Origin of the sequence: Pseudomonas weihenstephanensis (genome assembly GCF_016812185.1) — a bacterium.
GTDB lineage: Bacteria > Pseudomonadota > Gammaproteobacteria > Pseudomonadales > Pseudomonadaceae > Aquipseudomonas > Aquipseudomonas weihenstephanensis.
Window position 1 is genome coordinate 57,672 of the sequence record NZ_JAAEBV010000007.1, and the last position, 93,602, is coordinate 151,273.

The 93,602-nt window shown below is 55.7% G+C and carries 83 protein-coding genes, 1 other RNA gene and 5 pseudogenes (1 of these 89 only partly in view); 35 read left to right on the forward strand and 54 right to left on the reverse strand.

Going from position 1 to position 93,602, the window contains the following annotated elements; genetic code table 11:
- The 6 genes from carB to grpE form a co-directional block, all read right to left on the reverse strand.
- Positions 1-202, reverse strand: the start of a protein-coding gene (gene carB, locus GYN01_RS19830) for a carbamoyl-phosphate synthase large subunit (RefSeq protein ID WP_048366043.1). The gene continues 3,020 nt to the left of window position 1, outside the view; the window shows 202 of its 3,222 coding nt (coding positions 1-202); the start codon lies at positions 200-202; its stop codon lies off the left edge, out of view.
- 112 nt (positions 203-314) lie between these two features.
- Positions 315-1,451 carry a glutamine-hydrolyzing carbamoyl-phosphate synthase small subunit gene (carA, locus tag GYN01_RS19835; protein ID WP_048365996.1) on the reverse strand — a complete coding sequence of 379 codons (1,137 nt, stop codon included), beginning with the start codon at positions 1,449-1,451 and terminating at the stop codon, positions 315-317.
- A gap of 260 nt (positions 1,452-1,711) precedes the next feature.
- A complete protein-coding gene (gene dapB / locus GYN01_RS19840) occupies positions 1,712-2,518 on the reverse strand; it encodes a 4-hydroxy-tetrahydrodipicolinate reductase (protein WP_048365995.1) in 807 nt (268 codons plus the stop codon).
- A gap of 10 nt (positions 2,519-2,528) precedes the next feature.
- Positions 2,529-3,653: a molecular chaperone DnaJ gene (gene dnaJ / locus GYN01_RS19845; protein ID WP_048365994.1), complete on the reverse strand. Its 1,125-nt coding sequence runs from the start codon at positions 3,651-3,653 to the stop codon at positions 2,529-2,531.
- Between the two features lie 320 nt (positions 3,654-3,973).
- Complete coding sequence (gene dnaK, locus GYN01_RS19850) at positions 3,974-5,890, reverse strand: molecular chaperone DnaK (RefSeq protein ID WP_048365993.1); 1,917 nt, start codon at positions 5,888-5,890, stop codon at positions 3,974-3,976.
- A gap of 101 nt (positions 5,891-5,991) precedes the next feature.
- Positions 5,992-6,558: a nucleotide exchange factor GrpE gene (grpE, locus tag GYN01_RS19855; RefSeq protein WP_048365992.1), complete on the reverse strand. Its 567-nt coding sequence runs from the start codon at positions 6,556-6,558 to the stop codon at positions 5,992-5,994.
- Between the two features lie 248 nt (positions 6,559-6,806).
- Here grpE and recN point away from each other — a divergent pair, with 248 nt between their 5' ends.
- Positions 6,807-8,489 (forward strand): DNA repair protein RecN, encoded by a 1,683-nt coding sequence (gene recN, locus GYN01_RS19860; protein ID WP_203307647.1) that lies wholly within the window; start codon positions 6,807-6,809, stop codon positions 8,487-8,489.
- 95 nt (positions 8,490-8,584) lie between these two features.
- On the opposite strand, the gene fur is transcribed toward recN, so the two are convergent.
- A complete protein-coding gene (fur, locus tag GYN01_RS19865) occupies positions 8,585-8,998 on the reverse strand; it encodes a ferric iron uptake transcriptional regulator (RefSeq protein WP_203307648.1) in 414 nt (137 codons plus the stop codon).
- A 98-nt stretch (positions 8,999-9,096) separates the two neighbouring features.
- On the opposite strand from fur, the gene GYN01_RS19870 reads away from it, so the two are divergent.
- The gene (locus GYN01_RS19870) at positions 9,097-9,618 is read left to right on the forward strand and encodes an outer membrane protein assembly factor BamE (protein ID WP_048365990.1); all 522 of its coding nucleotides are present in this window, start codon (positions 9,097-9,099) and stop codon (positions 9,616-9,618) included.
- Between the two features lie 51 nt (positions 9,619-9,669).
- Here GYN01_RS19870 and GYN01_RS19875 read toward each other — a convergent pair whose 3' ends face one another.
- The 3 genes from GYN01_RS19875 to GYN01_RS19885 are packed head-to-tail and all read right to left on the reverse strand — an operon-like array spanning position 9,670 to position 11,828.
- Positions 9,670-9,990: an RnfH family protein gene (locus tag GYN01_RS19875; protein WP_059762589.1), complete on the reverse strand. Its 321-nt coding sequence runs from the start codon at positions 9,988-9,990 to the stop codon at positions 9,670-9,672.
- Positions 9,983-10,417, reverse strand: a complete 435-nt coding sequence (locus GYN01_RS19880) for a type II toxin-antitoxin system RatA family toxin (RefSeq protein ID WP_048365988.1) — start codon at positions 10,415-10,417, stop codon at positions 9,983-9,985. The genes GYN01_RS19875 and GYN01_RS19880 overlap by 8 nt, the downstream gene beginning before the upstream one ends.
- Before the next feature lie 7 nt (positions 10,418-10,424).
- Positions 10,425-11,828, reverse strand: coding sequence for a sodium-dependent transporter (locus tag GYN01_RS19885; protein WP_048402603.1), 1,404 nt, complete (start codon positions 11,826-11,828; stop codon positions 10,425-10,427).
- Positions 11,829-11,975: 147 nt separating this feature from the next.
- On the opposite strand from GYN01_RS19885, the gene smpB reads away from it, so the two are divergent.
- Complete coding sequence (gene smpB, locus GYN01_RS19890) at positions 11,976-12,458, forward strand: SsrA-binding protein SmpB (RefSeq protein ID WP_048365986.1); 483 nt, start codon at positions 11,976-11,978, stop codon at positions 12,456-12,458.
- Between the two features lie 157 nt (positions 12,459-12,615).
- Here smpB and GYN01_RS19895 read toward each other — a convergent pair whose 3' ends face one another.
- Positions 12,616-13,383, reverse strand: a complete 768-nt coding sequence (locus GYN01_RS19895; protein ID WP_048365985.1) for a GntR family transcriptional regulator — start codon at positions 13,381-13,383, stop codon at positions 12,616-12,618.
- A gap of 258 nt (positions 13,384-13,641) precedes the next feature.
- Here GYN01_RS19895 and GYN01_RS19900 point away from each other — a divergent pair, with 258 nt between their 5' ends.
- The 9 genes from GYN01_RS19900 to GYN01_RS19940 all read left to right on the forward strand — a co-directional run bounded on the left by GYN01_RS19900 (position 13,642) and on the right by GYN01_RS19940 (position 24,541).
- A complete protein-coding gene (locus GYN01_RS19900) occupies positions 13,642-15,336 on the forward strand; it encodes a lactate permease LctP family transporter (RefSeq protein WP_048365984.1) in 1,695 nt (564 codons plus the stop codon).
- A gap of 111 nt (positions 15,337-15,447) precedes the next feature.
- On the forward strand, positions 15,448-16,272 hold the full coding sequence (locus GYN01_RS19905; RefSeq protein ID WP_048402605.1) for a (Fe-S)-binding protein: 825 nt from the start codon (positions 15,448-15,450) through the stop codon (positions 16,270-16,272).
- Positions 16,269-17,726 (forward strand): LutB/LldF family L-lactate oxidation iron-sulfur protein, encoded by a 1,458-nt coding sequence (locus tag GYN01_RS19910; RefSeq protein WP_203307649.1) that lies wholly within the window; start codon positions 16,269-16,271, stop codon positions 17,724-17,726. The genes GYN01_RS19905 and GYN01_RS19910 overlap by 4 nt, the downstream gene beginning before the upstream one ends.
- Entirely contained in the window at positions 17,726-18,397 is a 672-nt protein-coding gene (locus tag GYN01_RS19915) for a LutC/YkgG family protein (protein WP_048365981.1), read from the forward strand. The genes GYN01_RS19910 and GYN01_RS19915 overlap by 1 nt, the downstream gene beginning before the upstream one ends.
- A complete protein-coding gene (locus GYN01_RS19920; RefSeq protein ID WP_048402607.1) occupies positions 18,394-21,204 on the forward strand; it encodes an FAD-binding and (Fe-S)-binding domain-containing protein in 2,811 nt (936 codons plus the stop codon). The genes GYN01_RS19915 and GYN01_RS19920 overlap by 4 nt, the downstream gene beginning before the upstream one ends.
- 257 nt (positions 21,205-21,461) lie before the next feature.
- Entirely contained in the window at positions 21,462-21,752 is a 291-nt protein-coding gene (locus GYN01_RS19925) for a hypothetical protein (protein ID WP_048402609.1), read from the forward strand.
- 72 nt (positions 21,753-21,824) lie between these two features.
- Positions 21,825-22,216, forward strand: a transfer-messenger RNA (tmRNA) gene (gene ssrA / locus GYN01_RS19930).
- Between the two features lie 182 nt (positions 22,217-22,398).
- On the forward strand, positions 22,399-23,634 hold the full coding sequence (locus GYN01_RS19935; protein ID WP_090399718.1) for an integrase domain-containing protein: 1,236 nt from the start codon (positions 22,399-22,401) through the stop codon (positions 23,632-23,634).
- Positions 23,635-23,878: 244 nt separating this feature from the next.
- Complete coding sequence (locus GYN01_RS19940) at positions 23,879-24,541, forward strand: hypothetical protein (RefSeq protein ID WP_090399716.1); 663 nt, start codon at positions 23,879-23,881, stop codon at positions 24,539-24,541.
- 3 nt (positions 24,542-24,544) lie between these two features.
- Here GYN01_RS19940 and GYN01_RS19945 read toward each other — a convergent pair whose 3' ends face one another.
- On the reverse strand, positions 24,545-25,630 hold the full coding sequence (locus GYN01_RS19945; protein WP_203307650.1) for a YagK/YfjJ domain-containing protein: 1,086 nt from the start codon (positions 25,628-25,630) through the stop codon (positions 24,545-24,547).
- Between the two features lie 364 nt (positions 25,631-25,994).
- Entirely contained in the window at positions 25,995-26,219 is a 225-nt protein-coding gene (locus GYN01_RS19950) for a helix-turn-helix transcriptional regulator (RefSeq protein ID WP_090399712.1), read from the reverse strand.
- Between the two features lie 366 nt (positions 26,220-26,585).
- On the opposite strand from GYN01_RS19950, the gene GYN01_RS22380 reads away from it, so the two are divergent.
- Together GYN01_RS22380 and GYN01_RS19955 are read left to right on the forward strand one after the other, a co-directional pair.
- On the forward strand, positions 26,586-26,915 hold the full coding sequence (locus GYN01_RS22380) for a hypothetical protein (protein ID WP_090399709.1): 330 nt from the start codon (positions 26,586-26,588) through the stop codon (positions 26,913-26,915).
- Positions 26,916-26,964: 49 nt separating this feature from the next.
- A complete protein-coding gene (locus tag GYN01_RS19955; RefSeq protein WP_203307651.1) occupies positions 26,965-27,933 on the forward strand; it encodes a DUF932 domain-containing protein in 969 nt (322 codons plus the stop codon).
- A gap of 63 nt (positions 27,934-27,996) precedes the next feature.
- Here the strand turns inward: GYN01_RS19955 and GYN01_RS19960 are convergent, their stop codons facing one another.
- Positions 27,997-28,242 (reverse strand): helix-turn-helix domain-containing protein, encoded by a 246-nt coding sequence (locus GYN01_RS19960; RefSeq protein WP_090399705.1) that lies wholly within the window; start codon positions 28,240-28,242, stop codon positions 27,997-27,999.
- A 151-nt stretch (positions 28,243-28,393) separates the two neighbouring features.
- Between GYN01_RS19960 and GYN01_RS19965 the strand changes: the two genes are divergently transcribed.
- Positions 28,394-29,062, forward strand: coding sequence for a hypothetical protein (locus GYN01_RS19965; protein WP_143513823.1), 669 nt, complete (start codon positions 28,394-28,396; stop codon positions 29,060-29,062).
- A gap of 75 nt (positions 29,063-29,137) precedes the next feature.
- Here the strand turns inward: GYN01_RS19965 and GYN01_RS19970 are convergent, their stop codons facing one another.
- The 3 genes from GYN01_RS19970 to GYN01_RS19980 all read right to left on the reverse strand — a co-directional run bounded on the left by GYN01_RS19970 (position 29,138) and on the right by GYN01_RS19980 (position 33,564).
- On the reverse strand, positions 29,138-32,254 hold the full coding sequence (locus GYN01_RS19970; RefSeq protein ID WP_203307652.1) for an N-6 DNA methylase: 3,117 nt from the start codon (positions 32,252-32,254) through the stop codon (positions 29,138-29,140).
- Between the two features lie 94 nt (positions 32,255-32,348).
- On the reverse strand, positions 32,349-33,422 hold the full coding sequence (locus GYN01_RS19975) for a DNA cytosine methyltransferase (protein ID WP_090399824.1): 1,074 nt from the start codon (positions 33,420-33,422) through the stop codon (positions 32,349-32,351).
- Positions 33,415-33,564 carry a hypothetical protein gene (locus tag GYN01_RS19980; protein WP_162207700.1) on the reverse strand — a complete coding sequence of 50 codons (150 nt, stop codon included), beginning with the start codon at positions 33,562-33,564 and terminating at the stop codon, positions 33,415-33,417. The genes GYN01_RS19975 and GYN01_RS19980 overlap by 8 nt, the downstream gene beginning before the upstream one ends.
- 799 nt (positions 33,565-34,363) lie before the next feature.
- On the opposite strand from GYN01_RS19980, the pseudogene GYN01_RS19985 reads away from it, so the two are divergent.
- Positions 34,364-34,890: pseudogene (locus tag GYN01_RS19985) on the forward strand (IS5/IS1182 family transposase); the annotation flags it as partial.
- A gap of 23 nt (positions 34,891-34,913) precedes the next feature.
- Here the strand turns inward: GYN01_RS19985 and GYN01_RS19990 are convergent.
- The 4 genes and pseudogenes from GYN01_RS19990 to GYN01_RS20005 all read right to left on the reverse strand — a co-directional run bounded on the left by GYN01_RS19990 (position 34,914) and on the right by GYN01_RS20005 (position 39,044).
- Positions 34,914-36,167, reverse strand: a complete 1,254-nt coding sequence (locus GYN01_RS19990; protein WP_203307653.1) for an OprD family porin — start codon at positions 36,165-36,167, stop codon at positions 34,914-34,916.
- Between the two features lie 91 nt (positions 36,168-36,258).
- Positions 36,259-37,563 carry a CitMHS family transporter gene (locus GYN01_RS19995; RefSeq protein WP_203307654.1) on the reverse strand — a complete coding sequence of 435 codons (1,305 nt, stop codon included), beginning with the start codon at positions 37,561-37,563 and terminating at the stop codon, positions 36,259-36,261.
- Between the two features lie 141 nt (positions 37,564-37,704).
- Positions 37,705-37,917 (reverse strand): annotated as a pseudogene (locus tag GYN01_RS20000) (cation:dicarboxylate symporter family transporter); the annotation flags it as partial.
- 44 nt (positions 37,918-37,961) lie between these two features.
- Positions 37,962-39,044, reverse strand: coding sequence for a 4-oxalomesaconate tautomerase (locus GYN01_RS20005; protein ID WP_203307655.1), 1,083 nt, complete (start codon positions 39,042-39,044; stop codon positions 37,962-37,964).
- Positions 39,045-39,210: 166 nt separating this feature from the next.
- Between GYN01_RS20005 and GYN01_RS20010 the strand changes: the two genes are divergently transcribed.
- Together GYN01_RS20010 and GYN01_RS20015 are read left to right on the forward strand one after the other, a co-directional pair.
- Complete coding sequence (locus tag GYN01_RS20010; RefSeq protein ID WP_015095835.1) at positions 39,211-40,101, forward strand: LysR family transcriptional regulator; 891 nt, start codon at positions 39,211-39,213, stop codon at positions 40,099-40,101.
- Between the two features lie 209 nt (positions 40,102-40,310).
- Positions 40,311-40,868: a hypothetical protein gene (locus GYN01_RS20015; protein WP_125828562.1), complete on the forward strand. Its 558-nt coding sequence runs from the start codon at positions 40,311-40,313 to the stop codon at positions 40,866-40,868.
- Positions 40,869-40,877: 9 nt separating this feature from the next.
- Here GYN01_RS20015 and GYN01_RS20020 read toward each other — a convergent pair whose 3' ends face one another.
- From GYN01_RS20020 to GYN01_RS20095, 16 genes and pseudogenes are all read right to left on the reverse strand, one after another.
- The gene (locus GYN01_RS20020) at positions 40,878-41,045 is read right to left on the reverse strand and encodes a hypothetical protein (RefSeq protein ID WP_158002663.1); all 168 of its coding nucleotides are present in this window, start codon (positions 41,043-41,045) and stop codon (positions 40,878-40,880) included.
- On the reverse strand, positions 41,045-41,278 hold the full coding sequence (locus tag GYN01_RS20025) for a hypothetical protein (protein ID WP_203307656.1): 234 nt from the start codon (positions 41,276-41,278) through the stop codon (positions 41,045-41,047). Before GYN01_RS20025 ends, GYN01_RS20020 begins: the two co-directional genes overlap by 1 nt.
- Positions 41,241-41,432: pseudogene (gene tssD / locus GYN01_RS20030) on the reverse strand (type VI secretion system tube protein TssD); the annotation flags it as partial. The pseudogene tssD and the gene GYN01_RS20025, both read right to left, overlap by 38 nt.
- 431 nt (positions 41,433-41,863) lie before the next feature.
- Positions 41,864-42,442 carry a TerD family protein gene (locus GYN01_RS20035; protein WP_048365966.1) on the reverse strand — a complete coding sequence of 193 codons (579 nt, stop codon included), beginning with the start codon at positions 42,440-42,442 and terminating at the stop codon, positions 41,864-41,866.
- 39 nt (positions 42,443-42,481) lie between these two features.
- Positions 42,482-43,057: a TerD family protein gene (locus GYN01_RS20040; RefSeq protein WP_048365965.1), complete on the reverse strand. Its 576-nt coding sequence runs from the start codon at positions 43,055-43,057 to the stop codon at positions 42,482-42,484.
- 27 nt (positions 43,058-43,084) lie between these two features.
- Positions 43,085-44,131, reverse strand: a complete 1,047-nt coding sequence (locus tag GYN01_RS20045; RefSeq protein WP_048365964.1) for a TerC/Alx family metal homeostasis membrane protein — start codon at positions 44,129-44,131, stop codon at positions 43,085-43,087.
- A 7-nt stretch (positions 44,132-44,138) separates the two neighbouring features.
- Entirely contained in the window at positions 44,139-44,588 is a 450-nt protein-coding gene (locus tag GYN01_RS20050; protein ID WP_048365963.1) for a tellurite resistance TerB family protein, read from the reverse strand.
- A gap of 66 nt (positions 44,589-44,654) precedes the next feature.
- Positions 44,655-45,866: a TerD family protein gene (locus GYN01_RS20055; protein ID WP_203307657.1), complete on the reverse strand. Its 1,212-nt coding sequence runs from the start codon at positions 45,864-45,866 to the stop codon at positions 44,655-44,657.
- Positions 45,863-46,453: a TerD family protein gene (locus GYN01_RS20060; protein WP_048365961.1), complete on the reverse strand. Its 591-nt coding sequence runs from the start codon at positions 46,451-46,453 to the stop codon at positions 45,863-45,865. Before GYN01_RS20060 ends, GYN01_RS20055 begins: the two co-directional genes overlap by 4 nt.
- 76 nt (positions 46,454-46,529) lie before the next feature.
- Positions 46,530-47,204, reverse strand: a complete 675-nt coding sequence (locus tag GYN01_RS20065; RefSeq protein ID WP_048402705.1) for an HAD family hydrolase — start codon at positions 47,202-47,204, stop codon at positions 46,530-46,532.
- Positions 47,201-48,160 carry an HpcH/HpaI aldolase/citrate lyase family protein gene (locus tag GYN01_RS20070; RefSeq protein WP_048365959.1) on the reverse strand — a complete coding sequence of 320 codons (960 nt, stop codon included), beginning with the start codon at positions 48,158-48,160 and terminating at the stop codon, positions 47,201-47,203. The genes GYN01_RS20065 and GYN01_RS20070 overlap by 4 nt, the downstream gene beginning before the upstream one ends.
- On the reverse strand, positions 48,160-49,254 hold the full coding sequence (locus tag GYN01_RS20075; RefSeq protein ID WP_048365958.1) for a cysteine protease StiP family protein: 1,095 nt from the start codon (positions 49,252-49,254) through the stop codon (positions 48,160-48,162). The genes GYN01_RS20070 and GYN01_RS20075 overlap by 1 nt, the downstream gene beginning before the upstream one ends.
- A complete protein-coding gene (locus GYN01_RS20080) occupies positions 49,247-50,005 on the reverse strand; it encodes an HAD family hydrolase (RefSeq protein ID WP_048365957.1) in 759 nt (252 codons plus the stop codon). The genes GYN01_RS20075 and GYN01_RS20080 overlap by 8 nt, the downstream gene beginning before the upstream one ends.
- Positions 49,995-51,131 (reverse strand): phosphoribosyltransferase domain-containing protein, encoded by a 1,137-nt coding sequence (locus GYN01_RS20085; RefSeq protein ID WP_203307658.1) that lies wholly within the window; start codon positions 51,129-51,131, stop codon positions 49,995-49,997. The genes GYN01_RS20080 and GYN01_RS20085 overlap by 11 nt, the downstream gene beginning before the upstream one ends.
- Positions 51,132-51,207: 76 nt before the next feature.
- Positions 51,208-52,347, reverse strand: coding sequence for a trypsin-like peptidase domain-containing protein (locus GYN01_RS20090; protein WP_048402710.1), 1,140 nt, complete (start codon positions 52,345-52,347; stop codon positions 51,208-51,210).
- 41 nt (positions 52,348-52,388) lie between these two features.
- On the reverse strand, positions 52,389-53,402 hold the full coding sequence (locus GYN01_RS20095; RefSeq protein WP_048402711.1) for an ATP-grasp domain-containing protein: 1,014 nt from the start codon (positions 53,400-53,402) through the stop codon (positions 52,389-52,391).
- A 291-nt stretch (positions 53,403-53,693) separates the two neighbouring features.
- Between GYN01_RS20095 and GYN01_RS20100 the strand changes: the two genes are divergently transcribed.
- The 5 genes from GYN01_RS20100 to GYN01_RS20120 all read left to right on the forward strand — a co-directional run bounded on the left by GYN01_RS20100 (position 53,694) and on the right by GYN01_RS20120 (position 56,900).
- Positions 53,694-54,137 carry a TM2 domain-containing protein gene (locus GYN01_RS20100; protein WP_048402712.1) on the forward strand — a complete coding sequence of 148 codons (444 nt, stop codon included), beginning with the start codon at positions 53,694-53,696 and terminating at the stop codon, positions 54,135-54,137.
- Positions 54,138-54,391: 254 nt separating this feature from the next.
- The gene (locus tag GYN01_RS20105) at positions 54,392-54,898 is read left to right on the forward strand and encodes a hypothetical protein (RefSeq protein ID WP_048402714.1); all 507 of its coding nucleotides are present in this window, start codon (positions 54,392-54,394) and stop codon (positions 54,896-54,898) included.
- Positions 54,899-55,131: 233 nt separating this feature from the next.
- Complete coding sequence (locus GYN01_RS20110; RefSeq protein WP_048365951.1) at positions 55,132-55,515, forward strand: transcriptional regulator; 384 nt, start codon at positions 55,132-55,134, stop codon at positions 55,513-55,515.
- Positions 55,516-55,596: 81 nt separating this feature from the next.
- Positions 55,597-56,244: a DUF2589 domain-containing protein gene (locus GYN01_RS20115; protein WP_048365950.1), complete on the forward strand. Its 648-nt coding sequence runs from the start codon at positions 55,597-55,599 to the stop codon at positions 56,242-56,244.
- 65 nt (positions 56,245-56,309) lie between these two features.
- Positions 56,310-56,900: a DUF2589 domain-containing protein gene (locus GYN01_RS20120; RefSeq protein WP_238936349.1), complete on the forward strand. Its 591-nt coding sequence runs from the start codon at positions 56,310-56,312 to the stop codon at positions 56,898-56,900.
- Positions 56,901-56,916: 16 nt separating this feature from the next.
- Here GYN01_RS20120 and pmrG read toward each other — a convergent pair whose 3' ends face one another.
- Entirely contained in the window at positions 56,917-57,639 is a 723-nt protein-coding gene (pmrG, locus tag GYN01_RS20125) for a lipopolysaccharide core heptose(II)-phosphate phosphatase PmrG (protein ID WP_420850455.1), read from the reverse strand.
- A 482-nt stretch (positions 57,640-58,121) separates the two neighbouring features.
- Between pmrG and GYN01_RS22765 the strand changes: the two are divergent.
- The 3 genes and pseudogenes from GYN01_RS22765 to GYN01_RS20135 form a co-directional block, all read left to right on the forward strand.
- Positions 58,122-59,054, forward strand: a pseudogene (locus GYN01_RS22765) (methyl-accepting chemotaxis protein); the annotation flags it as partial.
- Positions 59,046-59,909 (forward strand): methyl-accepting chemotaxis protein, encoded by an 864-nt coding sequence (locus GYN01_RS22770; protein WP_420850457.1) that lies wholly within the window; start codon positions 59,046-59,048, stop codon positions 59,907-59,909. The pseudogene GYN01_RS22765 and the gene GYN01_RS22770, both read left to right, overlap by 9 nt.
- Before the next feature lie 186 nt (positions 59,910-60,095).
- Positions 60,096-60,476, forward strand: coding sequence for a hypothetical protein (locus GYN01_RS20135; RefSeq protein ID WP_048365947.1), 381 nt, complete (start codon positions 60,096-60,098; stop codon positions 60,474-60,476).
- On the opposite strand, the gene GYN01_RS20140 is transcribed toward GYN01_RS20135, so the two are convergent.
- The 5 genes from GYN01_RS20140 to mdaB form a co-directional block, all read right to left on the reverse strand.
- Entirely contained in the window at positions 60,477-61,922 is a 1,446-nt protein-coding gene (locus GYN01_RS20140; RefSeq protein WP_203307660.1) for a SulP family inorganic anion transporter, read from the reverse strand.
- Positions 61,923-62,034: 112 nt separating this feature from the next.
- Positions 62,035-63,702: a gamma-glutamyltransferase gene (gene ggt, locus GYN01_RS20145; protein ID WP_203307661.1), complete on the reverse strand. Its 1,668-nt coding sequence runs from the start codon at positions 63,700-63,702 to the stop codon at positions 62,035-62,037.
- Between the two features lie 155 nt (positions 63,703-63,857).
- On the reverse strand, positions 63,858-64,751 hold the full coding sequence (locus GYN01_RS20150) for an NAD-dependent epimerase/dehydratase family protein (RefSeq protein ID WP_203307662.1): 894 nt from the start codon (positions 64,749-64,751) through the stop codon (positions 63,858-63,860).
- Between the two features lie 115 nt (positions 64,752-64,866).
- Positions 64,867-65,778, reverse strand: coding sequence for a LysR family transcriptional regulator (locus GYN01_RS20155; RefSeq protein ID WP_048402722.1), 912 nt, complete (start codon positions 65,776-65,778; stop codon positions 64,867-64,869).
- Positions 65,779-65,905: 127 nt separating this feature from the next.
- Positions 65,906-66,490: an NADPH:quinone oxidoreductase MdaB gene (gene mdaB, locus GYN01_RS20160; RefSeq protein WP_203307663.1), complete on the reverse strand. Its 585-nt coding sequence runs from the start codon at positions 66,488-66,490 to the stop codon at positions 65,906-65,908.
- A 200-nt stretch (positions 66,491-66,690) separates the two neighbouring features.
- Between mdaB and GYN01_RS20165 the strand changes: the two genes are divergently transcribed.
- The gene (locus tag GYN01_RS20165; protein ID WP_203307664.1) at positions 66,691-67,005 is read left to right on the forward strand and encodes a putative quinol monooxygenase; all 315 of its coding nucleotides are present in this window, start codon (positions 66,691-66,693) and stop codon (positions 67,003-67,005) included.
- Here GYN01_RS20165 and GYN01_RS20170 read toward each other — a convergent pair.
- The gene (locus tag GYN01_RS20170) at positions 66,995-67,759 is read right to left on the reverse strand and encodes a sulfite exporter TauE/SafE family protein (protein WP_203307665.1); all 765 of its coding nucleotides are present in this window, start codon (positions 67,757-67,759) and stop codon (positions 66,995-66,997) included. The two genes, GYN01_RS20165 and GYN01_RS20170, sit on opposite strands and share 11 nt — an antisense overlap.
- 120 nt (positions 67,760-67,879) lie before the next feature.
- On the opposite strand from GYN01_RS20170, the gene GYN01_RS20175 reads away from it, so the two are divergent.
- Together GYN01_RS20175 and GYN01_RS20180 are read left to right on the forward strand one after the other, a co-directional pair.
- Complete coding sequence (locus GYN01_RS20175; protein WP_048402726.1) at positions 67,880-68,764, forward strand: LysR substrate-binding domain-containing protein; 885 nt, start codon at positions 67,880-67,882, stop codon at positions 68,762-68,764.
- A gap of 148 nt (positions 68,765-68,912) precedes the next feature.
- A complete protein-coding gene (locus tag GYN01_RS20180) occupies positions 68,913-70,316 on the forward strand; it encodes an amino acid permease (protein ID WP_048365938.1) in 1,404 nt (467 codons plus the stop codon).
- Positions 70,317-70,422: 106 nt separating this feature from the next.
- Here GYN01_RS20180 and mmsB read toward each other — a convergent pair whose 3' ends face one another.
- Entirely contained in the window at positions 70,423-71,310 is an 888-nt protein-coding gene (mmsB, locus tag GYN01_RS20185) for a 3-hydroxyisobutyrate dehydrogenase (RefSeq protein ID WP_203307666.1), read from the reverse strand.
- A 10-nt stretch (positions 71,311-71,320) separates the two neighbouring features.
- Positions 71,321-72,832: a CoA-acylating methylmalonate-semialdehyde dehydrogenase gene (locus GYN01_RS20190; protein WP_048365936.1), complete on the reverse strand. Its 1,512-nt coding sequence runs from the start codon at positions 72,830-72,832 to the stop codon at positions 71,321-71,323.
- A 113-nt stretch (positions 72,833-72,945) separates the two neighbouring features.
- On the opposite strand from GYN01_RS20190, the gene GYN01_RS20195 reads away from it, so the two are divergent.
- The 5 genes from GYN01_RS20195 to GYN01_RS20215 all read left to right on the forward strand — a co-directional run bounded on the left by GYN01_RS20195 (position 72,946) and on the right by GYN01_RS20215 (position 80,570).
- Positions 72,946-73,893 carry a LysR family transcriptional regulator gene (locus GYN01_RS20195; protein ID WP_048365935.1) on the forward strand — a complete coding sequence of 316 codons (948 nt, stop codon included), beginning with the start codon at positions 72,946-72,948 and terminating at the stop codon, positions 73,891-73,893.
- A 772-nt stretch (positions 73,894-74,665) separates the two neighbouring features.
- A complete protein-coding gene (locus tag GYN01_RS20200) occupies positions 74,666-76,741 on the forward strand; it encodes a type VI secretion system Vgr family protein (protein ID WP_203307667.1) in 2,076 nt (691 codons plus the stop codon).
- Positions 76,738-77,595, forward strand: a complete 858-nt coding sequence (locus tag GYN01_RS20205; RefSeq protein WP_203307668.1) for a DUF4123 domain-containing protein — start codon at positions 76,738-76,740, stop codon at positions 77,593-77,595. The genes GYN01_RS20200 and GYN01_RS20205 overlap by 4 nt, the downstream gene beginning before the upstream one ends.
- Entirely contained in the window at positions 77,592-78,368 is a 777-nt protein-coding gene (locus tag GYN01_RS20210) for a hypothetical protein (RefSeq protein ID WP_203307669.1), read from the forward strand. The genes GYN01_RS20205 and GYN01_RS20210 overlap by 4 nt, the downstream gene beginning before the upstream one ends.
- 12 nt (positions 78,369-78,380) lie before the next feature.
- Positions 78,381-80,570, forward strand: coding sequence for a lipase family protein (locus tag GYN01_RS20215; protein ID WP_203307670.1), 2,190 nt, complete (start codon positions 78,381-78,383; stop codon positions 80,568-80,570).
- A gap of 22 nt (positions 80,571-80,592) precedes the next feature.
- Here GYN01_RS20215 and GYN01_RS20220 read toward each other — a convergent pair whose 3' ends face one another.
- Positions 80,593-80,760 carry a hypothetical protein gene (locus tag GYN01_RS20220; protein WP_238936350.1) on the reverse strand — a complete coding sequence of 56 codons (168 nt, stop codon included), beginning with the start codon at positions 80,758-80,760 and terminating at the stop codon, positions 80,593-80,595.
- Positions 80,761-80,818: 58 nt separating this feature from the next.
- On the opposite strand from GYN01_RS20220, the pseudogene GYN01_RS20225 reads away from it, so the two are divergent.
- Positions 80,819-80,959, forward strand: a pseudogene (locus GYN01_RS20225) (LysR family transcriptional regulator); the annotation flags it as partial.
- Between the two features lie 167 nt (positions 80,960-81,126).
- Here GYN01_RS20225 and yfiB read toward each other — a convergent pair.
- The 7 genes from yfiB to GYN01_RS20260 form a co-directional block, all read right to left on the reverse strand.
- Positions 81,127-81,630 (reverse strand): outer membrane lipoprotein YfiB, encoded by a 504-nt coding sequence (gene yfiB / locus GYN01_RS20230; RefSeq protein WP_203307671.1) that lies wholly within the window; start codon positions 81,628-81,630, stop codon positions 81,127-81,129.
- Between the two features lie 6 nt (positions 81,631-81,636).
- Complete coding sequence (gene dgcN, locus GYN01_RS20235) at positions 81,637-82,908, reverse strand: diguanylate cyclase DgcN/YfiN (RefSeq protein WP_048365926.1); 1,272 nt, start codon at positions 82,906-82,908, stop codon at positions 81,637-81,639.
- Positions 82,905-83,480 (reverse strand): regulatory sequestration protein YfiR, encoded by a 576-nt coding sequence (gene yfiR / locus GYN01_RS20240; RefSeq protein WP_048365925.1) that lies wholly within the window; start codon positions 83,478-83,480, stop codon positions 82,905-82,907. Before yfiR ends, dgcN begins: the two co-directional genes overlap by 4 nt.
- Positions 83,481-83,598: 118 nt before the next feature.
- A complete protein-coding gene (recD, locus tag GYN01_RS20245; protein ID WP_203307672.1) occupies positions 83,599-85,683 on the reverse strand; it encodes an exodeoxyribonuclease V subunit alpha in 2,085 nt (694 codons plus the stop codon).
- The gene (gene recB, locus GYN01_RS20250; RefSeq protein WP_203307673.1) at positions 85,680-89,372 is read right to left on the reverse strand and encodes an exodeoxyribonuclease V subunit beta; all 3,693 of its coding nucleotides are present in this window, start codon (positions 89,370-89,372) and stop codon (positions 85,680-85,682) included. Before recB ends, recD begins: the two co-directional genes overlap by 4 nt.
- On the reverse strand, positions 89,372-92,821 hold the full coding sequence (gene recC, locus GYN01_RS20255; RefSeq protein ID WP_048402741.1) for an exodeoxyribonuclease V subunit gamma: 3,450 nt from the start codon (positions 92,819-92,821) through the stop codon (positions 89,372-89,374). The genes recB and recC overlap by 1 nt, the downstream gene beginning before the upstream one ends.
- 196 nt (positions 92,822-93,017) lie before the next feature.
- Positions 93,018-93,317: a P-loop NTPase family protein gene (locus GYN01_RS20260; RefSeq protein WP_203307674.1), complete on the reverse strand. Its 300-nt coding sequence runs from the start codon at positions 93,315-93,317 to the stop codon at positions 93,018-93,020.
- Positions 93,318-93,602 lie beyond the last annotated feature (285 nt).

A 93,602-nucleotide genomic window follows, 5' to 3' on the forward strand; every position in this document is an offset into this window, starting at 1 on the left:
GCTCGATATACGTCGCGTCGGCCATGTCCGGGTCGGTCATGATGGTGGCCGGGTTGGAGTTCACCAGAATGACGCGGTAACCCTCTTCACGCAGGGCTTTACAGGCCTGGGCGCCGGAGTAGTCGAATTCGCACGCCTGGCCGATCACAATCGGGCCAGCGCCGAGAATCAGGATGCTTTTTATGTCTGTACGTTTTGGCATGGGTTTGTCACTCAAATCCGCAGGTCAGTCGGCAAGCTGTCAATCAGGTTCCTGAAGCGCCCGGGGGTCACCGGAATCGGGACCGCCACAAGGCGTTACGGCAGGAAACCGATCAGCGGCGCTTGGCCATCTCATTGATGAAGCGATCGAACAGCGGCGCTACGTCGTTCGGGCCAGGGCTTGCTTCAGGGTGACCCTGGAAGCTAAAAGCGCTCTTGTCGGTCAGTTCGATGCCTTGCAACGTACCGTCAAACAGCGACTTGTGAATGGCGCGCACGTTGGCCGGCAAGCTCGCTTCGTCTACCGCAAAACCGTGGTTCTGGCTGGTAATCATTACCACGCCAGTGTCCAGGTCCTGAACCGGGTGATTGGCACCGTGGTGACCATGACCCATTTTCACCGTCTTGGCACCAGAGGCCAGAGCCAGCAACTGGTGACCCAAGCAGATACCGAACACAGGGATCTCGGTGTTGAGCACTTCCTTGATGGCAGTGATTGCGTAGTCGCAAGGCTCAGGATCACCTGGGCCATTGGACAGGAACACGCCATCCGGATTGAGTGCCAGCACATCGCTGGCTGGGGTCTGTGCTGGCACTACGGTCACGCGGCAACCGCGCTCAACCAGCATGCGCAGAATGTTCCACTTTACGCCGTAGTCGTAGGCAACAACGTGGTAAGGGAGTTCGCTGGCCTCGATAGTCGGGTGACTGTCAGTAGCGAGGTTCCAGACACTGGAGCGCCACTCGTAGGCTTTTTCAGTGCTGACGACTTTCGCCAGATCCATGCCTTTCAGGCCAGGGAAGCCGCGTGCGGCGGCAATTGCAGCTTCGTCAGAGATGTTATCGCCGGCCATGATGCAACCGTTCTGCGCGCCTTTTTCACGCAGGATGCGCGTCAGGCGGCGCGTGTCGATACCGGCGATCGCCACTACATTGTTGGCTTTCAGATAGTCGGCCAGCGACATCGTGTTGCGCCAGTTACTGGCAACCAGCGGCAGATCACGAATTACCAGACCTGCGGACCAAACACGATCAGACTCGGCGTCTTCCGGCGTAGTACCGGTATTGCCAACATGCGGGTAAGTCAGGGTCACGATTTGCTGAGCATAGGAAGGATCCGTCAGGATCTCCTGGTAGCCAGTCATTGCGGTGTTAAACACCACCTCACCAACGGTTTGACCGTCGGCTCCAATGGCTTCGCCGCGAAAAATGCTGCCATCAGCGAGGGCGAGTATGGCTTGCTTAGTCAAGAAGACCTCCCGTAAATAAAGCCTGAAAGGGCGATCGCAGGTTGTAAAAAAGCGGAGTGACGTATGGACACGTCACCCCGCTTCTTCATCGAATTATCTGCGCGCTTTTAGTGGACACACTAAAGCTGTAGCTTACAGAAAAAGGCTTTTTTGGTCTACCGCTAAAAGAGCCTAAAAGGCAGAGGAATGCGACAGAACATCGCGTAGCGGTTAAAAATCCGGCTCGTGGCGTACCAACAGCCGGATTTTACAGAGTCAACTCAACGCAGGTCGAGCACATCCTGCATGTCGTAGAGGCCAGGCTCACGCCCCTCCAACCACAACGCTGCGCGAACAGCGCCTTTGGCGAAGGTCATTCGACTGGAAGCCTTGTGGGTAATTTCCAACCGCTCCCCCTCAGTAGCGAACAGCACGGTGTGATCTCCGACCACATCACCGCCGCGAACAGTGGCGAAGCCAATGGTTTCACGCTCACGAGCGCCCGTGTGACCTTCACGACCATAGACTGCGACCTTATCCAGGTCGCGCCCCAACGCATCGGCGATGACCTCTCCCATGCGCAGCGCAGTGCCCGAGGGCGCGTCGATTTTATGGCGGTGATGCGCCTCGATGATTTCAATGTCCGCATCATCTCCCATCACACGAGCTGCCATATCCAGCAGCTTGAGCGATAGATTGACGCCAACACTGAAATTGGCGGCAAACACAATCGGGATCTCATTGCCCGCCTCAAACAACAGATGCTTTTGAGGCTGAGACAATCCGGTAGTACCAATAACCATGGCCTTACCCGACTTGCGGCAGATCTCCAGATTTTTCAACATCACTTCTGGAAGCGTGAAATCGATCAACACATCGAACTCATCAATCACTGCCTCCAGATTAGAGGACAACGGCACACCGATGCGCCCCAGAGACGCCAACTCACCAGCATCAGCCCCCACCAACGTGCTACCTGGACGGACAATCGCCGCCGTGAGACCTCCCAGCGGCGAGCGCTGCTGCACCGCATCGACCAGCGTCTTGCCCATGCGCCCGGCAGCGCCCATCACAGCTATACGTCGCATGCCCTGCTCCTTACAAATCGCCGAAGAAGCGCTTCACGCCTTCAAACCAGCCCGTGGCATTCGGCGAATGACTGCTATCGCCTTCCAGTGTCGAACGAAACTCCTCCATCAGCTCACGCTGACGACGGCTCAGCTTGACCGGCGTTTCAATGACGACACGGCACATCAAGTCGCCCGCACCGCCACCCCGCACTGGAGCCACACCCTTGCCTCGCAGGCGGAACTGCTTGCCGGTTTGCGTGCCTTCCGGGATTTTCAACTTCACGCGACCATCAAGCGTCGGCACTTCAAGCTCAGCACCCAAGGCTGCCTCTGCAAAATTGATAGGCACTTCGCAGAACAGGTGCTTACCGTCGCGCTGGAAAATCGCGTGCTCACGAACATCAATCACGACATACAGGTCGCCAGTCGGCCCACCCTGAATGCCTGCCTCACCTTCTCCGGAAAGACGAATACGATCGCCCGTATCCACACCAGCGGGCACTTTCACGGACAGGGTTTTGTATTCTTCGACCCGACCTGCGCCCTGACAGCTGTCACACGGGTCGGAAATTATTTTGCCCTGACCATGACAGCGCGGGCAGGTCTGCTGCACAGCAAAGAAACCTTGCTGCATGCGTACCTGGCCGATACCGCCGCACGTAGGACAGGTCACAGGCGAAGAGCCTTTTTTCGCGCCCGAGCCATCGCAGGGCTTGCAATTGACCTGTGTCGGAACGCGGATATTGACCGTGGTACCGCGCACAGCTTCTTCCAGGTCAAGCTCCAGCGTATAGCGCAAATCGCTACCACGCTGCGCACCGCCCCGGGAGCCGCCACGACCACCGCCAAAGAAATCACTGAACACATCACCGAAAATATCGGAGAAGTTCTGACCGCCAAAACCAGCACCGCCGCCGCCCATTTGTGGATCAACACCGGCATGACCGTATTGATCGTAGGCCGCACGCTTACTGGAGTCCGACAGGACTTCATACGCTTCATTGGCTTCTTTGAAGAGTTCCTCAGATGCTTTGTCATCCGGATTGCGATCCGGGTGATGCTTCATCGCCAGGCGGCGATACGCTTTCTTGAGTTCAACTTCAGTTGTGGTGCGTTCAACACCCAAAATTTCGTAATAGTCGCGCTTTGCCATAATTCTTTGCACTCTCAAGGACGTTCGGCAAAACCCTCCCGAGCCTCACCAAACCCGCCAAGCCCGATGGAGATCAGTCTCGACTCACGTCTTTTCAACGATTTTGGTTTCTGTTTAACAGCCAATGCTTTGGCCGACAGGAGCGGTAACTCAAAGCCAAAAAGTTAGAAATTTTCGACCCGGACCGCCAGCACCCGACCTTGTCGCATGCTGTAAAAATTCCTCTACTCCAGACACGCCAACGCGGGAGCTAGCTCCCGCGCGGCGACATCCTACCAGTCACCGCTTAAACACGGTCAACCGGGCGACAAACAAGCTGATTACTTGTTGTCTTTTACTTCTTCGAACTCAGCATCGACAACGTCGTCTGCTTTTTCAGCCGAATCAGCTGACTGAGCTTGCGCATCTGCCGGGTTCGCTTGCTCGGCGTACATCTTCTGAGCAACCGGAGCAGACACTTTGGACAGCTCTTCAACCTTGGCTTCGATAGCCGCTTTATCGTCGCCTTTAACAGCAGCTTCAAGAGCAACTACTGCAGCTTCGATTGCGACCTTCTCTTCCTCGGTTACTTTGTCGCCTGCATCAGCAACCATTTTGCGGGTCGAGTGAACCAGTGCGTCGCCCTGGTTACGTGCAGCCGCCAGCTCTTCGAACTTACGGTCTTCCTCGGCGTTGACTTCAGCGTCACGTACCATCTGAGCAATTTCTTCCTCGGACAGACCCGAGTTAGCCTTGATCACGATGGACTGGGACTTGCCAGTCGCCTTGTCTTTTGCACTTACATTCAAGATGCCGTTGGCATCAATATCGAAGGTCACTTCGATCTGTGGCACACCACGTGGAGCAGGTGGAATGTCAGCCAGGTCGAACTTGCCCAACGATTTGTTCTGAGCAGCTTGCTTACGCTCACCTTGCAGAACGTGAATAGTCACAGCGCCCTGGTTGTCGTCAGCAGTCGAGAACACTTGCGATTTCTTGGTAGGAATCGTGGTGTTTTTCTCGATCAGAGCAGTCATTACACCGCCCATGGTTTCAATACCCAAAGTCAGCGGGCTAACGTCCAACAACAGAACGTCTTTAACATCACCCGCCAATACTGCGCCCTGGATAGCAGCACCCATGGCAACTGCTTCGTCCGGGTTCACGTCTTTACGTGCTTCTTTACCGAAGAACTCAGTTACCAGCTTCTGAACCAGCGGCATACGTGTCTGACCACCGACCAAAATCACGTCGTTGATTTTCGACACATCGATACCCGCATCTTTCAACGCGATACGGCAAGGTTCGATAGTGCGCTGAACCAGGTCTTCAACCAGCGATTCCAACTTGGCGCGAGAAATCTTCACGTTCAAGTGTTTAGGACCAGTAGCATCCGCAGTGATGTACGGCAGATTCACATCAGTCGACTGGCTGGAAGACAGTTCGATCTTGGCTTTTTCAGCCGCTTCTTTCAGACGCTGCATCGCCAGCGGGTCACCCTTAAGGTTCATGCCGCTTTCTTTCTTGAACTCGTCAACCAGGTAGTCAATCAGACGGATGTCAAAGTCTTCACCACCCAGGAACGTGTCACCGTTGGTCGCCAGCACTTCAAACTGGTGCTCGCCATCCACTTCGGCAATTTCAATGACCGACACGTCGAACGTACCGCCACCCAAGTCATAAACGATGACAGTGTGGTCGCCGCGCGCTTTGTCCATACCGTAGGCCAGAGCTGCTGCGGTTGGTTCGTTGATGATGCGCTTAACGTCCAGACCTGCAATACGGCCGGCATCTTTGGTTGCCTGACGCTGGCTGTCGTTGAAGTAGGCCGGAACGGTGATAACCGCTTCAGTCACTGGCTCGCCGAGGTAGTCTTCGGCGGTCTTCTTCATTTTCTTCAGAATTTCAGCCGAGATTTGTGGCGGCGCCATTTTCTGGCCGTTCACTTCAACCCAAGCATCGCCGTTGTCTGCCTTGACGATCTTGTAAGGCACCATCTGAATATCTTTTTGTACTACTTCTTCTTCAAAACGACGACCGATCAGACGCTTCACCGCGTACAGGGTGTTATGCGGATTGGTCACTGCCTGACGCTTGGCCGACTGGCCAACCAGAATTTCGCCATCGTTGGCGTACGCAATGATCGACGGCGTAGTACGCGCGCCTTCAGCGTTTTCAATGACTTTAGCCTTGCCGTTTTCCAGAACCGAAACACACGAGTTAGTGGTCCCGAGGTCAATACCGATAATTCTGCCCATGTTAACTCTCCCTAAATTTGAATTTTTTTGCCGCAGCAGTAATGACCAACTGCGGCATTACTTAATCGCTTGACTTCTAAATGGGGGCCTTACGACCGATTTCAAGCCTGCTCGTCAATCGAAGGCGAAACCGGCGCAGGAGCCTTGCTGACTACGACCATAGCCGGGCGCAGCAAGCGACCATTGAGCTGATAGCCCTTTTGAAACACCTTGATCACGCTGTTAGGCTCAAGGTCAGCACTTTCTTGCATGGCCATTGCCTGATGATGCTCAGCATTAAAGGGCTCGCCGTGCGGATCGATCGCTTCCAGCTGATAACGCTTCAGGGTGTCCTGAAACATTTTCAGGGTCAGCTCAATCCCTTCACGCATCGGACGAATGCTCTCGTCGTCCGGGCTGGACAGCTCAAGACCACGCTCCAGGCTATCAATAACCGGTAACAGGTCGCCCGCAAATTTTTCCAAAGCAAACTTGTGTGCTTTCTCAACGTCCTGCTCGGCACGGCGGCGGACATTTTGCAGATCGGCAGCTACGCGCAGAGCCTGATCATTGGCGGCTGCCAGCTGCTCTTCAAGTGACTGCACACGGGCCACCAGATCTTCGCCTGCTGCATCGGCGGCCTGATTAGCATCTTGGTTCTGCGTATCCATAGTCTGTTCGTCTGCCATAGATTTCTCCTTTCAAACTTTGTCCGCGAGCTCGACTCGCGCTTGTGCCAAGTTATATGGGGTCGCAATTTTCAGGTTCAAGAGCCAGAAACAGGAAGTCATGGGTTTGCGTCACTCCTGGCCACGTAAAAATACTAAACGGCCTAAGAATTCTGAGAATACGAGCAAATCGAACTAAGTCCGCCCATTGTCAGCACGAATCAAAACACTGTATAAATAACCAGACATTACGTTTTGGAGCGGCTCCTATGCTGGTGCACCTGTCCGTACACAATTACGCCATCGTTGAACACCTCGATCTTGAACTCGATCGCGGAATGAGTGTAATCACTGGCGAAACCGGCGCCGGTAAATCGATCATGCTCGACGCGCTGGGGCTAACCCTGGGCGACCGCGCAGACAGTGGCGTAGTCCGCCCCGGAGCCGAAAAAACGGACATTCTGGCCAGCTTCGACTTGCAGGAAATCCCCGAGGCACGGGCCTGGCTGGCCGAGCGCGACCTCGACAACGATGGCCTATGCATCCTGCGCCGCGTGATTACCAGTGAAGGTCGTTCGCGCGGGTACATCAACGGCACACCATGCCCTCAAGGCGACTTAAAAGCCTTGGGCGAGTTGCTGATCGATATCCACAGCCAGCATGAGCACCAGTCACTGCTAAAACCCGACACTCATCGCCGACTACTCGACGAATATGCGGGCGCTACCGATCTCGCTCGCCAGGTTCAGCTCGCCGCACAACGCTGGCGCCAGACCAAGCAAGAGTTCGAACACCTCTCCAACTCAGGCGAGCAACAACAAGCGCGCCACCAACTGCTCAGCTACCAGCTTGAAGAGCTCGAAAATCTGGCACTTGCCGAAAACGAGCTGGAAGAACTGGAGCAGGAACACAAAAACCTGACCAATTCCGAGACCCTGCTTACCATCTGCCGCCAGGTTGTCGAGCAGTGCAGCGAAAGTGATTCTGGCAATGTGCTCAACGCCCTGACTGTCAGCCTGAATCGGCTGTCCAGCGTTAACAACAATGCCAGCGCCTTGAATGAAGCCTCTGATTTACTGGCGAGTGCACAGATTCAAGTCGAAGAGGCCGTCGGCGAGCTTAATCGCTTCCTTGATCATTTCGATGCAGACCCGCGGCGCTTGCAGTATTTAGAAGAACGACTGGACTCCATTTATACAATGGCGCGCAAACACCGCGTCCAGCCCGCTGATGTGTGCGCTTTGCAGCAAAAACTGATGGATGAACTCGAAACGCTCAATGCCAATGATGAATCCATCGAACGACTGGCGAATGAACTGACGGCTTACGCTCGTCACTATCAAGAATGCGCGCGCGAGCTCAGCAACCTGCGCACTCAAGCGGCCATACGCTTAGGCAGCGCTGTTGAAGAAGAGATTCAGCGCCTGGGCATGCCCGGTGGTCGTTTCGTGATCGAACTCAAACCGCAAAGCAGCAGCGACCCGATGCCGTACGGCCTTGAACACGTCGAACTGCTGGTGAGTGCGAACCCGGGCCAGCCACTCAAAGCCTTGGCAAAAGTGGCATCTGGCGGCGAACTGTCACGCATCAGCCTGGCCATTCAGGTCATCACCGCACAAACCTCTCGCGTACCGACCCTTGTTTTCGACGAAGTGGATGTGGGGATTGGTGGCCCAACGGCAGAAATTGTCGGCCAGTTGCTACGCCGCTTGGGCGAACGGGGCCAAGTATTAACCGTGACGCACTTGCCGCAAGTCGCCGCGCAATGCCATCAGCATCTATTTGTGCACAAGGTCCGCGACAGCGAAGCCACGCGCACGGCGGTGTCAAAACTCAGCCAAAAAGAACGCGTAGAAGAAGTCGCTCGCATGCTGGGAGGCATCGACCTGACCAAAGAGTCCTTGGCGCACGCCAAGAAAATGGTCGTCAGTGCAAAAAACCAGGCAGCTTAGCGACGAACGGTTAACACACTAGACCGAGATAAAGCACGAAGGCGACCCTAAGGTCGCCTTCGATCGTTTCACGAACCGCAATTCGTGTGACTTGCTTACTTGGTTTTCTTACGTACGTAGAGCACCAAGTTGTGGTCTACCAACTCAACACCGTGCTTGGCAGCGATCGCATGCTGGAGCTTTTCAATGTCTTCGTCGAAAAACTCAATCACTTCGCCGCTGTCCACATTGACCATATGGTCGTGGTGGCCACCGTCGGCATCCGCCAACTCAAACACAGCATGACCGCCATCAAAATTGTGGCGAATCACCAGCCCAGCAGACTCGAACTGAGTCAGTACACGGTAAACCGTGGCCAGACCGACGTCCTCGCCAGCTTGCATGAGAGCCTTGTAAACATCCTCGGCGCTCATGTGACGCTGCTCAGTAGAATCAAGCATTTGCAGAATTTTGACTCGCGGCAGAGTCACCTTAAGTCCGGCCTTACGTAGTTCGCTATTTTCAACCATGGTTAGCTTTCTCGCGGAAGCCGCTTCGCAGCTTCTCTTAATACGGGTATGATCGGCGTTTACGTTGTCCCAGCCAAGATAGTGGAAGTCGCCCACCGATGCAAAACACCAAGCTCTTGCTAACCAGTTTCACCTTTGTGGGACTGCTCGCACTCGCCGGTTGTTCATTCCCCGGGGTTTACAAAATCGACATCCAGCAGGGCAATGTCGTCACGCAGGACATGATAAACCAGTTACGCCCGGGAATGACCCGTCGGCAAGTGCGGTTTATCATGGGGAACGCCCTGCTGACCGATACATTCCATCCGGATCGTTGGGATTATTTGTATAGCCTGCAACCAGGCGGCGGTGAACGCCAACAGGAACGCGTCAGCGTGTTCTTCAACCAAAATGACCAGCTCGTCAGCTTGTCAGGTGATTTCATGCCTGGTGTAAGCCGAGACGAAGCGATTCTTGGTAAAGACGGTGGCTCCAACGTGACCACACCGGCTGCTCCGACCGAGAAGAGCGAAGTTCCAGCCAAGCCTGGTTCGCTGCTTGATCAAATCCAGAAGGATGTCGACGGGGTCGAAACAGTGCCCGTGCCGACGCCAGAACCACTGGATACCACCGAACAATAATCGTTCGGTACAAAAAAGCCCGGCATGCCGGGCTTTTTGTTGCCTGCAAAACTACGACGACTGATTCAACCGCTTAATCTCAGCCGCCCTGGCTGCACGCTGGCGACGAATTTCTTTGGGATCAGCTAGCAACGGTCGATAAATTTCGATTCGATCCCCCGCCTGCAACAACCGTTCTTCGGGATCGCTAACCTGCTTACCGAAAATTCCGACAGGGCAACTCGCCAGATCCAACTCGGGGAAATCAGCATTCAACCCCGACGCCAACACCGCTGCACGTACGGTGGTGCCTTCGGCAACAGTCATCTCCAACAGACGCTGACGCTCAACGGCGGCATACACCACTTCAATGGTAATCACCGGCTTAGCCATACAACTGCTTGGCACGCTGGCAAAAGGCGTCCACCAACGTATTTGCCGCCTGATTGAACAGCGGACCCAGCGTTGTTCTTATGATTGATCCGGCGTAGTCAAAAGACATGTCCAGACTGATCTTGCAGGCCTTTTCGCCCAAGGGTTTGAACACCCAAACACCGTGCAACTGCTTGAACGGGCCTTCTTCAAGATTCATCTCAATCGACTGGCCCGGCACCAGGGTATTGCGCGTCACAAAGTGCTGGCTCAAGCCCCCCTTTGCCACCCCCAAACTGGCGCGCATCAGCACTTCAGTGCTTTCAATAATTTCGGCAGAAGAGCACCACGGCAGAAACTCCGGGTACTTGGCCACATCGTTGACCAAGTCATACAGGGCCTGCGCAGGGTAAGGCAGCAAGGCGGAGCGTTGAATATGGGTAGTCATGTCAGCGTTACTTCCACAGCTGGGCGGCAAACACAATCAGAATGCCGAGTGGCGCCACATAGCGCATCAAAAAAAGAGTCAGGGCGAACAGTACCGGGCTGCGCATCGACAACTCGTCGTGCACGGCGCCACGGCCCATGATCCAGCCCGCAAAGACTACAAAACACAGCCCGCCCAAGGGGAGCATGATACGCGAGGTAAGGAAATCGACGACACCAAAGAAGTCCAAACCCTGCTCCGCTCCCCATTGGTAGAGGCGAAAACCTGATTCTTCGTTCACAAAAAACCTGGCCTGCTTCCAGATATTGAACGAGAAAACTGTGCCCAAACCAACAAACCAGCAGCTGAACGCTAGCCAAAACGTGACCCAAAGCCGCCGCACCTTAGTGCGCTCAACCAAATAAGCCACCATCGGTTCCAGCAAGGAAATCGCAGAGCTCCAGGCCGCAACAGCGACCAAAACGAAAAACACCACGCCCATCAATTGACCGAACGCCACGTTACCGAAGGCGAATGGCAACGTCACAAACATCAGCCCCGGGCCTTCACTCGGGTTAAGTCCTGATGCAAATACAATTGGAAACAATGCCAGGCCAGCCAGCAATGAGACAAACGTATCAATCAACGCTACACCCACGACCGTGCTGGATATCGATGCATTCTTCGGCATATAGGCGCCATAGATCATGATCGACCCCACGCCCACGCTCAGTGAAAAGAACGCATGGCCCATCGCAGCCAGCAATCCATCCATAACGCGGTCCGGGTTGAAGTCGAACATAAAATGCACGCCCTCCATAAAATGCCCCGTGGTCATGCTGTAACCCAGCAATACCAATAGCAACACAAACAGGATGGGCATCATGATCCGTAAACTGCGCTCAAGCCCCGCCACCACACCTTTAGCAATGACAAAGGCTGAAAGCAGCATGAACGCGGTGTGCCAGAACGTCAGACGCCAGGGATCAGAAATAACCTTGCCAAAATAAGCACCCACCTGATCGGCCGTCGTGCCCTGGAAGTCGCCTTTGCCCATATTGATGATGTAATCCAGCGACCAGCCACCGACCACACTGTAAAAAGAAAGAATCAGCAACGCCGTGATCATCCCGGCAAAGGCCCACCAGGACCAACGCCCCGAATGCCCCGCCTGGAGCGCCAGCACCTTCAAGGCGTTAGCCGGACTTAGCCGCGCGCGACGCCCGATCAACGTCTCGGCCAGCATGACCGGCACACCGATCAGCGCGATACACGCCAAAAACACCAACACAAATGCGCCACCACCGTAGACGCCAACCATGTAAGGGAATTTCCAAATACTGCCCAAACCAACGGCAGAACCGGTCGCAGCGAGAATAAAGACCCAACGGCTTGCCCAACTGCCGTGGACAGAAACCTTGTCTGTCGACATCGTTACTACGCCCAACCGATAAAAAAGAGCGCGCATTGTCCGGGATTCAACCTACGTGCTCAAGCACGCAGGTGCCCGTAGCCGACTTGCTCAAGCACGCAGGTGCCCGTAGCCGACTTGCTCGCAACTGCCTATAATGCCGCCCCTATGGCTAAACAAAAGAAACACCCCACAGGGACCATCGCGCAGAATAAAAAGGCGCGACACGATTACTTCATCGAACATCGGTTCGAGGCTGGTCTGGTCCTGGCCGGCTGGGAAGTAAAAAGTCTGCGTGCAGGCAAAGCACAGCTGGTCGACAGCTATGTGCTTCTCAAGGACGGTGAAGCCTGGTTGCTCGGCAGCCACATCGCCCCTTTGACGACCGCCAGCACGCACGTTATTGCCGACCCCACGCGCAGCCGCAAACTGTTGCTCAACAAGCGCGAGCTTGAAAAGCTGTTTGCCGCGGTACAGCAGAAGGGTTACGCCTGCGTCTGCCTCTCGATTTACTGGAGCAAGCACTTGATCAAGTGCGAAATTGCCCTGGGTAAAGGCAAGAAGGAATACGACAAGCGCCATACCGAACGCGAGCGCGATTCTGATCGTGAGCTACAGCGTGCGGTGCGCAACAAGGGCAAGGAAGACTAGCTCCAAGCCCCCCGTAGCAGCTGCCGAGCTCTGCGAGGCTGCGTTCGGTCGCGAAGCGATCGTAAAGGCTGAAGACACGACCTTAGAGAAAGTTCGTGTTCACCGGCTTTACGACGACTCCGTCGCCGGACGCAGCCTTCTGCTGCTGCACGCTGCATTACAACCCATTACGCCGCTCGGCCCGCGCTGTGCGCTGAACCTCCTGACGCACCTCCTCCAACACTTCCTGCACATACATCAGATGGCGGCTGGCCACTTCCCGCGCATCCTCTGCCCGCCCCTCAATAATCGCCAAGTACAACTCGCGATGCTGACTGATCAGCATGTCGCGCGTTTCGCTGCGCTGCTTGTACATCCCGCCAATGTTGGTCACCACGTTGCGCTTTAGCAGGTCAAACAACCCGCGAATGGTGTGCAGCAACACCGCGTTATGACTGGCCTCGGCAATGGCCAAATGGAAGCTTGCATCCGCCTCGCCCTCCTCGGCACGACTGACCTCGTCAACCCGCGCATAACAATCCTGCAAGCGCTCAAATGCAAGGCGCAGCCGATCACGATCCACCTCTGTTGCGCGCAAAGCCGCATAAAACGCACATGACGCCTCCAGCGTATGACGAAATTCAAGCAAGTCGCGTTGCGCTTCAGGGTTACTCTCAAGCAATTGCAGCAACGGATCGCTGAACGTCGATCCAAGTGAAGTCGCCACATAATTGCCGCCACCCTGACGACTGACCAGCAACCCCTTGGCTGATAGTTTTTGAATCGCTTCGCGCAACGACGGGCGCGATACACCGAATCGTTCGGCCAAGGCACGCTCAGCTGGCAAGCGCTCGCCCGACTTCAATGTGCCCTCAAGGATCATGCCCTCAAGCTGCTCGACAATATCGTCAGACAAACGGCGCTGACGAATTTGATCAAACCCCATAACGCTCTCCATCCTCCCGGCCACGTGCCGGGGCCGCCATTCTCGCTGATTAGCGCGCTTCAGACACCTGCCAGAAGCATTAACAAACACCCCATCAGATTCGCCAGTAACGTTTTGTCAGACAAAAGATTTAGGGCGGCAAATTGACACACCCTACATAAGGCTTTTAACCTACCCGACAGCGACTGTAAATTGGTAATACCAATTATCCAGACGCGACCAGCCGCAACGACCAATAACAATTAGGGGCCACCCCATATGCAAACCTGGCAACAGCTCTATAGTCCGCTCGGCAGCCTCGGCTTGTCCGCACTCGCCGCCGTCATCCCGATCGTGTTCTTCTTTCTGGCCTTGGCCGTGTTCCGTCTCAAAGGACATGTCGCCGGCAGCATCACCCTCGCCCTGTCGATTCTGGTGGCTATTTTTGCCTTCCAGATGCCTGTCGACATGGCTTTTGCAGCAGCGGGCTATGGATTTGCCTACGGCCTCTGGCCAATCGCCTGGATCATCGTGGCCGCGGTGTTCCTCTACAAGCTGACGGTGAAAAGCGGCCAGTTCGAAATTATCCGCAGTTCGGTCTTGTCAATCACTGACGACCAACGCCTACAGGTACTGCTGATCGGTTTTTGCTTCGGCGCCTTCCTGGAAGGTGCAGCCGGATTCGGCGCACCAGTAGCGATTACTGCCGCCCTGCTCGTAGGCTTGGGGTTCAACCCACTGTATGCCGCTGGCCTGTGCCTGATCGCCAACACCGCCCCCGTCGCGTTCGGCGCACTGGGCATCCCGATCATTGTGGCTGGCCAAGTGACAGGCATTGACGCGTTCAAGATTGGCGCCATGGCAGGCCGTCAACTGCCGCTGCTGTCGCTGTTCGTGCCGTTCTGGTTGGTGTTCATGATGGACGGCCTGCGCGGCGTGCGTGAAACGTGGCCAGCCGCGCTGGTGGCGGGCCTAAGCTTCGCTGTGACCCAATACTTCACCTCGAACTACATTGGCCCTGAGCTGCCGGACATTACTTCTGCCCTCGCCAGCCTGGTCAGCCTGACGCTGTTTCTGAAAATCTGGCAACCAAAACGCACCGCAGGCGCGCAGATTGCGGGCGTGGCCTCTGATGTTGTCGTGACGGCCAACCCGGGCGGTTTCGGCAAACCAGCCAATCTGCTGGCATCGCCTTACAGCCTGTTGCAGATCCTGAAAGCGTGGTCCCCGTTCCTGATCCTGACGGTTCTGGTCACCATCTGGACGCTTAAACCGTTCAAAGCCCTGTTCTCGGCAGGCGGTTCGATGTACGGCTGGGTGTTCAACTTCGCGATCCCGCACCTCGATCAACTGGTGATCAAAACCGCACCGATCGTCAATGCACCGACTGCGATTGCAGCTGTTTTCAAACTTGATCCGATCTCAGCCACCGGCACCGCTATTTTCTTCTCGGCCTTAATCTCGATGCTGATCCTGAAAATCGACATCAAAACGGGTCTGACCACTTTAAAAGAAACATTCTTCGAACTGCGCTGGCCCATCCTGTCCATCGGTATGGTGCTGGCGTTCGCATTTGTGACTAACTACTCCGGCATGTCTTCGACCATGGCTTTAGTCTTGGCTGGCACGGGCGCTGCGTTTCCATTCTTCTCGCCTTTCTTGGGCTGGCTGGGCGTATTCCTGACAGGCTCGGACACCTCGTCCAACGCCCTGTTCAGCTCGTTGCAAGCCACCACCGCGCACCAGATTGGCGTCAGCGATACCCTGATGGTGGCCGCCAATACCAGCGGCGGCGTGACCGGCAAAATGATTTCACCCCAATCGATTGCCGTGGCGTGTGCGGCCACCGGCCTGGTGGGTAAAGAATCCGACCTGTTCCGTTTCACCCTGAAACACAGCCTGTTCTTCGCCACCATCGTGGGGTTGATCACGCTGGCGCAAGCCTACTGGTTCACCGGCATGCTGGTGCACTGATACGCGCTATGGTTACAGCACGTTAATGGCGCCGGGGCTGCCCCGGCGTCAGTAATTCACTACCCGGTCCACACCCGTGGACACATAACCGGGACCACCCGGAGACGCCTGATGAGCGAGCTTTTCTACAACGCCGTGCCCAACGCGACCCGTGTCGCCCCGCCCCTCCCTACACCTCGTATTTACCCCACGCAAAAACCACATAAGGTGTACCTGTTCGGCACCTGCGTGGTCGACCTGTTCTTCCCTGAAGCCGGCATGGACGCGATCCACCTGTTAGAGCGCGAAGGCATTGCTGTCGACTACCCGCAAGGTCAAAGCTGCTGCGGACAACCCGCCTATACCTCGGGTTACACCGATCAGGCGCGCGAAGTCGCACGCGCACAGCTCGCCTTGTTTACCGAGAGCTACCCCGTTGTCGTGCCGTCCGGCTCATGCGCGGGCATGCTGCGCGAACACTATGAAGACCTGTTCAAAGACGAACCTGAGACGTTGAAACACGTTCATGCCTTGGCTGAGCGTACTTTCGAACTCACCGAATTCCTGCTGTACGTGTGCAAGGTTCAATTCAAGGACCACGGCGCCCCGGTCAAGGTGGCGCTGCACACGTCTTGCTCGGCCCGCCGTGAAATGAACACCCACCTGCACGGCCGCGAAATGCTGGCGCAATTAGCGAATGTGGAACGCATCGACCACAGCCACGAAAGTGAATGCTGCGGCTTTGGTGGAACATTCAGCGTGCGCATGCCGGATATTTCCGGTGCAATGGTGGCTGACAAAACCCGCTCCCTGATTGAAACCGGTGCGCATCAAGTACTCACAGCTGACTGCGGCTGCTTGATGAACATCAACGGCTCACTGGAAAAACAGAAACAATCCCTGCGCGGTCAACATCTGGCCAGTTTCCTGTGGCAGCGCACCGGAGGTGAACAATGAGCACCGGCACACTGATTCCGACCGTTGCAGTGGAAGAAGACTTCCGCGAGCGCGCCCATGAAGCCTTGGCTGACAAACAACTGCGCAATAACTTTCGCAGCGCCATGGATTCTCTGATGACCAAACGCGCCGTGGCCTTCAGCGACGCCCACGAGCGCGAGCACCTACGGGCACTGGGCAATGCAATCCGTGCCCGCGCCTTATCCAAACTGCCAGACCTGCTTGAACAGCTCGAAGCCAACCTGACCCGTAACGGCGTGCACGTTCACTGGGCTGAAACTGTCGAGCAAGCCAACGACATCGTGCTCTCGATTGCGCGCCGCCGCGCCGCCAAACAGGTGATCAAAGGCAAGTCGATGGTCAGCGAAGAAATGGAGATGAACCATGTCCTGGGTGCTCAAGGCATTGAATGCCTTGAATCCGACATGGGTGAGTACATTGTTCAATTGGATAACGAAAAACCGTCCCACATCATCATGCCCGCGATCCATAAAAACGCAGGGCAAGTGGCCGACTTGTTTCACGAAAAACTCGGTGTGGACTACACCAAAGACGTTGACCAACTGATCCAGATTGGTCGGCGTGTACTGCGACAAAAATTCTTTGAAGCAGACATCGGCGTCTCAGGCGTCAACTTCGCGGTGGCCGAAACCGGCACCCTGCTACTGGTGGAAAACGAAGGCAACGGGCGCATGTCGACCACCGTCCCACCGGTGCATATTGCCGTCACCGGGATCGAGAAGGTAGTCGAGAACCTGCGTGATGTTGTCCCACTGCTCTCGCTATTGACCCGCTCTGCCCTCGGCCAGCCAATCACGACTTACGTCAACATGATCTCTGGCCCACGTAAGCCCGGCGAGTTAGACGGCCCAGAAGAAGTACATTTAGTGCTGCTGGACAACAGCCGCAGCCAGGCATTTGCCGACAGTGAACTTCGTCAAACCCTCAATTGCATTCGTTGTGGCGCTTGCATGAACCACTGCCCGGTTTACACACGCATTGGCGGTCATGCCTACGGCGAGGTGTACCCCGGCCCTATCGGCGCAATTATCACGCCGCACATGGTGGGGCTGGCCAAGGTGCCGGATCACCCGAGCGCTTCGTCGCTGTGCGGAGCGTGCGGGGAAGTCTGTCCGGTCAAGATCCCGATTCCTGCTCTGTTACGCCGCCTGCGTGAAGAAAACGTCAAAGCGCCCACCACCCAACCCCGCATCATGCGCGGTCAGGGCAGCAAGTATTCACGTAAAGAACGCTTCATCTGGAACGCCTGGGCCAAGCTCAACAGCTCACCCAACCTGTACCGCTTGTTCCTCAAGGCCGCCACTCGCTTGCGCGCATTGACGCCGAGCAAGGTAGGACCTTGGACCCAAAACCACAGCGCCCCTAAACCCGCCGCCCGTTCGTTGCACGACATGGCCCGCGAGCACTTGGCGAAACAGTCGGGAGATCAGTAATGAGCGCTAAGCAAAATATCCTCAACAAACTGCGCAACAGCCTGACGGGCACTACACCCGTGGCTGACAACTTCGACGAACAATTGGTGACCCAGCCCTGGACGTACCCGCTTGAACAGCGCATCCCCCAACTGCGTAAGTTGATGGAAGCCGTGCACACGGAAATCCACCTCAGCACTGAACACGACTGGCCTGCGCTGCTGGCCCAGCTGATTACAGATCGCCAGCTACCGAGTTTGCTGATTGCTCCGTCGACGCCCCACGGGCAGAAAGTCACCGCGCACTGGGCGCAGAACCCGACGCTAGCGACACTCAAAGCCTACGATCGGCCGGTGGAGGAGTGGAAAGACGAGTTGTTCAATGACACGCCCGCCAGCTTGACCACTACGTTGGGCGCGATCGCGGCCACAGGCAGCCTAATTATGTGGCCGACAACCGAAGAGCCGCGCCTGATGAGCCTTGTGCCACCGGTGCATTTCGCCCTGCTGAAAGCCAGCGAAATTCGCGACAACTTCTATCAGGTGCAACGTGAAATGAACTGGTCCGATGGCATGCCGACCAATGCCTTGCTGGTGTCCGGCCCTTCTAAAACCGCTGACATTGAACAAGTCCTGGCTTACGGTGCCCACGGTCCGAAAGACCTGGTGGTGTTAATTCTGGAGGATGCATGAGCCTGCCCGTAGCCTTTGTGCGTGATGCTGAGCGACTGATCCCACCCGATCGTCGCTTCACTGACGCGCTGTCGACGCTGGCCTTTGGCACCGATGCGAGCTTTTATCGCTTGATCCCAAAGCTGATCATCCGCGTCGAGTCCGAAGACGAAGTGGTTGAACTGCTGCACTTGGCGCGCCGCGACCAGGTTTCAGTCACCTTCCGTGCTGCCGGCACCAGTTTGTCCGGCCAAGCCATCAGCGACTCCGTACTGATCGTGCTCGGCGATAACTGGAACGCTAAAGAAATTCGCGGCCAAGGCACTCAAATCCGCCTGCAACCCGGTGTGATTGGTGCACAAGCCAATGCCTGGCTCGCACCATACGGGCGTAAGATCGGTCCCGACCCGGCCTCAATCAACGCCTGCAAAATTGGCGGCATCGTCGCCAATAACGCCAGTGGCATGTGTTGCGGCACCGCGCAAAACACTTATCACACCCTGGCGGGCATGCGCGTAGTGCTGGCCGACGGTACGCGTATCGATACCGAAGACGCCGGTAATGTCGCCGACTTTCGCCAAAGCCACGGCCCGTTACTGGAACAACTTGCTACCCTGGCCCGCGAGACCCGCGCCAACACTGATTTGGCTGCGAAAATCCGCCACAAATACCGTCTGAAAAACACCACCGGGTTGTCACTCAACGCCCTGGTGGATTTTGACGACCCGCTGGATATCCTTAGCCACCTACTGGTGGGCAGCGAAGGGACGCTGGGTTTTATCAGCTCGGTGACTTACGACACCGTCATTGATCACCCGAACAAAGCCTCGGCGTTGATCGTATTCCAGGACGTCGAAACTTGCTGTAACGCCGTGACCGTACTGAAAAGCCAACCCGTGTCTGCCGTTGAACTTCTCGATCGCCGCAGCCTACGCTCGGTACAAGACAAGCCCGGCATGCCTGCTTTCGTACAACAACTGTCGGCCAATGCCTGCGCCCTGCTGATTGAGTCCCGCGCCGCTACGCAGACGTTGTTGCACGAACAATTGGCGCACATCATGGGTTCGCTGTCGGCATTCACTGTCGAGAAACAAGTCGACTTCACCGAAGATCCAGCCGAAAACGCCAAGCTGTGGGCCATTCGCAAAGACACCTTCCCGGCAGTCGGCGCGGTGCGTAAAACCGGCACAACAGTGATCATCGAAGACGTGACCTTCCCTGTCGAACAACTGGCCATCGGCGTCAATCGCCTGATTGAGCTGTTCGACAAACATCACTATGACGAAGCGATCCTGTTCGGCCACGCGCTTGAAGGCAACCTGCACTTTGTTTTCACCCAGGGCTTCAATAGCCCGCAAGAAGTCGCACGGTATCAGGCGTTCATGGATGACGTGGCGCAGTTGGTGGCCGTGGAATTTGGTGGCTCCCTCAAAGCGGAACACGGCACCGGTCGCAACATGGCGCCCTTTGTAGAACTGGAGTGGGGCAGCGACGCGTATCAACTCATGTGGGCACTTAAACGCCTGCTCGACCCGCAAGGCATTCTCAACCCGGACGTGATACTCAGCGAAGACCCGCAAATCCACCTCAAACACTTGAAGCCCCTGCCTGCCGCCGACGAAATTGTGGATAAGTGCATCGAGTGCGGATTTTGTGAGCCGGTGTGTCCGTCCAAAGGACTGACGCTCAGCCCCCGACAGCGAATAGTGATCTGGCGCGACATACAGGCGAAAAAACGCGCAGGCGTGGATACCCGCGAACTGGAAAAAGCCTACGAATACCAAGGCATCGATACCTGCGCCGCGACCGGTTTATGCGCACAACGTTGCCCGGTAGGGATTAACACGGGAGAACTGGTCAAAAAACTGCGCGCTCGCGAGGCAACTCACCTCAAAACGGCCGACTGGCTGGGCACCCATTTTCCGACCACGCTACAAGGCGCCCGCTTTACCCTGCACGTGGCAAACGGTGCGCGCATGTTACTGGGCGCGCCGCGTCTAACCAAACTGTCGGCCACGCTCACCAAGGCCAGCAAAGGACGAGTCCCGCTGTGGACCAACGCCATGCCGCAACCCGAGCGGGCCATTCGCTTTAGCCCGCCCGTGAAAGATGCACGACCACGCGTGGTGTACCTCGCGGCTTGTGTATCCCGCGTGATGGGGCCCGCGGCAGGCGACAGCGAGCAAATGTCACTGCTGGATAAAACCCGTGGCTTGCTGGAAAAAGCCGGTTACCAAGTGGTCTTCCCGGACAACCTGGACAGCCTGTGTTGCGGTCAGCCGTTCGCCTCCAAGGGCTACGCCGAACAAGCCGAACACAAACGCCAGGAACTGATTGGCGCCCTACTGCACGCCAGCCGTGGCGGGCTTGACCCCATCTATTGCGACACTAGCCCGTGCACGTTACGCCTGGTTCAAGACCTGGGTGAAACGCGTCTCGACCTGTACGACCCGGTACGTTTCATTCGCACCCACCTTGTGGATAAGTTGCGCTTCACCCCGCAACAAGCTCCGATCGCCGTCCACGTTACGTGCAGCACGCAACACTTGGGCGAGAGTCAGGCACTGATCGACATCGCACGATTGTGCAGCACCGAAGTCGTGATCCCGGAAGGCATTCACTGTTGCGGTTTCGCGGGCGACAAAGGGTTCACCACCCCAGAGCTGAACGCCCATTCGCTGCGCAGCTTAAAAGACGCCGTGCAGCATTGCAGCGAAGGGATTTCCACCAGTCGCACGTGCGAGATTGGCCTGACGCAACATGGCGGCATTGACTACCACGGCTTGGTATATTTGGTCGATCGCGTGACGGCGGCCAAATCGCTGTAACGCTACGTAGTCGGTACGTCGCTGCCAAAGGCTGAGAGCTTCTCAAATGAAAAGCTCACAGCCTGCGGCAACGACTACGCCAGACAATGCAGGTTCTGCGCACCTTTTTTGAGCATAAAAAAACTAATCCAATGATGGCCAAATAAAAGCAGAACCCTTGAGCGCAGCTATAGTCAATTGGCTTAAGGCCCCACTGCTTGGGGTATAAAACCGAGCCCGCACACACTGGGCCTCATCTGTGCACAAGGAGTTTACCCATGAAGCGTACCGCTCTTGCTGGCCTGTTTATCACTGCTGCAATGTTGGCTTCTCCCGTATTTGCGGCCGAACCGGCTAAAGATGATCTGTGCTCCATCAACCTGCAAAAGATCAACGATGCGATGGCAACGTCTGGCCAAACAAGCGAAAACACCAATGACAACCTCAAAGCCGCTCATGAAAAAGCCCTGGCTGCAAAAGAGAGCGGCAAAGACGAAGAATGCATTTCTATCACCGCCCAAGAGTTGCAGCGCATTGAAAACATCAACAAGGGTGGTGAAGGCAAATAAGCCTTGAGGTTGGCCTTCTGCGCAGGATTGGCGTAGACTGCGCTGGCTTGCTGGTTACACACAGCAGGCATCGGGGCCGTTTAGGATTCGACGCCGGTTGCGAAACTCTAGGTGCATGCCGAGTTGGTAACAGAACTCGTAAATCCACTGTTGCAACTTTCTATAGTTGCCAATGACGAAACCTACGAGGGTCAAGCTCTCGCAGCGTAAGCTGCCTTAGCCATCCTCCTGGTACCTTCGGGTCCAGCAATCACTAGGGGATGCCTGTAAACCTGAAGTGATTGTCATATAGAACAGGATCGCCGTGCAGTACGTTGTGGACGAAGCGGCTAAAACTTACACAACTCGCCCAAAGCACCCTGCCCTTCGGGTCGCTGAGGGTTAACTTAATAGAAACGGCTAAGCATGTAGTACCGACAGCGGAGTACTGGCGGACGGGGGTTCAAATCCCCCCGGCTCCACCACTTTTACATCTAAAGACGTCCAAGGGCGTCTTTTTTTGTGCCTGAAATCCAGCAAATACGGGGCTTTCAGGTCCAATGGTGTCCGATGGTATCTGAGTTCATCCTACAATTCGTGTATTCCACGTGGTATTCCAAACCCACGACTGGTATTTTTTGGAATACACGCAGTATCGGAGATCACCATGGGTGCTCAAGCCACGCGGCTTTCAGACGTCAAAGTCAAAGCAGCGAAACCAAAAGAAAAAGACTACATCCTCACTGATGGCGACGGCCTTCAAATGAGGGTGAGAGCCAATGGCTCAAAGCTGTGGAATTTTAACTACATTCACCCAGCAAGCAAAAAACGAATCAACATGGGCCTTGGCACCTTTCCGGAGGTGAGCTTGGCTCAAGCCCGGAAACGGACCGTAGAAGCCAGGGAGTTGGTAGCGCAAGGGATAGATCCGAAGGAGAAGCGCGACGCGGATCGAAAAACCTTAAGAGCGACTACGGAACACACATTTAAAAACGTAGCCACCGCGTGGTTCGAGCTCAAAAAAGACTCCGTCACGACTGCCTATGCTGAGGACATCTGGCGTTCGCTGACGCTGCATGTTTTCCCCGACTTGGGTACGACCCCGATCTCAGCGATCACTGCGCCGGAGGTCATAAAATTGCTTAGACCGCTTGAGACCAAAGGCAGCCTTGAGACCGTGAAGCGACTGAGCCAGCGTCTTAACGAAATCATGACTTACGGCGTGAACTCCGGCCTGATTCACTCAAATCCACTCAGCGGGATTCGCTCGGTCTTCAAGAAACCGAAGAAGAAAAACATGGCAGCGCTCGCGCCAGACGAACTGAAAGAACTAATGATGACTGTGGCCAATGCCAGCATAAAAAGGACTACACGTTGCTTGATTGAGTGGCAGCTTCACACCATGACTCGCCCCGCAGAAGCAGCTACCGCACGGTGGGCAGACATCGATATCGGCAAGAAGATCTGGACAATACCAGCGGAGCGGATGAAAAAGCGTCGGACTCACATCATCCCACTCACGGAACAGGCTTTAGGGCTTCTAGAGGCTATAAAGCCGCTGAGTGGCCACCGCGAGCATGTTTTCCCAGCAGACCGTAATCCCCGAACCCATTGCAACAGCCAAACGGCCAATATGGCGCTGAAGCGTATGGGATTTGAAGGCCGCCTTGTGAGCCATGGAATGCGCTCAATGGCCAGCACCATCCTCAACGAGCACGGGTGGGATCCTGAGCTGATCGAGGTTGCGCTTGCTCACGTCGACAAGGACGAGGTACGTAGCGCGTATAATCGGGCCGATTACATTGAGCGTCGACGCCCAATGATGAAGTGGTGGAGCGAGCATATCAAGGAAGCGGCTACCGGAAACCTTTCAATCGCCGCAATCATTGACTGCCAGGACTGAAGCCACACTTCAATGAGTTGGAAGACCAACGTCTCATCTTCGGGTGGCCCGTGAGCAGGCATTAGCTTGCGATCTACAGAGCTAAGTGAAGGCAGCGTTTTTTCGCTGCCTTCCTGTCTGATAAAGTGGCACGCCATGATGGCAGTGGTTCTTGCAACGACTTACGCGCCCCAAGTGAATTGTTAGTAAATGAACAACCTAATAACGATTAGACAAAACACCACAAACTCCAGGAACGATACGAATGTCGTTTGAAAAGCTGTCTAAAATTAACATAGATGAATTCATTCACGGTTTAAGACAATCACTTCGAACGTCGTATGAGCTCATATTCGAAGATACTGAATTTGACGAATATATGCAGAGCATTCGAGTCAACATAGAGAGCGGCGATCTCGATCAGGAGCGCCTGAATGATGAGCTAATTAACTATCTTGCTTCAACTCCTCTCAGTCCCCATTACCCTTTTTTACGTGCTGCCGCTCTAACCGACTTAACCCTACAAGCTCTAGCTCGCAAGGATTATGAAGCCTTTATAGCGTTGGCTTTGCAGGCCAGCGCCTACGTTGAAGGCGCTGCTGTGCATGCGCAATTCAATTCACTACTGGATATCCCCGCTGCACTACGTCGACGAACCACGCAAGCAGCAGCGGCAGCCCGAAGTGAAACATTCCAATTAGCGAAGGATCAGGCACTGCTGTTAATCAGCCAAAGACGTCCAAGCGACGGCTGGGATGATCTGACACATGCAGCAGAGTCAATAGAAGAGGAGCTAGGCGCCTTTATAAAAAGTAACAAAATCAGTTTAACGAAAACGCGGATCGTGAGCAATCTGAGACAATGGTCTAAAGAAGACGCAAGCTTTCGAGACTCATTAAACCGTATACTTACACCTTCCGCCAGGTAGTTTTCATACTCCAAAACAGGACGACCGACGAGGCCGCCCTCTTTTCTTAACTGCCCGCTTCGGCATCTCTCCACGACCGAAAGTTCTAGCTCTTCCATCTATAACTATTCGAACGTAATATTCAATCTTAGTTAAGTAAACCGCTGCTTTTTGCAAATTCTTTCGCTTATCCTTGTCAGAGTGCTCAATCATACCAATGCCGCAAGCACGATACGCATCCTTTCTACGATTGCAATTGTAATACACCCCTCTTCCGTGGGTCGCTTTGTCGGCCCATGTCTCACCGATCATTCTGGCCCAGCCTATATCCTCCCTGACCCGAGAACCATCTAAAAAAAACATGCAGTGATAATGATATCCTTTGGACAGTCCGTACTCCAACTTCCAGGAATGCCCTAGCAATGTGTTTGTAGGAAGCTTACGCCTCAACATACCCATTAACCTTTCTCTATGCAATTTTACATCTTCGAAATCTAATTGCTCTCGCACTCCTCCACCGCCGACCAGCTTCGAATATCCTAAATCCACTCGCAGAACCAATACTCGTGATGTGTCTTTAAAAATAGCATCGATATACGCGATCAGGCTTTTGTAATTTTTATTGGAAAGTCTACGGTGTGCATTTAGCTGCTTTCTGAAAGCCGCACCACGCACCAAGAATCTAATCCGCTCAACAGCAACATTAATCGAATCGACAAGCGCAAGCAGATCACCGTGAAAGTTTTTTAGATTTCGGTGACTGTAATATTGAAAAGCATGTTCTTCAGTCGCTTGAAAGAAAACATTAACCAATGGGCTGAAATCATGAATTGGGTAATACCGCTGAATCTCCTGCTTGGCCCAGATATAAACCAACAGTTTTTCTCCCATGCTGGTCAGCTTTATTTTCTGCCCACCATAACCTTCGTGGAGATATGCCACATCATCATCAGTCTCGGCCACTTTTTGAACGAGCTTCTCTATTGCGCTAATTTTCAGTATCGCACTTCTTTCCCCATTGACTGCGATTGCTCCGGATGTACCACTATCGAAATACGATGTGGTACTTTCCAACAATGCCTCTTCAACGTATCTATCTACTCTTTTCATCCCCACCTCTGCATCATCATTCTATAATCCTGTGCCATGTGCGCACAGTTTTAGCCAGCACAACAAACGTCTCACCTGACGGAACACTCATTCATTGCTTACTTTCATTATTCGACAAACCTATTCACCATTGATAGCTCACTGACAAAAGTCAGAGCTATCAATAGGTATATATGCTCACAAATGCTTAGAGCTAATACTAATTAACACCAATAACAAAGAATCCAGAATTCCTCTATAGGAGATTCATAAGGGAGTCTAGGCACAGGAAGAAATCTGCAAAGCGTTGGTCCGGAGCAAAAAGGCATAGTTGCAGAACCACAACCATCGAGTTAGTGCTACGCCAGATACGACCAACGGCGACTCAGAGCTCAGAGTCGGTTGCCCTAGACTGAATCCAGTCGTTGATATTCGCTTCCAGCCATCCAACAGCTGAGCAGCCAAGCTTTATCGGCTTGGGGAAGGTTTTATCGTACCTGGGCGAATTGACGTTCATCCGATCATAAATTGTGGACCGCGATAAACCGATACGGTCTTGGACCTGCCTCAACCGGAGAACCCTTATTTGCCGTTGCGCCTGCGCTTCCATCGTCAACCTCTCGTGAGTCAAATTGGCTATGGATCGACTTTAAATATTCATGCGGATCGCGTGCGAAATTGTGCTTACGTAAAAAAATACACCACGCTTACGCCCTAAGAATGACGACCTGAAGAACTAACCCAAGCTTTCCTGAAGAACCAACACGCACAGCGGTTGTAGACCTAACTGGAACACGACACTTATAACCAAATAGAATATTAAAATTACCTTATATGCAAATATAAGCAGAACTGATTAAAGCGAAATATCAATACCCCATTCAAACTTATTTGAAATACATATTACTTAATTGAATATATAGATTATTCAAAGCGAAACCCCATCTACGACAATAACGCCATTACGGAAACTCAAATGAACAACTCTTGCCCGAACTGCAACTCTTCTCGCATAACCACTAGAAATATCGGACGAAAGACTGGCGGTTTCATTGGATCTATAGGAGGTGCCACAAGTGGTGCCACGGGAGCGTTATCAGGTGCAGAGCTAGGCGCAACTCTAGGTGTAACTGGTGGCCCTATAGGCATTGCGATAGGGGGTATCGCTGGCGCTCTTATCGGTGGGATATTCGGTGGAGTAGCTGGTGGCATCGCTGGCGCGACTGTTGGGGAACAGGTCGACACGAGAATACTTAACAACTTGCAGTGTTTAAGTTGTGGCCATTCTTTTACGCCCAGAAGCTAATAACTCAAAAGGCTTTGAACTTCATAAATCTTTGTTAGCGAGTTAAATAATGGCTCATCTTATCGATCAAATGGCTTATGTCGGTGCTACTCCTTGGCATGGACTTGGCAACCAACTAACGAAAAAGCAACCTCTGGAAGTCTGGCAACAGGAAGCGGGCATGAACTGGCTGATACAGGAAAGCCCGGTCCACTACAAAGCTGGGTCTGTCGGCCACCTGGGAAGCATTCACACCTTTCCTGAACAGAAAGTACTGTACCGCTCCGATACGAAAGCCGCTCTCTCGGTCGTATCTCAACGCTACCAAGTGGTGCAGCCCCGTGAGGTATTAGAGTTCTACAGAGACCTCACCGAGGTTTCAGGCTACGAGCTAGAAACGGCCGGGGTACTGAAAGGTGGTCGTAAGTTCTGGGCGCTGGCCCGAACAGGGCAAGGCACGACGCTCCGTGGTAACGACCAGGTAAATGGCTACCTGCTGCTTGCCACCTCCTGTGACGGTACGCTGGCCACGACGGCAACACCGACCACGGTGCGGGTGGTATGCAACAACACGTTGACCATAGCACTGGACGGCGTAGCCAACGCTATCAAAGTGCCGCACAGCACGCGTTTCGATTCACAAGCGGTGAAAAAGCAGCTCGGTATCGCCGTCTCTCAATGGGACGAGTTCATTTACCGAATGAAAAATCTGTCTGAGCGAAAGGTTCAGTGGCCCGAGGCGATGAGTTTCTTCATGAACGTACTGTGTGACACCAGCCCTGATAGTCCGCTACCGACAGTCCTGCCTAATGAGCGGGCATTGCGGAAGGTGCAAAGTCTATACGAAGGACAGGGACGCGGATCGACATTGGAGTCGGCTCAGGGTACTGCCTGGGGGTTACTCAACGCTGTAACGGAGTATGTGGACCACGAGCGTCGAGCTCGAAGTAGTGAGTACCGCATGGATTCCGCATGGTTCGGCCAGGGGGCAATTCTCAAGCAACGAGCACTAAATGCGGCCCTAAAGCTTGCGGCATAAAGCAACGGCCTCTTAGCCCGAATCAAACAGGCTGGGAGGTCGTCGTTGGGAAGACAGTGATTTTCAAAGCCCGGCGTCACCCAGCAGCTCAGATGGCTTGCGTTGGATCGCTTTGGCAATGCGCAAGATATTCAAGAACGTAACATTTCGTTCTCCACGCTCGATTTTTCCCATATGGGACCGATCGATCTGCGCGAAGTCGGCTAATGCTTCCTGGGAAAGCCCAAGCTCAAGTCGACGAGCACGCACAGCAGCCCCCAAACGTACAAGGTCACGGTCTTTATCAAGGCTTGCGGAGATTCTTTCCATGCCGAGAATCGTTGCGCTATGATGCCTAAACGACCACGGTATTTACGACCCTTTTTTGGATTCGTTGACGTAGCGTGCGAGACCCCAACCGAGCCCCTCACGGCATCAACGCCAAGTCTTCAAAACTAAGGTAAGGAAAGCAACAGAAGCTATGAAAATTTCTAATGTACTTTTCGCAACAGCACTCATAATTTTATCGACGCAATCTAAAGCAGATCTTTGGAGCCAATATCAAACCCCGAACGCTATAAAATGTGAAGTTTTAAGAAGCAACATTAAGCACTGTACCGATTCAACTAGACCAGAAAAACATGTAGTACAGTACCAAGACCAAAGTGGTCAATCCACAATGCGAGAAGAGTCTACTATTGAGGTCGTCACATGCATTCCACAGCTAGATAAATGCATAGACAACAGTCGTAACTATCGTGGCAAAAGCAATACTGAAAAAGACATGAAGTACGTTGTGTACTTAGATTTTTATGTCCATCCAGGAACCGACGGAACTGACTGGGCATATAAAAATGGTACAGGGCCTTTATTCGGAGGAGCTCCAGCAGGCAACAACGTAGCAACACCTATGACCTCCTCTGTGAAAGCAACGCCAACAGCTAACGGTACTTACGACATCTGGTGCGACCCACAAGGCGATAGCTGCGACCTGACCATTGACGGAGGGAGTGATCAAGTCAGTCGCGCCAGGTTGCCTGTGTATGTCCCGGTGGCTTCCGACACAAGCAATTGCACTATGGAGTTCTGTTATAACTCCAAGCAAGACGTAATTGGCCTCAACCCTGACTACCATCTCTGGAAAAAATAGCTCCTGGGCCTACTCTAATGTTTATAGCTGAGGCGTGATTTTCTATCAGTAGAAGTCACGCCCCCGTCAAAGCCATTAAAAATTCAATAATTTTTTGACATGCATATCAAGAGCTAAAAGCTCACTTTCGGCCGCACCATTAAGCCTAGCGGTGATCTCAAGTGATAAATCTCGGATCGCCCTAATTTGCGCATTACTTTCATCGTAGCGTGGGATATTCAAGTATTCCGCCACGCTCACCCCTAAACTTAACCGAGAAGCATAGGCCGATACTGTGCTGGAAATCACAGGAGCATTTAGAAAGCCGGTTAGATATGCAGCCTCTCCCTCGGTTTCAGCGGGAATAAAGTAAAGTTTGTGATCCGGGATCACTATTTTTTCACCAGAAAAGCTAGTAACCGCACTTCCTACATAGGCTGCGGCAAAAACTTTTCCGATCTCACGCCACAATACCTTGTAAGGCGAAAACGTATATGCACCAGTGCTCCATAGTGAATAAAACGCCTGCCCCTTTTGGAACCTCTTGAGGCTAGAGCGACCTTCAAGATGGGATTTAAAACGATTCAAAAATTTGAACACCAACGGAGAATGAACCGCGAGTTCAGTATCTCCATGCATCCCACGCTGAGGAACTATGATACGTAGATGCTCGTCCGGAACAGCACAAAACGGTCTGACTCCCTGACCTCTGAGTAGCGGAAAAAGGTGTTCGGACTCAATTCGAGCGGTTATCTCCGGAATACCTTTCGTTTTACCGATGGAGGCGGCATTTCGTACTGTAACTGTATTTTCATCGCCCTCCTCCGCCTCATAGACCCAAAACACTCCGTTACGGTCTGCCGTAACGCCTTTGCGAGCTTGGTACACTCGCTCTGCACCAGCAAAAACTTTAGCGAACACCACCTGCTCTTCATGCGGGCCGGTAAGCCAAGGTCGGCCTCCCTCCCCACCCGGCACAGGAACAGCCGTATATTCGATCTGAGTTGCAGCTCGACGAAACTCCTCAGCACTCCTTGACCTCCGTAAAGTTGAGGCCGGCACATCACCCGTAGTCCAGACACGGTACGGTACAGGAAAAACAGTCGAAGCATCTCGTTCTAGAGCCAGGAAACGAGGCATGTTGGTCACACCGTCGAATGGACTGATTGCATCAAAATCCTCAACCAATAACACTTTACAGTTCACGTTATTGGGACCGACAGAGAATCTGCGGAAGCCAGCGCTTGAGGGAGTAGTAAAGACCGAGCCGGGCAGGAAAAAGCCAAGCCGCCCCGAGGGGGCCAGGTAATGATAGATCGCTTGGTAAGTCACAACTGTGGAAATATCTGCCTCGATTCCACCGACCCATTTATCGTTACTGAAAACACCAAGCTGCTTGCATTGCGCCTGAATCGTCTTGGTGTATTCCTCCGGAAGATTGCTCCATTTCACCCAGGGAGGATTACCGCAAACATGACTCGATGGTGGGATGGCACCCGCCGCAAAACGATCAGCAAGAATGGCGCACCAAATCCCATTCCATCCTTGCTCATGGAGCGACACTAGGTTTCCGACAGTCGTCTCGACAGTTTGAATATCGTAATCATCCAACTGCATTCCCTTAAGATCAGGTCGAATCGCACTGTTTATTTTAGCGGCAATAACATCTGCATCGATTAACCCCCGGATTCTTGTAAATACCTTGAAGAATTCCGCATGGCTAATCATCGCCTCCGGCACTGAAAACTCTCTAGGGCCGACCTCGGTCTGCATGACATAGCTGTAGCTTGGGAAAAGACCGCTGCTTACGCGAGCAGGGTTTATGGCGTCAGCCAAGTAGACCGGCAAGCGTATAGGATCAGCAGGATCCAAAAATGGGGAAAGAAATACAGCCAGGGATCCCTTGGCGGCAAGTACTGCTAACGGATTCAAATCGATTCCATGCAGCCCCAAAAGCAGAGACTTTGCAGTGGCGCTATCGCCTTGCTGTAATCGACGCCGACGCAGCGCCTCCAACAGGAACGTGCCTGAGCCGCATGTCGGATCAGTAAGCGAGTCTTCCGCCCCCCACTCAATGAGATCCATCCCATGCTCGGCAAGCCAGTCAGGTGTATAGAACTCCCCAAGAGCGTGCCGGACTTCGCGAGGAATAAAGCGCTCGTATATTCCCTTAAATAAATCTCGCGTAGTATTCGGATGTTTTTTTGCGATTGTGAAGTCGACTCCGGAGAGCTTCCCAAACAATGCGTCTAAATGAGGACTGTAATCCTCCCAGCCACTATCATCTAAATACCAAGCAAAAAAATCGCCGCTGAGCATATTTAGAATACCTGAGTGCTCAAAAAGCTCGCCCGTTTCAACTGCACGCAAACGATCAACCACTGGCACAGTCGAATCCAGAAGATTTTGGCTCGGCCGAGGAAGAGCGCATGCAGTGACAATTTTGGCGATTATCGCAATATAAGTATTCAGAGCAAAAAGATAAGCAGCAGGATTTTCATCATAGGGTTGATCATGGGATATTTCTTGCCGAGCAAGCAGCGTCTTCATATTAGCAGGCTGAAAACCGACAACTTGACTAAAAAGCCTGCGCCACTCTGTAAAAAGCATCTTCGTTTTGGAAGTACGAGAGGTCGACTCCGCTCGACATATACTGTCGTAAAGAGCAGGAATTAGAGCAATCCCATGATCGGAATCTGGCCCAACCAGCGCCTGTAATAGCTGAGGGTGAACAAGCGGACGGCCATCCTGCTCAAGTAAAGCCAATAATCGATTTGCGGCGCTGATGTCAAAAGGAATGACACCATCCCATTGCGGGCATGCATCTTCAAAACTGCCAAAGCTGATATGGGATCCATCCCATATAACTAATACATAGTCTTCTAAAAGACGGCCTTCTTCGGCCGAGATAAGGACAGCGTATTCTTCAGCTTGATCACGAGCATGCTTAGCCTTGCTATTGAGACGTCCAGTGAACGATCTCGGAGGCTCATACTCGATTACCACTGCTCCATGTGCTACATCAGCAAACTTAGTGGGTTTACCGGCTTCTTTAAGCGCTCTTTCCAGCTGGAATGGCGTCCATGGAATATTTCGTGCTTCGCAAGCTACCTTAAGAGCACCTTCCAGCTCATGTCGCAACTGCGCCTCGTTCCTTGCGGCCTCAGAAGCAGACGCAACTTTACTGACGAGCTGTGATGCAATTTTTGGCACTGCCATAACCCTATTAGAATTGACGTAATTTTTATCGTCGCAGAAGACTAGAGAATCCAAACGCCGTCAGCGCCTCTACCTTGTTCAGATTTTTCTACGCCGTGCTCTTCAATCCAGCTCCGGTAAAGAGATGTTTGAAAATTGCCTCAGCAAGCATTGGCGGTACGGCATTACCAATCTGAGTAAACTTCGAGTCGGTATCGCCTACCGGCTCGAAATCACGCCCAAATGTTTGAATGCGGGAGCACTCTCTCCAGGAGAGTCGTCTCGGTAGTTCAAGGATAGGTCGAGTAGGGTCTGCGGATAGGTGTTCATACTCGTCCGAAAAGTCCCACCTTTGCTTCCACCCATCAGCCAAATTCGACCATGTCAGTTTCATTACTGGACTTGCTGGATGCAGCGTTATATGCCGCGAATTAGCAACCACTGTATACGCTGGTTCACTCCACTTAGCTTTACGGTTCCGGGACATAAAGTACCAAGAAAAATGGCCTTCAGGATCATGCGGACGCTCATAAAACTCTCCCTCAGGCCATAGAGGCAAATCCAAAATTGCATCGCCATGAGAAGTATAAGGCTTCAGATCAGGGTTTTTCTTTGTTGCCTTCCCGTGTGTTTCAGGCGGAAATTCAAAAACTTGGTTTAGGTCCTTCCTTACTCCGACAATAATTAGACGCTTGCGAGATTGAGGAACGCCATATGCCTTGGCGTTTATGAGGTGATGACTCACAACATAGCCCTCCTGCCTGTAGGCCGTCTCCTGTTCCTCCAGAAAGCTACCCGCCCCCAATTGCTTCAATCCAGAAACATTCTCCGCCACGAAATATTTAGGACGGACGAGGCTGATTACTCGCAAAAACTGCTTATAGAGGTTCGTGCGCTCGTCTCTCTTGGGGTCCCTGTTGCCAGCCATAGAAAAAGACTGGCATGGATATCCGCCGACGACGACATCGGCACTCGGAAATGCGAGGATCTGCGATATATCGCCATTCCTCACATCAGTATCAGGAAAATACTTTTCCAGCGTTTTACACGCATCCTTAAGGATGTCGTTTGCAAAAACGATGTGGCCTCCGGCGGCCTCGATACCGAAGTCCATTCCGCCGCATCCGGAAAATAAAGACAGGACCCGGATTTCTTCCCCATCTTTCTCAAAAATATTATTCACGTTGACCCGCATCAGATTTCTTTTCTTCCGAGCTCTCGCCCTGCGCCAAAAGCGGCCAGCGCGCTTTCAAGTACCCATCGACCGCATCCCGTACCACCCATGCAAGCGAGACCCGGTGTTCTGCCGCGATCTTTTCCAGCACGGAGTACTGCTCTTCAGGAAAGCTTATGGATGCACGAACGCTACGCTCATGAGCGCCTGCGTCCTGCCGTCTTCGCTGTATCGACATAACATGCATACTCGCAAAATTCTCTCACCACCTTACACCAAAGTGGTGAACTGTGGATACATCCAGCAGTCTAAAAAACCGTGACGATTCTTGACGACCTATGGGACATTCGTAAGGACGATCCGTCGACCTATCCATCGCTGTACCCGGCATTGCCTCACGACATCACAAAATGGGGGACAAAAACATCAACAACCATAATCCCCAGCAAAACAAGGTCAAAACTCAATAACAACGCCGCCCACAAGCCGGGCTAACCTAAAATCTAAATGGCAAGAACATGATGGATTTAGACGCGATACTGACGTTACAAAGGGGCATCTGCTTTGCTCGGCTCCCACGGTCAGGTGGAACATCATCGACCTGGCCGATCACGCCTCAAAGCATTTCAAATGGACTTGGTATTCCAAAGAGTATTCCAAGAAAAAACAAAATACGTACAAACCTATAAAAACCAATAAGTTATGAATCCAGTTCAGATTACCCCGGCCCACCACTTTTACATCTAAAGACGTCCACGGGCGTCTTTTTTTGTGCCTGAAATCGAGCAAAATCAAGGCTTTAGGGTCTACTGGCATCCTTAGACGTCCCGCACGATCTACGACATCGAGTATTCCAAGCCCTTCAGTAGTAATTGTTGGAACACCTAATGTGCGCCCAAGCCACTTGCCTCTCTGATCGCCAGCTCAAAGCGGTAAAGCCGACGTTTGGACAACGCAACGTCGAACTGATGTGGTTGACAGGGCGTTTAATGCCCGATTTCAAGACCATCGCCAACTTCCGAAAAGACAACAGAGGTGTCTGCCGCCAGTTCGTTGTGCTGCGTCAGCAGTTGGGACTGTTCGGAGAACATCTGGTCGCCATCGATGGCAGCACATTCAAATCAGTCAACAACTGCGACCGCAATTTCACCAGCGCCAATCTGAAGCGGCGAATGGAAAAAATTGAATCGAGTATCAACCGTTACCTGACTGCACTCGATGCTGCTGATCGGCAAGAACCAACAACTTCCGAGCCCAGCGCCGTGCGGCTGGAAGAGACAATCGCCAAGCTTAAAACTCAAATGAAAGAGCTTCAGGCGATCGAAATTCAGCTCAATGGATCACCGGATAAACAGGTCTCACTGACCGATCCAGACAGCCGATCCATGATGACGCGCGGCACGGGAATTGTTGGTTACAACGGCAGACTGCGGTCGATACCCAGCACCATTTGATCGTTGCGCACGAAGCGGCAAACAACAGGTTGTCGACGGCCAGGGGTCACCATAGAGCGATGTCGTAGGTAAAGTAAATCCGGTTGCTATCTCGGCCACGGGAATAATCAGAGCGATAAACATAGTTACGCAACCGCACACCCAGACCTTTGAAGATGCCTTGTTGCACTACGTAAGCGAGTTCAGCGTCACGCTCACACTCTTTTACCGTGGTACTGGACTTACCGTCGTTGCCGCTTAGATAACGGGTGGAGAACGTCAGGCCTGGCACGCCGACAGCAGCAAAGTTATAGCCGTAATTAAGCATCCACGTTTTTTCATCCTCCTCGATGAACTTGCCTATGCCGGCGTTACTGAACGAGTAGACCGTTGCACCACTGATATAGGGCAACCCGGCATCACCACTCAGAGTCTGGTATCCACCACCAAAGGTATGGCCCGAGATTGCGTAGGACAGTTGCCCGCTCAACATGTTGTTGTCGATCTTGCCGCCGGAGGCAGTACCGGTATCGACACTGTTGAAGTAGCGCAAGTCACTGGTGAGCACGCCGCCGCCCATGGGTAGGTCGTGCTGGATACCTGCAAAATTCTGACGGTAAAAGTTTTCCAGTTCACCGTAGAAATAACTCAAACGGATGTTTTTCCCCAGTTTGTATTCGGCCCCTGCATAGCCGAAGCCCCCTGATTTATCTCCGCCATAACCGTCGGGCACAATAGGCATGCTGCCGGTAGAATCACGAAGTTTGAATCGATCCAGGTAGCCCCCAGTGAGGGTGAGGTTCTCGATGTCGACGCTACTGATCTGAGTGCCTTGGTACGTTTGCGGCAACAGACGCGCATCGTTGTAGATCAGCACCGGTGTCTTGGGGAACAAGGTGCCGTATTTGACCGTAGTCTTGGCCATTTGGGCTTTGGCAGTCATACCCAGACTTGCGAATTCGTCAGCCGCACGACCGTCATTATGCACGGGCAACAAGCCAGTGCCGCTGCGGCCCCGGCCGGAGTCGAGCTTGACCCCGAACAGGCCGAGAGCATCAACACCAAACCCGATAGTGCCAGGCGTAAATCCCGACTGGTAATCCAGCAGAACCCCCTGGGCCCACTCGGTTCGTTCGCTCTTCGCCGTCCTTGCGGATTTGGCACTCATGCCATGCTCGTCGCGGAAATTCTCATTGAAATAGACGTTGCGCAATTGCAGCTTGAGCTTGCTGTCGTCGATAAATCCTTCTGCACTGGCATGGGCCAGTGGCAAAAAACCAAGAAGTGAAAACAGCGCCCGTTGGATATGCAAAGTGGTCATTGGCAAACTACTCATTGTTGTTATTTGGAGTGCAGAACAGCGCACGCCTCGCAAGCGAAGCGCGTCAGGAGAAACAGATGCTTGGGATAAATCAGGAGAAGATACTGATCGCCCCGGTCAGCAGGGCTAGCGCGGTGACGACTAATGAAGTGAGTACCGCCCATTTGACAGTGGCTTTCTGGAAATCGCCGATATCACGATCGACCATACCCACCAGCAACAGAGTTGAGGCTACCAACGGACTCATCAGGTGTACTGGCTGACCAAGAATCGACGCGCGGGCGATTTCCACGGGGTCAATGCCATAGGCAGCAGCGGCATTCGCCAGGATGGGGACCACACCAAAGTAGTAAGCATCGTTGGACAGAACAAAGGTCAGCGGCATGCTGGTGATCGCCACTACCAGTGGGAACAGATGACCCCACGATGGCGGAATCCAGTCCACTAGCGTTTGCGCCAGAGAGTCGACCATCTTGGTGCCCGAGAAGATCCCGGCAAAGATACCGGCGGCAAACACCAGCAGCACCACCGTCATCGCATTGCCGGAATGGGCGAGAATGCGCTCTTTCTGAATATCCAGTTGCGGGTAGTTGATCATCAGTGCCAGGACAAAGCCGATCAGGAACAGGATCGCAGAGTGCATGATCCCCATTACCAGCGCGACCATGACCGCGGTCACCAGCAACAGGTTCACGTATGCAAGTTTAGGCCGCTTGTGCGGGGTATCGCCCAAGATCGCGTCGATGTAGCAATTACCGCCACCGCTCTGTAGCTGCACATTACCGATGCGCCTACGCTCGGCCCGGCCCAGGAGGAAAGCGGTGAACACTACCCACATCGCGCCGCCGATCATGGTCGGCAGCAAGGGCACAAAGTACTCGCCGGCATCCAGGCCTAGTGCCGCGATCGCCCTTGTAGCGGGCCCACCCCATGGGGTCATGCCGCTCATGATGCTCAAGGACAACATGGCAATGGTCGCCAGAATCATCGGGTTCATGCCGATACGCCTGTACAACGGCAGCATTGCCGCGCAGGTGATCATGTAGGTGGTTGTGCCGTCGCCGTCGAGGGCGACCACCAGTGACAGCAGCGCAGTGCCGATAGCGATTTTCATCGGATCGCCGTTTACACGCTTGAGGATTTTGCGAATCAACGGGTCGAACAACCCGGCATCAATCATCAGGCCGAAGAACAGGATGGCAAACAGCAGAAGCGCAGCCGAAGGCGCAACCATCTTCAGGCCGTCTAGCATCATCTTGCCCGTACTGTCAGCAAAACCGCCAATCACCGCAAACACAATCGGCACCACCGTCAGGGCGACAATCGGCGATAAGCGTTTCGACATTATCAGGTAGGTGAAAACCACCACCATGGTCAAACCAAGAAATGCGAGCATAGGTCAATTCTCTTGTTCTTATCATTAGCGTGGGCGATGCGCAGGCGCACGACCTCGAACCCGCACGATCAACGGTGCCTGGCGGGGAGTTGAATGAAATGTTTGTTGGGGGGGTCAGCCGTGTCCGGTCAGACGTGTGCCGCGCCCGAGGGAGCGTTTATCGCTCATGCCGGCGATACCGGTGACGATGGTGCAGAACACCACCGGAGCGATCATCATCTTGATGAAGGCGTCGTCAAGCGGCTTCAAGGCAATGGCCTGTTGCGACCCAACATGCCCGACCAGCGCACCCAACAGCACGGCGAGGAGAATCTGGAAGTAGAGCGATTTTACAAGTTTCATGGCATCACCCATTTTTAGAATTGTGCTGATGCAAGAACCGCCAGGACCAAGGGAAATTATCCGGCAAGTCGTTGGGAAACCGTGGCGTAGACAAAACCGGAGAACAGCCTGCGCGATGTACGCACCACAGAGGCACGAATTGTCGCCCCCTGATCTCCGGTGTAGGACAATGCGACATCTATCCCGCCACTAGGATGTTCAATGCGTACTTGCTTCAAGCGCGGCTCGCTAACCTCGCCGAGCAATTGCGCGACCACACTGCCCTCAGTGACACAAGCGGTGGCAAGGCCGATGGAGCCGGTGATCGCCAAGGCTCGATGGCAGTTGTGTGGCATGAAGTAGCGCACCTGGATTGTGCCGCCAGTCTTGGCCGGTGACACCAATACTGGCTTGGGAATCACTTTGTTGCTGACGTCACCCAGTCCCATTGCCAGGCCAACTTGGAGTCGCAAGGACTCCAGGCGGCGCATGAACTCTTTGTCGGCATCCAGTTCAGCAGGACTTTCATCGCCGCGCTTACCCAGTTGGCCGGCTTCGACAATCAACATCGGCATCGCCATGTCGATGCAGGTGACTGGAATACCGTCGATCAAATCTTGCGTTTGCCCCGTCGGGAAAAGTTTGCCGGTCTTGCTGCCCGCAGCATTCAGGAAGGTCAGTTGCACAGGAGCGGCGGTACCCGGCACACCATCGATGGCGGTGTCACCTTCATAGCTGACCTTCCCTGCGGGCGTCTGTACCTCGCAGTTCACAAAAGTCCCCGTGTTGAGGTTGCGAATACGCACACGGGTCAAGTCTTTAGAGGCTTTTACCAGCCCCTGCTCGATGGCGAACGGGCCAACGGCGCAAAGCATGTTGCCGCAATTAGGCGCGGTGTCGACTCGACGCTGGGAAACCATTACTTGGACGAACAGATAGTCGACATCCGCCTCCGGATGCAGCGACGGGCTAACGATCGCCACCTTGCTGGTTTGTGGGCTACCGCCACCGATGCCATCAATTTCCAGCTCATGACCAGAGCCCATCACGTTGAGCAGAAGTTCATCACGGTCTTCGATCGCAACAGGTAGATCCCGGGCGAGGAACACTGGGCCCTTGGAAGTACCACCGCGCATTAGCACACAGGGAATTCGTTGCATGAATACTGACTCTTGTTGATCAATCGGGGTAATTGATGTCTTGTGAGCAAGAGTCGCAGGCTGGTGAAGTTGTTTCCAATGCAAATATCAGCCTGATTATTGCGTTTTGCGAATGATAGCTCTAGGCATACTGGGCTTAACAACTCTTGGCTAGTGAGACAAAAAAGTGAATTATGAGCTCAATGACATCCGATCTTTCGTGAAGATCGCAGAACTTGGAAGCTTCCACGAAGCTGCCGATGCATTGCATCTCTCTCAACCCGCGTTGAGTCGCAGAATGAAAAAGCTTGAGGAGGGATTGGGAACAGCGCTTCTGGATCGCACGACAAGAAGGGTAAGCCTCACCAGCGTTGGGCGAGACTTCCTGCCCAAGGCGCGACGCTTATTGGATGACTTCGACGACTCGATACTTAACATCCGAGAGTTGGCGGAGCGACAGAGCGGCCGTGTAACCCTCGCCTGTATCCCCACCGCAGCCTTCTACTTTCTCCCTTCGGTAATCCGCCTCTACAACGAGCGCTATCCACAAATCCGCATTCGCTTGCTTGATCTTAGTGCGAACGAAGGATTGGAGGCTGTTCTGCGTGGCGAAGCCGACTTTGGCATCAACATGATGAGCGGACAGCACCCAGACATAGAGTTCGTGCCGTTGGTCAACGAGCCTTTTGTTTTAGCTTGTCGACGCGATCATGAGCTGGCCGAGCGTAGCTCGGTAACCTGGTCTGAACTCAGCAATTACCGCCTTATCGGGGTCGGTCGCCTAAGCGGCAACCGCATGCTGCTTGACCACGCTTTGTCAGGCTTGAGCTGGCGTCCACAGTGGTTCTATGAGGTTCAACACCTGTCTACATCGCTGGGTCTGGTAGAAGCGGGATTAGGTGTCTCGGCAATGCCGAGCCTCGCAATGCCTGCTGTGGATCATCCAACATTGGTAAGCGTCCCTTTGATAGAGCCTATTGTGAACCGATCGTTGGGACTGGTTTACCGAAGAGGTGCCTCGCTGTCTCCGGCAGCGGAAAAATTCGTCTCAATACTGCTGGAACAGTGGGAGAAATGACCCGCACCAAACACCGCGATCACCCTGGCCAGCGCTGTTTCAGTGTCGTCACGCATGCCCATGAGCTCATGCGCGATGAGAGGCGCAGTGCACCGCCCACCCAGAAAAGTGGCTTAATGCTAGCATCTGAATACAGCCGTTTTTCAAACTGCCAAGGCGCACGACCTTAACGCGTACGCTCGGCCACATAATCCCTGAGTACAACAGACATGCTACGCACTGACTTGCTAAACGACTTTGCCACGCTCTTCGCCTACAACTGGTATCGAGATTTCCCCATGGATGGCTACAACCGGGACATGGGCTCGTTGTCGGACTGGAATATCCATACCGGCATCACGGTGCGTCGTGTTGGGGATCTGCTCGGATTTTTCACTCACTTCGAATCGTCCAATCGCACTGACGCTGTGGTACGCGACGCACAGCGGTCGCCTATTTTGTTTGCCGAGTGGGAATGGATTGATCCGTCACGGCAGGAGATCGGCGAACCTGAAAAGTTGTCGGATGCCGCGTTGTTGCACAACCCGCAGTTCTGCTTTCTGTTTAGCTATGTACTGCAAGGCAGTATTGAATGCGCACATGAGTTCATTGCCAAAAACTGGAATGCACAAGTACCTTTGTTGGTGTCGCTGATTGAATACACCGGCATTACAAAAAGAACCTTTCACCAGATGTCGATGCATCAATTGCACAACGGTCAATGGACCTTACTGCGTGAGCAGCCAGCATTAGCTTGGGCATTGCCAGGAACCCGTTGGCAGCTCTGATAATGGCGCCTATTTTTTAAAGGTTTTACGCTTGCCCGCTTCAGTCTTTTCACGGGCATAAACCTGTGCAAATACATCGGTAATCGACAGACGTGGGCAGGCGCCCAAGCTGCTTCGGGCGTCATCCCGGCTTTTGTTGACGTGGTTCGGGTTTTCTGGAAAGAAAGCGTTTGGCATTACTCAGGCTCCCGCAGACTCAAGGCGCGGCATCGGGCGATATGGGCGGCTTTTTCCACCCTCTGCGAAAGCGTTTGGGGGGAGGCAGTGCTTAAGATCCGTTCAAGGTCGAGGTGGATCTGAAGGGCCTCTTCGCCCAAATAGCCGTGGATATTGGCGTAGCGGATGATGTCGAGTTCACGGTTAAAGCCACGGGATGCGCTGCCCGGTTGGCTGGCCGGACTGCGGATCACGCGCAATGATCACTTGATGGCTGCCCCCCTGAACCATAATTTGATCTTCATGCCCTTCCTGATACGTATTTCCCACTGAGTCTGCTGTAAATGCACCCGCTGTGATCAATCCTTGTTTCTCGCCGGTGACGGACATATACGCTGGCGTAGCCATAACACTTTCCTTGAAACTCTATGACTAACCCGCAAGACAAATGTACTTGCATCCCCCGTTATATAACCAAGCGTTGTGCCAACAATGAGCCGACGCGTTTAAACCGAGGCCTTGGCGAAAGCGACAATATAAACAAACACTAAAAATCCTGATCTCCAGCTGAGAGTGAGCAACTTGTTGCGCAACGCGCTGCCAATAATTGCGCAATGAACCACAGGCCTTTGTTTTAAAGGAATGGCGAGTTTAAAACCGAGCACATTACATTTTCCACTGTGTAAAAGTTGCGCAATCGCTCACATCAACATGTCCGCTGCGGACATGAGTATTTTTAAAGCGTTCTAGACGGGATACGCCAGCAATGCGTGTTGACCTGTAGCTCAAAAAAAGGCCCGCTGCGGTTACGCAGCGGGCCTTTTGATTAACGCTGGGGATTAGCCCAGATTAACGCCGTAGCTCGCAGCCAATGGCGCCAGGCCACCCGCAAAACCCGAACCGATAGCCTTGAACTTCCACTCGCCATTGTGGTTGTACAGCTCACCAAAAATCATCGCGGTTTCAGTCGAGGCATCTTCGCTCAGGTCGTAGCGCGCGATTTCCTTGCCATCCGCTTTGTTCAGAACACGAATGAAGGCATTGGAAACCTGGCCAAAGCTCTGCTTGCGTGCATCAGCGTCGTGAATGGTCACTGCAAAAACCAGTTTCTTGGTTTCTGGAGCAAAGCCCGCCAGGTTGACGTTGACCTGCTCATCATCGCCTTCGCCTGCGCCGGAGCGGTTGTCGCCCTGGTGCACCACGTTGCCGTCTGGCGAAGTTTTGTTGTTGTAGAACACAAAGCTGCCGTCGTTCAGCACTTTGCCGTTCTCGCCCACGATGAACACCGAGGCGTCCAGGTCGAATTCCTGGCCATCGGTCACGCGTGGATCCCAACCCAGACCTACAACTACGTCGGTCAGGCCCGGCGCTTCTTTGGTCAGGGAAACGTTGCCGCCTTTACTCAGACTTACTGCCATGTTCGTGAACCCTTATATAAAAAGTTGATGGGGTGACGATTAAAATTTCAGGCCGTAGCTTTCAGCCAGCGGCTTGAGACCGCCTGCAAAGCCCTGGCCGACCGCGCGGAACTTCCACTCGGCGCCGTTGCGGTACAGTTCGGCAAAGATCATGGCCGTTTCGGTGCTGGCGTCTTCAGCCAAGTCATAACGGGCGACTTCACTGTTGTTGTCCTGATTCACAATGCGGATAAACGCATTGCGCACCTGACCGAAGTTTTGCTTACGCGCGTCAGCTTCGTGAATGGTGACCGTGAACGCGATGCGATCAATATCAGCAGGGACCTTGGACAGGTCGACCTTGATTGCCTCGTCGTCGCCGTCACCTTCACCGGTACGGTTGTCGCCGGTGTGCTCTACCGAGCCATCAACGCTTTTGAGCTGGTTGTAAAAAATGAAATCGGAGTCAGCGCGAACTTTACCGTCAGCCTTGAGCAGGAAAGCACTCGCATCCAGGTCGAAATCCTGACCATCGGTGGAGCGAGCATCCCAGCCCAGACCCACGAGGACTTTGGTCATCCCGGGGGCTTCTTTGGACAAAGACAGGTTGCCGCCTTTGGAGAGGGAAAGTGCCATGAGTAATTCTCCTTAATAAATATGCGATCAAGCGTTCGTGTCGTTTTTGACGTCAGATTGCTCTTCATCTTTACCGGGAAAGATGATGCTGGCCACGATACCTATGGCCAATACCACCAACACAACGATCAAGCTGGTGTTCGGATCAATGCTGATGCCGTGGCCAAACAGGTGATCGGTTGCGTTCAGGGCCAGCTTGCCGGCGATAAAGAACAACAGTGCAATAACCGATTTTTCCAAGTGAACCAGGTAGCGTTTCAGGGCCTCAAGCACGAAGTACATGGTACGCAGGCCCAGAATCGCGAACATCATCGCCGAGTACACGATCAATGGCTCACGGCTCACGGCAATCACTGCCGGGACGGAGTCGAATGCGAACAGAATGTCCGACACCTCAACCACCACCACACACAAAAACAGCGGTGTCGCGAACAGAGCGCCTTTACCGACCAGGGTCATTCCCTTGTTCTGCGGCTTCGTGATCTCTTTTTCAAGCTCTGTGCGCGAAACAAAGAAATTATGCCCGTGCAGCTTCGGCCATACCGGGAACAGCTTTTTCGCAAAACGGTAGGCAATGTGCTGAGAGTAGTCCTCTTCTTCGTCCTCTTCCTTGCTGCGCAGCATCATGATCGCCGTCCAGGCAACCACGACCGCGAACAGCACTTCGACCCATGGGCCAAACGCCAGCAGACCCGTACCGATCGCTACAAAGATCAGACGGAACACGATGGCGCCGATGATGCCCCAGTACAAAACACGGTGACGCAAGGCGTCAGGGATTTTGAACCAGGCAAAGATCGCCATGAACACGAACAGGTTGTCGACGCTGAGGACTTTTTCCAGCGCGTAACCGGTCACAAACAGGCTGGCCACGCTTGGGCCGTGGGCGTAATACAAGTAGCCCGCAAAGGCGAGGGAGATCAGCACCCAAAACACTGACCAAACGGCAGCGTTGGTCAGCGAGACCGGTTTATCGCTTTTGTGGGTGAACAGATCGATTGCCAGAGCAATGACCGCCAGTGCCACAAATACAGCGATGGTAGTTGGCGGAAAGCCAATTGCCGTGTTTTCCATGATGTCCTCAGAGATCAAAATCGCCAGGGTTCAGCCCCAGCTCATTGCAGATGGTGCGGCAAGCAGCCCGCTCACTTTCATCGAAGTTGCCGTCTGCACTGCCGATGGCGCAGCACACGCGCACCAGCAGACGGGCGGCATCTTCTTTTTTACGCAATTGACCAATCGACTTCAGCGCCTCGGCACGTCCGATCTGTTGGTCAAACTCAAATTTTTCGCACACGGCGTTGAATGACTTGATCACGTCTTTAACGTCGAACGCTTTCAGTTCATTGGAGTTCTGGATAAAACCGACCATCTTTTGCTTTTCATCGCTGCTGATGGTGCCATCAGCGGCGGCCACCAGAGCGCACCCGGAAACGACCGCTTCCATGAATTCGCGGTTCTTGAACTTGCTGACTTCCGCCGAGAGCTTGTCACGGGCGGCAGTTGCGTTGGTTTTCAGCCATTCGAGCATTGGAGTCACCTTGTCAGAGATTGAGGGAGCACCGCCTGCATCAGCAGGCGGCCATTCACAGAGCGCTCATTTGGACCCGGCAGACCAGCGCATGCCCCAGCCAAAGGCTTTGTCCATGTCCGAATGCCCTTTGAAGAACTCGACCTTGCGGTTAACCCGCACACTGCCACCGACGTTTTCGAGCAGGGCGATGGCACACATGCCTTTGCTGCCGCCCTCCTCGCTCAAGCGCACTTCAATCGGCGCTTCGCCCGGTATGTACAACGTGATCACGCCGTCAGTCGCTTGCCAGTTCGGGGCGCCTTCGTAAATGAAGGCATACACCAGCACGCGACGGATCTGACGCCATTCCTTGCCGTTGATGCGCAACCACTCGCCATCACTCACCGAGCCTGTACGGTCGTCGCCCATCAGTTGGATAAATGGCTCGTCACGGAAGTCACCGAACGCATTGCCCAGGGCCTGTACTGCACCTTTTTGGCCATTGGCCATTTCGTAAAGGCAACCCACATCCAGATCGATGCCGCCCGACTTGCCGCGCAGCGAAGCAAAGAAACCACCCGCGCCACTGCTTTGCGAGGTGCGATTCCAGTTAAGGTTGATTTTGATCTCACCAAAATCGCCGTCCTTCTTCTCCAGACTGATGGAGGGACGCTGTTTGTCGAGGGTGATCTTCGACAAGTTGATTTTGGACGCCGGCGCCGGCGCAGGTGCTGCTGGAGCAGGCGTTGGCGTTGGCGTTGGCGTTGGCGTTGGCGCAGAAACGGGCGCAGGCGCGGCGATATCAACCCCAAAGTGCTCAGCCAAAGGCGCCAGGCCACCGGCAAAGCCCTGGGCCACACAACGGAATTTCCAGGCGCCCTGGCGACGGTAGAATTCGCCGAGAATCAATGCCGTTTCTTGCATGCCCTGTGTCGGAATCGGCGCTTCGATGCCGCCGCTCACGGATACATTCAACTGCGGGAACGCTGCAAATTTGGCTTTGTTCTCGTAGATCGTGGCAGTCAACGCGACTTTTTCAATGGCCGGATCAATGGCCTCAAGGTTGAGGCTGAACACCGTACGCCCTGCGGCGGATTCCACGAGTTTGACCGCGCCATTGTTCACGCTTTGCTGACCGAAGAAGCACATGTCGTTGTCGCCACGCACCTTGCCCGACTCCGCGAGCAGGAATGCCGACACGTCAAGGTCAGCGCCTGCAACCGGGGCATAGCTGATGGTGACGGTTTGGCTACCCGATGAAACGGACGTATTGGCGCCCGGAGTCAATGTGGTCATGCGCGCACCGCCTGAGCAGCCTCGTTAGCCAGGTCCTGAGCAGTACGGCCATTGGCCACAGTCCCGATTGCGGTCAAATCCCAGCCCGCCGCTGTGCGGCTCAGGTAGGCCATAACCACACCCGTATGCCGGCCTTTATCCGACAGGTTGAAACGCGCCAGCTCTTTGCCTGTCACTTCATCGACGATACGGCAGTAGGCGTTTTCTACCGACTCAAAGTTTTGCCCGGTGAACGAGTTGACCGTAAAGACCAGGTGCTTAACACCCGACGGCAATTGCTCAAGATTGACCTGAATCGACTCGTCATCCCCATCACCTTCGCCGGTGCGGTTGTCGCCGGAGTGAACGATAGAGCCATCTTTGGATTTGAGCTCGCGAAACCACACCAGATCCAACAGTTGTTTGCTGCTGTCGAGCACAATGCAGGAGGCATCGAGGTCGATGGCCGTGTCACTGTTGAGCAACTTGGCAAAAAAACCGCTCGGTTTGACCGGGTCCCAGCCCAGGCCCATGCGGATTTTCTTGAGACCGGTTCCTGCTTCTTTTTCGAGGGAAATGGTTTGGTTCTTGGACAGCGAAATGGCCATGAAGCGTCTCCTTGTCTGCTACGGTGCACAACGTGCTGTTTAACCCAGTTTATTGCCTGTATATGACGAGTCGTGCTTACAGTTCTTCACGCAAGCACACGTCAAGTGGCCGCTTACGGCGCCACAGCGCGTGAAATTCACGCCAGTGTGGCTCTTGAGCGGCTCCGAGCATCTGTTCATCGCCCCGGGTGTCACCCCAGGCGCGCAATGTGTATTGGTCCAAAGGCCCGTATTGCGCCTCTAGCCGGATTACTTTTTGTTCGCAACGGCAATTGGTGCCGCTGATCTCACCCGTCAACACGCCATCAACCGATTCCAGCTGAGTGCCGATCAAGCCGATGCCCAGCTTTTTGGCGAAAGGCTTGAGCACTAACTCAGGCGAGGCCGAGCAAATGGTCACCAACGCTTGCGCCTCTCGCTCGCGGGCGACAGATGTTAAGCCCAAAGGCCGCATTAACCGCTGCCACGAAACGTCACAAAATGCTTCGGCGCGTTCCTCTACCCAGGTGACTTTGGCGCCGGTCAGATAAACCGTGATGAGCTTCTCTTTCAAATCGTTGCGAGATATCTGACCCAACAGGTAGCCAAGAGTGGCTGGAATCATGCGCAACAGGCGCATGGCGAACAGCCGGTTGCCGAACGCAAAGCGCAAGAACGGCACAAAACTGTCGTGATATGTCAGCGTGCCATCGAAATCGAACGCCGACAGCACCTGTTTATTTGTAGCCGATTTCTTTAAAACTTCGTTCAACCTACCAATTCAGCCAATCTCAGGCTGCCTCCAAAAGTGTCGGACGGGTTACCACACTCGGTACGAACCCCTTGCCAATGCGCGCGTTCAATCACCGTTTGCGCCCATTTATAATGCGTCGCCGGCTCGCACATGGCGTCATTGAACTTGAACACCGCAGGCGCCGACTCACTGAGTATTTGGCGTGCGCTGTTCAAATCTTCAAGGGTGACTTGCAGCGCCCTGTGGATAACTGCAATTTGCGACGGGTGGATGGCCGTTTTACCCACAAGCCCGTGCGCCATGTCCAACGCCAGTTCCTGCTCCAGCAAGTACGGCGTATTGAGCTGTTCAAAAACCGGCGCAGTCAACGCAAACCCCGCAGAGCCCATCACCCCGCACAGCATCGGGATCACATAACTCATAGGCGTGCTGTAAAGGGTCATCGCCGGGTTACGGCGCAAGCCCAGGCAGCCCATCAGGTCGTTACCACCGATGCGCAGCGCGATAATACGCCCCGGCAATTGTTCCAGCATGGCACTGCGCAGTTCTACCATCGCCCCCGGATCAAACACCTCCGGGGTTTCAAGGGTCGGCATCAGCATCAACTCGCTGCGCGTGACCGCCTGTTGCCATTGGCCGATATTGCTCAAGCGCAGTTTGGGCACCACAAAGCCATCGACATGGCGCATCAATGACCAGTCGTTCAGCACCGCCGCCATTTCGGCATCGCGCGGGCGCACAAACAGGATCGGCCCGCTGGACGGTCGCCCGCCGCGCGCTTCAATCCCCAGCAACAGGTTCTTCAGGTTGGCCAGCGCCTGCTGCACGTCGGTGTCGGCAACAGCGTCTTCAAGGCACACCACCAACGAGCGCAACCCTTGAATTTTTTCGCCAAACACGACGTCCAGAATATCGGGACGCGTGGCCGGCATATAAAGGGTGGCGCCCAAGGCATAAGCGGAATGTTTGATCATCAGCGAACACTCCTGATTACAGTCACGGCACGGTAAGGCCCCAGCTCGTCACCGACTTCTTCGACGTCAATATTCGCCTGACGGGTGAGGTGCATCAGCAATTGCACATCCTGATCGTCACGGCTGCGTACCAGCACATGGTCAGGAACGCGGCGCATTACCGCGCGCGTCGCCTCGGCAATACCCGGTTTAACGCGGTTGGGATTGCTCACCCCAAAGCGCGCCGAGATACGTTCGACCGCAGCCACCGCCGAGTGTTGCAACGCCTGTGCTTGCGCTGGCGTCCACGGTTGCGCCGAGACTTGGGGCGCCAGCTTGGCGCGCTCGGTTTCGATGCTGTGGATAAACGCTTGCGTCACGTCATGCCCGGCCAAATGCCCATATACCACACAGCCATGCAGCCCAGGCTCTTGCGGCCAAATGGAGCGCGACACCAAACCGGACACGGTAGCCCCCAAAATACCCGACGGTATTAACCAGTCTTCTGCCGACGCCGACAACCACGCACGGCCACATGGATCGGCCAGCACCACCAGCCGCGGGTCAGCCGGGAAACGCGAATCGCCCGCCAGGCTGGCACGGATTTGACCGCTGATCGCCCCTTTGCCGGTCCAACCGTCTACAAACACGATGTTCTCGGCGCCGTGGGCTTTGATAATAGCCTCTAGTGCCACGCTGTCGATGCCACGGTCACGGATGATGCTGATTCCGTAATGCCGTGCGTCGCGCCCCTGCTCTACCAGCGCCCGGCGTAACAGCACACCGAGCGGCAGGCCCGCGCGCACAAACGACACCAGCGCGATGGAAGGCCCGGTGTAGCGCTCATTCAACGCCTGAGCCAGTGCTTGCACATCGGCAGCCATGCGGGCGCCATTTTGCGCCAGCGCCAGCAGGTAAAGGCTTTTATGCGTGTCAGACGGTGGATGCTCCTGACTGATCATCTCGGAGTAATGACGCTGTTGAGTCTGGATCAGCCGCTCTTTTTCCTGCACATCGGTGACTTCAATTTGCATCGCTTGCAGCAGGAAGTGCACGTCATCAGCGGCATAACTGCCGCTGCCCACTGTCAGCAACCCTTCAAACGCGTCACTCATGGTCAACGCTCGCCATTACATGGCTGGCCAGTTGCCCGCGCCGGGGCGTGCCCCACCAATCGCACTCAGCCATAAAGCCCAGGTCTGACACGCTGTCGCCAAAGCCAAGCATCGGGCGCTTGCCGTTGATCGCTTGGTCGCGGCGGATCCACTCGCGCACCGCTTCACGCTTTTGCAGCGCCAGCGGCAGGAACGCCAAATTGTTACCGTTGCCGTGGACGTACAAGCCCTCCAGCAGCCCCCGCGCCTTGACCTCGGCCAATACGGTGAGCAGCGCTTCATCGGTTTCGTTGTTGTGTTTGGTGACCACGTAATTGGCCAACCCTTGCTCTTCAACCACCCAACCGCGCAACGAGAAGCCCAACTCAGTGCCAATCGCCAGCGTTTGCTCACTCAGTTGACGCAGGCGCGTTTGCTCAAGTGCCAACTGCTCGCACATGCGTGCGTGCCAGGCGGCATCCAGCGAACCATCCGCCGCGAGAATCACGCCACCGTGGGCACACACCGCGCCGTGGGTAAACGGCACTTTCACCCGCTGGTAGGCTTCAATGCTGCGCGCGGTGACCGGTACTACGTCGGAGGTCGCCAACAGCCACTCAACGAAACTCTTTTGCGTCGCGCTCATAAACCCATTGGGCTGACCGTCAACGTCGAGGGTCGCAGTGAAGCGCGGTTCGTCGCCCATTTTGCGGGCGGTCTGGAACAGGGTGTCGTCGAGGTCAACAAACACCAGCGGACGATTACTTGTCATCAACGATCACCTGCGCATTCAATGCGCTGATCAGCGCCGGGTCGACAGCAGCGGCCGGGGTTTCACTGCAAATCAGCACCCGGTCGAACTGGCCGGGGGCGACGTTATAAAGGAAGTTGGGAATGCCCAGCCCGTAGTTGTCAGAGAACGACAGCGCGTGGTCGATGGCATGGCCCAAGGCAATCGGCGAGCGACTGGTGGAGCTGAAATGCACATCGGCACCGGCTTTTTCCAGGCGTTCGGCCAACAAAAAGGGACGCCATACAAACTCGCTGGTACCCACCACCAAGATGCGTTCACCGGGTGTGACCTCAAGGTCTGGCGCCAGTGTATCGAGGTGTTCGCGCACGCCCATGCGCCCCCAGTCGCGATTCGCATCCAGAGGCCAGTCGCCTTGGGCAACGCTGCCCACTTCAGGCATTTCAGGTAGCTCAGCAGTTGGATCTTCGTCGAACGTGTAGCGACCGTCGAGCAACGACACGCTGGTGACGTGTTGACCCAGCGCTATACGCACTGCATCTTGCGACCAGTCTGTAAGGGTGGCAGTGACGAGGCGCTCAATGTTACTCAGCCCGGCCTCGGCCAAGGCTTTGGAGAGATTGATAAACGTGTTGCCGGTCGAGGCTTCGTCATCCACCAGCACCAGCGAGCGAGCAGTCAGCATCAGCTCGCGGGTTTTCGGGTCTTGCGGCAGGTGCAGCAAGTGCGAACTGGCGTGGCTGTGTTCTTCTTCAAAGCGGGCAAACAGTTCGCTGCCAGTGGGGTGACGGGTGCTGACCAGATAAACACTGTCATCACGGGTCTGGCTCAGCGCGCGGTGTACACCGCCACCCAGGCCGACGGCCGTTTCTGCCATGCCGATCACCAGCACGGGGCCAGGCAAGTCCGCAGGAATTTGTGCCGCAAGGGCGTTGAAACTGTCAGCCATCAACGAAGGACGGGCCGGGATGTGACGACCGAGCACGCGTGACACAAACAAAAAGGCGCGCTTGGGATTACGACGTTCGGCAAAGCTGAAAAGTGCCTGAGGATCAAAGGTCGATGCATTGACCTTAACCACCAGGCGACCGCGCTTAAGGTTTGCGTGCAAAGCCTTGGAGTCGGTCAGGGGGTTACCGCTATTCATTGAAGTTTCATACCTGGGAATACATAAAAGTGAGAGACGATTCGCGACTCAACCGTTTAAAACAAGCGCGAAATCGTTACTGGAGATGGCTGGCGTCTATTCGCCACAAACCCGATTGCGAAGACCGCACCAATTCGGGCGTACTCAATGCGTGTTCGCTGCGTCCCCTCTGAGCGGGAACGCGGGCAGCTTCAAGAAAAGCCAGCAACAGCGCCGTCTTCACGGCAAAGTTCATGTTCTGTGCATCGGCCATGCTTGAGGTGACCAAGCCTGCCACCATGCCGTACTGATCAAACACCGGGCTACCGCTGGAGCCCGGTTGAATCGGCGCCGTGAACTGCATGAGGCTGGCATCATCGCGCACACCAAACAGCCCCGATACCACCCCTTGGGAGACTTGCACGCCTCCACCCGCCAACCCGGCCAGTGGAAAACCAAGGGTGACCACGCTTTCGCCCAACTCGCTGCCGATGCCTTCACGAAACGTGACAGGCGTGAACGCTGGCGCGCCACTGACCCGCAACAACGCCAGATCATTCTTGCGGTCCACCACCACGGCTTCGGCCTTAAAGCGACCGTCGAACGAGTCAATAAACAGATGGTTCAGCCCTTCAATCACATGGGCGCACGTCAAAATATGCTGCGCGCTGACAGCAAAGCCTGTACCGGTCGCGCTCTGCCGCGAGGCACTGTCGTCAGATTCGGTGCTGAGCCGTTGCGGATGCCGGTCATCCAGGCTGATGCCCATGCGCCGAGCAAAGGCGCTCAGACCGTAAGCAGAAGCCTCCGCCAAGGCGCGGATTTTCCATTGATCGCCACGCCGGTACACCTCGGCAATGACCATCGCGCTGTCGCCATAGTCCGCCAGGGTCAGGTCATGCTCGATGGTTTCGTCGGCCTGGAGTTGAAATGAACCCAACTCACGCAGCGGGCCCAGCGCGCCATACACATACAGCACCACTAACACGCGCTCACAGCTCGCCGGTAATTGATCCAGTGCCAGGCTCAAACGCGCCACACCGCAGGTGTCGTGCCATTGCATCCAAGGTTGCGGCTGATGGAGCAGCGCAGGCTCGGCGACCGGCTGACGCTTATCATCTAGCGCCAGCAACGCCAGCCCGGCGTACTCTCCCAAAGCCCCCGCGCGCGCGCAGGTCAGGTTCAGTTCACAGCGCACCGACTTCAGAGGCCCATTGCCTCCCGGCATCAATTTCATCTTCCTTGATTCCTCTGGCCAGTACGCTTAATGAATGGCGCTCACCTTAACAGCTCTTCTTCACGAACCGAAACGGCGACCGTGATGGCTTTAACCTGAATATCCGGGTGCCAAACGCTCACGGGTTCGGGCAGTTTCAGGCGACGGGTGGCGAAGATACCGGGCAAGTTCACACCGGTTTCACGGGTGTAACCCACACCGCCTGAATAACGCAAATTGATCTCCAGCAAATGTGGCGCGCCATGGGCATCATCGCGGGTTTGTACGTTAACAATACCGTCGCATCTGAAATGCTCTGCGGCCTTGATCGCCAACTCGACGGCAGCGCCGTCGCGCTCGAACGACTGCATTAACCCCTGCTTGCGCCGACCGACGAACGCCACCGCTTTACCTGCTTCGCACACCATGTCCACCGAGCACTCACTGCCCGGCATGTAAGGCATCACCAGCAAAGGCTTGGGCTGTTGTGAACGGCCATAGGCCTGGGCGAAAACACTCAGGTCCACTTCGTGGGAATCGGCGTTAGCGAAGCAGCGAAACGGGTCTACATCCTCGGCCAAACGCCAAAAACCCTGTCCATAAATGCCGTGCGTAGGTTTCACGCAGACGCGGCCATCACGCGATAACTGCGCGTAGGCACTTTCCAGCTCGGCTTGAGTCTGCACCGTGATCGCAGGAATACAGGCCATGCCTGCGGCCAGCGCTTCACGGGTAAATATCGACTTGTCGTCCACCCGTTCAAAGGTGTCGAGGCTCAACGCGCCGGTGACCAGCACCAACCCTGCGGCTTCGAAGTCTGCACGATGCGCTTCGTAGACATGCCCCACACGGCCCGCCAAAACCACCTTGATGCCGTTGGCGCAGGCCTGCTGGATGACCCAGGCAATCCGCTCTTCGTTGTCCTGCGGCTCGCGCCAGGCCACATCCGCCAATGCGGTGATTTCAGGACGACGTTGGCGGTGCGAGGCAAAAATTTGAACGCCGTCAGGCAACGCCGCTCGGGCGCCGGCAATCACATCACGTTGGCTGGATTGCCCTTCAAGAAACCAGATCATGGACATCCCTTGGTACAGGTAGAGGAGAGACACGCTAAGCGCGCGATTCTACGCCAGGCCCTGTCAATTTAAACGCATCTAAACAGTACTATTGAAATGCCACTATCGCGCGTGCTCCAATTGCCGCCCATTTTGAAATATTCGGCATTAATTGGCTTTGACCGGCTCGTTTGCGGTCGCCGATTCGATTGAACGTGCTTCACGTTTAAGTCCGCCGGTGACACCCCAAAGACTTCGCAGCAACTCATCTATCTACCCCTCACTCAGCGAGGGGAAAACAAGGAGCAGTACATGAAAGGCAAGGTTCTTGAGTTCAACTCTACGAGTCGTACCGGCACCATCTCGGCGGATGACGGTAATCGTTATTCGTTCAGCGTTGATCAGTGGAAAAGCGCAGTACTGCCAAAGGCTGGCAGCCGTGTAGATTTCTCCACCAATGGCAGCAACGCTGAAGCGATCTTCCAGGACGGCCCGGCCACCTCCGGCAACTCGAAAAAAATTCCGGCGGCGTTGCTGGCGTTTTTCCTGGGTGCCTTTGGCGCGCACAAGTTCTACTTGGGCTACAACGCTCAAGGCATCATCATGCTGCTGGTGTTCCTGTTCGGCTTCATTCTGCTGGGCGTGCCATCGATGATCATCGGCCTGATCGCCTTCATCGAATTCATCATCTACCTGACCAAGACCGACGAAGACTTCGAACAGACTTACGTGGTTGGCCGCAAGCCTTGGTTCTAAGCAACCGCTGCGCATAACCGCCGTCAGGCTGTGGCCGGACGCAAAACGGGCGTGAACTCTGAGCAGGCGTTTGATCTCAAACATCGCCTGATTGGACTTTACGACGACGTTGTTGCCGGACGCCGCCTGCACCAGCGGCTACGGCATCTGCCACAACCCTGATCCACGACAATAGAACCCGACTTGGGATGGCCGATCACAGGGTTTTGGCTACGCTCCTCTGACAATGTTTTCAACACGTCAAGGAACCTGCCATGACCATTACCGTGACCAGTAAAACCCTGAACGACTATGACGCCCATTTGGCTGTGAACACGGCCACTGCCTATTTGCGTCAATCGGACCTGGCCTACTATTTGATTGACCAGCTCGAAAAACAAAAACTCAAAATCACCCTTGAAGTCAGCTCTGACCCGGCCTACGCCAATAAAGATACGTCCCGTGACGGCACCCTGGTGTGGAGCCTGCTGAGCGATAGCTTGATCAGCGCTGAAGCGAGTGATGTATCGACGCTGCTCAGCCGCACCCCCCAAACGCAAAAACCGTACATCGCCAGCCACCTGAACCTGCTGCACCTGCTCGCCCTCGCCTGCCAACAACTCAATGATCAACTCAACTTTCGTGATGCCGATGCGACGTGGCCGTGGCTGGACGAAAAGACGTTGAGCGCCACTGACATCGACAATGTTGTGGCCCGCGAGCTGAGCGATAAAGCCTTTCCAGATGGGCAAAACTGGGGTCGCTTGCTGACACGCAATTAAGCCGTCCTGTCACCGCCCGACCGCAATGGCCGGGCGATAACGCTGACGTTCACACCCTCGCCCGAGATGACGTTTGCCTTGATCGCTAGGGGAAAACGCAGTGCAGCGCTCAGGCTTCGCCCTAGATCACTTGGTAATAATTCCTATCTGTAAGGGGTGCATTTCCTACTTATACCGAGGTGGCACGCGTCCTTAGTATCCAAATGGACACTTAAGATTCCAAGGACCGAACAATGGACGTCAACGACCTCAACCTGGTCAACATTCGCCAACTGCCTCATTCGCTGCAAGCGCTGATCGACTGCGTGGGCCTTGAGCATGCGTACACCCTGACCTGCGCGTTTGGTGGCAGGCCCAAGTACATCCCCAAACACCCGGAGCGCACCTCGCTGTCGCAAATTTTGCCCCCCGATGCGCTGGGCGCGCTGATCAAGCGTTTCGCCGGGCTGGCGCTGGAAATCCCCAAGGCCGATCACTTCTGCCGCCAGATCCGCAATCAACACATTCAGCAGGAAACCTGTGAGGGCTTGTCACGCAGCGTACTGGCGGACAAGTACGGTTTGAGCCTGCGCCAGATCGGCAATATTCGCCGCCTCGAAACCTCGATTGCGAGGTAATCGGTTCCCGCTGAACGGCCCTCGGCCGGCCCCCTAGAGTGACATTGCGCACCCTCGCGCAGCTCAATACGGAGATTGACCATGTCACAAATCGATTCGGGCCTCATAGGCTCAGTGATCAACGCCCTGCCGCTGGACCGCATGATCGCCGGACCTTTGCAGGCCATGATTCAGGCACAAGTGCAGGCCAGTAAATCCTATGCCGACTTCCTCATGGGTGTGTGCATTCAGGATGGCAAAGCGGTTTCGGTGCAGTTTGACTACGACGAAACGCTGGTAGACGACCAAGGCGTCTACAAGGGGACCGTCACCAAGCAGATGCGCATTCCGCTGCTCGCGGCCATCAGCCACCCGAACATCACCATTGAAGAGGGCAACATCGACTTCGAGCTGACCATCAGTCAGCAAGCCGAAAGCACCCGTGAAACCAGTGGCGAAGGCAGTTTTGCCGCGTCGATGGGCTGGGGCCCGTTCAATGTGTCGATCAAAGGCTCGGCCAGCCATAAATCGTCGCAAACCCGCAAAACCGATACCCGCGCACGCTATGCCATCAGCACCAAAGTGGTACGCCAAGACCCGCCTGAAGCCCTGATGCGTGTGATCGACTTCCTCACCGATGCCGCCACCAAGCCCATCGTGATGCCGAACGCGACCGCGCAACACCTTGATGCGCTGCCCACCGCAGGCGTATTGCCAGCGCCAGGCAGCGCCACCCACGATCCGGCCTGAGCCTCCTCGACCTGACCCCGTCCGTGACGACGGGGTTACTCACCCCACACCAAGGAGTGTGAAACATGGCGCTTTTCAATCGCCAAAAAGACCCGCTGGCGTTGCCCGACCGGCGTAAGACGCCAATGACGGCCTGCGACCTGAGCAGCATCACCCGCGGCTTGCAGCAAGCCGCGGCCGCCACGCAAAACCTGGTGGCGCAGCAATACATAAAACTGTTCGACCAGTTTTTCGACTACGACATTGATGATTTGCAAACCCCTATGAAAGCCAAAATGGTGGCCGTCGCACTCGATGAGCAGCACACCATGCGCGTGCCGCTGGTCACGCTGGTGGCACCACGCGGGTTGGCACTGGAGGTCATGAAAGTCGACCTGTCGGTGCGCATGCACGCCACCGAACAACAGAAGGCCAGCCATGCGCTGGAGAACGGCGAACTCGATTGCGCGCAGTTCTTTGTGACATTCGGCAGTGAGAAGAGCGACGTGCACACGCGTAAAACCGATGAGATGCAAATCAGCATGGAGTTTCGCGCGTGCGAGCCGCCAGAGGCGATTCACCGCATGATCGAGGAATACACCCAACTGATCAGTCCGGTGCGCAATGATGACTCACGCCTGAAAACACCCGCCCCCCCCAAACCCTGTGCGTTTTGAGTGAACCGTGAGGGCATCAGAGGTGGGGCATGTCTGCCTCTTCGTGAACGCTCGCCACTTGCGTCGGCAAGATCTTTTTCCAGTCCTGGGTTTCGATAAAACCCAACATCTGCGGTGGCGTGTTTGTCCCCGGCGCATTGATAAATAACGAGGCGCCGTAACTGAAAGTCGTGTCGGTGGCCACGTGCATCGACTTTTCCAACTGATCCATGCACTCGCTGTGGGTCACCAGTATCAGATTGCGCCCCGCCACCTTGTGCTTGAGCGCATCGCGCAGCATGGAGCCACGACAATTGAACAGCCAGTCCTGCGGCTGCACGGGCCGCTCAAACATAAAGTCGGCTGTTTGCCGGGCGCGGGTCAGCAGGCTGCTGTAAACGTCGACACTCTGTAGCCCCAGGTGCTGAAAGTCGGCACCGAGCCGGCGGGCGGTGCTGGTTGCGCGCAGAGTCACGCCATCCACCGGTCCCAGGCACGCCGCGCGTGAGCGGTCGCAACGCTCAACATGGCGCACCAAAGCAATCACATCGCCCCGCGCCCAACTTTCAGTCAGTGTCTGCAAACGGTCGAGATGACGCGGCTGCGCCAGGTTCGGCGCCGAGGCGGGTGCCAGCAGCTGCACGGTCAGCGCAATTGCCAACACGCTGGCGGCCAACACCACCAGAGCATTCCTGTAACGCGCCAGCACGCTGCGCAGCGCTGAGCCTTTAACGCCGGTAAGGCCGAAACTTAACGTCACGATACACATGCCCCTGTACGAGTCGGTGAACGAATGAGGTCGAAAAGCCGTGTGTGCGAGGCAGATCCTTGCACGCGGCAGCCATCACCCGACTGAACAGAAGTCTAAAAACTGCGACGTAAGTGATCAGTGAAACGAATGTGAAAAAAAACGTGATCGCCCATTCGCGCCGCCCCAAAAAAGCACACTGCTTGTAAGGCTGTTTACCGTTTATCGAGCTGTCTAAAAAACCGTTTTAGCTCTGCATATGCCCGCCGATACAGCCCAATACACCTTCTGCTGGGCCAGAATAAAAAGACTCTCCAGCGAAATATCGATCAAGTAGCGAACGGTTCCTGGAGGAACAGATGAATAGCTGGCTGAGCAACATCAGCGTGAACATGAAACTGGCACTGGGCTTTGGCCTGGTGCTGGCCCTGACTTTATTAATGGCAATCAGCGACTGGCTCAGCCTGGACAAACTGATCGACCGCAGTAACTGGATGAGTGACATCACGCGCCTCAACGGCTCGCTGACCAACCTGCGCGTTGCACGTTTGCAATACATGCTGACCGATGGCGACGAGACCGCCGCGCAAAACGTACAGAACACACTGGACGCGTTTGTGGCGCAGCAAAAGCTGCTGATCGCCTCGTTCAAAAGCCCGGAAAACCTCAAGCTGCTCAACGAACAGCACGACATCATCAACAAATACCAATCCGCGCTGGTGACCATGCGCAAGGCGTATGTTGAGTCCGCTGTCTCACGCGACAACATGGACCACAGCGCCAAAGTCGCCCGCGATGCGATGGACGTGCTCAAAACCCGCGTGATGCAAAGCGCGGCCGGTGATGAAGGGCGCTTTGAACAACTGAGTACGTTGACCGCCGTCCGTGAGCAGTTCTTGCTGGCGCTCTACCAGGTGCGTGCCTACATGGCCGCCCAAACGGTCGCCAATGAACACGCTGCTCGCCAACAACTGAGCGAGGCTATCGCCAGCCTGAGCGCACTCAATACCCACTTCAGCGCCAGCGCACCTGACACCTTGCGCTCGCTGGATGGCGCCCTGGCGCAATACAAACAGGCGTTGCAGGTCTACGCCGACACAGACAAAACCATCACCGACATGCGTAAGGAAATGACCGACTACGGCTCGGGCATCCTCAGCCGCAGTGATGAGCTGTACAAAATCCAGCTCGAACGTCGCGACAACGAAAGCGCCAGTGCCAACACCCTTCAATTGATCAGCACCCTGCTTGTGTTGCTATTTGGTATCTGTGCAGCGGTGGTCATTACCCGCCAGATCACCCGTCCGCTGCGTGAAACCCTGGACGTGGTCGAGCGCATTGCCGCCGGTGACCTGAGCCAGAACCTGCGCATTACTCGCCGCGATGATTTGGGTGTGTTGCAACAAGGCATCGCACGCATGGGCACCACCCTGCGCGAGTTGATCGGCGGTATCCGCGATGGCGTGACGCAAATTGCCAGCGCCGCCGAAGAACTGTCGGCGGTCACCGAACAGACCAGCGCCGGGGTCAACAGCCAAAAGATCGAGACCGATCAAGTGGCCACCGCGATGCACGAAATGACCGCTACCGTGCAGGAAGTGGCGCGCAACGCTGAAGACGCCTCGCAAGCCGCAGCGGCGGCCGATGGCGAAGCCCGTGAGGGTGATCGGGTGGTGAATCAGGCCATTGATCAAATCGAGCGCCTGGCGGTTGAAGTCGGTCGCTCAACCGAAGCGATGGCAGTGCTGCAACAAGAAAGCGACAAGATCGGCAGCGTCATGGACGTGATCAAAGCCGTGGCCGAACAAACCAACTTGCTGGCGCTCAATGCGGCCATCGAGGCAGCCCGTGCCGGTGAAGCCGGACGCGGGTTTGCGGTGGTGGCCGACGAAGTGCGCGGCCTGGCCCAACGCACGCAAAAATCCACCGAAGAGATTCAAACCCTGGTCGCAGCCCTGCAAAGTGGCACGCAACAGGTGGCCAGCGTGATGAACACCAGCCGTGGCCTGACCGACAGCAGCGTGACCTTGACCCGTCAGGCGGGCACCTCGCTGCAAGGCATCACCCGCACCGTGTCGAATATTCAGTCGATGAACCAGCAAATTGCCGCCGCTGCCGAACAGCAAAGCGCCGTGGCCGAAGAGATCAGCCGCAGCATCATCAACGTGCGCGACGTGTCCGAGCAAACAGCGGCTGCAAGCGATGAGACGGCCAAGTCCAGTGTTGAATTGGCACGCTTGGGCAACCAGTTGCAAATGATGGTGAGCCACTTCAAGATCTGACCTGCGCCAACGGCTACGTACTGAAAGGTTTGAGTGAAATCTAAAAAATGGCGGCCGTGAGTGAAGGCACTCACGGTGGCCGAACCGCTACAGTCCTGACCCGTTTATTTTCCTGAAAATGCGCTGAAATAGTTGATCCAGACAGGTCGCTGTCACAGCGCATGCTCAGGCTTGAGTAGGTTGAGAATGCGTTTGAAAGTGGTTGGCTGGATCAGTGCGTTGTGTGTGTTGCTTACCTTGCAGGGCTGTGGCCCTAGCGTCTCTTACGTGTACTCGCCGCCACCGGATGTGGCGGGCAAATACTGTATCAACGCCTGCTCCAGCCAAAAAAGCCAGTGCAAGACGCTGGCGCAAATGCAGTCACAGAGCCAGCGTGCCGTCTACGATGCGCAGATGACGGCCTATAACTACTGTCGCCAGAATGGCGATAAAAAACAGCGCAAACTGTGTAGCTACCCATCACCCAGCTACCACTACGGCGGCTTTGGTGACACCTGCGGCGAAGACTATCAAACCTGCTACCAGAACTGTGGTGGCACCATTCGCCGCGTGGTTCACGAGAATTGATCAGACCGCTTGCACGCGGGCGCGCTTGAGCAGTTTTTTGCAGCGCTCGGACAAATGCAGCACGCGCAAGTGCTTGCCCGCCTTGGCGTAGCGCTCGCGCAGGGTGACCAGCGCGGCAATCGCCGAGTAGTCGACAAAGCTCAGGTGCTGGCAATCGAGCGTCACCTGGGCCGGGTCGTTAGCCGGGTCGAACTGATTCAAAAAAGGGGTGGTGGAGGCAAAAAACAGCGTGCCATGCACGCGGTACAGCTTGCTGCCATCGCTTTGAAGAGACGTGTCGGCGTACAGCTGTCGCGCTTGTTGCCAGGCAAAGTTCAGGGCGGCAATGATGATGCCGCACATCACCGCAAAGGCCAGGTCGGTAAATACCGTAATCACCGTCACAGCGACGATCACCAGCACGTCGTTGAGCGGCACTTTGTTCAGTACCCGCAGCGAGGCCCAGGCGAAGGTTTGTTGAGCCACCACAAACATCACGCCCACCAGCGCGGCCAGCGGGATACGCTCGATATACGGCGACAGAAACAACACGAACAACACGATCATGATCCCTGCGACCACACCAGACAGTCGGCCACGCCCACCGGAGCTGAGGTTGACCACGGTCTGTCCGATCATCGCGCAGCCGCCCATGCCACCGAACGCACCCGAGACCATGTTCGCGGCACCCAACGCCACGCATTCGCGGTCCGGGTAGCCACGGCTTTCGGTGATCTCATCCGTCAGGTTGAGAGTGAGCAAGGTTTCCAGCAGACCGACCATCGCCATCAAGAACGCGTAAGGCGCGATGATGCCCAAGGTTTCAAGTGTCCATGGAATGTCCGGCAGGCTGAAGGTCGGCAGGCCGCCAGCGATGTGCGCCATGTCACCCAGCGTACGTGTCGGCAATCCCAGAAAATGCACCGCAAGGCCCACGCTCAAAATCGCCACCAGGGCGGCGGGCGCCATTTTGGTCAGGCGCGGCAGCAAATACACAATCGCCATTGTCAGCGCCACCAGCCCCGCCATCACATACAACGGCGTACCGGTGAGCCACTGCTCGCCATTTTTGAAATGCTCCAATTGCGCCATTGCAATGATGATCGCCAAACCGTTCACAAACCCCAGCATCACCGGGTGCGGCACCATGCGCACCAGTTTGCCGAGTTTGAGCAAGCCGAACGCCATCATGATCAAACCGCCCAGCACCACAGTGGCCAGGAAATACTGCACGCCGTGCTGCACCACCAGCGCGACGATGACCACCGCCATCGACCCGGCCGCACCGGAGACCATGCCCGGCCGCCCGCCAAAGAGCGCGGTCAGGGTACAAATGATGAAAGCGCCATACAGGCCCATCAACGGGTTGAGGTGGGCCACCAGCGCAAAAGCAATGCACTCGGGCAACAAGGCAAAGGACGTCGTAAGTCCGGCCAGAACATCGGCGCGCACACGGGAGAGTTTCATGGAGTACCTAAAATCGGGGCTAACAGAAGGGAACAGCAGAAACAGATAGTAACAAACTGGCAAGGACAGTAGGCGCTGCCGAAGGCTGCGGCAGCGCCTACAGGTTTGGGGTTTATTTCACCACTTTACCTACGCCGCGCCCGCGTGGGTCAGAGGCGGTTTCGAGTTGAGTGCCATTCACGCGGATCGCTTGAATGTCACCCATGTTCCAGCCCTGATCTTCCAGGGTGTAGCCCATGGCTTTGAGCTCGTCGGCCACTTTGCCGGTGATCGGCGCGTAAGCGTCATAGTAGATCGTGTCTTTAGGCAGCAACTGGTGATGCACACGCTGGGCAGCCACGGCTTTTTCCAGCGGCAGGTTGTAGTCATAAATGTTGTTCAACACCTGAAAGATCGAGGTGAAGATGCGCGAACCACCCGGCGTGCCGAGCACCAGCGTCACTACGCCGTCACGTGTGACCAGGCTTGGACTCATGGATGACAGCATGCGCTTGCCCGGCTCGATGGCGTTGGCATTGCCGCCCACTACGCCGAACGAGTTGGCCACGCCCGGTTTGGAGCTGAAGTCGTCCATTTCATCGTTGAGCAAGAAGCCTGCGCCTTTTACCACTACGCCACTGCCGTAATCCCAGTTCAGGGTGTAGGTGTTGCTCACGGCGTTGCCGTCTTTATCGACGATGGAAAAGTGCGTGGTCTGATGCGGCTCCAGGCCCGGCTTGACCTTTTCAGTCGCCGAAATGGCGGTGGGATTGACCTCTTTCGCACGCTTGGCGATGTACGCCGGGTCGGTTAACTCTGCCACCGGCATCTTGCCGAAAGCCGGGTCGCCCAAGTAGTCGGCGCGGTCGGCAAACACGCGTTTTTCAATTTCAGCCAGCAGGTGAATGTAAGGCGCAGAGTTCAGCTCTACGCCTTTGAAGTCGGCGGCACGGTCTTCTTTGATGCCGATCAGTTGCGCCAACGCGATCCCGCCCGAACTCGGCAGCGGCGCTGTGTACAGCGTGTTGCCACGGAAGTCGACACGCATCGGCTCACGCCAGTTGACCTTGTAATCGTTCAGGTCCTGCTTAGTAATCAGACCTTTGTCTTGCTGCATTTGCGCAATCAGCAGGTCAGCGGTTTTGCCGTGATAAAACTCTTTGGCACCCTGGTCGGCAATGCGCTCAAGGGTCTGGGCCAGTTCTGGCTGTTTGAAGGTTTCGCCCGGTTTCATGGTGCCGAAATAGTCAGCAAAGTTGGTCGTGCCGTTGAACAGTTTCAAGGCATCTTCGCGGTACTGGTATTGCTTGTCGGCGACCTTGAAGCCGTTTTTCGCGTAACCCACGGCCGGGGTCAGCAGCTCAGACCACGGCAATTTGCCGAAGCGCTGGTGCGCTTCCCACAGGCCCATCACCGTGCCCGGCACTCCCGCGGCGCGTGAACCTACCAGGCTCAGGTTTTCAATGATTTCGCCTTTGTCATTCAGGTACATGTCGCGGCTAGCCGCTAGCGGAGCCGTTTCGCGGTAGTCGAGAAAGTAAGGTTTGCCGTCGATGAACAAGGTCATAAACCCCCCGCCACCGATGTTGCCGGCTTCGGGATACGTCACGGCCAGGGTGAACGCCGTGGCGACAGCGGCATCGACGGCATTACCGCCTTTTTTAAGAATTTGCGCGGCGACTTCAGCGCCATATTGATCCGGCGCAGCAACGGCACCGCCTTCCAGAGTGACGGCAAACGCCGAAGAGCTGGCAGCGATGGCCGCTGTCAAAGTCAGGGTTTTGAACCAAACAACACGCATGGGTACTTCCTTTTATTTTTGTAGGACGATGCTGAACATTGTCTGATTTCAGAACCGTTTTCAAACCACACAATAAAAAATGCGCGAGCGCCCACAAAACCACTGATGCTGGCGCAGGCTGCGCGGCCTGCGCCAGCGGTGACACGCAATAGGTGTCAAAGCATGTCGTGTTTGATCCATTGCACGACGCTGGTGCGTTCAGGCACCCAACCCAGCAGCTCACGGGCATTTTTACCGCGCACCCGGCTGTTGGAACCCAACCCGTAGTTGGCCATTTCATAGCCCCATTCGGCTTCAGCGTCGGCCAATGGCCAGTCGTGGGCCTGACCCAGACCCAACGTTTGGGCGATGGCGTCGCTCATGTCGGCAAACGCCGCTTCGCCGCTCTCGACAAAGTAGAACGTACCGGCCGGATTTTTCGTAAGCGCCAACAAGTACAAGGCCACCACGTCTTCGATGTGCACGTTGGACCAAATGTTTTGCCCGGTGCCGACGTGGCGCACGATCCCGCTTTTACGCGCCTGTTTAAGCAAGCGCGGCAATTGCACGCTGTCGCGCTTCACGCCCAGGCTGTGGCCGTAAATCAACGTGTTGCAGATCACCGCCGAGCGCACGTTGTCGTGGGCCGCCGCCAGCACCAGGTTGTCGATCGCGACCCGTGCAGCCTTGTCCACGGAGGGTTCAGGCAACTGACCTTCGTAATAAATCACGTCGCTGGCTTTGCCGCCCGACGCATCGCCCACGATGCTGGAGCCGCTGGTGTGCAAAAACACTTTGCCGCTGCCGCGTAACGCATCGAGCAAGGCTTGCACCGCGCCCCGGTGGTCACTGCTGGCGGCGTTGATCACCGCATCGGCCTGCTGGGCCTGCCGGGCGAGCAACGCGCTGTCATCAAGCGCGCCCAGCACCGGGGTGATACCCAGCGCCAGCATGGCCTGTTCTTGATCGGTGCTGCGTACCAGCCCCGTGACTTGATGCCCTGCTTTAACCAACGCAGTGGCAATCGAGCCACCAATGAAACCCGCTGCGCCTGTGACAAAAACCTTCATGGAGAAACTCCCGATTGAATAAGTGATGGCGCCAGTATCAAAGAGCCAGGGCGGGCGAAAAAGGCGCCGCAGGCCAATTCAATCTTGCGCACAGATCACGAATCAGGTGCTGGCTTTAGCTTTTGAAGTAAGGGGCTGCATAGCTCGCGAGTTTGGTCTGGATAAAGTCCAGAAAGCATTGAATGCGTAGCGCCAATTGCGAGTTGCGGTAGTACACGGCATGAATGGGCTGACGGTAGCCGCTGTTGAATTCACTCAACACCACCTGTAAGCGTCCGGCGTTGATGTCTTCATGCGTCATGAAATGCGACAGGCACGCAATGCCCTGCCCTTGCAGCGCCAGATGGCGCACTGTTTCGCCACTGGAAGCGCTGATGTGTGGCTGGATCGGCCAGCGGTCGCCCTGGGCATAACGCAGTGGCCATTGGTTCAGGCCCTCGTTCTGGGTGAAGCCGATCAAGGTGTGATGCGCCAGGTCTGCAACGCTGCGGGGTGCACCATGAGCTGCGATGTACTCAGGGCTGGCGAGGATGTTCAGCGGGCTGCAACCCAATGAACGGGCATGCAGGGTGGAGTCGGCCAGCGTGCCGATGCGAATGGCGATGTCGGTGCTTTGTTCCAGCAGATCAATGATCAGATCGTTGCTGTTTAGCTCCAACTGAATGTCCGGGTACAGCGCCCGGAATTCGCGGATGTACGGCACGATGGCGTGCAGCATGAAGGGCGAAGCCGCATTGATGCGCAAACGCCCCGAAGGCGTGCGCTGGTGCGAAATCAGCCGCTCTTCCAGTTCATCCATCTGCTCAAGAATCAGCTTGGCCTGTTCGAAGAAGAACTTGCCCTCCTCGGTCAGGTCCATGCGCCGCGTGGTGCGGTTGATCAGCGTGGTCTCAAGCTTGGCTTCGAGCCGCGACAGCGTACGGCTGACGGCCGAAGGCGTTTGCCCGGCCTGCTCGGCAGCGGCCGAAATGGAGCCGCACTCAATCACCGACACAAAGGTTTGCAGCTCATCAGATCTGGCTTTCACATCGGCCCCTCATTGGATAGCCAATGATTGTAGTCGCTGGCGAGCCACACGAGGCTGCGGGCTTTATTTCCAGGTGCCACCCCTACGCGTGGCAACACCCGATCGCAGCCTCGTGCCCGGGCAGCGATCAGGAAGCAAACACTTCAGTCAAATGCTGCTCGTAGCGTGCGGCATCCACCTCAGGCTGCGGGCGCTTCATCACGTCAACACAGAGGAAGGTCGGCAAGGCGCTCATGCCCAAAAATTCGTTGGCTTTGTGAAACGGGAAGTACACCGCATCGACACCTTTGCCTTCAAAGAAATCAGCTGGATCGTCAAATGCTTGCTGTGGCGCGTTCCAAGTCAGGGACAACATGTATTTTTTGCCGTGTACCAAACCGCCGCTGCCGTAACGCTGGGAGGCGTCGGAACGGGTACGGCCGTCGCTGGCGTAGAGGCTGCCGTGGCCTTCGGTGAACACTTCGTCGATGTATTTTTTAACGATCCAGGGCGCGCCCATCCACCAGCCCGGCATCTGATAAATGATCACGTCAGCCCACACAAACTTCTGCACTTCTTCGGCCACGTCGTAGCCTTCGTCGATATGGGTCACTTTGACTTCAAAGCCGTGGCGATCAAAAAACGCCAGCGCGGTGTCATGCATGGTCAGGTTGTAACGACCGTCCGAATGCGCAAATTTTTTAGCGCCGTTAAGCAGGAGAATTTTTTTCATCATCAGCCTCGTCAGGAATTAACCCTCTGCGCTGTTGAGCGGCGTTGGGTGTTAAACGTTTAAAAGTGACCGCCACACTATCGAGCCTCTCCTTTAGGAAACACCCGTGCCCGAGCAAATTACATTTGCTCTAAAAGCACGAATACCAGCTCGATTGTTGCCGTAGCCTTTTAAAACCACTGATGAGAGGAGCCAACCTGATGAGTTCATTGCACGGATTTATTCTGCACGCCTACACCAAACCCGAGAAATCCGACGACTTTGAAGCGCTGTTTCGCTCATATGTTGCGCCAAGTCGCCTTGAACCGGGCTGCATCGAATACCACATGCTGCGCGATCAGCAAGACCCGAGCCTGTTCATCTTTTACGAGATCTGGCAATCACGCGAACACCTCGCCGTGCACGAAAACCTGCCCCACATGAAGCAGTTTTTCGAGACCCGCATGGACTACCTCGCCCGCGACTTTGAAGTGCGCATGATCGACATGCTCAGCCCGTCTAGCGCTAACCGCTGATCAACAGGTGGGTGCCCAACAGCGCCATGCCGATAAAGAACACCCGCTTGAACAGCGTGGCACTCACGCGTTGACGCAGGCATTGCCCCAGCCACATGCCCGCCATGGCAGGCAACAGCGCCAGCAACGACGCAGTCAGCTCACCGCCTCCCAGGCCGCCGCGCCCATAAAGCCCGGCAGCCAGAGCCAACGTGGAGACGCTAAAGGACAACCCCAAGGCTTGCACCAGCTGATTCTTACTCAGCCCCAATGCTTGCAAATACGGCACCGCCGGAATCACAAACACGCCGGTGGCCGAGGTGATAAGGCCCGTGACGATCCCGCAGAGCGGCCCAAGCCAAGCTTCATGGGCGAGCGGCACGCGCAGGGCAGGCAACAGCAATCCGCTGAGCGCATACAGCAGTAACGCTGCGCCCAAGGCCCGGACCACCCCGCTGCCGCCATCGACGCCGAGCCACAGCATGCCGAAGCCAGTGCCCGCGAAAATGCCCACCTGCATCGGCCACAAGCGCTTGATCAGCCCCCGCAACTCCCCGCCTGCGGCCAATTGCCAGGTATTGGTCACAAGCGACGGGATGATCAGTAACGCCGCAGCCTGTGGCGGTGCAATAGCCAAACCCAGCATCCCCATCGCGACCGTAGGCAAGCCCAGACCGATCATGCCTTTGACCGTGCCCGCCAGTAAAAAGGTGACCATCACCAGCAATGACAAGGCCCAGCCCAGCGTTTGGTAAAACTCGATTAATGTTTTCATGGGCGTATGCTGAGCCACCCGATACCCGCTGAAAATGCGCAATTGCTTGAGGCAGCCTATTGTCCAGCGATAGGCAGACACTGACCGAAGGCTGCGCCGACAAGAAACAGGACACCCGTGATGCACGTCGACCTGATTGATCTACGCCTGTTTGTGAACATCGTGCAGGCAGGCAACATCACTGCGGGCGCCCGCCTCAGTCATTTATCGCTGCCCGCCGCCAGCGCGCGAATCAGGGCAATCGAGGCCTCGCTAGGCGTTGAATTATTGCAGCGCAGCCGACGCGGAATCAGCCCCACGCCCGCCGGTCAGGCACTGGCGCAACATGCCCGGTTGCTGCTGCAACAGGTCGAGCGCATGAACCATGATTTGAGCGAGTACGCCCAAGGCTTCAAAGGCCGCGTGCGTTTGCTGTGCAATACCGCCGCACTCACTGAATACTTGCCCGAACTGCTGGCCGACTTTGTACACCAACACCCTCACATCAGTGTCGATCAGCACGAGTTGACCAGCTTGCGCATCACCCACGCGCTGCGTCAGGACGCTGGCGACATCGGGATCATTTCTGACGCCGTCGACACCCAAGACCTGCAAACCCTGGCGTTCCGCGATGACCCACTGATGCTGGTGATTCCGCTCGACCATCCCTTGGCGCAGCAACACGGGCTGAGTTTCACTGCCACGCTGAGCCACGCGTATGTCGGCTTGGCGGCCCACAGCGCACTGGCGGTGTACCTGGAAGAACAAGCACTGCACTGCGGTTATCGCATGCAGACGCGTATTCGGGCCGAAGGTTTTGACGGTGTATTGCGCATGGTCGCCCGCGGTGCCGGACTGGGGATTGTGCCGCGCGCCACTATCGAGCGCTGGCAAGCACCGCGCACCTTTAAAGTGGTTGAGCTGAACGAGCCGTGGGCCGATCGCAAGCTGCTGCTGTGTGCCCGCTCGTTTGCGCACTTACCCGCCTATGCGCAGGCACTCCTGAAGGCGTTATCGGGTCTGTAATCCAGTAAGAATTGGCCCGAAAACCCGCACAACGGTATGCCTGCATTTTTACCGGGGGTACTATCGCGCACTTCATTGTGCAGATGGCTGGCTGACACCCGGCCTGATTTTCTTTGCGCGCCGAAAACAACAACGAACAGGGCACCTGATGGCTGACCACAACGCTCCCCCCATCACACTCAAGCGCGGCTTGAAAAATCGCCATATCCAGCTGATTGCTTTGGGCGGCGCCATTGGCACAGGGCTGTTCCTCGGCTCGGCGGGCGTACTCAAATCGGCCGGACCGTCGATGATCCTTGGCTATGCGATTGCCGGGTTTATCGCGTTTTTGATCATGCGCCAGCTGGGCGAAATGATCGTCGAAGAACCGGTCGCAGGCTCGTTCAGTCACTTTGCGCACAAGTATTGGGGCGGTTACGCAGGCTTTTTGTCGGGCTGGAACTACTGGGCGTTGTACGTACTGGTGGGCATGGCCGAACTGACCGCTGTGGGCAAATACATCCAGTTCTGGTGGCCTGAAGTGCCGACCTGGGTCAGCGCGGTGGTGTTCTTTGTGTTGGTCAACCTGATCAATACCTTGAACGTGAAAGTCTTCGGCGAAATGGAATTCTGGTTTGCCATCATCAAGGTGGTGGCGATTGTCGGCATGATCATCCTCGGGTGCTATCTGTTGTTCAGCGGCACCGGCGGCCCGCAAGCGTCCATCAGCAATCTGTGGAGCCACGGCGGCTTCTTTCCCAACGGTGGCACCGGTCTGTTGATGGCAATGGCGTTCATCATGTTCTCGTTCGGCGGTCTGGAGCTGGTGGGCATCACCGCCGCCGAAGCCAGCGAACCGAAGAAAGTCATCCCCAAGGCCATCAACCAGGTGGTTTACCGGGTGCTGATTTTCTACGTTGGCGCGCTGACCGTGCTGCTGGCGCTGTACCCGTGGGATCAACTGCTGGTGACCCTGGGTGCATCCGGCGATGCTTACAGCGGCAGCCCGTTTGTGCAGATTTTCGCGTTGATCGGCAGTAACACCGCAGCGCAAATCCTCAACTTTGTGGTGCTGACCGCAGCGCTGTCGGTCTACAACAGCGGCGTGTACTGCAACAGCCGCATGCTCTTCGGCCTGGCCAAACAGGGCGATGCGCCCAAAGCGCTGATGAAGCTGACCAAAAACGGTGTACCGTTGCGGGCACTGGGCGTGTCGGCGCTGGTGACGATGCTGTGCGTGGTGGTGAACTATGTGGCACCGCACAAGGCGCTGGAGTTGCTGTTTTCGCTGGCGGTTGCGTCACTGATGATCAACTGGGCACTTATCAGCCTCACCCATATCAAGTTTCGTAAAGCGATGGCCGCGCAAGGCGTGGTGCCTTCGTTCAAAGCCTTTTGGTCGCCATTGAGCAACATCGTATGCCTGATCTTCATGGCCGTGATCGTCGCCGTAATCTGGATGATCCCCGACGTTCGCGCCTCGGTGTATGCGATCCCGGTATGGCTGCTGATCATTTATGTCTTCTACCTGCTGCGTCTGCGCACCGGTAAGCCATTGGCCACTCTGCGTTAAACGTGACTCAGGCACACAAAAACCCCGGCGCTCGTTGAGTTCCGGGGTTTTTTATTCGACGCAAAAAACCGGGAAGCCCGCCCGACGCGGGTTCCCGGAAAAGTCGTTATTCAGGCTTGCGGTAGCTGTTGATGATGGCCGAGAAATCTTTGCCGCCTTCGCCGCGCAAACTCATGGCCTGATACAACTGCTGAGCCACGGCGCCCAGCACCACGGGCTGGTGCGCCTGACGTGCCGCCTCGGTGGCCAACCCCAAATCCTTAAGCATCAATTCGGCACCAAAACCGCCGGTGTAACCCCGCGATGCAGGGGCCGTCTCCACGATGCCCGGCCACGGGTTATAGACTTCAGAGCTCCAGCAGCGGCCCGTCGAGCTATTGATCACCCCAGCCAACACCTGCATGTCGATGCCCAGCGCCGCGCCCAACGCCATGGCTTCACTGACACCCACCATTGAGATGCCCAGCAGCAGGTTGTTACAGATTTTAGCCACTTGGCCGGTGCCCACATCCCCGCAATGGACGATGTTGCGCCCCATCTGAGCGAGTACCGGGTGCAAGGTGTCGAACAGCGCCTGCTGCGCGCCGACCATAAAGGTCAACGTACCCGCCTGAGCGCCGCCGGTGCCGCCAGACACCGGCGCATCGGCCATGTGCACACCTTGTTTGGCCGCTGCGGCTGCCACATCGCGCGCGGTTTGCGGGTCGATGGTGCTGCAATCCACTGCCGGAACACCCTCGCCTATCCCCGCCAAAACGCCCTCGTCGCCCAGCCATACACTGCGCACATGCGCGGCTGCCGGCAGCATCGTGATCACCAGTTCAGCACCTTGCGCCGCTGCACGCGGTGAGGCGCTGATATGACCGCCTTGGTCAGCAAGCTCGGCCATAACAGCGTGGTTCAAATCAAACACATTCAACGAATGCCCGGCTTTCAGCAGGTTGCGCGCCATCGGTGCGCCCATGTTGCCCAAGCCTATAAATGCAATTTTCATGACGCGCTCCTCAACGAAGATTGATGGTGGTGTTAACGCCATCATTCACGCTGTCATCGTCGAACCAACGACTGGTGACGGTCTTGGTCTGGGTGTAGAACTGCACGACTTGTTTGCCGTACGGCCCCAGATCCCCCAGCTTGGAACCCCGCGAACCGGTGAAGCTGAAGAACGGCACCGGCACCGGGATCGGAATGTTTATACCGACCTGCCCAACGTCGATTTCGCTCTGAAACTTACGTGCCGCCGCACCGCTTTGGGTAAACAAACCGGTGCCGTTACCGAAGGGGTTGGCGTTGACCAGCGCGATGGCTTGCTCAAGCGTATCGACCTCTAGCACCACCAACACAGGGCCAAAGATTTCCTGGGTATAGATCTGCATGTCAGTGGTTACGCCCGAAAACAGGGTCGGGCCAACAAAGTTGCCTTGCTCGAAACCCGGCACGCTGACGTTGCGACCATCGAGTTCCAGCGTTGCGCCTTCTTTGATACCGCTTTCAATCAGCCCCAGCACGCGCTCTTTCGCACGCTTGGAGATCACCGGGCCAATGTCGGTGCCCGCCTCGCTGCCGGCGTTGACCTTGAGTTTTTGCGCCAGCGCCTTGAGGTCTGGCAGCCATTGCCTGGCCGCGCCCACCAACACCACCACGGAGGTGGCCATGCAGCGCTGACCGGCTGCGCCAAAACCGGCACCCACCAGTGCATTGAGGGTTTGTTGGCGGTTGGCGTCGGGCAGCACCACGGCATGGTTCTTGGCGCCCATCATTGATTGCACGCGTTTGCCATGACGACCGGCCAAGTCATACACGTGGGTGCCGACGGCGGTTGAGCCGACAAACGACACGGCCTTGATATCGGCGTGGGTGCACAGCGCATCGACCACGTCCTTGCCGCCATGAACCACGTTGAGCACACCCGGCGGCACCCCGGCTTCGAGCGCCAGCTCTACCAGCATCAAGGTCGACAGTGGGTCCTGCTCCGAAGGTTTGAGCACGAAGGTGTTACCGCAGGCTATCGCCATCGGGAACATCCACAGCGGGATCATGGCCGGGAAGTTGAAGGGGGTGATGCCTGCGCACACACCTATTGGCTGGCGCAGTGTGTAGGTGTCCACCCCGCCCGCAACGTTTTCAGCGAATTCGCCCATTTGCAGGGTGCCGATGGAGCACGCGTGCTCAACCACCTCCAGCCCACGGAAAATATCGCCCTCGGCGTCGGCAATGGTTTTGCCTTGCTCGGCGCTAAGGACTGCGGCAATGCGCTTGGAGTGTTCACGAATCAGTGCTTGCAGCTTGAGCATGATGCGCATGCGTGCGCCAATCGGCGTCAGCTTCCAGGTCTGGAAGGCGCGTTGGGCCGCTTCAATCGCTGCGTTCACTTCACTGGCGGTGGCGAACGGCACTTTGGCCAATACTTGCTGAGTGGCCGGGTTGACGATGTCGTGCCACTCGGTGGTCTGCGACTCGATCCACTCACCATCAATCAGCAGGCGGGCGTTTTGATACGGGGTAGAAGCCGTCATGAAGGTCTCCGAAATTATTCTTATGGGAGCGGGCGCCGGGTTGGTCGCGGGACTGTTTTTGGAGTATAGGTGTGCGTTCTTCTAATAAGAACGCACATAAAAGCCGGTCTAACATGCAAAAAAACATCACATCGTTAAGCGCATTGAACTGGGATGACTTGAAGTTTTTTCTCGAAGTGGCCCGTACCCGCAAAGCCAGCACCGCCGCCAAGCGACTGGCGGTGGACTACACCACGGTGTCTCGACGCATCAGTTCGCTGGAAGCCGCACTCGGCACTTTGTTGTTTGAGAAGTCGCGCACCAATGGCTTCACGTTAACCAACGAAGGTCAGCGTTTGCTGGGGTATGCCGAGTCCATCGAGAGCACGCTGCACATGGCGTGCGAGCAGGTTTCAGGCTCGGGCGTGGCGTTGTCGGGGCATGTGCGGATGGGGTGCACCGAGGGTTTTGGCAGTTTCTTTATCACGCCGCAGCTCAGCCATTTTGTGGACACCTACCCGGCGATCTCGGTGGATATCCTGCCGCTGCCGCACTTCATCAGCCTGTCCAAGCGCGAGGCCGATATCGTGATTGCGCTGGAGCGCCCGGAACATGGGCCGTACGTGTGCTGCAAATTGTGTGACTACCGATTGCAACTGTTCGCGACGCAGGAATATCTCGACGCGCATCCACCGATTGTGCGGGCCTCAGACTTGGCCGAGCATCCGTTTATCAGTTACGTCGACGATCTGGCGTTCAGCTCCGAGTTGCTGTACCTGGCCAATGTACTGCCCGGCGCCAGCGCCAACCTGCGCAGCACCAGCGTGATCGCGCAATACGTCGCCGCACAGCAAGGCCGCTCATTGGCCATCCTGCCGTGCTTTTTGGCGGCGCAAGATCCGCGTTTACTGCCGGTATTGCCGAACGAAATCAACCTCACGCGGCAGTTCTGGATGTACTGCCGCGAGGACTTGAGGAAGTTGAAACGCATCACCTTGCTGTGGGATTACATCCGCGAGGTGACGGAGCTTAACGGTCCGTTGCTGCTGGGCGAAACGCATATCCTTCGGTTTGCAGACTGAGTGCCTGCAAGGAGTAAGGGAGCAACTTCGTAGCGAGGTCAATAGTTCTTGGCAACGGTTTGTGACAGGCCTTGGTACGCAACTTGTGACAGCCGGACGGTATCCGCAGACACTGAATGCTTCGGCCTACAGAGGCGCCCACAAGCGCGTTGAGGACCTATGCAGGTGCGCCGGGCTACGGGGGAATCGACGGTGTTTATAGTAATGAGGTGACCAGAGAGATTTTTCTGCCAGATTCTCGAAGAGGCTTGCAAGCACCACCACGAGAGCACCCGTCACAGCCACCCAGTAGAACGCAGACGACACCCCCCCTGAAGGCCTTCGACCAAGTGTTGATATCAAGAAGGTGTGTTGGCCGGACGGTTGGGTCAGGCAAGGTCCCAGGTTCCCGCGATAAAATCGTTGTCAACTTGGCGTGTGGTGATGCGCTGTCGGTCCAGTTCGGCAAGTGTCAGCATCGTGTTGCTCCTCATCAATAAGTCAGTCGGACGGAATGCCCTTCTTCCCTATAGTGAGGAGTTTTAAAACTGCGGCTGCTTGAAACCTCCAAGATCAAGCTCATGCAGACGTGACAAAACTCCCGAACCAACGCCTTCCCAAGCGACACCCTGAACCAAGGACAATTCAGCTCGCATTCAGGACGCTTCCTACATATTTTCCTTCCATAGCTTGTTAGCTTGGCTCGCTTTGGTTTTCTCACAAACTCACAGGCATATAGTTCGCTGGCCCCGTGTATGTGGGACTACGCTGCATGCCTGGAAGGGAGCAGTGGATGTTCAACGCAAGCCCTAAAACGGATTTCAGCCTAACCATCAGCGACTTCAAGCACGACCTTCAGATCCTCTCATTCACCGGCCAAGAATCTATTAGCGCTCCCTTTTCTTTTGATCTGGAACTGGTCAGCGAACGTCCTGATTTGGACATCGAAAATCTATTGCACAAGCAAGCCTTTCTGGCATTCAACGACAGTGACGCAGGTATTCATGGGCAGATTTACCGTGTTGCACAGGGTGACTCCGGTAAGCGCCTGACCCGTTACAGCCTTACGCTGGTCCCGCAGTTAACCTATTTGGCGCATCGGACCAACCTACGGATTTTCCAACAACAAACCGTCCCGCAGATCATCGCGCAGATTCTTGAAGAGCATGGTATCCAAAGTGACACCTACCGATTTCAGTTGGGCTCGATCTATCCAGCACGTGATTACTGCGTCCAGTACAACGAATCCGACCTGTACTACATTCAGCGTCTGTGCTGGGAGGAAGGTATCCACTACCACTTTCAGCATTCGCAACAAAGTCACGCACTGGTATTTGGTGACGACCAAACCATATTCCCCAAGCTGGGCAGGCCAACGGCCTATGTGCAGGACAGCGGCTTGGTCGCCGATGAGCCCGTAGTCAAACGCTTTAACCTGCGCCTTGCGACCCGAACCAGTCGAACAACGCAACGTGATTACGACTTTGAAAAGGCCCGCATCACGCTGGAGGCGGACTATCGCCCTGCCGCCCGAGGCAGACAGCCTGACCTGGAAGACTACCAATACCCCGGTGGTTTTACTCAGCGCGAACGAGGCAAATTGTTGAGCCAGAGAGCTCTGGAAGGCCATCGAGCAGATTACCGTCAGGCCGAAGGTAAAAGTGATCAACCCACACTGGTCAGCGGCCACTTTCTTGAACTGTCGCAACACCCGCGCCAAGAGTGGAATGACCTCTGGCTACTGACCTCTATTCGCCACGAAGGCCTGCAACCTCAGGTTCTGGAGGAGAGCCTTCCCAGCGACACCAGTGACCGTAAGGACGATTTCCATCAGGGCTACCGCAACACCTTCACGGCAACTCCGTGGGATGTGTTCTATCGCCCACAGCAGGCCTATGAGAAGCCTCGGATACTTGGCAGTCAAACCGCTTTGGTTACCGGTCCCAAAGGTGAGGAGATACATTGTGACCAACACGGGCGGGTTAAGGTGCAGTTCCATTGGGACCGCGAAGGTCAGACCAATGACAAAAGCAGTTGTTGGCTGCGAGTCGCTTCCAGTTGGGCGGGCAACAGCCATGGCGCGGTAACAATCCCTCGGGTCGGCATGGAGGTACTGGTGTCATTCCTGGAGGGTGACCCCGATTCCCCCCTGATCAGTGGTTGCCTGAATAACAGTGCTAATCCCGTCCCCTACGAACTGCCCGCCCACAAGACCCGCAGCGTCTTTCGCAGCCGCAGTTCACCAAACAGCACGGGCTTCAACGAATTGCACCTGGAGGACCGTAGCGGCCAAGAGTTGATCTACCTGCGCGCTCAGCGGGACATGGAACAGAAGGTTGAACACGATAGTCGCTTAGAAGTCGGTAACGAACGTAAGGAAATCATCAAGGGCAACAGCATCGCGGTGCTGGAAGCTGAAGAGCAACGCACTGTCACCGCAGACCGAAAAGTCCAACTCAAAGCCAACGACTACTTGTTGGTAGGTAGCAGCAGTCATACCCGTGTCGGGCAAACACTGGTCGTCGAAGCAGGACAGGAAGTCCACATCAAATCCGGAGCCAATCTGATTCTGGATGCGGGCGCCAGTATTACCTTAAAAGCCGGTGGTCAACACATCGTGATTGGTCCCGGTGGGATCTTCAGCAGCTCCGATATACAACTCGGCGGTGCCCCGGTTGGAGGAACTGCGGCCAATCCAATATTGCCGGGTGCATTAACTGCGCTAATGGTTCCTACCGCGCTCCCGCCTATGATTGCCCCTTCCCAGTACGCTCTGATGGCCATCTCAAAAGTTAAAAGCCCTGATTTCTGCCCGATCTGCGAGGCCTGCAAAAATGGTGTTTGTCTGATTGAGGGAGCCACAGCATGACCAACAGGTCTCCTCAGCAATGGATGATCGAACAACGCCAACTCGGGCATTTTTTATGCCTGATTCTGGACTCCGAGGACGAACGCCAAACACGTCAGGCTCTGTTGGATTCTCAAGACGCTGACCAGTATTGCAGTGTGTACAGCGAGACACCGGTCGCAGATCTGGCGGATGCAGGGCCCTTCATGTTCCTTATCGACAACCCGGAAGATGGGCGCTTGAATGAGTTGCTCAAGGCCCCTGAAAGGAACTGGGGATGGCTTGCCAGTATTCCACCTGAGGCAGGGCTACAGGAGCTGGTCAAACATTGGCGTGAACGTCTGATTGTCGGGACGAGACCGTATCAAGCGCTCTATCGGTTCCATGACAACCGAGTATTGACCCGCGCACTGAAGCACTTAGCCACTGGGGCTATTGCGGGGTACTTGGGGCCCATTATCAGCGTCTGCTACTGGCAAGGTCAGCGCTGGGAAATGCTCAGTAATCCCACACCGGGTAACCATCCCGCTCCTGAAAGCCCTGCATGGTGTGACGTTCCCGTTGAGGGCGATCAGTCCGCACACATACGCGAGGTCAATGCCCGTCGCTACTTGCTGGCCGAACATCTGGATGCCTACGCCCGGATTGCTGAACAACAAAACCCCGATCTATGGCTCAGCACTCTGTTGGCCTTGGCTGACACTTGGGGTTGGCAAGCACCGGAGCAACTGGAGTTCTTGATGGTCCAGAGTTTAAAGGAAACAGACGGTACGCTTGCGGAGCGCTGGCAAGCCCGCCCTGATGAAACTCCGGCAGCTCATTTCGAGCGGGTTTATCAGACAACACAATTTTGGCAAGGAGATGCCCCGCTATGAAGCAAGTACTTAAAGCCCTGCTCTCGGGAGGCTGCATAGTCCTGACAGCAGGGTGTGCTACTGGGAAGTCGGAAAGCTTCACCTTTACGGCTGACCTCCCTCCGAACTTCACTTATCAGGCCGTAGCCAAATATGCACCTGTCAAGGGAGAAACCTGTACGGTTAAAAAACCCGACGTTGGTTATAATCAAAGATGGCATTTAGACCACAAAGAAAGATACAAGATCGACTCTGAAATCCCCATCTACCGAACCGTTGAAGGTTGCCGACTGGCTATTTATCGCTTCGAACTGGATATCTACGGAACTTATGGAAAATATCGTGGAGACTTCGGCGCAGATTCAGCAATGATTATTATTAGAGAGCAACTTGAAGAACAATACAAAGGAGCTTTTGATCCTGCTGGAGAAAGTGCCATAAATGGTCAGTGCCAATGGCTATTCCGTACTGTAGGCCCTAAGCGATATATAAGAAAACTCCTCGATTGCAAAAAAGTTGACGATCAGGGCATGGTGACGAAAGGGCGCCCTGTTGGGGCTTACACCTTGGATCAACTGCCGGGTAAAACCGTAAAGCTGAAGATCAAGCTGGCTGATGAGGAAAGGCCCGGCTGGGGAGACACTTGGGTCAAGGTCCCGAATGGCTGGAAGCGCTGTATGGGGAAAAGTTTTGAAGATCAAGACGCTTATTGCTTCGGAAACCATAAAGACTTCAGCAGTTTCAAAATGCCAGATGGCCGCGACTGTACCATTTACCCAGGCTGTACCGAATAAGGAAATCACTCAATGAGCACTTTGGATGAAGAACTGAAGCACCCGCTAAACAGCCGTATGTTTACCTGCCCTGTTCAAGGTAAATGGACCAGCTTTCAGTTAGTGGATGAGTTTGGCGAGGGGCGATCTTATGCTGGGCTGTCTTATAAAGTTATCGATACGGAGGGTCACCCATACACCGGCAAGCTCGACACCACGGGCACAGGCAAGGTAGAAAATCACTTTGCGGGTCCAATCGTCTTAATGCTCGAAGAGCAATATCAAGGACAAGAGCTGACCTATGTTCGCCGGATGCAAAGACCTAACTACCCACTCCCAATAACCGAACTTCAAGTCCGCGCCGAGCAAACTCGTTACTTTCATAAAGACGGCTCACGAACCCAAAGCAATCCGGCGCAAGCCTGTGCGGACTTCTTCTGCCAAGTCGAAGTACGCCACTTGGTTGACCATGTTGCGCATTTACCGCCTGAAGTCGAGTGTCACTTTCCACTCAATCATGGTTGGGCCACGCTGATGCGCGAGCATGGCAAGCACGGTGTCTGCCTGCTTCCCAACAAGCACAACGTGTTGGAGGTTCGCCCTTTACGTGCTCTACGTCCGATGCTCTCCACCGACTCACAGTTCTGTGCGCTGAATCTGTATCAGCTCGCCATTATGGCCACCCTGAGCTACAACCCATTTGGTCAGGCACCAGATAAAACGCCCATCAAAGACAAAAAAGTAAGTTTCCCGCAAAAACCAAGCATGGGTAACTGGTTTGGTGACGCATTGGCCAAGTTCGATGAAATCTGGAAAGCCGACCCAGCCCAATCCAAGGCGTACTACCCGCTCTACGAAGATGTACCGTACTCCAAGCGTCTGGAAGTCGTGCCGTTTGATCCTGACCTATACCCAGTGAACAGCCCTGATTTAGAAGAAAAGCAGGAGCATCCGGCCAATATTCATTTCCTTGATGATCGAGACCAAATTGATAATACCGACACCCAAGCGTTTATCACGCATAACGATGAGCTGATCCTGATTTCGGTACGCGGCACCAATGAAAAGTTAGCGGATGGGCTCCGTGATGCCGATGCACTCCAAGTACCCTTTGCGGAAGGCGCGGGTAAGGTTCATCGAGGATTCTATGAGGCTGCGCTGAAGGTCTATGACCTCACGATGAAGTATCTCGACAAGTTCCACACCGGACAGAAGCTGATTGTCTGTGGTCACAGCTTGGGGGGAGCAATTACCTTGCTGCTCTCGGAGATGCTACGCCGTCAGAAGGAATATGAAGTCGACATCGTGCTGTACACCTACGGTGCCCCAAGAGCTGCTGACGCTACCTTTGTAAAAGGGGCTGCTGACTTAGTGCATTACCGCATGGTCAACCATAACGACCCAGTGCCGAGCGTGCCTGGAACATGGATGAACACCAAGACCTCGGTCTATGCGACAGGGGCAGCTTTAACCTTCTTAAACGTCCCTACGGGGCTCGCCGTGTTTTCTGCGGGCATTACCAACCTTAGCGGTGAACCCTATGAGCACCACGGCAAGTTGCGTCACTTCTTTCCGGTGGAGCTTGGAGGCAAAGAGAAATCTTCGATCCTCTGGGAGCCTGGTTGCGACACCATTACCCAGCACGCCGCCTGCTCGTTGTCTGTGCAGCAAATCAATGGCCTGCCCAACCGCCCCGGTTTGATTTCTCAGTTTTTTCATGGTGGCAATCATTCAATGGTGGGGGGCTATATCCCCAGTAGCTGGGCCGCTCTTAAACGTGCGCAGGAATCGCTGAAGCTCAAGAGCTCGCTGGTTACCGACCGTGAATTCGACTTCATAGATGGTGCTCTGACACGAATTACCGAGCAGTTGCGCAGTAAACGCAATGACTTGCGGGGTCGTGGTGAGAAGTATCGTGAAACCCACGAACCAGTAGTTGATGCATTCAACCGAGAGGTCGATAAAGTGCGAGAGACCCGCGACCGATTAGCGACCGTGCATAAGGATAAGGTTGACGGAGCGAAGGTCTACGGCTCGTTTTCACTGCAACCTGAAGTACTGGCAGACAACTTGCTTCGCTGGGAGGCGCACCCAGAAAACAGGGTAGCCGAACAATTGGCCATGGCGCCGCCCGCTGTCGAAAGCGACCATGAGTTATTCGCGTCAATATTAGGTCGCCCAATCGGCGCTGCACACACGCTTGATATTGATTCAATCGTCTGAAACAAAGCGATAGCAGGCAACGCTACGAAATGGCTCCCTGCAAGATATCCGGCAGGTTACCCGATTCAAGGGTCTGAATATCACTCGTGGTCAACTGCGAAATTTCATTGAGTCGCCCGCCAGTGACAACCCCGAGGCTCAGCAACCAGCGCTTCCAAGAAGCCTCAGAAAGCTTTGCAGCGTAGGCCATGAGTTCGCCTACTTGTCCCTGCGTAGCCCCCGTGATCATTGGGTTAACCCTTACTCCCTGGCAGTTCTGGATGCACTGCCGCGAGGACTTGAGGACGTTGAAACGCATCACCTTGCTGTGGGATTACATCCGCGAGGTGACGGAGCTTAACGGTCCGTTGCTGCTGGGCGAAACACGGGAGTTAACGTTTGCCGATTGAAACGGACCTGAGGCACGCGGCTCAATCGGTTGCGCAGCGGTCGTATATCGGGTGACTGCGGCGTATCAGCCGCCGCGCTTTGAATGACATTACGGCCGCTACGCGCCCCGAGGCAGCCGCGCATGACACGTCAGCGGCTGCCGTATTTACGTGCGCCAGGCATGGGTTTAGTCGGCGATGACGACAATCGCGACCCGGCGGTTTTCGGTGCGCCCGGCGCGGGTTTTGTTCGAGGCCACAGGTTCACGACTGCCCAGGCCACGCACCTGGATATTTTCAGGACGCATGCCGACCTTGGTCAGCGCTTTGACCACACTGTTGGCACGGCGCACAGACAGCTGTTCGTTGTAGGACTCCTGCCCCGAAGCATCGGTGTGTCCATCCACGCGCACGCGCTGGATGTCCACCGCCAGCAGCGCAGTGCCAATGCGCTCAACGATTTCCTGGCTCTGCGCGTTCAGCACTTCAAGGTCGCTGCCAAACAGGACTTTACCTGACAAACCAAACGCCCAGCCTTCGTCAGTCAACTCAAAACCCTGCTGTTTGAGCACAGCGATTTGCGCCGGGCTCAGGCCTTTTTGCGGGGCCGTCTGGCAACCGCTCAATGCCAGCGTCGCCAGCAACAGGGTGAAGCCAAAAAACTGTAAGTAACGCTGGGTAAAAGCACGCATAGGTGTCTAGCTCCTTGTATTTGCGGGGGACGCAAGCTGCTGCACTTGCGAAAGGTGTTGGCCGCCCCGGTCCATCCGCTTGGCCTGGTACATCGCAGTATCGGCGGCATTGAGCAGGGAGTCCGGGGTGGCACCATGTTCGGGGTAAACCGCAACGCCGATACTGAGCGAGGTCACCACCTGCGTCTGATCGGGCAAAACAATCGGCGCCAGCATGCTGGCAATGATCTTGTCAGCGATACGCTCGGCGTCTTCGGTCTTGTGCAGCGGCGTCAGCAGGATTGCGAACTCATCACCGCCCAAACGCGCCACCAGGTCTTCTTCACGCAATTGGGCGCGGATACGCGTGGCCACGGCCACCAATACGGCGTCACCTGCGGCATGACCATAAGTATCGTTGATACCTTTGAAACGATCACTGTCGAGAAACAGCACGGCGGCTTTTTCGTTGGCCTTGCTCAGAACACGTAATGTGCGCGCCAACCGTGCTTCAAAATAGGCGCGGTTGGGCAGGTCGGTCAGGGAGTCATGACTGGCCTGATGCGCCAGGGTTTCGTTCTCATGCTTCAAGTGACTCTGCCAGGACTCCAACTCATCAAGCAGCGCGTTGAAGTCATTGCCCAGATTATTCAACTCTTTGATGTTGGCCGCAGGTACACGTCGGTCGAAGGCCCGTTCACGGCGCGCCGCGTGCGCAACATCGGCCAACTGACGAAGTGGCCCCGTAATGCCATTGAGCAGGCGCCGAGACAAAAACAATGCACTCCAGGCGCTTAACACCGTGCACACCAGGATGCCGAGCAGGCCGCTGATCAAGAACCGCAGCATGTTGGCGCCGTGGCCCCTGAGCGTGACGGTGCCCACTTCTCGCCCCTGATGCAGGATCGGCAGGGTGACGGGCTGCGCGAGCAAACTGTTGGCCAGCAGCATTTCGACTTTAGACAGCAGGTCTGTTTCCGGGCGCTTCCATTGCGCCAGCAGCTCACCATCGGCGGTAAACACTTTGGCCTCGGCCACCGCCTCGGTAGACGCAATCAGGGCCAGTGCTTCGGTGGCTGCCGCACTGTCATCGAACACCACTGCGGCTTCGACGGTGTAGTTGATCGAGCGCCCGATCAGGTGCAAGTTGTGGTCGGCGTACACCTTCAGTGCAATCACGCCCAGGATGGTCAGCGACACGCTGGCCATCGTCACCGCCACCATCGCCAGCCCCAAATGCCCACGGCTAAGTACAGAGCGCAAGCTGCGTCGGTGCTTGGTGTTATTGAGCGCGATCATGGTTGTGCCGCCCTGCGGCGCGACAACTGCAACACGCTGGGATGAATACGCACGCCGCTGCGGGCGACGGAGTCGAGGTTCACTTCAAAGGACACTTGCTCATCGGCCACACGCAAACAGAACAGCGTGCCGACCGTGCATTGATCACCGCCCTCACTGATGCTCAGCACCGCATGCCCCGTAAGTGCATTGAACAGGCTGCTGCGCTCTTCGTCTGAGAGCTTCCCCAAATACAGCGCATTACAGTCGTCGGCTATGGTCGGATTGTTCACCAACAAACGGCGGACGAACACCTGCCTGCCACTGGATTGCGTGGCGCCTTTGAGCAGGTCATCGGTGTATTCGGTGGGGCCGACCACACACAGTTGCAGTTGAGCGGGTTCAATCGGCCAGCGTGCGTAGCTCAGAATGCCGAGTACCACTTGCGTCACGGCTTTGGCACGCTGATCAGCCAAACTAATCGGCGCTTCAGGTTGGGCAAAGCAGGGAGTGCTCAACAGAAACAAGCAGAGTGAAAGCAGCCATCGCCGCACACCACCACGCTGCTCTGAAGACGAGGCAGCCACATCCATGCAGGAATTCTCTGATTTCTATGTAGGAATGATGCCGCAACGATAGCACAGCCCTTGTATAGACTGTGATACACGTCACGTTACGGCACCTGCCCTACCTTCGTGTCGCGTGCACGATTTAACCTAAACCCAGCATCAAACCACTCAGGCGTTTGACCTTGCGCAGTACAGCCCCTTCAAAAACGCCAGCACGAGGTTCTACAAGACTAAACCAGTGCTTGGCCCGCGTGATGCCGGTGTAAATCAGCTCTTTGGTCAACACCGGGTTGAGCGCCTCGGGCAGTACCAAAGCGGTATGAGAAAACTCCGAGCCTTGAGACTTATGCACCGTCATGGCGTACACCGTTTCAACATCATTCAGACGGCTTGGTAGCACAAAACGGATGCCTCCCTGACCATCATTGCGCGCGAACGCCACGCGCAAAACCTGACGCTCGTCGTGCCCCTCGCGCTCAGGGAGTTTGAGGGCGATGCCTATGTCGCCGTTCATCAGGCCCAGCCCGTAGTCGTTGCGGGTCATCAGCACCGGGCGCCCTTCGTACCACTGCTGGTCGCTGTCTATCAGTTGGCGGGCAAACAACGCGCGCGTGATGCGCTCGTTCAAACCCTCCACACCCCACGGGCCTTTTCGCACGGCGCAGAGCACTTGAAACCCTTCGAATGCGTTCAGTACGGTGCCCGCCCATGCCGCCCAGCAAGGGTCTTCGAGGGGCGCACCCGCCACAGGGCGTTGCTCGCGCAAGACATTCAGGTAATGCCGATAGCCTTTGGCTTCGTCCCCGCAGCCCTCAAGCACCAAACGTTCAAACCGTTTGTCTTGCTCGCCACTCAGTGGCCACGCAGACAGGTCCGCATACGCGCCAGAGGTCAGTAACGCGCGGGCCTCTTGGGCCTGCTGCTGGTTGACCAGACGGGAGAGCTGCCCGATGCCGCTGCCTTCACCAAAACGCCGCGAGTGACGCAGCATCACCACTTGTTGGGCCAAGGGATGCGAACCCTCGGTATCCGTTTGCAAACCACTGCCCGCCAGGTGTTCGCCGCTAATCTGCTCCAGCCATGCTCGGGTTGAGGGGCTGTACCAGCCTGCTTCTGCGTCGCGACACAGATCACCGAGTACTGCACCGGCTTCAACCGAGGCCAATTGGTCCTTGTCGCCCAATAACACCAGACGCGCATGATCAGGCAGCGCATCGAGCAGGTTTGCCATCATTTCGAGGTCGATCATCGAGGCTTCGTCGACGACCAGAACATCCAGCGGCAAGCGATTGCCCGCGTGATGACGAAAATGCCGCGTCCCCGGACGGCTGCCGAGCAGGCGGTGAACGGTGGTCACATCACTGGGGATTTTTTGCCGTAGCGTGTCGTCCACTTCCAGAGACTTGACCTGAAGGCTGATGGATTCGGTCAAACGTGCGGCCGCTTTGCCCGTGGGTGCGGCAAGGCGAATACGCAGCGGCGCACCGGCTTCAACAGCCGGTGCTTGTAACAGCGCAAGCAAACGCACCACGGTGGTGGTTTTACCGGTCCCCGGCCCGCCCGTTACGATGCTGAATGCGCCACGCGTGGCCAAGGCACATGCCAGCTTTTGCCAATCAATCGGCGCATTCGCTTTGGGGCTGCCGAACAAGTTGTTCAGACGTGCAGGCAAATCAGCCGGGGTCACCTCCGCCGTGGTCAGACGTTGGCGCAAGGCACTGTCGATTCGTCGCTCGTACGCCCAATAACGACGCAAATACAAACGCCGCTCGCTCAGCACCAAGGGGCGACTGGCGGCATCAGCCGTCGAGAAGCCCGCGTGCTCAACCAGTGGACTGGCCTGCAATGCCGTGCACCACGCGTCGCCCTCCAACGCTTCCAGCAGTTGCGATGGCAACAACATGGCGCCGGTTTGCACGTCCCCCTCAGGCGGCAAAGACAGTGCAAAGTCAGGCGCTTTAAGGGTTTCAAACAGGTCAAGACACACGTGGCCGTGGCCCAACTGATGGCTGGTCAACGCCGCTGCCAGCAGTACCAGCGGATCGCCCTGCGGCGCCCGCTCGTGAAGAAAAGCGACAAACGCTTTATCCAGCGCGCGCAGCCAGCCGCGCTCCACCCAACGTTCAAGCAACAGCAGCAAGTCTGCGGCGCGATCCAGAGGTTGCAGTTGCGCCAGGCTCTCGGCCGTCAACGGCGTGGGTAACAGTTCGGCAAACGAGCGACTCATAACAACACTCCCTGTTCCCACGCGGGGGCCGCCGGTATTGGCCGAGGCTTGCCCTGGAACATCAGGTCCAGGCTTTCAATCAGAACTCTGGGTGGTCGCGTAAAAAATACGCCCTGACCTTGGGAACGCGTACCACGTAAAAACAGATATAACGCACCGCCCATGTGCTGGTCGTAGTCGTAATCTGCCAACCGCGCCTTGAGCTGGCGGTGCAAGGCCAACAGGTACAGCACGTATTGCAGGTCGTAACGGTTGTCCAGAATGGAGGCCGTCATGGCCTCTTCGGTGTAAGCCGTATCGTCTGCGCCCAACCAGTTGGATTTGTAATCAGCCACGTAATACCGCCCTTCGTGTTCGAAAGTCAGGTCGATAAAACCTTTGAACATGCCATTAAGCAGGCTCGGCTCAGCCCCTGCGCGCGCCGCCCCGCCATGCGTATGCTGACGCACCCGTTGATCGAGTTGCAGCACGTCGACGTTGTGGCTGGCAAACCAAAACTCCATTTCAATCTGATACTGCGTCAGCTGGCTAAGGACGACAGCCGGTTGGCCATTGTTCAGACGCAGGGGTTCATCTTGCAGATGCACCAACCACTCGCTCAGGGTGTCGATCCAGCCTTCCCAGCCACGCCGATTACAACGCCGCGCGACAGCATCTTCGATAGCCGCTGGTTGCGCCTTGAAACCCTCACTGCCCGCCCACTCAAGCAAGCCATGCAAGAACGTCCCAGGATTTGGCCCACGGGGGAAACGGTGGATATCACCGCCGCTGAGCAACACATCACGCGGTGCATCTGGGTCCAAGCGCTCGTCATCTGACAGCTTTTGTGCCAAAGCACTTTCCGGCGCTTCGCCAGCGCTGAGGCTGTCACCAATGCGTAAAGCACTGTAGGAAGCAATCCACCAGTTTTCCGCTGCACGGCGTGTCGGAATCAGCGGTTTGAGCAACGTGGCCGAATTGAGTGGCGGGTAAAAGTGGGCTTCGCTGGCGGGCGGAGCTGCTTGGCAGTGAATCGCCGGGCAATCGTTTTGCAAGTCCGCAAGCCAGCGCTCCAGCCCTGGTGATTCGGTCAACAGGGCACCCCCGCCGAGCAAATAGCCCAAGGCTGAGGCGTGTAACACCGAGCGGTTGTTGTTGCCTCGTTTCAGGTCAGCCACGCCCAGCCAGCAGGCATGTTGTGCGCGGGTAAGTGCCACGTAGAGCAAGCGCAAATCTTCAGCCAGGCGTTCATCGTCGGCTTGAGTGATCAATTCAGGTGTTGGTTTCAAACTGACCTGTGCGTGGCCTGCGGCATCGTGAAAATGCAGGGGTAGACGGCTGCCATCCACAGGCTTGGTCGAGCAGATAAATGGCAGGAACACCAACGGGTATTCCAGCCCCTTGGACTTGTGAATGGTCACTACCTTGACCAGTTGCTCGTCGCTTTCAAGTCGCAGAATTTGTTCTTCACCGGCCTGGCCCGACAACGCCAAATGCTCGGCCAAGTGCCGAATCAGCGCCTGTTCGCCGTCCAGTTCGCCGGCCGCTTGTTGCAGCAACTCGGACAGATGCAAGACGTTGGTCAGTATTCGCTCGCCCTCCGTGCGGGTCATCAACGCTTGAGGCAATTGGAAGTCATGCAGCAAGCGGCGCAGCATGGCCAGTACGCCTTGCTTGCGCCAGATGTCCCGGTAGCCGCGGAACTGCATGACCCGCGATTCCCACGCCAGTTCGTCCTCATTCAGACGCTCCAGTTCGATCAATGGCAAGTCCAGCGTGATGCAAGCCAGTGCGGCCCGCAGCGGCCGTTCGACGTCAGGCTCGGCGCAGGCTTTGAGCCATGCCAGCACATCATGTGCTTCCTGAGCTGCGTAGACTGAATCCTTATCTGACAGGTACACGCTTCGCACGCCACGGGTCGATAATTCACGCCGTACCGCCTGAGCTTCTTTACCATCGCGCACCAAGATGGCGATGTCGGCGGGCAAGACGCCGCGCAAGGCTTCACCGTCTTTGGCAAAACCGCAGCGTCCCTGCTGGCCGCCGTTGAGCAGCTCTACAATTTGGCTGGCGCACACGGCCGCCAGTTGCTGGCGGTAAACCGCTCCGCTGAGGGGTTGCTCGGCGGGCAGTTGCCAGAGGTTCATGGCCGGGACGGACTGGCCCTCAAGCTGTAGGACTTCTTTGCGGCCTTGGGATTTAACTGAAACAAAGGGCACAGGGTTTTCAGACCCTTCGCGAAATAGAAACGCACCTCGGCCGGTGTCTCGATGTTCGGCACGTTCAAATACATGATTAACCGCGCTGACCATCGCATGGCTGGAACGGAAGTTGGTGTCCAGTGTATGCAGCCGGTCACGGGTGGCGTGACGAGCACGCAAGTAGGTATAGATGTCCGCGCCACGAAACGCGTAGATGGCTTGTTTGGGGTCGCCGATCATGAACAGACCCGTGTCGGGGTCGTTGGCCTGGATGCGATAAATGGTTTCAAAAATGCGGTACTGCACAGGATCGGTGTCTTGAAACTCATCAATCAGCGCTACCGGAAATTGTTCGCGTATCAGGGTCGCCAAACGCTCACCGCTCTCTGCTTGCAAGGCAGTGTCCAGCCTCACGAGCATGTCATCGAAGCCCATCTCGGCGCGACGGCGTTTTTCCTCCTCAAAACGTGCACTCACCCAATGTGCAGCGTGCTCCAGCACAGCCGCATCGGGGCTTGGCAACGCATCGAGCGCTGCTTTCAGGTCGCGCATGGTATCCAAGGCTGGGTGCTGCGGGGGGGCGCCTTTTTTCCAGGCTTCGGCCATGCCGTCCGGGGTCAGGCGCGTAAAACCTGTGCCCAGGTCCAACTGCTCCAGTGACTCATCCGCCGCCCACGCGCTGAGTTTTTCAAACCAGGGTTCAAAGTAGCGCGCCTGCATTTTTCGGCCATCGACAGCTTTATCGGCCACGCCTTGCAGGCATATCTGACGTAACTCTTGAGCCCATTGCAACCAGGGGGTTTTGAGCTGCAACAGCGCTTGGCGGCGTTCGTGCAAACAGACCTCGATCATTTCGGCCGGTGTTTGCTCGGGGTGTTGGGCCGCTCGCGAGCTACCAAACAAGGCGCGGACCCGTGGTAATAAAGCCGCGGGACCGCTCCAGTTTGAGCGCACCCAATTCAAGGCATCGCCCTGCATCGGGTAGCAGAACAGTCGCCAGTAATCGCGTAGCACTTCGCCCAGCAGGTCGCTGTGATCGGTTTCGAGGGTTTGCGTGAACAGACTGCCGCTATCGAAAGCATGCTCACGCAACATGCGCTGACACCAACTGTGAATGGTGGAAACCGCCGCTTCGTCCATCCATTGCGCTGCGATATCCAGACGCCCGGCACAACCTGCCCACTGCTCGATCTCGAACGCTTCGCGCAGTTGTGCGACCAAGGTGTCCGGGGCTTCAATTTCGTCCCGAAAAAAACGCGCTGCTTCAGCAAGACGTGTACGAATGCGATCGCGCAGTTCTTTGGTCGCGGCATCGGTGAAGGTGACGACCAGTATTTGTGGCGGTAAGAGTTCGCGTCCAAAGCCTGTTGCTTGCGAGCCGTGTCCTAGAATCAGACGCAGGTAAAGTGCCGAAATGGTGAAGGTTTTGCCAGTGCCAGCACTGGCTTCAATGAGTTGGCTGCCGCGTAACGGAAAGGACAATGCCAAAGGAAGTGCGTGCGCGTTCATTAGCGAGCCTCCTCGGCCGTCAAGGACCGCCACGACGCTTCGAACAGTGGCCGATAAAGTGCGTCACACCATTCTTCAAACTCCCCACAGGCCATAAGTGCAGCGAAGTCAGGGAACTGACGAGACAGCGCCGCGCTTTCCCGGCGCTCACCTTCACTGGTCTGGCCGTCACCTTCATAGGCCTTTTGCGCAGCCGCCGCGGCTTTGGCAGCGTCGGGTTGGGCTAACCAGGCAAAGGCTGTTTTCACGGCGACAGGCAGCGGGCGCCCCATGCCAATTCTCCACGTTAGAAGCAGGTTGGCGAGAATGTCGCCTGCCTGTTTGGGCGCAAGCGGCGCAAGGAGCAAGGTGTCATCGCTGGCCACCAACGCCGTGGACATGTCTAACCCGCTGGCACAGGCCACTAAGTGGTTGACCCACGGTCGGGTCAACCGATGCCACTTACGGGTTTTAATGCCCCCGATGCTATTAGGAATCGTCGTGATGGACAGTAAGCCGTTATCACTACGTTGGTGCAGATGACTCAACCAGCCCTCAAGGATCAGGCCTTGCTCTGCAAAACTGACCGGCAAGGCGCTGTTCAAGGGCGTCGGCCAAAGACTCACCAATTGCTGATAACGCTGGAGCACGTCAGGCAGTGGCTCGATCAACTCCTGCTGCAATGCCTCGCCAAAACCGGCCATCGGCAACAAACCGCTGCCCTGTAACCGCAGGGCGCGGGTATGCAACGCTTGTTCGAGTTGATCGGGTTGTGCCAGCGCGGCTTCGAGCAAGCTGTCGCTCAGGGTGTAACGCTCCAGTGCATCAAGCACGAAGGGTTCCTCATCAGCCAAAGGCACTTCTGCCGCCTCAAAGTAAACCTTCAGGCGCTGACTAAAGAAGTGACGCACAGGATTACGCAAAAAGTCTTGAAGCTGAGTCAGGTTGACCGGTTCTTCCTGGTGATGGGCCGACAACATCGCGGGTGCAGCATGCTCGGGTTGTGCCTCATGGAGTTGCTGCCATTCACGGGCGTAACTGAACAGTTTGGGATTACCTTCGTGGAAATATCGGGCACTGAAGGGTTGAAGCGGATGCTCTTGGGTCATGGCTTCAAGCAAGTCCGCACCGTTAGAGAGTGTCCAGCCACTGGCCAAGTGGTCACGAAGCTGGCCGATGAGCACGCAGGCCGGACGCTCACTGTTGTCGCGAATACTGCGGCCTACCCAGCTGATATACAGTTGATCGCGGGCGGACAATAGCGCTTCAAGCAGCAGGTAACGGTCGTCTTCACGGCGAGAACGGTCGCCGGGGCGGTAATCGCTACCCATCAAGTCAAAGTCCAGCGGCGGTTGGGCACGCGGGTAGTCACCGTCGTTCATCCCCAGCAAGCACACGAGCTTGAATGGAATGGCTCGCATCGGCATCAAGGTGCAGAAGTTGACCGCGCCCGCAAGAAAGCGCTGCGAAAGTTTGCCTTGGTCCAGACCGGTCAGCCACGCTTCGCGCACGACCGTCAGCGGCAACTCATCGTCCAGGCCCACAAGTTCGCAGGTTTCCAGCCAGTTCTCGCGCAGCTCTTCGAGCTGGGCCAGCAGGTAATCGTCGTGCTCAGTCTCGGCCTGAAAAAACAACTGCATCAGGGCTTGCAAACGCTCGCCCCACTGCTGCGGCAAAGCAGGCTGCGAGAGTTCTTGATGGGCGATTTCAAGGGCATCTAGCAAGGCGACCAGCGGGCCAATCAGGACGGCATCAAGGCCACCTATTTCATCGTAAGGCTCAATGCCATCGCAGGCTTCGCCACTGCCAACGGCATAGCCGAGCAACATACGGCGCAATCCAAAACGCCAACTGTTCTGCTCCAGGTGCGCAGGCAGGCCCAGCCCTTCACGCTGTTCGGCATTCAACCCCCAGCGAATGCCCGCGCCTTCAATCCAACGGTGCAACGTAGGCAAGTCGCGTTCTTGTACGTTGAATCGGGCACGTAAGGCCGGCACGTCCAAGAGGTCTAGAATTTCGCTGACCGGGAATCGACTGTCAGGCAACTTGAGCAAGTGCTCGATCGCGATCAAAAGAGGATCACGCCCGCGCTGGCCCTGGTCGGCCAAGGTAAAAGGAATAAAGCGGCGGTCATTACGCTCGATCTGCCCGAACACCGCGCGAATGTGCGGCGCATAGCTGTCGACATCCGGCACCATCACGATCACATCTCGCGGCTGTAAATCCGGATTCTCACTGAATCGTGCGAGTAGTTGATCGTGAAGGATCTCGACTTCACGTTGCGCGCTGTGGGCAACGTGAAAACGAATTGACTGATCTTTCTCCAGCTCAATAGCAGGCCAGCACTCGCGTGTTTCATTGAGCGGGCGAAGCTCCAGGATGTCGTCCTGTAATTGGTTAAGTAGATTGCGCGGTTCAACTTCACTGAACAGGTCAATCCGACCATCACGGAACGCGGAACGGTAGCTGTTGGGGTCGTCGAAACTGTCGAGCAGATTGATGTAGTCGCGCCCCTGCTTGCCCCACGCAGCTAGTAGCGGATGGGCGTGCTGATGCAGGATATCCGCGTCCAGTACTGTAGGCATTCCCGCTTTGCGCGCTTGGCGCTTGTACTGATGACGCAGCAGATCTTTGTCTGCAACGATGTCAGACCAATGGTGGCGGCAAGGGTTGTGTACACATAGCAATACCTGACTGAAACGTGCGAGACCTGCCAATGCTTCGAGCGCTTGCGCGGGCAGAGAAGAGATGCCGAACACAATCACCCTGGCGGGTAACCCGGACGGGGCTTGTTCGAGGCTGTTGATTTTTTCTATAAAACGCTGATGAACACCCGCCCGACTTTGGGCCATGCCCTCTTGCCCTACATCCAGCAACAGGGCACGCCACAACTCGGCTTGCCAGCAGTTGGCCGGGCTCAAGGCAGGCGTTTCGCCTCGTGCATTGCGTAACTGATGGCGGCCAGCAGCCCAGTCTTCCAGCCAGTCAGCGCGGTAAACCTGATATTGGTCGAACAGATCCGCGAGCCGCTCTGAGAGTTGATAGCGTTTGCGCAGGTCGGTGTCATGGGTAAGAAAGCGCTGCAACGGCTCAAAATGCGGTAGATCAATCAGTGCTGGTAACAAACGCATCAGGCGCCAGGTTAACGGAGCCTTGTCGAGCAAAGACTTAGCAGGGATTTGTTCGCTGCCCAGCACCAGACGATAGAGTTGCCATAAAAATGTACCGGGTAACTGGACATCAATCGCTGCCGCTATACCACAACCACCCAAGTCATCATCCTGAGCATCTTCTGCCAGGGCCAACTTGAGCCATTGCGCGATCCCGTTGCTTTGCACCAGCGCTATTTCATTCTCCAAGGGTGCCAAGGGATACATGCGCATCCAGCTCACGACCAGGCTGCGCAGTTCATCAAGCCGGTTACCGTGAACCACCATAAAACCCGCATTGAGGGGCGTAGCAACCGACATATCGGCATCCTTTGGAGAAGATTAAAAACCCGGAGGCGAACCTTAACATCGCCCAGTCATCTGAGTGCAACGCAAGGTACATACGCGCTCAATATGCCTTCAAATAATGGGAGGCTTACGGCTGGCGATATCAATAGCGTCGTTTATGAGATGTAGCCGATCAGTAATGGACATATCGCCAACAGGGCAAGTCCGTTTAGAAAGCCAGTCCTTCTGGTTTTACATGACCGAAACGTTTCACCTCCCGCAGCGTTAGTCGTTCTAAGCGCAGGTCAACGGGGAGGTATAGAAACACCATGAGATCAAAAGCGTCCTCAAGTGCGCAGCCCCACCCCCTTATCGAGCCAACGACAACTGCCCGGCTTGCGCGGCGCATCTCATGAAGTAAACGCTCACACCGCTGCGTTTTTTCGACCTGATGTTGATAAGGCGGGTTACTGGGTAGCCACAAAAAATCATCGGCCTCCAGATGTGTCGCACACAGTTCGTACGCCATGCTCTGGCCAGGGTAGTCGTGCCGGTCCCTGCGGCACCCGTCATGAGGATGTTGCGAGTCATACTTGCCTCTGTCTCGCCAAGTGCTATCAAACCTCATACCAAATGACAAAAACGGTTATTCACTGGCCTGCTCACGTTTCGAGATACGACACCGAGCGTAGTTACATAAAGTGGGAACCCCTGATGCTTCCATATACGCCGATGACAAAGCAAAGATTCAGCTGTTTGGATCAAGAATATTTTTCGAGCGCACAAACAAAATCCCCATCTGCGTAAGCAGACG

Bases quoted from the DNA above. Each gene is read 5' to 3' on its own strand.
- dapB (WP_048365995.1), bottom strand. From the start codon at position 2,518: ATGCGACGTATAGCTGTGATGGGCGCTGCCGGGCGCATGGGCAAGACG.
- dnaJ (WP_048365994.1), bottom strand. From the start codon at position 3,653: ATGGCAAAGCGCGACTATTACGAAATTTTGGGTGTTGAACGCACCACA.
- dnaK (WP_048365993.1), bottom strand. From the start codon at position 5,890: ATGGGCAGAATTATCGGTATTGACCTCGGGACCACTAACTCGTGTGTT.
- grpE (WP_048365992.1), bottom strand. From the start codon at position 6,558: ATGGCAGACGAACAGACTATGGATACGCAGAACCAAGATGCTAATCAG.
- recN (WP_203307647.1), top strand. From the start codon at position 6,807: ATGCTGGTGCACCTGTCCGTACACAATTACGCCATCGTTGAACACCTC.
- fur (WP_203307648.1), bottom strand. From the start codon at position 8,998: ATGGTTGAAAATAGCGAACTACGTAAGGCCGGACTTAAGGTGACTCTG.
- GYN01_RS19870 (WP_048365990.1), top strand. From the start codon at position 9,097: ATGCAAAACACCAAGCTCTTGCTAACCAGTTTCACCTTTGTGGGACTG.
- GYN01_RS19875 (WP_059762589.1), bottom strand. From the start codon at position 9,990: ATGGCTAAGCCGGTGATTACCATTGAAGTGGTGTATGCCGCCGTTGAG.
- GYN01_RS19880 (WP_048365988.1), bottom strand. From the start codon at position 10,417: ATGACTACCCATATTCAACGCTCCGCCTTGCTGCCTTACCCTGCGCAG.
- GYN01_RS19885 (WP_048402603.1), bottom strand. From the start codon at position 11,828: ATGTCGACAGACAAGGTTTCTGTCCACGGCAGTTGGGCAAGCCGTTGG.
- smpB (WP_048365986.1), top strand. From the start codon at position 11,976: ATGGCTAAACAAAAGAAACACCCCACAGGGACCATCGCGCAGAATAAA.
- GYN01_RS19895 (WP_048365985.1), bottom strand. From the start codon at position 13,383: ATGGGGTTTGATCAAATTCGTCAGCGCCGTTTGTCTGACGATATTGTC.
- GYN01_RS19900 (WP_048365984.1), top strand. From the start codon at position 13,642: ATGCAAACCTGGCAACAGCTCTATAGTCCGCTCGGCAGCCTCGGCTTG.
- GYN01_RS19905 (WP_048402605.1), top strand. From the start codon at position 15,448: ATGAGCGAGCTTTTCTACAACGCCGTGCCCAACGCGACCCGTGTCGCC.
- GYN01_RS19910 (WP_203307649.1), top strand. From the start codon at position 16,269: ATGAGCACCGGCACACTGATTCCGACCGTTGCAGTGGAAGAAGACTTC.
- GYN01_RS19915 (WP_048365981.1), top strand. From the start codon at position 17,726: ATGAGCGCTAAGCAAAATATCCTCAACAAACTGCGCAACAGCCTGACG.
- GYN01_RS19920 (WP_048402607.1), top strand. From the start codon at position 18,394: ATGAGCCTGCCCGTAGCCTTTGTGCGTGATGCTGAGCGACTGATCCCA.
- GYN01_RS19925 (WP_048402609.1), top strand. From the start codon at position 21,462: ATGAAGCGTACCGCTCTTGCTGGCCTGTTTATCACTGCTGCAATGTTG.
- GYN01_RS19935 (WP_090399718.1), top strand. From the start codon at position 22,399: ATGGGTGCTCAAGCCACGCGGCTTTCAGACGTCAAAGTCAAAGCAGCG.
- GYN01_RS19940 (WP_090399716.1), top strand. From the start codon at position 23,879: ATGTCGTTTGAAAAGCTGTCTAAAATTAACATAGATGAATTCATTCAC.
- GYN01_RS19945 (WP_203307650.1), bottom strand. From the start codon at position 25,630: ATGAAAAGAGTAGATAGATACGTTGAAGAGGCATTGTTGGAAAGTACC.
- GYN01_RS19950 (WP_090399712.1), bottom strand. From the start codon at position 26,219: ATGGAAGCGCAGGCGCAACGGCAAATAAGGGTTCTCCGGTTGAGGCAG.
- GYN01_RS22380 (WP_090399709.1), top strand. From the start codon at position 26,586: ATGAACAACTCTTGCCCGAACTGCAACTCTTCTCGCATAACCACTAGA.
- GYN01_RS19955 (WP_203307651.1), top strand. From the start codon at position 26,965: ATGGCTCATCTTATCGATCAAATGGCTTATGTCGGTGCTACTCCTTGG.
- GYN01_RS19960 (WP_090399705.1), bottom strand. From the start codon at position 28,242: ATGGAAAGAATCTCCGCAAGCCTTGATAAAGACCGTGACCTTGTACGT.
- GYN01_RS19965 (WP_143513823.1), top strand. From the start codon at position 28,394: ATGAAAATTTCTAATGTACTTTTCGCAACAGCACTCATAATTTTATCG.
- GYN01_RS19990 (WP_203307653.1), bottom strand. From the start codon at position 36,167: ATGACCACTTTGCATATCCAACGGGCGCTGTTTTCACTTCTTGGTTTT.
- GYN01_RS19995 (WP_203307654.1), bottom strand. From the start codon at position 37,563: ATGCTCGCATTTCTTGGTTTGACCATGGTGGTGGTTTTCACCTACCTG.
- GYN01_RS20005 (WP_203307655.1), bottom strand. From the start codon at position 39,044: ATGCAACGAATTCCCTGTGTGCTAATGCGCGGTGGTACTTCCAAGGGC.
- GYN01_RS20015 (WP_125828562.1), top strand. From the start codon at position 40,311: ATGCTACGCACTGACTTGCTAAACGACTTTGCCACGCTCTTCGCCTAC.
- GYN01_RS20020 (WP_158002663.1), bottom strand. From the start codon at position 41,045: ATGCCAAACGCTTTCTTTCCAGAAAACCCGAACCACGTCAACAAAAGC.
- GYN01_RS20035 (WP_048365966.1), bottom strand. From the start codon at position 42,442: ATGGCAGTAAGTCTGAGTAAAGGCGGCAACGTTTCCCTGACCAAAGAA.
- GYN01_RS20040 (WP_048365965.1), bottom strand. From the start codon at position 43,057: ATGGCACTTTCCCTCTCCAAAGGCGGCAACCTGTCTTTGTCCAAAGAA.
- GYN01_RS20045 (WP_048365964.1), bottom strand. From the start codon at position 44,131: ATGGAAAACACGGCAATTGGCTTTCCGCCAACTACCATCGCTGTATTT.
- GYN01_RS20050 (WP_048365963.1), bottom strand. From the start codon at position 44,588: ATGCTCGAATGGCTGAAAACCAACGCAACTGCCGCCCGTGACAAGCTC.
- GYN01_RS20055 (WP_203307657.1), bottom strand. From the start codon at position 45,866: ATGACCACATTGACTCCGGGCGCCAATACGTCCGTTTCATCGGGTAGC.
- GYN01_RS20060 (WP_048365961.1), bottom strand. From the start codon at position 46,453: ATGGCCATTTCGCTGTCCAAGAACCAAACCATTTCCCTCGAAAAAGAA.
- GYN01_RS20070 (WP_048365959.1), bottom strand. From the start codon at position 48,160: ATGATCAAACATTCCGCTTATGCCTTGGGCGCCACCCTTTATATGCCG.
- GYN01_RS20075 (WP_048365958.1), bottom strand. From the start codon at position 49,254: ATGAGTGACGCGTTTGAAGGGTTGCTGACAGTGGGCAGCGGCAGTTAT.
- GYN01_RS20080 (WP_048365957.1), bottom strand. From the start codon at position 50,005: ATGACAAGTAATCGTCCGCTGGTGTTTGTTGACCTCGACGACACCCTG.
- GYN01_RS20085 (WP_203307658.1), bottom strand. From the start codon at position 51,131: ATGAATAGCGGTAACCCCCTGACCGACTCCAAGGCTTTGCACGCAAAC.
- GYN01_RS20090 (WP_048402710.1), bottom strand. From the start codon at position 52,347: ATGAAATTGATGCCGGGAGGCAATGGGCCTCTGAAGTCGGTGCGCTGT.
- GYN01_RS20095 (WP_048402711.1), bottom strand. From the start codon at position 53,402: ATGATCTGGTTTCTTGAAGGGCAATCCAGCCAACGTGATGTGATTGCC.
- GYN01_RS20100 (WP_048402712.1), top strand. From the start codon at position 53,694: ATGAAAGGCAAGGTTCTTGAGTTCAACTCTACGAGTCGTACCGGCACC.
- GYN01_RS20105 (WP_048402714.1), top strand. From the start codon at position 54,392: ATGACCATTACCGTGACCAGTAAAACCCTGAACGACTATGACGCCCAT.
- GYN01_RS20110 (WP_048365951.1), top strand. From the start codon at position 55,132: ATGGACGTCAACGACCTCAACCTGGTCAACATTCGCCAACTGCCTCAT.
- GYN01_RS20115 (WP_048365950.1), top strand. From the start codon at position 55,597: ATGTCACAAATCGATTCGGGCCTCATAGGCTCAGTGATCAACGCCCTG.
- GYN01_RS20120 (WP_238936349.1), top strand. From the start codon at position 56,310: ATGGCGCTTTTCAATCGCCAAAAAGACCCGCTGGCGTTGCCCGACCGG.
- GYN01_RS22770 (WP_420850457.1), top strand. From the start codon at position 59,046: ATGGGCACCACCCTGCGCGAGTTGATCGGCGGTATCCGCGATGGCGTG.
- GYN01_RS20135 (WP_048365947.1), top strand. From the start codon at position 60,096: ATGCGTTTGAAAGTGGTTGGCTGGATCAGTGCGTTGTGTGTGTTGCTT.
- GYN01_RS20140 (WP_203307660.1), bottom strand. From the start codon at position 61,922: ATGAAACTCTCCCGTGTGCGCGCCGATGTTCTGGCCGGACTTACGACG.
- ggt (WP_203307661.1), bottom strand. From the start codon at position 63,702: ATGCGTGTTGTTTGGTTCAAAACCCTGACTTTGACAGCGGCCATCGCT.
- GYN01_RS20150 (WP_203307662.1), bottom strand. From the start codon at position 64,751: ATGAAGGTTTTTGTCACAGGCGCAGCGGGTTTCATTGGTGGCTCGATT.
- mdaB (WP_203307663.1), bottom strand. From the start codon at position 66,490: ATGAAAAAAATTCTCCTGCTTAACGGCGCTAAAAAATTTGCGCATTCG.
- GYN01_RS20165 (WP_203307664.1), top strand. From the start codon at position 66,691: ATGAGTTCATTGCACGGATTTATTCTGCACGCCTACACCAAACCCGAG.
- GYN01_RS20170 (WP_203307665.1), bottom strand. From the start codon at position 67,759: ATGAAAACATTAATCGAGTTTTACCAAACGCTGGGCTGGGCCTTGTCA.
- GYN01_RS20175 (WP_048402726.1), top strand. From the start codon at position 67,880: ATGCACGTCGACCTGATTGATCTACGCCTGTTTGTGAACATCGTGCAG.
- GYN01_RS20180 (WP_048365938.1), top strand. From the start codon at position 68,913: ATGGCTGACCACAACGCTCCCCCCATCACACTCAAGCGCGGCTTGAAA.
- mmsB (WP_203307666.1), bottom strand. From the start codon at position 71,310: ATGAAAATTGCATTTATAGGCTTGGGCAACATGGGCGCACCGATGGCG.
- GYN01_RS20190 (WP_048365936.1), bottom strand. From the start codon at position 72,832: ATGACGGCTTCTACCCCGTATCAAAACGCCCGCCTGCTGATTGATGGT.
- GYN01_RS20195 (WP_048365935.1), top strand. From the start codon at position 72,946: ATGCAAAAAAACATCACATCGTTAAGCGCATTGAACTGGGATGACTTG.
- GYN01_RS20200 (WP_203307667.1), top strand. From the start codon at position 74,666: ATGTTCAACGCAAGCCCTAAAACGGATTTCAGCCTAACCATCAGCGAC.
- GYN01_RS20205 (WP_203307668.1), top strand. From the start codon at position 76,738: ATGACCAACAGGTCTCCTCAGCAATGGATGATCGAACAACGCCAACTC.
- GYN01_RS20210 (WP_203307669.1), top strand. From the start codon at position 77,592: ATGAAGCAAGTACTTAAAGCCCTGCTCTCGGGAGGCTGCATAGTCCTG.
- GYN01_RS20215 (WP_203307670.1), top strand. From the start codon at position 78,381: ATGAGCACTTTGGATGAAGAACTGAAGCACCCGCTAAACAGCCGTATG.
- GYN01_RS20220 (WP_238936350.1), bottom strand. From the start codon at position 80,760: ATGGCCTACGCTGCAAAGCTTTCTGAGGCTTCTTGGAAGCGCTGGTTG.
- yfiB (WP_203307671.1), bottom strand. From the start codon at position 81,630: ATGCGTGCTTTTACCCAGCGTTACTTACAGTTTTTTGGCTTCACCCTG.
- dgcN (WP_048365926.1), bottom strand. From the start codon at position 82,908: ATGATCGCGCTCAATAACACCAAGCACCGACGCAGCTTGCGCTCTGTA.
- yfiR (WP_048365925.1), bottom strand. From the start codon at position 83,480: ATGGATGTGGCTGCCTCGTCTTCAGAGCAGCGTGGTGGTGTGCGGCGA.
- recD (WP_203307672.1), bottom strand. From the start codon at position 85,683: ATGAGTCGCTCGTTTGCCGAACTGTTACCCACGCCGTTGACGGCCGAG.
- recB (WP_203307673.1), bottom strand. From the start codon at position 89,372: ATGAACGCGCACGCACTTCCTTTGGCATTGTCCTTTCCGTTACGCGGC.
- recC (WP_048402741.1), bottom strand. From the start codon at position 92,821: ATGTCGGTTGCTACGCCCCTCAATGCGGGTTTTATGGTGGTTCACGGT.
- GYN01_RS20260 (WP_203307674.1), bottom strand. From the start codon at position 93,317: ATGGCGTACGAACTGTGTGCGACACATCTGGAGGCCGATGATTTTTTG.